Origin of the sequence: Streptococcus fermentans, assembly GCF_040888305.1 — a bacterium.
In the GTDB taxonomy this organism is placed as follows: Bacteria; Bacillota; Bacilli; order Lactobacillales; family Streptococcaceae; genus Streptococcus; species Streptococcus fermentans.
In genome coordinates, this window is the sequence record NZ_JBFNFG010000007.1 from 1 (window position 1) to 101817 (window position 101817).

85 protein-coding genes, 1 tRNA gene, 2 pseudogenes and 1 other annotated feature are annotated in these 101817 nt (G+C 38.9%); of the genes and pseudogenes, 68 read left to right on the top strand and 20 right to left on the bottom strand.

All coding sequences use genetic code 11. The features are described from left to right. From AB2B50_RS07125 to AB2B50_RS07165, 9 genes are all read left to right on the top strand, one after another. The coding region (locus tag AB2B50_RS07125; protein ID WP_320693312.1) for an LPXTG cell wall anchor domain-containing protein at positions 1-315 on the top strand (315 nt) is incomplete at its 5' end. 114 nt (positions 316-429) lie between these two features. Continuing rightward, positions 430-1686 (top strand): accessory Sec system protein translocase subunit SecY2, encoded by a 1257-nt coding sequence (gene secY2, locus AB2B50_RS07130; protein ID WP_320692840.1) that lies wholly within the window; start codon positions 430-432, stop codon positions 1684-1686. Between the two features lie 13 nt (positions 1687-1699). Beyond that, positions 1700-3283 (top strand): accessory Sec system protein Asp1, encoded by a 1584-nt coding sequence (gene asp1, locus AB2B50_RS07135; protein WP_320692841.1) that lies wholly within the window; start codon positions 1700-1702, stop codon positions 3281-3283. A gap of 4 nt (positions 3284-3287) precedes the next feature. Continuing rightward, on the top strand, positions 3288-4877 hold the full coding sequence (gene asp2 / locus AB2B50_RS07140) for an accessory Sec system protein Asp2 (RefSeq protein WP_320693313.1): 1590 nt from the start codon (positions 3288-3290) through the stop codon (positions 4875-4877). A 9-nt stretch (positions 4878-4886) separates the two neighbouring features. Next, the gene (asp3, locus tag AB2B50_RS07145; protein WP_316108560.1) at positions 4887-5429 is read left to right on the top strand and encodes an accessory Sec system protein Asp3; all 543 of its coding nucleotides are present in this window, start codon (positions 4887-4889) and stop codon (positions 5427-5429) included. A gap of 7 nt (positions 5430-5436) precedes the next feature. Continuing rightward, on the top strand, positions 5437-7833 hold the full coding sequence (gene secA2 / locus AB2B50_RS07150; RefSeq protein ID WP_320692843.1) for an accessory Sec system translocase SecA2: 2397 nt from the start codon (positions 5437-5439) through the stop codon (positions 7831-7833). Positions 7834-7842: 9 nt separating this feature from the next. Further along, on the top strand, positions 7843-9357 hold the full coding sequence (gtfA, locus tag AB2B50_RS07155; protein WP_320692844.1) for an accessory Sec system glycosyltransferase GtfA: 1515 nt from the start codon (positions 7843-7845) through the stop codon (positions 9355-9357). Then, on the top strand, positions 9350-10669 hold the full coding sequence (gene gtfB / locus AB2B50_RS07160; protein ID WP_320692845.1) for an accessory Sec system glycosylation chaperone GtfB: 1320 nt from the start codon (positions 9350-9352) through the stop codon (positions 10667-10669). Before gtfA ends, gtfB begins: the two co-directional genes overlap by 8 nt. Positions 10670-10684: 15 nt before the next feature. After that, the gene (locus AB2B50_RS07165; protein WP_320692846.1) at positions 10685-10849 is read left to right on the top strand and encodes a hypothetical protein; all 165 of its coding nucleotides are present in this window, start codon (positions 10685-10687) and stop codon (positions 10847-10849) included. A 281-nt stretch (positions 10850-11130) separates the two neighbouring features. On the opposite strand, the gene AB2B50_RS07170 is transcribed toward AB2B50_RS07165, so the two are convergent. The 4 genes from AB2B50_RS07170 to AB2B50_RS07185 all read right to left on the bottom strand — a co-directional run bounded on the left by AB2B50_RS07170 (position 11131) and on the right by AB2B50_RS07185 (position 15819). Next, a complete protein-coding gene (locus AB2B50_RS07170) occupies positions 11131-12333 on the bottom strand; it encodes an IS110 family RNA-guided transposase (protein ID WP_320692847.1) in 1203 nt (400 codons plus the stop codon). A gap of 318 nt (positions 12334-12651) precedes the next feature. Continuing rightward, complete coding sequence (locus tag AB2B50_RS07175; protein WP_320692848.1) at positions 12652-13281, bottom strand: MBL fold metallo-hydrolase; 630 nt, start codon at positions 13279-13281, stop codon at positions 12652-12654. Positions 13282-13379: 98 nt separating this feature from the next. Continuing rightward, positions 13380-14573, bottom strand: coding sequence for a ferredoxin reductase family protein (locus AB2B50_RS07180; RefSeq protein ID WP_320692849.1), 1194 nt, complete (start codon positions 14571-14573; stop codon positions 13380-13382). Positions 14574-14742: 169 nt separating this feature from the next. Beyond that, complete coding sequence (locus AB2B50_RS07185; RefSeq protein WP_320692850.1) at positions 14743-15819, bottom strand: DUF2974 domain-containing protein; 1077 nt, start codon at positions 15817-15819, stop codon at positions 14743-14745. Positions 15820-15914: 95 nt separating this feature from the next. On the opposite strand from AB2B50_RS07185, the gene AB2B50_RS07190 reads away from it, so the two are divergent. The 6 genes from AB2B50_RS07190 (at position 15915) to AB2B50_RS07215 (ending at position 22746) form a co-directional block, all read left to right on the top strand. After that, positions 15915-16592 carry a response regulator transcription factor gene (locus AB2B50_RS07190; RefSeq protein WP_320692851.1) on the top strand — a complete coding sequence of 226 codons (678 nt, stop codon included), beginning with the start codon at positions 15915-15917 and terminating at the stop codon, positions 16590-16592. Then, positions 16585-17559 carry a sensor histidine kinase gene (locus AB2B50_RS07195; RefSeq protein ID WP_320692852.1) on the top strand — a complete coding sequence of 325 codons (975 nt, stop codon included), beginning with the start codon at positions 16585-16587 and terminating at the stop codon, positions 17557-17559. Before AB2B50_RS07190 ends, AB2B50_RS07195 begins: the two co-directional genes overlap by 8 nt. 476 nt (positions 17560-18035) lie before the next feature. Then, positions 18036-18794: an ABC transporter ATP-binding protein gene (locus AB2B50_RS07200; RefSeq protein WP_000173366.1), complete on the top strand. Its 759-nt coding sequence runs from the start codon at positions 18036-18038 to the stop codon at positions 18792-18794. A 1-nt stretch (position 18795) separates the two neighbouring features. Continuing rightward, complete coding sequence (locus AB2B50_RS07205; protein WP_320692854.1) at positions 18796-20787, top strand: ABC transporter permease; 1992 nt, start codon at positions 18796-18798, stop codon at positions 20785-20787. 589 nt (positions 20788-21376) lie between these two features. Next, positions 21377-21700, top strand: a complete 324-nt coding sequence (locus AB2B50_RS07210) for a potassium channel family protein (RefSeq protein WP_001253404.1) — start codon at positions 21377-21379, stop codon at positions 21698-21700. After that, positions 21697-22746, top strand: a complete 1050-nt coding sequence (locus tag AB2B50_RS07215; protein WP_320692855.1) for a DUF389 domain-containing protein — start codon at positions 21697-21699, stop codon at positions 22744-22746. The genes AB2B50_RS07210 and AB2B50_RS07215 overlap by 4 nt, the downstream gene beginning before the upstream one ends. Before the next feature lie 211 nt (positions 22747-22957). Here AB2B50_RS07215 and thrS read toward each other — a convergent pair whose 3' ends face one another. Next, positions 22958-24901: a threonine--tRNA ligase gene (thrS, locus tag AB2B50_RS07220; protein WP_320692856.1), complete on the bottom strand. Its 1944-nt coding sequence runs from the start codon at positions 24899-24901 to the stop codon at positions 22958-22960. Positions 24902-25218: 317 nt separating this feature from the next. Then, positions 25219-25590 carry a hypothetical protein gene (locus AB2B50_RS07225; protein ID WP_001228473.1) on the bottom strand — a complete coding sequence of 124 codons (372 nt, stop codon included), beginning with the start codon at positions 25588-25590 and terminating at the stop codon, positions 25219-25221. 204 nt (positions 25591-25794) lie between these two features. Between AB2B50_RS07225 and rpsO the strand changes: the two genes are divergently transcribed. The 6 genes from rpsO to AB2B50_RS07255 all read left to right on the top strand — a co-directional run bounded on the left by rpsO (position 25795) and on the right by AB2B50_RS07255 (position 31699). Continuing rightward, positions 25795-26064 (top strand): 30S ribosomal protein S15, encoded by a 270-nt coding sequence (gene rpsO, locus AB2B50_RS07230; RefSeq protein WP_001018251.1) that lies wholly within the window; start codon positions 25795-25797, stop codon positions 26062-26064. A gap of 622 nt (positions 26065-26686) precedes the next feature. Further along, a complete protein-coding gene (locus AB2B50_RS07235; RefSeq protein ID WP_000624116.1) occupies positions 26687-27733 on the top strand; it encodes a FecCD family ABC transporter permease in 1047 nt (348 codons plus the stop codon). A 1-nt stretch (position 27734) separates the two neighbouring features. Continuing rightward, complete coding sequence (locus AB2B50_RS07240; protein ID WP_000365190.1) at positions 27735-28490, top strand: ABC transporter ATP-binding protein; 756 nt, start codon at positions 27735-27737, stop codon at positions 28488-28490. A 22-nt stretch (positions 28491-28512) separates the two neighbouring features. Then, on the top strand, positions 28513-29523 hold the full coding sequence (locus AB2B50_RS07245) for an ABC transporter substrate-binding protein (RefSeq protein WP_000749360.1): 1011 nt from the start codon (positions 28513-28515) through the stop codon (positions 29521-29523). Further along, complete coding sequence (locus AB2B50_RS07250) at positions 29504-30199, top strand: alpha/beta hydrolase-fold protein (RefSeq protein WP_320692857.1); 696 nt, start codon at positions 29504-29506, stop codon at positions 30197-30199. Before AB2B50_RS07245 ends, AB2B50_RS07250 begins: the two co-directional genes overlap by 20 nt. A 156-nt stretch (positions 30200-30355) precedes the next feature. Next, a complete protein-coding gene (locus AB2B50_RS07255; protein WP_075231220.1) occupies positions 30356-31699 on the top strand; it encodes a DEAD/DEAH box helicase in 1344 nt (447 codons plus the stop codon). Positions 31700-32002: 303 nt separating this feature from the next. Here AB2B50_RS07255 and guaA read toward each other — a convergent pair whose 3' ends face one another. Continuing rightward, positions 32003-33565: a glutamine-hydrolyzing GMP synthase gene (guaA, locus tag AB2B50_RS07260; protein WP_320692858.1), complete on the bottom strand. Its 1563-nt coding sequence runs from the start codon at positions 33563-33565 to the stop codon at positions 32003-32005. Between the two features lie 140 nt (positions 33566-33705). Here guaA and AB2B50_RS07265 point away from each other — a divergent pair, with 140 nt between their 5' ends. Both AB2B50_RS07265 and metK read left to right on the top strand, forming a co-directional pair. Next, a complete protein-coding gene (locus AB2B50_RS07265; RefSeq protein WP_153225419.1) occupies positions 33706-34404 on the top strand; it encodes a GntR family transcriptional regulator in 699 nt (232 codons plus the stop codon). Between the two features lie 238 nt (positions 34405-34642). Next, on the top strand, positions 34643-35833 hold the full coding sequence (gene metK / locus AB2B50_RS07270; protein ID WP_000003967.1) for a methionine adenosyltransferase: 1191 nt from the start codon (positions 34643-34645) through the stop codon (positions 35831-35833). Positions 35834-35866: 33 nt separating this feature from the next. On the opposite strand, the gene AB2B50_RS07275 is transcribed toward metK, so the two are convergent. The 5 genes from AB2B50_RS07275 to AB2B50_RS07295 form a co-directional block, all read right to left on the bottom strand. Beyond that, positions 35867-36499 carry a GNAT family N-acetyltransferase gene (locus AB2B50_RS07275; RefSeq protein WP_320692859.1) on the bottom strand — a complete coding sequence of 211 codons (633 nt, stop codon included), beginning with the start codon at positions 36497-36499 and terminating at the stop codon, positions 35867-35869. A 226-nt stretch (positions 36500-36725) separates the two neighbouring features. Beyond that, positions 36726-37025, bottom strand: coding sequence for a DUF1827 family protein (locus tag AB2B50_RS07280; protein WP_000767183.1), 300 nt, complete (start codon positions 37023-37025; stop codon positions 36726-36728). Between the two features lie 63 nt (positions 37026-37088). Then, complete coding sequence (locus AB2B50_RS07285; RefSeq protein WP_045762885.1) at positions 37089-37538, bottom strand: NUDIX hydrolase; 450 nt, start codon at positions 37536-37538, stop codon at positions 37089-37091. Between the two features lie 88 nt (positions 37539-37626). Continuing rightward, positions 37627-39879: an ATP-dependent Clp protease ATP-binding subunit gene (locus AB2B50_RS07290; RefSeq protein ID WP_316108341.1), complete on the bottom strand. Its 2253-nt coding sequence runs from the start codon at positions 39877-39879 to the stop codon at positions 37627-37629. A 396-nt stretch (positions 39880-40275) separates the two neighbouring features. Then, entirely contained in the window at positions 40276-40506 is a 231-nt protein-coding gene (locus AB2B50_RS07295; protein ID WP_000443576.1) for a DUF1797 family protein, read from the bottom strand. A gap of 196 nt (positions 40507-40702) precedes the next feature. Between AB2B50_RS07295 and AB2B50_RS07300 the strand changes: the two genes are divergently transcribed. The 5 genes from AB2B50_RS07300 to AB2B50_RS07320 all read left to right on the top strand — a co-directional run bounded on the left by AB2B50_RS07300 (position 40703) and on the right by AB2B50_RS07320 (position 51881). Continuing rightward, positions 40703-41392, top strand: coding sequence for an amino acid ABC transporter permease (locus AB2B50_RS07300; protein WP_320692860.1), 690 nt, complete (start codon positions 40703-40705; stop codon positions 41390-41392). Continuing rightward, positions 41385-42119 carry an amino acid ABC transporter ATP-binding protein gene (locus AB2B50_RS07305; RefSeq protein ID WP_000140934.1) on the top strand — a complete coding sequence of 245 codons (735 nt, stop codon included), beginning with the start codon at positions 41385-41387 and terminating at the stop codon, positions 42117-42119. The genes AB2B50_RS07300 and AB2B50_RS07305 overlap by 8 nt, the downstream gene beginning before the upstream one ends. A gap of 293 nt (positions 42120-42412) precedes the next feature. Then, on the top strand, positions 42413-43267 hold the full coding sequence (locus AB2B50_RS07310; RefSeq protein ID WP_320692861.1) for a bifunctional methylenetetrahydrofolate dehydrogenase/methenyltetrahydrofolate cyclohydrolase: 855 nt from the start codon (positions 42413-42415) through the stop codon (positions 43265-43267). Between the two features lie 238 nt (positions 43268-43505). After that, the gene (locus AB2B50_RS07315) at positions 43506-50903 is read left to right on the top strand and encodes an SIALI-17 repeat-containing surface protein (protein ID WP_320692862.1); all 7398 of its coding nucleotides are present in this window, start codon (positions 43506-43508) and stop codon (positions 50901-50903) included. 129 nt (positions 50904-51032) lie between these two features. Continuing rightward, positions 51033-51881 (top strand): NAD(P)H-hydrate dehydratase, encoded by an 849-nt coding sequence (locus AB2B50_RS07320; RefSeq protein WP_320692863.1) that lies wholly within the window; start codon positions 51033-51035, stop codon positions 51879-51881. Between the two features lie 23 nt (positions 51882-51904). Here AB2B50_RS07320 and AB2B50_RS07325 read toward each other — a convergent pair whose 3' ends face one another. Next, positions 51905-52090 carry a hypothetical protein gene (locus tag AB2B50_RS07325; RefSeq protein ID WP_320692864.1) on the bottom strand — a complete coding sequence of 62 codons (186 nt, stop codon included), beginning with the start codon at positions 52088-52090 and terminating at the stop codon, positions 51905-51907. Between the two features lie 118 nt (positions 52091-52208). Here AB2B50_RS07325 and AB2B50_RS07330 point away from each other — a divergent pair, with 118 nt between their 5' ends. The 15 genes and pseudogenes from AB2B50_RS07330 to pyk all read left to right on the top strand — a co-directional run bounded on the left by AB2B50_RS07330 (position 52209) and on the right by pyk (position 71108). After that, a complete protein-coding gene (locus tag AB2B50_RS07330; protein ID WP_320692865.1) occupies positions 52209-54662 on the top strand; it encodes a bifunctional DnaQ family exonuclease/ATP-dependent helicase in 2454 nt (817 codons plus the stop codon). A 32-nt stretch (positions 54663-54694) separates the two neighbouring features. Next, the gene (locus AB2B50_RS07335) at positions 54695-55918 is read left to right on the top strand and encodes an FtsW/RodA/SpoVE family cell cycle protein (RefSeq protein ID WP_320692866.1); all 1224 of its coding nucleotides are present in this window, start codon (positions 54695-54697) and stop codon (positions 55916-55918) included. A gap of 10 nt (positions 55919-55928) precedes the next feature. Then, complete coding sequence (locus AB2B50_RS07340) at positions 55929-56480, top strand: DJ-1 family glyoxalase III (protein ID WP_320692867.1); 552 nt, start codon at positions 55929-55931, stop codon at positions 56478-56480. 105 nt (positions 56481-56585) lie between these two features. Beyond that, entirely contained in the window at positions 56586-57149 is a 564-nt protein-coding gene (locus tag AB2B50_RS07345) for an HAD family hydrolase (protein ID WP_320692868.1), read from the top strand. A 29-nt stretch (positions 57150-57178) separates the two neighbouring features. Then, positions 57179-59125, top strand: a complete 1947-nt coding sequence (gene gyrB, locus AB2B50_RS07350; protein ID WP_320692869.1) for a DNA topoisomerase (ATP-hydrolyzing) subunit B — start codon at positions 57179-57181, stop codon at positions 59123-59125. 81 nt (positions 59126-59206) lie between these two features. Beyond that, a complete protein-coding gene (ezrA, locus tag AB2B50_RS07355) occupies positions 59207-60934 on the top strand; it encodes a septation ring formation regulator EzrA (protein WP_320692870.1) in 1728 nt (575 codons plus the stop codon). Between the two features lie 262 nt (positions 60935-61196). Beyond that, the gene (gene pgdA, locus AB2B50_RS07360; RefSeq protein ID WP_320692871.1) at positions 61197-62588 is read left to right on the top strand and encodes a peptidoglycan-N-acetylglucosamine deacetylase PgdA; all 1392 of its coding nucleotides are present in this window, start codon (positions 61197-61199) and stop codon (positions 62586-62588) included. An 87-nt stretch (positions 62589-62675) separates the two neighbouring features. Further along, positions 62676-62806 (top strand) — a sequence feature (ribosomal protein L20 leader region). A gap of 15 nt (positions 62807-62821) precedes the next feature. Continuing rightward, positions 62822-63352 carry a translation initiation factor IF-3 gene (gene infC / locus AB2B50_RS07365; protein WP_000848177.1) on the top strand — a complete coding sequence of 177 codons (531 nt, stop codon included), beginning with the start codon at positions 62822-62824 and terminating at the stop codon, positions 63350-63352. Positions 63353-63384: 32 nt separating this feature from the next. Further along, on the top strand, positions 63385-63585 hold the full coding sequence (gene rpmI / locus AB2B50_RS07370) for a 50S ribosomal protein L35 (RefSeq protein WP_003003453.1): 201 nt from the start codon (positions 63385-63387) through the stop codon (positions 63583-63585). A gap of 51 nt (positions 63586-63636) precedes the next feature. Beyond that, positions 63637-63996 (top strand): 50S ribosomal protein L20, encoded by a 360-nt coding sequence (gene rplT / locus AB2B50_RS07375; RefSeq protein ID WP_000124830.1) that lies wholly within the window; start codon positions 63637-63639, stop codon positions 63994-63996. A gap of 57 nt (positions 63997-64053) precedes the next feature. Then, a complete protein-coding gene (gene gloA, locus AB2B50_RS07380; RefSeq protein ID WP_000157160.1) occupies positions 64054-64440 on the top strand; it encodes a lactoylglutathione lyase in 387 nt (128 codons plus the stop codon). Positions 64441-64490: 50 nt separating this feature from the next. Next, positions 64491-65229, top strand: a pseudogene (locus AB2B50_RS07385) (B3/B4 domain-containing protein). Positions 65230-65345: 116 nt separating this feature from the next. Next, positions 65346-68447, top strand: a complete 3102-nt coding sequence (locus AB2B50_RS07390) for a DNA polymerase III subunit alpha (protein ID WP_320692872.1) — start codon at positions 65346-65348, stop codon at positions 68445-68447. A gap of 81 nt (positions 68448-68528) precedes the next feature. Further along, complete coding sequence (pfkA, locus tag AB2B50_RS07395; RefSeq protein ID WP_000820873.1) at positions 68529-69536, top strand: 6-phosphofructokinase; 1008 nt, start codon at positions 68529-68531, stop codon at positions 69534-69536. 66 nt (positions 69537-69602) lie between these two features. Then, positions 69603-71108, top strand: a complete 1506-nt coding sequence (gene pyk, locus AB2B50_RS07400) for a pyruvate kinase (protein WP_014713116.1) — start codon at positions 69603-69605, stop codon at positions 71106-71108. A gap of 509 nt (positions 71109-71617) precedes the next feature. Here the strand turns inward: pyk and AB2B50_RS07405 are convergent. Both AB2B50_RS07405 and AB2B50_RS07410 read right to left on the bottom strand, forming a co-directional pair. Then, a tRNA-Thr gene (locus AB2B50_RS07405) sits at positions 71618-71690 on the bottom strand. 117 nt (positions 71691-71807) lie between these two features. Continuing rightward, a complete protein-coding gene (locus AB2B50_RS07410) occupies positions 71808-72557 on the bottom strand; it encodes a lysophospholipid acyltransferase family protein (RefSeq protein WP_248034602.1) in 750 nt (249 codons plus the stop codon). 132 nt (positions 72558-72689) lie between these two features. Between AB2B50_RS07410 and AB2B50_RS07415 the strand changes: the two genes are divergently transcribed. The 6 genes from AB2B50_RS07415 to AB2B50_RS07440 all read left to right on the top strand — a co-directional run bounded on the left by AB2B50_RS07415 (position 72690) and on the right by AB2B50_RS07440 (position 79756). Beyond that, a complete protein-coding gene (locus AB2B50_RS07415) occupies positions 72690-75026 on the top strand; it encodes a cation-translocating P-type ATPase (protein WP_320692873.1) in 2337 nt (778 codons plus the stop codon). A gap of 100 nt (positions 75027-75126) precedes the next feature. Beyond that, positions 75127-75804 carry a tRNA (adenine(22)-N(1))-methyltransferase gene (locus tag AB2B50_RS07420; protein ID WP_320692874.1) on the top strand — a complete coding sequence of 226 codons (678 nt, stop codon included), beginning with the start codon at positions 75127-75129 and terminating at the stop codon, positions 75802-75804. Continuing rightward, entirely contained in the window at positions 75791-76588 is a 798-nt protein-coding gene (locus AB2B50_RS07425; protein ID WP_320692875.1) for a Nif3-like dinuclear metal center hexameric protein, read from the top strand. The genes AB2B50_RS07420 and AB2B50_RS07425 overlap by 14 nt, the downstream gene beginning before the upstream one ends. 16 nt (positions 76589-76604) lie before the next feature. After that, a complete protein-coding gene (locus tag AB2B50_RS07430) occupies positions 76605-77702 on the top strand; it encodes an NAD(P)/FAD-dependent oxidoreductase (RefSeq protein ID WP_320692876.1) in 1098 nt (365 codons plus the stop codon). 103 nt (positions 77703-77805) lie between these two features. Next, the gene (galE, locus tag AB2B50_RS07435) at positions 77806-78825 is read left to right on the top strand and encodes a UDP-glucose 4-epimerase GalE (RefSeq protein ID WP_045762906.1); all 1020 of its coding nucleotides are present in this window, start codon (positions 77806-77808) and stop codon (positions 78823-78825) included. Beyond that, positions 78809-79756: a glycosyltransferase family 2 protein gene (locus tag AB2B50_RS07440; protein ID WP_320692877.1), complete on the top strand. Its 948-nt coding sequence runs from the start codon at positions 78809-78811 to the stop codon at positions 79754-79756. Before galE ends, AB2B50_RS07440 begins: the two co-directional genes overlap by 17 nt. 105 nt (positions 79757-79861) lie before the next feature. Here the strand turns inward: AB2B50_RS07440 and AB2B50_RS07445 are convergent, their stop codons facing one another. Next, on the bottom strand, positions 79862-80059 hold the full coding sequence (locus AB2B50_RS07445) for a ferredoxin (RefSeq protein ID WP_320692878.1): 198 nt from the start codon (positions 80057-80059) through the stop codon (positions 79862-79864). Between the two features lie 45 nt (positions 80060-80104). Here AB2B50_RS07445 and AB2B50_RS07450 point away from each other — a divergent pair, with 45 nt between their 5' ends. The 6 genes from AB2B50_RS07450 to pdxT all read left to right on the top strand — a co-directional run bounded on the left by AB2B50_RS07450 (position 80105) and on the right by pdxT (position 83973). After that, positions 80105-80593, top strand: coding sequence for an SAG1386/EF1546 family surface-associated protein (locus AB2B50_RS07450; protein WP_000410178.1), 489 nt, complete (start codon positions 80105-80107; stop codon positions 80591-80593). 8 nt (positions 80594-80601) lie between these two features. Further along, complete coding sequence (gene cmk, locus AB2B50_RS07455; protein WP_045762908.1) at positions 80602-81273, top strand: (d)CMP kinase; 672 nt, start codon at positions 80602-80604, stop codon at positions 81271-81273. 139 nt (positions 81274-81412) lie between these two features. After that, entirely contained in the window at positions 81413-81751 is a 339-nt protein-coding gene (locus AB2B50_RS07460; RefSeq protein WP_001061595.1) for a zinc ribbon domain-containing protein YjdM, read from the top strand. Between the two features lie 2 nt (positions 81752-81753). After that, the gene (locus AB2B50_RS07465) at positions 81754-82386 is read left to right on the top strand and encodes a Pr6Pr family membrane protein (protein WP_320692879.1); all 633 of its coding nucleotides are present in this window, start codon (positions 81754-81756) and stop codon (positions 82384-82386) included. A 138-nt stretch (positions 82387-82524) separates the two neighbouring features. After that, positions 82525-83400, top strand: a complete 876-nt coding sequence (pdxS, locus tag AB2B50_RS07470) for a pyridoxal 5'-phosphate synthase lyase subunit PdxS (protein ID WP_045615501.1) — start codon at positions 82525-82527, stop codon at positions 83398-83400. After that, positions 83401-83973, top strand: coding sequence for a pyridoxal 5'-phosphate synthase glutaminase subunit PdxT (gene pdxT, locus AB2B50_RS07475; RefSeq protein WP_320692880.1), 573 nt, complete (start codon positions 83401-83403; stop codon positions 83971-83973). Positions 83974-84002: 29 nt separating this feature from the next. Here pdxT and trhA read toward each other — a convergent pair whose 3' ends face one another. Together trhA and AB2B50_RS07485 are read right to left on the bottom strand one after the other, a co-directional pair. Then, positions 84003-84650, bottom strand: coding sequence for a PAQR family membrane homeostasis protein TrhA (gene trhA / locus AB2B50_RS07480; protein ID WP_001097751.1), 648 nt, complete (start codon positions 84648-84650; stop codon positions 84003-84005). After that, on the bottom strand, positions 84640-85095 hold the full coding sequence (locus AB2B50_RS07485; protein WP_320692881.1) for a DUF1836 domain-containing protein: 456 nt from the start codon (positions 85093-85095) through the stop codon (positions 84640-84642). Before AB2B50_RS07485 ends, trhA begins: the two co-directional genes overlap by 11 nt. Before the next feature lie 134 nt (positions 85096-85229). Between AB2B50_RS07485 and AB2B50_RS07490 the strand changes: the two genes are divergently transcribed. From AB2B50_RS07490 to trxB, 7 genes are all read left to right on the top strand, one after another. Then, a complete protein-coding gene (locus AB2B50_RS07490) occupies positions 85230-85730 on the top strand; it encodes a GNAT family N-acetyltransferase (RefSeq protein WP_320692882.1) in 501 nt (166 codons plus the stop codon). Continuing rightward, positions 85723-86235 carry a methylated-DNA--[protein]-cysteine S-methyltransferase gene (locus tag AB2B50_RS07495; RefSeq protein ID WP_320692883.1) on the top strand — a complete coding sequence of 171 codons (513 nt, stop codon included), beginning with the start codon at positions 85723-85725 and terminating at the stop codon, positions 86233-86235. Before AB2B50_RS07490 ends, AB2B50_RS07495 begins: the two co-directional genes overlap by 8 nt. Before the next feature lie 11 nt (positions 86236-86246). Further along, positions 86247-86603 (top strand): Spx/MgsR family RNA polymerase-binding regulatory protein, encoded by a 357-nt coding sequence (locus AB2B50_RS07500; RefSeq protein ID WP_049530911.1) that lies wholly within the window; start codon positions 86247-86249, stop codon positions 86601-86603. Positions 86604-86759: 156 nt separating this feature from the next. Beyond that, positions 86760-87560, top strand: coding sequence for an amino acid ABC transporter permease (locus tag AB2B50_RS07505; RefSeq protein WP_049508615.1), 801 nt, complete (start codon positions 86760-86762; stop codon positions 87558-87560). Continuing rightward, the gene (locus tag AB2B50_RS07510) at positions 87560-88303 is read left to right on the top strand and encodes an amino acid ABC transporter ATP-binding protein (protein ID WP_320692884.1); all 744 of its coding nucleotides are present in this window, start codon (positions 87560-87562) and stop codon (positions 88301-88303) included. Before AB2B50_RS07505 ends, AB2B50_RS07510 begins: the two co-directional genes overlap by 1 nt. 79 nt (positions 88304-88382) lie before the next feature. Then, on the top strand, positions 88383-88607 hold the full coding sequence (locus AB2B50_RS07515) for a DUF4059 family protein (RefSeq protein WP_000960970.1): 225 nt from the start codon (positions 88383-88385) through the stop codon (positions 88605-88607). 65 nt (positions 88608-88672) lie between these two features. After that, positions 88673-89584, top strand: a complete 912-nt coding sequence (gene trxB / locus AB2B50_RS07520) for a thioredoxin-disulfide reductase (protein WP_320692885.1) — start codon at positions 88673-88675, stop codon at positions 89582-89584. A gap of 181 nt (positions 89585-89765) precedes the next feature. On the opposite strand, the gene rlmB is transcribed toward trxB, so the two are convergent. Together rlmB and def are read right to left on the bottom strand one after the other, a co-directional pair. Further along, positions 89766-90494, bottom strand: a complete 729-nt coding sequence (gene rlmB / locus AB2B50_RS07525; protein ID WP_223140792.1) for a 23S rRNA (guanosine(2251)-2'-O)-methyltransferase RlmB — start codon at positions 90492-90494, stop codon at positions 89766-89768. 44 nt (positions 90495-90538) lie between these two features. After that, the gene (gene def / locus AB2B50_RS07530; RefSeq protein WP_320692886.1) at positions 90539-91150 is read right to left on the bottom strand and encodes a peptide deformylase; all 612 of its coding nucleotides are present in this window, start codon (positions 91148-91150) and stop codon (positions 90539-90541) included. Between the two features lie 160 nt (positions 91151-91310). Here def and AB2B50_RS07535 point away from each other — a divergent pair, with 160 nt between their 5' ends. The 6 genes and pseudogenes from AB2B50_RS07535 to AB2B50_RS09750 all read left to right on the top strand — a co-directional run. Beyond that, positions 91311-92630: a CapA family protein gene (locus tag AB2B50_RS07535; protein ID WP_320692887.1), complete on the top strand. Its 1320-nt coding sequence runs from the start codon at positions 91311-91313 to the stop codon at positions 92628-92630. Between the two features lie 21 nt (positions 92631-92651). Beyond that, entirely contained in the window at positions 92652-93479 is an 828-nt protein-coding gene (locus AB2B50_RS07540) for an HAD family hydrolase (RefSeq protein WP_320692888.1), read from the top strand. Position 93480: 1 nt separating this feature from the next. Beyond that, positions 93481-94116 (top strand): SGNH/GDSL hydrolase family protein, encoded by a 636-nt coding sequence (locus AB2B50_RS07545; protein WP_320692889.1) that lies wholly within the window; start codon positions 93481-93483, stop codon positions 94114-94116. Positions 94117-94528: 412 nt separating this feature from the next. Next, positions 94529-99331, top strand: coding sequence for a Spy0128 family protein (locus tag AB2B50_RS07550; protein WP_414169910.1), 4803 nt, complete (start codon positions 94529-94531; stop codon positions 99329-99331). A gap of 63 nt (positions 99332-99394) precedes the next feature. After that, a pseudogene (locus tag AB2B50_RS09745) lies at positions 99395-101140 on the top strand (SspB-related isopeptide-forming adhesin); the annotation flags it as partial. A gap of 111 nt (positions 101141-101251) precedes the next feature. After that, a partial coding sequence (locus AB2B50_RS09750; RefSeq protein WP_414169912.1) for a Spy0128 family protein occupies positions 101252-101817 on the top strand: 566 nt, incomplete at its 3' end.

Consider the following 101817-nt stretch of genomic DNA (forward strand, 5'->3'; position numbering starts at 1 on the left):
GAGTCAGTATCAGAATCAGTAAGTGAATCAATTTCTGAATCAGTAAGCGAGTCAATTTCTGAATCCGTCTCAGAATCAGTAAGCGAATCAATTTCTGAGTCAGTATCAGAGTCAGTAAGTGAATCAATTTCTGAATCAGTATCAGAGTCAGTATCAGAATCCTTATCTGAATCAGTAAGTGAATCAGTTTCTAGACGATTATTGCCAAATACTGGAGAAAATTCTTCTTCCTCTCTTGGATTAGTTGGACTCAGTGGTCTTCTAATTGGAGGACTCTTAGGACGTAAAAAACGTAAAACAGGAGACAATGAGTAGGAAGTGAATATACTCTTCAATAAAATATGAAGCAAGGGTTGGTGGTGTTTTCACACCCCAACCTTGTTTTTATGTTATAATAATTTGGAATAGAGAGAATGGATTAATTTGAATATGATAAGAAAATTTCAGAAATACTGGAGGAAATCGCTAGTAATCCAAAGATTTTCATGGATGATTTGTATAGTATTTATATATATGTTAGGTCGACAAATTCCTATTCCAACAGTTGGGGTTGATAAAGTTGTACTTGGTAATGCCATAGATTCACAATTAATTGAGAATTTTGGAGCGATCACTGGAATTCAATTTAGCAGTATGACTTTATTCACGTTGGGGATTGGTCCAACTATGACAATGATGATTTTATGGCGCTTCTTAGTTACTTTTAAATTAATTAGTAATTGGACCTCAGATAAAGTGAATCGCTTGCAGTTTTTGATGACATTAGCAATTGCTTTGTTACAAAGTTACGGAATAACCAATAGTTCCGAATTTTTAATATCGTTTGGATATAATTATGTGACTTTGAGGATAATTACAATTGTGTTATTAACAACTGGTACACTTATATTAAATTGGTTATGCAAAATAAATAGTGAACGAGGTATTGGTGGGATGACTGTTGTTATATTGGTAAATATGATATTAGCGTTTCAAAGCAATACAATTAAGTACTTCACAACTCAACAATTCGATTCCGATAATCTCATAAAATTTGGGTTATTATTTTGTACCGTCTTATCTGTACTTGTTTGTTTAACTATATTACTTTATAAAGGGGAATATCGTATACCGATTCGAAGAGTAGGATTAAATACACCATACCATTCTAGTAGCTATCTCCCGATACGTGTGACACCTGCAGGTGCGATGCCATTTATGTATGGAATGACTTTGATGATGTTGCCTCCATATATATTCATATTGTTATTGAATATATTTCCTAATAATCAAATTTTAGAATATCTTTCAGTTCGTATTGGCTTATCTCAAGTACCAGGTGTTATCTGTTATATCTTACTACTTTATCTCTTGTCCATTGGTTTTTCATACTATAATTATGATCCATATGAAATTTCAAAGAATATGAGAAATAATGGTGATTATATATCTGGGAAAAAGCCGGGGGAAGAGACCTTAAAGTATATTCAACATGTTGTAAATTCGTTTGCACAATTTGGGGCTTTTACAGTTGTTGTTTTGGGAGGTTTACCGATGCTTGCAGTTTCATTGCAGGGGCATGGTAAAAATAGTATTTCAATTGCTCTATTAATTAGTAATGCATATATTATAGTAAGTCTTTTATTGGGTGTTATGGAGCAGGTTGATACAATGAATAGTTGGAAAAAATACAAAAATTTAATTTAATGGTGGAAAGTTTATGTTTTATTTTGTGCCTTCTTGGTATGGTCGACAGAGACAATGGTATGATAATACACCTTGGTGGTTTCGTGTAAATAATCGAATGACTTTTGATGATAGTGTGAATCAAGTAAAAATGTTTTTGGAAGCAAAAGAAGAAATTGGAGTAATGATATTGAACTATCAGCCTCAACTTCGATATTTTTTACATAATCAAGGAATTTTTGGAGTTTACTATTGGTCATTTTTTGATGATATTCAGAATATCACAAGATTTTACACAAAAATTATTCATTTTAAAGACTTAAATTGGCCAAAAGGTAGTGAGTTTTTTTATAGTCCTTTTGCAGTCGTTGTCCGACTAAAGGGAAAAATTTATGCTGTTGTGAACTTTGCTGAGAACGGGAATATTCATTCGATTTCATTTCAAAAGAATGAAAAAATAACAAAAGATTATATCTTTGATGATAGGGGATTTTTATCTAGTATTCTTTATTATGATATAGATGAGCAAGCGCTTTACCAAGATTACTTGAACACTAATGGTGTTTGGCAAGTTAGAGAGTTTCTAAAAAAAGAAAATGACTCCTCTCCTCTCCTTATGGTTAATGATTTTGCAGATAAGACTTTTAGTAAGAAGTATTATAATAGTTGGAAAGAATTGATTGAAGAAAGATTGACAGTTTTTCGAAAAAATCATATTAAAAATACTGATATATTTGTTGTTGCAAGCCATGAACAACATAATCAACTTATTTCAACTATATTTAAGGATTATAGAACAATTTACTCTTTTTTTGGAAATCGATTTAATTTGCAAGATTTTAAAACAAATCAATTAACTATTAATGAGGCTTCTTTTGTAGTGGCCGATACTGAGAGGAATGAAAGATTATTGAAGGAGCTTTTTGAAAAATTAGGATTAAAATCAATTCCGATCATGCGTCTTTCCCCCTTTGATAGTCGATTACGCCTTGGACATAGCCAGACTGTTAAAGAGCAGATAATTTACTTTTTCATCGATAATATAGAGCGAGATGAACTATATTCTGTCATAACAATTATTCTAGAATTAATGAGTTTGCGTAAGGATACTGAACTTAGAATCGTAACATTTAGGCAGGATATGCAATTGGATTTGTTAAAGACATGGATAATAGAATTAATAAAAACATTCCATTTTGAAGAACTCTTTTTTAAACATGTTAGTGAAGGTGAAAATGAACTGGAAGATGAACAAGAGATAGAGTTAAGTCGAATAGTGATGGAGTGTTTTACAAATGAAAATCAGATTATTGAATGTCTGGATACAGCTAGGTTAGTCATTGACCTTGGGCTTGAACCAGATCTATATACACAAATTGCTAGTATTAGTGCAGGTATCCCACAAATTAATCGTGTGAGTTCGGACTATGTTGAACATCAAAAGAATGGATTAGTTATCAGTGAAATCAGTGATCTGTCAGCAGCAATTGATTTTTATTTTGACGGACTATCAAACTGGAATGAGGCCCTTATCTATACTGTTCAAAAAATGTCTAACTACACAAGTGTTAAAATATTAGAGCAATGGAAACAAATGCTAGAAAATAGAAATAGGTAATTGGATGACGATGAAGATTTTACAAATTGGCTATTTAAATTGGGCTAGTCAAGTAGAAAAACTACCAGAAGACTTAGAATGGTTTTTTTGTAAGCCGGAGAATATCCAAAATTTTTTAAAATTAGAAGAGGAAAAATTACTTGCAGAATTTCTTAAAGACATGACGAAGCAAGATAATTTGATAGAAAAACCAAAAATTCACATTCATTTTAATGCGATTGTTATAACTGATTATCTTGAGGAAATACAATTAGAACCACTAATAGATACAATTGAAGCTTACAGTCTATTTTGCAGTGCAGAATTAGACTTATCTTCAGATAGTCCAAATGGAATTTTTCGAAGAAAAATACTTCGTAAACTGGAAAAATCGAAAGACATTTCTACTTGTATCAATTTTTTATATCAAGTATTGTTTAGTAGTCAATATGGGGCAAAGTTAAAAATACCTGAAATAGATATCAATCCAAATTTTAGAGGTATGGTACAACGGAATGGTCATGTAAATACTCAGTTTACTGGTGATTTTGGAGAAGATTTCCAACAACTTTTTACTTATAGGTATAATCTTTCAAGTTTTCCAGTAGCTCTAGAATTATGGCAGGAGTATGAAAAAGTCAAAGGCAATTGTCACATTCAGTTAGTAATAACTCCAATGAGAAGAGGTAGTCTTTATGAATTAATGGATAGTTTGATTTATAATGAAGATGATCTTAATAATTTAGTTATCCTAGAATCAAATCCTGAAGAAATCGGTTTTTATGCTGTATCCATATACGCGAAAGGAGAAGGGTCACTGTCATTTGGTCCCCTTCATTGGCGATATTCACGTCAAGGTCTCGGCAACTTAGTTCTTGGAGGTGGAAGGTACAGTGATGAGAGAAGACAAGAATTTTTCTATTACTTTAATCCAGGAGATATGAAGCCACCTCTAAATGTATATTTTTCAGGATTCAGGCCTGCTGAAGGGTTTGAAGGATTTGGAATGATGAAATCTCTTAATTCTCCGTTTGTGTTAATTGCTGATCCTAGATTAGAAGGAGGCTGTTTCTATATTGGAACTGATCAATATGAAACAAAAATCATTGAAGTGATTCAAAAATCATTAGACTATTTAGGATTTTCATCATCTGAGTTGATACTATCTGGCATATCAATGGGGTCATTTGCTGCAGCATATTATGCAGTAGACCTAAATCCGGCGGCAGTAATTGTAGGGAAGCCATTTACAAATCTTGGAGATACTGTGTCTGGATTGAAATTAAAAAGACCAGATGAATTTGAAACAAGTGCAGACATGCTGCTGAATATAACTCATGGTTTAACAGAAATACAAATTGATGAGTTGAACCAAAAATTATGGAAGAAATATCATAAAGCAAGTTTTAAAGATACTCAATTTGCTCTGGGATACATGAAAAATGATGATTACGATGGTTGTGCTGCCCAACGTTTAACAAATTATCTCTCACAGAAAGATGTACATATATATAGTGTAGGATATGAAGGAAGGCATAATGACAACAGTCAAGCGATTAATAAGTGGTTTAAGCAACAATTTAAAAGAATTCTAGAAGATCAGTTTGGAAGATAAGGAGTGTAAATGATTAAACAGTTAATTGCTGAAATTTATTGGAATGAGATAAGAAAGAATGAGAATTATTTATATGGTTCTCAAATTAAATTCCAAGAGGATTTAGTGAACTTTTACAATTTACGGTTCGCATCAGGAAAACCTATCATTACCTTTAAATCACGAACAAATTATCAAGGCGATCGTCATTCTCCTGATCTTCCCATTCTCACACAGGGAAAGAGATATCAATTGGAGTTTTTGATTGATTCAGTACCGGAACTATCCTTTTTCTTACAACTTGATTTTTTTAATCGTCAAGCTGAGCAAATTGAGTCTATCGTATTGAGAAAATCGGGAGAAAGTTTTATTTTCCCGCGGGATACCTTTACTTACACACTTACATTGATGAGTGCGGGGTGTCAATCAGTTGCGTATCACAAGATTATGATGTACGAGATCAATGAGGAGGAAGAAAAAGAATCGGAATTTCGTACTTTTGAGAATCGATATTTAAGGGAGTTACTTCCGAAAGATCTTGATTTAGTAAAAGACCTAGTAAAATATATTTAATGGATAGATGGAAAAAATTAAACAAAAAAAATCATTTATTAATACAATAAAATTACGTAGACTTCGAAAAAAATTAGTGAAAATAAATGCATTAGAAGAATCAATGTCCCACTTAAGCGATGAAGAACTAAAGAATAAGACTGAAGAATTTAAAAATCGTTTAAGGACAGGAGAAACACTTGAAGATATTCTAATTGAGGCTTTTGCAGCGATTCGTGAAGCAGATCGCCGAATACTAGGCATGTTCCCATTTGATGTTCAAGTTTTAGGAGCGTTAGCCCTTCATGAAGGTACAATTGTTGAAATGAAAACAGGAGAAGGAAAGACTCTGACTGCTACCTTACCTCTTTATTTAAATGCTTTGGAGGGGAAGGGAACAATACTTGTAACAACCAATGATTATCTCGCAAGACGTGATGCAATAGATATGGGTGAAGTTTATCGCTTTATGGGATTAACTGTTGGAGTAGGAGTTTTTGACGATGATGAAGAAGTAGATTCTAATCGGAAGAAAAAAATCTACTCTTCTGATATATTGTATACGACAAGCACTGCTCTTGGATTTGATTATTTGATAGATAATCTGGCAGGAAATGCAGAGGATAAATTTTTACGATCCTTTAACTATGTTATCATTGATGAAGCAGATGCTGTTTTGTTAGATAGTGCACAGACACCACTTATTATCGCTGGATCACCCAGAGTTCAATCTAATCTTTATGATACAGCTGATCAATTTATTCGAACATTGAGAAAAGAGCAGGAATTTAAATTTCTCAAAGATGAAAAAATTATCTTCTTGACTGACGAAGGAATTCGTTATGCAGAGAAATATTTTAATATTTCAAATCTCTATGGTGAAGAATATTTTGAATTGAATAGACATATTAATTTAGCGCTTAGAGCACATTATTTATTTAAAAAAGATATTGATTATGTTGTAACTGAGGATGCAGTTGAGCTACTAGATAATCGTACTGGACGGATACTTGAAGGAACCCGTCTCCAGTCTGGAATTCATCAGGCAATTGAGACAAAAGAAAAAGTCAAAAAATCAAAGGACTCTCGCGCTATTGCTTCTGTAACGTATCAAAGTTTATTTAATATGTTTCCTAAACTATCTGGAATGACGGGAACGGGAAAAATTGCAGAGAATGAGCTGATTAGTACTTATGGGGTATCAGTAGTTGTTCTTCCAACTAACACACCAATACGAAGATTAGATTATTCAGATAAAATTTATACTACCTTACCCGAAAAATTATTTGCTACTCTTGAATTTGTTAAGGAAATCCACGAAAAGCAACAACCGATTCTTTTGATTTCAGGAACAGTTGATATTGCGGAGATATACTCACGTATGTTATTACAAGAGGGGATTCCTCACAATGTTTTGACAGCAAAGAATATTGCTAAGGAAGCATTGATTATTGCTGAAGCAGGTCAAAAAGGTGCTGTCACAGTAGCTACTTCTCTAGCTGGACGAGGTACGGATATTAAGTTAGGAAAAGGTGTTGCAGAATTGGGTGGTTTAGCTGTCATTGGGACAGAGAGAATGGCAAACAGTAGAATTGATTGGCAGTTGAGAGGACGAGCTGGACGACAAGGGGATCCAGGTTTGAGTCAGTTTTTTGTATCCTTAGAAGATGAGTTGATTATGAATTATGCTAATAAAAGATTAAAAAAATACTTTGAAAAGCAAAATCGTATAGATCGAAAGAATTATGGAAAGCCTCTAGTTTCTAAACGTTTTTCTAGAATTGTAGCGCATGCTCAACATAAAAGCGAGGACAAGTCGGAATCTGCTCGTCAGAATACAATTAAATTTGATGAGAGCTTAAAATCACAACGTAAGAAAATATATCATTTAAGAGATCAGCTGATTTATGGTGAAGTAAAACTCAGAGATCGTTTAGATAAATTGATGCGTGAATATATTGAAATATATATAGAAGATAATCGTCACATTGGATTAAACCAAAATGATTTAAAGAGATTTATTTTAGAGAATTTCACCTATCAACTGAGATCCCTTCCAACAAGTCTAGATTTGGCTAATAGTAAACAAGTGAAGGATTATTTATTTTACCTTTATCAATTAGAGATGGAACGTAAATCTAAGCAACTAAAAACAGATTCAAAAGTGGAGGAGTTTATTCGTTTATCAATACTACGAGCAATTGATGAATGTTGGATTCAACAAGTAGACCATTTACAACAACTGAAGACATTCGTATCAATGAGACAAATAGCCCAAAGGGATTCTATTAGTGAATACTTACGAGAATCCTTAGAGTCTTATGAGGAAATGGGTAAAGAAGTGAAACATGCTATTGTTAAAAATGTGATGCTAAGCACCATAGAAGGAAAGATAGACGATGGTTTATCAATTTATTTTGTATAAGAGGGAACAATGACAATCTATAGTATTAATTTAGGGATTGGCTGGGCAAGTAGCGGTGTTGAGTATGCTCAGGCATATAGAGCACAAATTTTAAGATCACTTGGTATACCTGCTAAATTTATTTTTACAAATATGTTTCAATCAGAAAATCTGGAACATTTTACAAAAAACATCGGATTTGAAGATAGTGAAATAATATGGTTATATGGATATTTTACAGATGTTAAAATTGCTGGAACTACATATAAAAAAGATGATTTGGAGGCCACTTTTTCACAACATCCTACAAAAAAAGAAGTGAGCTCTGATCGAAAGCTTATTCGTTATTATTTTGAAAATCAAGAACTATATATTAATGCTTCCCTTTATGGAGAAAATCAGGAATATGTACAACGAGTAGAATATGTTGTTAAAGGAAAACTGATTCGTAAAGATTACTATAGCTATACAAAAGTATTTAGTGAATTTTATGCACCTGGAGAAAATGGGCTACAGCTCTGTAATCGTTCATTTTATAATGAAGATGGTAGTATTGCTTATGAAGAGATTCTTTCTAATGAAAAGAGTACTTTTGTTTTTTCAAATAAAATTTGTTATGGACTAGAAGAATTATTAGAGTTCATGCTTGAGGATCTTTCTTTGACAAAGTCTGATTTGATTTTACTTGATCGTGCGACAGGAATTGGACAAGTAGTATTTGAAAATATAGGGGCAGCGAAGTTAGCAGTAGTTATTCATGCAGAACATTTTAATGAAAAAAATACAGATGAATATAATATTCTCTGGAATAATTATTATGAATATCAATTTACTAATGCTGATAAAGTGAATGCATTTATTACGTCTACTGAAAGGCAAAAAATACTTCTTGAGGAGCAATTCACACAATACACTTCTCTACATCCGAAGGTAGTAGCTATTCCAGTAGGAAGTTTAGAACAATTGAAGTTTCCGGAGCAATCTAGAAAATCTTTTTCAATGATGACTGGTTCTCGTTTAGCAGTAGAGAAACATATAGATTGGTTAATTGAGGGAGTAGCCTTAGCTCAGAAAAGACTTCCTGAATTGACTTTTGATATATATGGTGAAGGTGGAGAGAGAAGAAAACTGACAGAGCTTTTAACTAAATTACATGCTGGGGAGTTCATTGAATTAAAAGGTCATAAACAGCTTGATGATATTTATCAAAATTATGAACTATATTTAACTGCTTCAACAAGTGAAGGGTTTGGTTTAACGTTAATGGAAGCAGTAGGCTCAGGACTTCCTATTATTGGTTTTGATGTTCCATATGGAAATCAAACATTTGTTTGTTCTGGAGAAAATGGTCTGTTAATTGAGCGTCCTAAAGGGGATGACCGTTCTCGTATTGTACAAGCTTTTGCAGATTCAATATATGAATATTTCACTAAGTTTAAAAAGGCTGATGCACAACAATATTCTTATAATATTGCAGAGAACTATAAGCATGAAAAATTAGTTGAAAGATGGAAAGCTTTTATAGAAGAGGTGCTATATGATTAGGTTATTCGAATGGTTAACACAAGAATCTTTGGATCTACATTATTCTCTTGAGCAATCTGGTATCCATGGAACTAGTATTGTTTTAAATGATGATGGTTTCTTACCAGAAGGAATAATATCACCTTATACTTTCTTTTGTGAAGTTGAAATGGATGGCGAAGCACTTTATTTCAATCAATTAGAAGTTCCTTCACTTTGGCAAATTACAGGAACGAATATAGAAGGAGAAATCTGGAATCGTAGTTCTAAAAGAGGAGTTATTCATTATCATGAACCAAAATATTTGCGATTTGTCCAAAGTGTAGATTGGCTGTATCCAGATGGTTCGATTTATATGACGGATCACTATAATCAACATGGGTGGATTTTTGCTAAGACTTATTTTTATAGTGACCAGCAAGTGAGTCACAAAAAGTATTTTAATAAATCGGGTCAGGAAGTATTATCAGAAAATATTTTAACAGGGGACATTCTTCTTAATTGGAAAGGCAAGAATTATCATTTTACAAAAAAAGTAGATTTCTTTCTCTTTTATTTAAAAGAATCGGGTCTAGATTTATCATCAATTTGGTATAATTCATTGGGAATGCCTTTCTTAATTTCCTATTACCTAGGAGGCGAGGGAAGAGACATTTTATTCTGGCAAGAAAAACTTGCGGATCAGCTTCCGGGAAATATGCAAGTTATTTTTTCAGGAAGATCAAGCAGAACTAAGAAAGTAATAGTTCAGGATCAGTCGGTTTATGAAAAATTATTGCACTTAGTGGAAGAGAAGAATAAAGAGATGATTAGTTTTTTAAACATTCTCTATCCTAAATTGAGAGAAAACTATTCTCGAAAAGAGATTCTAATTGTGACAAACTCTGATCAAATAGAAGGCTTAGAATTATTAACTGAGCAGCTCTCAGCTTATACTTTTCATATTGGTGCTTTAACGGGTATGTCGGAGAAATTACAAAATTTTGGTCAAAAAGAAAATGTACTACTCTATCCTAATATGTCTCCTAAAACGATGTTGGATCTACTGGATCAATGTGATATCTATTTAGATATTAATCACGGGAATGAAGTTTTATCGATAATTCGAGAAGCTTTTGAACGAAATCTTCTTATTTTAGCATACGACAATACTATTCATTCACCAATTTTTCACCATAAAAGTGGTATTTTTAATCATAGTCAGCCTCAAACATTATCTGATTGGTTATTGAATTTAGATGATTATTCACAGACGGTTTCGCGTTGGCGATCAGACTTATTCCCTATGACTTATGAAGATTATAAACAAATATTGTTTAGGAATGTAGATTAATGAAGGAGAAGAATAGTGGCAGATAGAAATACACTATTAGATGAGGATATACAGAAACGTATCAAAGAAATACGCTATGAGAAACCAGATGAGGTAAAAAATCGAAAATCTATTTTTTATATTATCGTAGTAGTATTAGTAACTATTTCAGTTCTGATATCATTGTTTAGATATTTATAATAAAAGGATCTAGTAAAAGAAAAAGATTGAAGAAAATTGTCCAAAATGGACTTTTTCTTCAATCTGAAACCAAGGATGTTTGATCCTTGGTTTTTCGGCTCTTTTCTACCATTTGTCAAGTATATCAAGGGCTTTAAGTAAAAAAAGAGATAAGACAGTAGCTATTCTGAGGTTACTGTCTTATTTTTACCACTTATTGATCCATAAAAGGGTATGCTAAAAAAACACCTCATCTGGTATTTTTTGAAACAAGGTGTTATAATAATACGGCATAGATAGCCTTATCGATTTTGGGTCAAAGAGTAATCGTAAAGTTTGTTATGCGTAATGAGGTAATACATTGTTCGAATGAGACGATGTATAGAAGCAATCGCATGTGGCTTGGTTGAAGCTATTTTCGATTGTCTTTTTCGTTTCTCATAAAAGTCGGCGATATGGCAGGGATTGGTATGACTAGCTGAAGCGATGTTATGAATGCACTTGAACAAGATTTTTCTTGCATAGGGATTACCTCGTTTAGTAATGTGTTCCTTGGCGAGAAAATTCCCAGATTCATAGTGTCTCAGGTCAATGCCAATAAAAGCGTTGATTTGATTGGTAGACTGAAAGCGACGAATATCTCCCAATTCGCCAATGATAGATGTCGCTGTGGTTTCTGCGATGCCAGGAATTGATCGTAAGATGTCATACTCTGGTAAAGGCTGAGCTAGAGCTACCATGTCGTCTAAGACAACCTGTCTGTGCTCAGAAAGACGAAGCAATTCTTGAGCATAGTAACGAACCTCTTCAAGTATTGGGGAGATTTTCTTGACCGCACAAAAAGATTGTTTAGCGAGTTTTATAAGTTTATCAGTCAGGTAAGCAATACGCTTTTCAGAGATTCGTTTGGAGGTAGATTGACGGATAATCATACACAATTCACTTTGAGATAGGTTTAATACAAACTCTTTACATGGAAAAGCCATCACTAAATTCCAATATTGCTCTCCAGTTGGTGTGGATAAGAGATTTTCCAATTCAGGAAAGGTGACTTGTAAGACCTTGTGTAGACGGTTTTTAGCTCTAACAATGTCTTCTGTAAGATTTTGATAGAAACGGCTTAAATCACGCAGGTGTTGATAAACTTCTTCCTGCGCATAAGTTGGTTTACGATTGAGTATAAACTGAGAATGAGCCAACTTTTCAGCGTCAATTTTGTCTGTTTTACGAACTCGCAGACTATCCAGTTGCTTCTTAGCTTCCAGAGGATTCAGCTGTGTATAAGCGTAGCCGTATTCCTCAAGAAAGGCTTGAAGACGCCGAGAATAGACACCAGTAGCTTCAAATATAATCTCAGGGTTATGAACAGTTTTCAAGTCATTCAAAAGACGATTGAAGCCAATGGCGTCATTGAGCATAGTGTATCCATGAATCTTCTCACCGTTGACTAAAATTGCCACCTCAGAACTTGCCTTACTCACATCAATCCCAAATACTGTACGCATGATATTACCTCTTTTGTCTTGAATAATTCCGTGTTTTAGTGATTTTATTTTCAATACGCGACGTCTAGCGTCCCACATACTTTGATCAAATTCCACCTAAAACAGGTGTCTTGCCAGTTTGTCAAGCGACGTCTAGCGCCAAAGAGCCCTACGACTTTACAAGACACCTCTACTTTAACATAAAGAAAAAGTAGTGAATACTCTCTCCCGTCGGAGATTTTCTCACTACTAATCTTAGTATGTTTTCTACAACAAAATTGGCTCCATAATATCTATAGATTTACCCACTACAAATATTATAGAGCCAGTTTTTATATTTTAGAAAAATGGATTAAAAGTTTTTTCGTGAGCGATAGTCGTAGCTGGACCATGTCCTGGATAGACGTCGTAGTTTGAAAGGGTGAAAAGCTGGGTTTGGACACTATGAAGGAGTTGTTCCATGCTACCTGTAGGTAGATCCGTTCGTCCAATAGTTTCTCGGAAAAGGGCATCTCCCGTTAAGACCAAGTGCCCATCTGGAAAAACAAATGAAACTCCTCCGATAGAGTGGCCTGGCGTTGGTAAGACTGTAAAGCGGAACTCTTCAATCTGGTATTCTTCATGAAAGACAAAGGTCTGTTCAGCTGGTTTGCAGATGACATCCGCCATATCATCGTGTCGAGGGAGACCTGAAAGGTTGTCAACAGGAGTATAGAGCCAAGCAGCTTCGCTTTCTGCCACATATACGGGAGGATTTCCGAAAGTATCTCTGACCAAGTCCAGACTCATAATATGGTCGTAGTGGGTATGGGTCAGAAGAATGGCACAGACCGGTTTATTGATGGTATTAATAGTCTTGAAAATAGCCTCCCAATGGCTACCCGGATCGACTACAATCAGGTGTTGCTCCCCTTCGAGATAATAAGTATTTTCATAGGCGACAGGATTCACAGTTTTATGGATTTTCATAGGATTTCCTCTTTCAAAGCATTTACTCCTACTAGTATAACACAGAAGAATAAAATAAGAAATCAATAAAAAAGTCCCTTCAAAGAAGAGACCGATGTTTATTTAAACTTAAAGCCTTCATAGATGAGTTCTGCTTTTGGATTTTTTTCTTTAATGTTTTTTGAAATGGCTTCCATCATGACTAAAGGTCCACACATATAAATGTTTGTTTGATCTGGAATATCCTCATTTTCAAAGTTTAAGTAGTCATCTTGGGTGCTGTCTATCAAGCGAAGGTCAAAGTTGGGATTTTTCTCAGCATATGCATGAAGTAGATTAAGATAGACTGCATTTTCCTTACCACGATAACTATAGTATAATCGAACGCTCTTAGTCAGAAAAGGATTTTCTCGGATATACGAGATAAAGGGAGTAATTCCAATACCTCCAGCGATCCAAATTTGCTGATCTTGTCCTTGTTCTAATAACATATGTCCATAAGCTCTATCAACTGTTACTTTACTACCAACTTTTAGATTTTCATAGATATTTTTGGTATGGTCACCTGAGTTTTTAATTGTAAAATAAAGTGTCTTTCCATTTCCACCAGAAATAGAGAAGGGATGGGGAGCTTGTTCAAAACCTTCTTGAAAAATCTTAAGAAAGGCAAATTGTCCGTACTTATACCGGAAAGGTTTGCTAAGCTTAATTTCAAGCTCAGTTGTATCATGGTTGAGGTGCTTGATACCAATAATTTTACCTAGATGAGTAAAACTAATTTGTTGATAAAGGAAAATGATGTAAAATCCAGCGATTAAACCAAGAATTGCATAGATTCCAACCAGAAAACTGAGGAGATTAAGACCGAAGAGTCGTTGACTCATCATCATGTATACGTGTAGAAGTCCAAAGATATAGGCTAAATATACGACACGATGGATCCATCTCCAAGCTTCGTATTGGAGATATTGACCAAGGTAAGCAACTAAAACGATACTGATAAATATATAGATACCAATATTTCCTAATTGAGCTACGAGCCGAGAACCCCATAATCCTCCCATGCTGAAGTTATGAAATAAAAGGAGTAGGATGGATAAGAATGCTGTAAACTTATGAGCAGAATACATATTTTCAAGTCCATTAAACCACTCTTCTAAAAAGGGTAAACGTGTGGCAAGGATAAAGGTCAGTGAAAGTGTGGTTAAAGCTAAGCCAGGAATCAGGAACTGTGTACTCCCAGAACTCAGCCATACCAGGATAGTCACCAGCATGCTAGCTACAATAAATAAAATGCCTTTTATTGATTTCATATAAAAATTCCTTTCAAAGAGATATATTTCGAAGTGTTGTAACAAAATATGTTACATTTTATCGAAAAAAGAGAAACTCGTCAAGAAAGAGATTGAAGAGTATAAAAATAGAAGCCGAGATAAAAATCCCGACCTCGATTTTGATTAGCAACGAGCTTTTGAAAATGAATTAAAAATGATTCTTCCAGGCATGGAAACGAGCATCCAGTAGGAGTTGTGTCAGATTTTTTAAGATTTCGACTTGCTCAGGCTCTAGTGTCTGGGCTTGAGAAACAAGTTGTTGAATGTGTTCAATAGCATTTCTAGAAGATAAATCGTTGATGGAAGTGATTCTAGATTCTAGAATGGTACCAAAGAAGAGATCGAAGTAGAGCTCCAATTCCTCATCGGGAACACTGTCCACCCATTCTTTAAGAGTATCTTTGATTTGGAGACTTTCGCTACTGATGGCCTCTAGTTGGACAAAGTGGTGTCCCTCTGTCAGCCAACTAAAGGTACTGTGTTGAGCGATTCCTCCGAGAGCTGTAGACTTGACGACGATAGGTGTATCAGGGACTTCTAGCATCATGCCAATAACAGATCCCTGTGGGACATAGCGGCGAATTGTTGGAATAACATCTTGATAACCAGTGGTTTCAGTCAGATGAGCCTGCAAACCAGGGGCATCATAGGTATAAATTGCAGATATCTTTTCCTGCAATTCAGGTTGGATTTGACTTGCAGCATAGACGGCTAGATTCCCACCTTTAGAATGTCCAGCAAGCATGACTTTTTGTTTTGGATGTTGGGTAAAGAAGTCCTCTAGGTATTTAAGAGCGTGCCTTTGGGCAGGGATTTCCTTCATGTAAGTCATATGGAAATCTTCCTTCCAGCCAATAATACTGTCGTCTGTGCCACGAAAGACAATCAGATAAGTATCTAGGTTCAGACGATAGGTCATAGCAGCGAACTGCTTTTGAAGTTCTGTGTCGACCTCGTTGACAAAATTAGAAAGTTTGCTATTTTTAAAACGTTTGTGTTGTGATAACTGATCAAGGAGCTGAAGCCGTTCTTTATTGGTCAACATGGTACTTTCTCGAGGGACGCGTGTTGCAACATCGCTTAAACGATTGACAGGCTGGTCCAATAGATTATCAAAAGAAAGATAGGTCAGCTCTGTCAAAGCAAGTATATCCAGTTCATTTAAGGGAACATCATAAAAAGAATCGTATTGAACGTCAGTTAGGTAGTCGAAAATATTGGCCATGGGAACTCCTTTCTTAACTTTTATCTTATCAGATTTGCATCAATTTCGCTAGTAGTGAGAAGAATTTTGCTATAATATAGAAAAAGGAGGAGCAGATGCACAAGATTTTACTAGTAGAAGATGATCCAGTTATTCGTCAGCAAGTTGGGAAAATACTCTCCGAATGGGGTTTTGAAGTAGTTATGGTAGAAGACTTTATGGAAGTTCTGACACTATTTGTTCAATCTCAACCTCATCTGGTTCTCATGGATATCGGCTTGCCTCTCTTTAATGGTTATCACTGGTGCCAGGAGATTCGCAAGATTTCCAAAGTTCCTATTATGTTTCTGTCATCAAGAGACCAGGCTATGGACATCGTTATGGCTATTAATATGGGGGCAGATGATTTTGTGACCAAGCCTTTTGACCAGCAGGTACTGTTAGCTAAGGTACAAGGATTATTGCGCCGCTCTTATGAGTTTGGAAGGGATGAGAGTCTCCTAGAGTATGCTGGAGTTATTCTCAATACCAAGTCTATGGATGTGCATGTCAATGGAAAAGCTATCAGTTTAACCAAGAATGAATTTCAGATTTTGCGGGTTTTATTTGAGCATGCTGGAAATATCGTAGCGCGTGATGACTTGATGCGGGAACTCTGGAACAGTGACTTTTTTATCGATGACAATACCTTATCTGTTAATGTCGCTCGCTTGCGCAAGAAACTGGAGGAAGAAGGTTTGATTGGTTTTATCGAAACTAAGAAAGGGATAGGGTATGGATTGAAACATGCTTGATATTAAAAGTTTTTTTCTAGCTTATATCCGTTCGCGTAGCCGTTTTTTTGCTTTTATTCTTGCTCTTACAGGTTTGCTTTTTCTCTTTGAAATCTTGTTTGATAAGCAAGGGCCCTACTTTAACTATTTCTTCTTTCTATCTACATTTTTGACATTTTTGTTTTTGGTATTTGATTTCTTGATAGAATTGCAACGTTATCGTAAGGAATTGCTCTATGGCGAAAGAAAAGCTAAGTCACCAATGGAAGTCCTTCTAACTGAAAAATTAGAGAAAAGCGAATCTGAACTCTATCAAAAGAAAGCAGATGCTGAAAACCGCTATAATGATTTGGTGGACTACTATACACTCTGGGTTCATCAGATAAAAACACCAATTGCAGCCAGTAAACTCCTAGTGAGTGAGGTGGCAGATCGCCAACTGAAACAACAGTTGGAGCAGGAAATTTTTAAGATTGATTCCTATACCAACCTCGTTCTCCAATATCTACGCTTAGAAAGCTTCCATGATGATTTGATTTTGAAGAAAGAAAATATAGAAGATCTGGTCAAGGAAGTCATTCGCAAATATGCCATTTTCTTTATCCAGAAAGGTCTTAGTATCAATCTGCATGACTTGGATAGAAGCATTGTGACGGATAAAAAATGGCTATTGGTAGTCATTGAACAAATCCTGTCAAATAGCCTCAAGTACACAAATGAAGGTGGGGTTGAAATCTATATGGATGGTCAAGAACTTTGCATCAAGGATACCGGGATTGGTATCAAAAACAGTGATCGGTTGCGAGTCTTTGAACGTGGATTTTCAGGATATAATGGTCGAATGACCCAGCAGTCATCTGGACTTGGGCTCTATCTAACCCAGAAAATCAGCCAAGAATTAGGACATCAGATTCAAATAGAATCCGAACTTGGACAAGGAACAACGGTGAGGATTAAATTCTCTGAAGTGAATTTACTGATTGAATGAAAAGAATTGTGAAGAGGCTGGGACAAAAGTCCTAGCCTCTCAATTGTCTTTGAATTGTCGAGCAAGACGCAGTGGTTGAGTGGGCTCTACTACGCTGATTTCATCAGCTTTTACAGCCCTACTCAACTGTGCGGAGGTGGGACGACGAAATCGAATTCTAACGAATTACCGATTTCTGTCCCACTCTCTTCTTTAGACCTTGATATAGTGAGAAAAAAGGATTCAATTAGATAAAAAATGTAATCTTACAAAAATGTAAGATTAAAGGCCTCTTTTGTAAGGTTATGTTATGGCAAGTCCTCTTTTTTTGGAGTAAACTTAGAGCATAAAGAAAAAGGAGAGAAACCATGAAAACAATTTTACAAAAGAAACAAACAAGTAAGCCAAGTCCGAAGGATATCGAGCGAGTTCAAATCGGCATCGAAATGATGCAAGCTCAGTTTCAATTAATGGGATATTAAAAAGGAGAAGTTAAAATGACACTATTAGATGTAAAACACGTTCAAAAGATTTATAAAACTCGCTTTCAAGGCAACCAAGTAGAAGCTCTGAAAGATATTCACTTTACCGTTGAAAAAGGCGACTACGTTGCTATTATGGGTGAGTCTGGATCTGGTAAATCTACTCTACTCAATATTCTTGCTATGCTTGACAAGCCAACGCGTGGGCAGGTCTACCTAAATGGAACTGACACAGCTACCATTAAAAATTCTGAAGCATCAAGCTTCCGTCGTGAAAAGTTAGGCTTTGTCTTCCAAGACTTCAATTTGTTAGATACGCTTTCTGTTAAAGACAATATCTTACTCCCTTTGGTATTGTCTAGAAAGCCTATTACAGAAATGATGAAAAAATTGGTCGTAACGGCTGAAAATCTTGGCATCAATCAATTGCAGGAGAAGTACCCTTATGAAATCTCTGGAGGGCAAAAACAAAGGGTAGCAGTTGCACGGGCTATCATCACAGAACCAGAAATTCTTCTTGCGGACGAGCCAACAGGTGCTCTAGACTCTAAATCGTCTGCAGCCCTCCTTGATATCTTTGATCAGATTAACGAGCAAGGGCAAACCATTCTCATGGTGACCCACTCAACAGCAGCAGCTAGCCGTGCAAAACGTGTTCTTTTCATCAAGGACGGTATTCTCTATAATCAAATCTACCGTGGTGAAAAGACGGATCGTCAGATGTTCCAAGAAATCTCTGACACCTTGACTGTTATGGCAAGTGAGGTGAACTAGTATGTTTCGATTAACCAATAAGTTGGCCATATCCAACTTAATTAAAAACCGCAAACTCTATTATCCGTTTGCTTTGTCTGTCATTTTGGCAGTCACAATTAGCTATCTCTTTTACTCCCTAGCCTTTAATCCTAAAATTGTGGATTTACGTGGTGCATCTGCTATACAATTTACCCTACAACTAGGGCTTGTCGTTGTGACACTTGCATCTGCCATTATCGTTCTTTATGCCAATAGCTTTGTCATGAAAAATCGCTCAAAAGAACTGGGTGTATATGGCATGTTGGGCTTAGAAAAACGCCATTTGATTGGTATGACCTTTAAGGAACTCTTGATATTTGGGCTAGTAACAGTCACTGCCGGAATTGGAATTGGTGCCCTCTTTGATAATCTGATTTTCGCTTTGCTACTTAAACTTGCAAAGATGAAGGTAGAGTTAGTTGCAACTTTCCAATGGTCCGTAGTACTTTCAATCCTTCTGGTATTCGGTTTTATCTTTTTAGTCATCGTTTTCCTGAACGCTGTACGCATTATCCGTATGGATGCTCTCCAGCTTTCTAGAGAAAAAGAAAAGGGTGAGAAGAAGGGGCGTTTCCTAGTTCTTCAGACACTTGTAGGGCTAATTACTCTAGGTGGTGGCTACTACCTAGCACAAAGCGTAAAAGATCCAGTTTCAGCGGTCTTAACTTTCTTCATAGCCGTTATGTTGGTCATTTTTGCAACCTACCTCCTATTCAATGCAGGTATTACAGTTTTCTTGCAGTTGCTCAAGAAAAACAAGAGATATTACTACCAACCAAATAACCTCATCTCTGTTTCTAACCTTATCTTCCGTATGAAGAAAAATGCTGTCGGTTTAGCAACTATTGCCATCCTTTCAACCATGGTTTTGGTCACCATGTCTGCAGCAACCAGCATCTACAACGGTTCTGAAAACATGAAAAAACTCCTGTATCCTCACGATTTTGATGTTAAGGGGCAAAATGTAGAAGTTGAGGATTTAGACAAGCTTTTGACTCAATATGCTAGCGAAAAGAACCTAACCATTAGCAATAAGGACGTCCTCGGTTATGCAAGTTTCGGTCTTTCGAGTCAAGACGGGACTAAATTAACCACCTTTGAAAAAGGGCAGAATAGTGTTATGCCCAAGACTGTCTTCTTAGTTTTTGATCAAAAAGATTATGAAAAAATGACTGGACAAAAGCTAAACCTTACTGGTAATGAAGTAGGACTTTGGGCTCGAAATGACCAACTTAAAGGTCAGAAAGCATTTAGTCTGAACAATCAGAACTATACGATCAAGCAAGAAATCCAGCAAGATTTTGCTATGAATCATGTTTCAAATCAATATGTTCTCTTGGTATCGGATTATAACTATCTCGTTGTACCAAATCTTCAAAACTTTTTGGAACAGTACCAAAATTCCGCTATCTACACTCAGTTCTACGGTGGTATGGATGTAACTGCTAGTCAAGAGGAACAGTTAAAGCTAACTGATGATTTTGATGCGTATGTGAACAATTTTAGTCATAATCTCAAGAGTGAAGATGCTATGGTTTATAATGGAACTACTAAAACTGATGCAATTGCTGAAATGAACGCTCTCTTTGGTGGAATTCTCTTTATCGGTATTTTCCTCTCTATCATCTTTATGGTAGGTACTGTACTGGTCATTTACTATAAACAAATCTCAGAAGGTTATGAGGATCGTGAACGCTTTGTCATCCTGCAAAAAGTGGGCTTGGATCAAAAACAAATCAAACAAACCATTAACAAGCAAGTCTTGACTGTTTTCTTCCTCCCTGTAATCTTTGCTTTCCTACACTTGGCTTTTGCCTATCATATGTTAAGTTTGATTCTTAAGGTCATTGGGGTAGTAGATACAGCTATGATGTTAAGTGTAACACTTTCTATTTGTGGTATCTTTGCCCTCATCTACGTACTTATCTTTATGATTACTTCAAGAAGTTATCGTAGAATTGTTCAAATGTAAAAATAAAGGATATAATGTAAAGTATGAAAGTTATTTTGACGGAGGAATCCTAGATTATATTGGATACTCTATCTTAGTAGCTATAATTTGCGGGTTTACCTTGGGGAACACAACACCTTGGGTGGTTTGCATGATGCAAAATTGGAAAACCAAACACACTCATCATGTTTAAACATTAAAACGGTATCTTCTTTTAGAGGAGATATCGTTTTTTCTTCTTCGGATAAGGATACAAAAATTTCTTCCTTTCTCTATCTTTTAAATTAATTGATTTCTTCAGAGAAAGACTGTAAAATTTTTGATATAATATGTAGGATGGACTGATGGATATTTAAAAGATAATGTTCAAAAGAATCACAGCTAAGAATTAAAAATATGTCAGTTTGGACAGAAGTCTCTCTACCATCATCCATACAGAAACAAGACTATATGAAATAAAAGGAGTAACCAATGACCAGAAACTATTCAACACGTGAATTCCGCGAGAAATTATTTGTCTATCTTTCTCTGATGGAGATCATGTCCTATCTTCACTTTGATTATTGGAAAAAACGGCTCGGTCAGGAGCTAGTATGAATAAGGAGAACAAATGAGACGTTTAAAAATGTTATGGCATATTATACAGGTTACGGGTTTTACTCGGTTTGCTCTGAGTTTTGTGACCTTTGTTTTTGGGTCAGGAGGCGTGCTTTTCCTAGTTGAACCTGCTATCACAAATTACGGAGACGGTCTTTGGTATGCTTTTGTGACTTCGACGACTGTCGGCTACGGGGATCTCCTAGCTGTGACCTTGATTGGAAGGATTACCAGTGTCTTCTTGACGATTTATGGGCTCATATTTTTTGGCTGTTTATCAGCTGTTATTATTAATTATTATACCGATTTAAATAAGGAAAGAGGAGAGGACAAATGACTGCCAATTATTCAACACGGGAATACCGTGAGAAATTATACGATGACCTTCATGTTCGATTGAGAGATACAGCGATTTTGATGTGTGCAATTTTTATTGCCTCTATCGGTCTAAATATGAATTCAACAGCTGTTATTATTGGAGCCATGTTAATTTCACCTCTCATGACACCGATTGTTGGACTGGGATTCGGTTTAGCTATTTTTGATACGCGTTTAATCAAGCAATCTCTAGAGGTTTTATTGACTCAAGTGTTGGTCAGTTTGCTTGTATCGACTCTGTATTTCTGGATTTCTCCCTTATCTTATGCAAGTAGCGAGTTGATTGCACGAACTTCTCCAACCATTTGGGATGTTCTCATTGCTATTGCGGGTGGGATAGCAGGTGTCATTGGTTCAAGGAAAAAAGAAGCAAACAATATCGTACCGGGAGTAGCCATCGCAACAGCTCTGATGCCACCTATCTGCACTGCAGGATATGGTTTAGCTAATGGAAATGTACGATTTTTATTTGGGGCTCTTTATCTTTTCTTGATCAACTGTGTCTTTATCATGCTAATCAACATTGTTGGAACAAGAATTATGATGAGAAAATCTCCCTTAAGTTCATTTAATGAGCTAAACATTAAAATGAAAATTGGATTGATATCCTTGATTGTATTATTGGTTCTTCCAGCCAGCTATTCAGCAGTCACTCTAACGATGGATCAAGCACGAAAAGAAGGGATTAAACAGTTTGTAGGCAAAGAGTTCGCCAATCATACGGTCATTAATCAAGTCTACAAATCAAGGGACAATGAATTGGTCTTGACAGTTGTTGGAGATCCGATTTCAGAAGAAGAATTAGAAACCATTCGCCAAAAGCAGGACTCTTACGGTATTCAATCTGTTCAATTGAAAGTCAATCAAGTCCATAATTCGACAAAATTAGATAGTGAGACGGCCAAGGAATTTTACGAAATCATTAACCAGTATATTGATCAAAAACTCTCTGAAAAAGATTCACAAAAAGACCTCGTAAAAGAAAATGAGGCAGACAAGGACTGAGGATAGTCAACTTATCTAACACATGGAAGCAAATCTTGGGAGGATATCCTATATCCAAAAGTTAATGGATAGAACGGATTGCTGATGAGGATAGCATTTGTGGTGAATTAACCAATCACTACTAGCTCAGGTGAAACAAAATATAAAAAGCAACAACTGAAATAGTTGTTGCTTTTTCTTACTGAAAAATGTTTCCCAGACTGTGATTGTTTTATTTCTCAACACGTGATTTGTTAGCGATGTCTGTAAGAATCAATTCTACAAATGCATCTACCGGCATGGTTTCTGTTTCTTTTTGACCATAACGGCGAACGTTTACAGCCTTCTCTTCCATTTCCTTGTCACCAACGATCAATTGGTAAGGAATCTTTTGAGTTTGTGAAGCACGGATCTTGAACTGCATTTTTTCATTGCGTTCATCCACATCAGCACGAACCCCACGGTCACGGAGTTTCTTAGCCACTTCCCAAGCGTAGTCCACGTGTTTTTCGTTAGAAACTGGGATGAGGGTTACTTGGTGTGGTGCTAGCCATGTTGGGAAGGCCCCCTTATAGTTCTCAATCAAGATAGCTGTAAAGCGTTCCATAGTTGAGATAACCCCACGGTGAATCATAACTGGACGGTGTTCTTCACCATCAGCTCCGATGTATTTAAGGTCGAAGCGTTCTGGAAGCAAGAAGTCAAGCTGGATAGTAGAAAGAGTTTCTTCTTTACCAAGGGCAGTCTTAACTTGGATATCCAATTTTGGTCCGTAGAAGGCTGCTTCACCTTCAGCTTCAAAGTAGTCAAGTCCCATGTCATCCATAGCTGATTTCAACATACGTTGAGCATTTTCCCACATCTCATCGTTATCAAAGTACTTGTGAGTATCTTGAGGGTCACGATATGATAAACGGAAACGATAGTCAGTCAAGTTGAAATCTTCGTAAACGTCGATAATCAATTGAAGTGTACGTTGGAATTCATCTTTAATTTGTTCAGGTGTTACGAAAGTATGACCATCATTAAGTGACATTTCACGTACACGTTGAAGCCCTGTAAGAGCACCAGATTTTTCATAACGGTGCATCATACCGATTTCAGCAATACGGATTGGCAATTCACGGTATGAGTGAACGTGGTGTTTAAAGACCTCAATATGGTGAGGACAGTTCATTGGACGAAGAACGAATTCTTCACCATCACCCATATCCATAGTTGGGAACATATCTTCACGGTAGTGATCCCAGTGACCAGAAGTCTTGTAAAGTTCTACTGAGGCAATTGGTGGAGTGTAAACGTGTTGGTAACCAGCGGCGATTTCCTTGTCGACGATGTAGCGTTCCAATTCACGACGGATAGTCGCTCCATTTGGCAACCAGAATGGAAGTCCTTGACCAACTTCTTGAGAAATCATAAAGAGATCCAATTCTTTACCAAGTTTACGGTGGTCACGTTCTTTAGCTTCTTCACGCATTTGAAGGTAGTTCTTCAAGTCTTTCTTGTCAAACCAAGCTGTACCGTAGATACGTTGCATCATAGCGTTGTCGCTATTTCCACGCCAGTAAGCACCAGCTACGTTGAGAAGGTGGAAGATTTGGATGCGACCTGTTGATGGAACGTGTGGGCCACGGCAAAGGTCTACATATTCACCTTGACGGTAAATGGTCAAACCACCTTCGTCTTCTGAGTGTTCTTCAATCAATTCCAATTTGTATGGATCGTTTTTGAAAATTTCACGCGCTTCATCCTTGGTCACTTCCTCACGGATTGATGGGAAGTTTTCTTTAACGATTTTCTTCATTTCTTCTTCGATACGAGGAAGATCTTCGTTAGAGATTTGACCAGCTTGGTTATCTGTATCGTAGTAGAAACCATCTTCGATAGCTGGACCGACACCCAAGTGAATATCTGGGAAAAGGCGACGAGCTGCTTGAGCGAACAAGTGAGCTGCTGAGTGACGCAAGATTGGAAGGGCATCTTCGTGATCAGGTGTCACGATTTCGATGCTTCCGTCTTCAGTGATAGCACGAGTTGTGTCAATGAGTTTGCCGTTAAATTTACCAGCAAGAGCTTTTTTAGCTAGGGAATTGCTGATAGATTGAGCAATTTCAAAAGTTGTAACGCCAGATTCGAATTCACGAACAGCGCCATCTGGGAAAGTAATTTGAATCATGATTTTCTCCTTATATTGGTTATCCATTATTTCTAAAGTAGAAGTGTTTCCCTATTTGCAGTTTTAAATCAAGAAAAACAAAAAGCGACATCCTAAAAAGGACGTCGCAACGTGGTTCCACCTTCATTTATGTACAACAAAAACTGTTGACACCTCTGATTGGCTCTAACGTGGCCACCGTTTTATGTTTGCATAAAAGTCAGTAGAGTAGTATCAGTTTAGGCTTCCTATGCGTTCTCAGCAACCACGCACTCTCTAAAAGAAAGATTCTAAGTGACTTGTCTCTATGCATTATTATAGCATGATTGCGAGATTTTTCAAGGATTTTGTGAAAGTTTTTTGTTTTTCAGTTTTTGAACCAGATACCTGATAGTGGCACCAATAACTGTACCTAGTAGAATAAGAATTTCATAGGCTAGGAAATAAACAATGATAAATTCTCTGAAAGGAATGATAGTAAATCCATAGAGCAAGCAACTACCTAAAAGCCAATGTAGTGAAAAACCAAAACGGTAGCTATAAAGAAGAGAGACTATAAAAACTACAACAGGCGAAATGATGAATATATTTAAAAGATAGAGCTCCGTTAGTTTTGGATTCTGTAATAGTAGTATAAATAATCCATAAAGTGGACAATAAAAGAAAAATACGACCAGATAGTAGGGGAGATATTTGAACAATTTACGCATGGTAATCACCTCGTTATAAAACTATCAACTTAGATATCCTTCCTATGAATATTATAGCATATTTGCAGTAAGAATAGTAAATCAGTTGACAAAGAAGTTAGTTATTGGTAGAATAGAAATTGTCGTAAAGACAAATAACTTCTTCTTGGTTACAGGCATGCCAACCTGTCACTCGGATGAAGCCAAATAAAAAGGAGAAACATCATGGCAATCTCAAAAGAGAAAAAAAATGAAATCATCGCACAATATGCACGTCACGAAGGTGATACAGGTTCAGTAGAGGTTCAAGTTGCTGTCCTTACTTGGGAAATCAACCACCTTAACGAACACATCAAACAACACAAAAAAGACCACGCTACTTACCGTGGATTGATGAAGAAAATCGGTCGCCGTCGTAACTTGCTTGCATACTTGCGTAAAAACGACGTTAACCGTTACCGTGAGTTAATCAACTCTCTTGGACTTCGTCGCTAATTCAAGATACAAAGGCCGTCAAAAGCACAAAGCAAAAATAGGAAAATTGACGAAGAAACTTCAGTTTCTAGGAGATTTTATCTTTTTTGCCAAGTGCTTAGGCCGTGTTCAATTGAGCACATCTTGAAATAAGGCTACTCGATTGAGTAGTCTTTTTTTATTTTTGTCACCTTACCTCGATATACTCAAGTATAATCTTCGGTTACGGTTCCTAGCACTGTAAGGTAAAATAAACCAGATCTTCTCCCTTCGGGGAGATTTTTTTGTTTCACTAAAATTTTTGTACAATCTTCGGCTTGCCGCCTAGTCTATAAACGTTTTATCCAGCAAGAATAGAGCTCTCTAATTTCAGAGAGCTTTTTTATTTTCGTTACCTTACCTCAATATACTCAAGTATGTTCTTCGGTTAGGATTCCTAGCACTGTAAGGTAAAATAAACCAGAAAGGTCTCCCTTCGGGGAGATTTTTTAGTTTCATTAGGATTTTAGCCTGAGCTCAATCAGCTCTCTAGTTTCAACAGTCTTTTTAGTCTGTATCTTTCTAGCCTTGTTCCAGATTTGGAAATGTGGTATACTATTTATGAAAATTGTCTAAATTTTTAATTTTATTAAGGGAGGGTTTCATGATTTCCAAATCTTCTGGAAGCCATCAAAACCTGCGATATGTTTTTCTCCTAGCTCTGTTGCTCGGAGCTTTGGGTGTCTCTCTGTTTCTAGCTGTTTCTATGGGGTCTGTTCAGATTAGCTTGAGTGATACTTATAGAATTATTTTAAGTAAGATGGGGGCCCCTCTGGACATAGGAGACCTTTCGAAGTCTACACTTGCTATTGTTTGGAATATGAGATTACCACGGGTTTTTCTTGGTTTGATAGTTGGTGCAGGCCTTTCCATGTGTGGTAGCGTCATGCAGTCAACGGTCAATAATCCAATCGCAGAACCTTATGTTTTAGGAATTTCTGCTGGGGCAACCTTTGGTGCAACTTTGAGTATTATTCTTGGTTTTAAGGTCATGATTGGTCTTGGCTCTTTCCTTGGAGCGCTTGTGGCAACAGTTGCAGTCCTTCTGATTGCTTCCATGCAAGGCAGGATGACAACTTCAAGCCTGATTTTATCAGGGACAGTTGTGAATGCACTATTTTTGGCTTTTTCAAACTTTATTATCTCAATTGGCGCTAATGCTGATAGTGTCATGACCATCAAGTTTTGGACCATGGGTTCTTTAGCGGGAACTTCCTGGACTCACTTAACCTTGCCAACTATAATTGTGGGAATTGCTTTTTTATTTTTCTCTACCCAATATCGTGTTTTTAATGCCATGATGATGGGTGATGAGGCGGCTTTGACCTTAGGGATTCCCCTACGTTTTTACTGGTATCTTTATGTGACGATTGTGGCTATAATGACAGCAATCTTGGTATCGACCTGTGGGATTATTGGTTTTGTTGGTCTCATCACACCTCATTTGGCACGAAGCTTGGTGGGGACAAATTACAGAAGACTTTTTCCGATAGCTACTTTGCTCGGCGCACTTTTTGTTGTTTGGGCAGATGTCCTTGCTCGTGTCTTGATTCAAAATGCTGAGCTGCCGATTGGAATTTTTACAGCTCTAGTAGGTGCCCCTTTCTTTATCTACATGGTTGGAAATAGACGAGGGGAGGTGAAGGTCTGATATGGATTTAATGTGCCAGGATATTCACTTTGGAATCGGAGAGAAAAAAATTCTCAAAGGAGTGTCGCTCAAACTGGAGGGCAAGCAATTTCATACCATTTTGGGACCCAATGGAAGTGGGAAAACTAGCTTGCTGAAACTCCTCTATCGACAGGAAAAGCCTGATCAAGGCTTGATTTCTCTAAATGGAAAACCCTTGGAACAAATGAGCGTCAAGGAAACGGCAAAGCAGATGGCAGTCGTCACGCAGTTTAATCAGTTACAATTTGATTGTAGGGTTGAAGAAATCGTCATGCTGGGTAGAACGCCCCATCTCTCTTTCTTACAAAAGGAAAAAGAAAAAGACTTTGCCTTGGTTGAGGATGCTTTGGTCAAGGTAGATCTGCTCGAAAAGAGAAGTCGTCTCTACTCTTCTCTATCAGGAGGAGAGAAACAACGGGTTTTATTGGCACGCGCCTTGGCCCAAGAGCCGACACTCTTGCTCTTAGACGAACCGACCAATCATTTAGATATCAAGTACCAGCTAGACTTGTTGACCATTGTCAAACATCTCAATATCAATGTACTAGCAGTATTACACGATATTCAGCTAGCTTGTCGCTATTCAGACTATCTCTATCTAATGAAAGAAGGAGAGATTGTTTACCAAGGGACTCCAAAAGAGACCATCACACCAGAGTCTTTGCAGGCTGTCTATGGTGTCCAAAGTAGGGTTACTTGGACGGAAGACCAACAAGCCATGATTCACTATTTATAAAAAATGAAAAGGAAAACAAAACATGAAAAAATCACTCAGTATTTTGCTCCTAACAGTAGCTACCTTAACTTTAGCAGCTTGTGGAAATAGTGCAACAGAAAAAGCTAGCACACAATCAAGCGCAGAGACAAGTCAAAAATCCACTACAGAAACCAACTATCCTGTAACCATCAAAACTTATGATGCCAAAGGAAATGAAGTCGAACAAGTCTTTGAAAAGGCTCCTGAAAAGGTCATCACCAACAACCTATCAACAACTGAAATCCTACTTGAACTTGGTTTGAAGGATAAAATTGCTGGTATGCTCAATCCTGATAATGCCGTAACTGGTAAATACAAGGAAGCCATTGAAGCCATCCCTCATATTGGTGATAAAAAATCAGTCTCACAAGAAACAGTTCTTTCTTATGAACCTGATGCCTTGATGGGACGTAATATGATGTTCTCTGAAAAGTCAATGGGAACTATCAGCGCTTGGAATGAAAATAAAATCCCTGTTTATACGCAAAAAGCCTCACTATCAAATATCCAACAGGATTTGGGAAATATCGTTGAAGATGTGAAGAATCTTGGTACCATTTTCAATGTTCAAGATAAGGCAAACCAATACGCAGAGCAATTGCAAGCTAAAATCGATGCGGTTAAAAAAGCTAATCCAGAAACACAGGGTGAAAAGAAAAAAGCTTTGATTATGGTTGCTTATAACGATGAAACCTTTGGTGCCTACAAGTCAGCACTTCAAGAAAGTTTGCTCAACCAACTTGGTTACACAAATGTCGCAACAGGAACATCTGGCTTGACCTTGGAAAATCTAGTATCAATGGATCCAGAGTTGATTATCTATGTAACCAGCGACCGCAATCAAAAGTTGGATGAAAAAGCAGTGGATTTGATGAAGGCAAATGCTGTTTTGGAAAATGTACCAGCAATCAAGAATCAAAAAATCATGACCATCTCTTACGATGAGTTGATGGACTACGGTCCTGCAGTGATTGATTCACTTGAAAAAATCAATGACTTTATCAAGAAATAAGGAGTTTAACTGGGAAGGGATTCGTGTTAGAGTCAGTCTTCCTTCAAACTATGACTCTAAACAAGCCTATCCAGTTGTGCTCTTAAACGATGGGGAACTGGATTATTTATCAGACCTGTCCCAATCTGTGATTTTAGTGGGTTTGGTTCCAGAAAACCGTCTGGATGACTTTACACCTTGGAAAGCTAGTTCTTTGAAAGAAGGGGCTCCAGATTTTGGTGGAAAGGTAGATGCCTACAATCAAAAGGTCTTTCAAGGGATTCTAACAACTCTAAAAAAATCCTACTTGATTGATGAAAGTAGGATTGCTTATGGTGGCTATTCACTGGGCGGTCTTGCTGCTGTTTATAGTCTCTATAGCAATCATCTACCTATGACCTGTATTTTCTCTATCTGTGGTTCCTTCTGGTATCCAGACTTTATAGACTTTTGCAGGGAACATGACTTGATACAGAGCCAAAGCCTGATTTATCTACAAAATGGTCAGACAGAAGGTGCCAATCATTCCAATCGTCTATCTAAGGCTCCTGTTTTTGCAAGGGATCTACATAATTTAATTTCAGAAGCAGTTCCCTCAACATATTCCACCTTTGATGCTTATGGGCATCATGAAGCTCTCGACCAACGCTATCATCATTTTTGTGATTGGCTGAGAGAAGAGTGGAATCTTAAGTAAAAATCTAATACTCTTTGTTTATGATGGACAGAGAGTATTTTTCTTGTCTTTATTCGTGTATATTTTGAAATTTCCGTGGGTTTGTCTAAATCGAAAGTTTAACTGTAATGCATCAAAATGTGGTATAATGGTAAGATAGATAGAATCGAGGATATTATGTCATTTACGAAATTTAAATTTAAAAAATATATAGAAGAAGCTTTGGAGGAGTTGAAGTTTACGACTCCTACTGAGGTGCAGGATAAGTTGATTCCCATTGTCTTGGCAGGTCGTGACTTGGTTGGTGAATCTAAAACAGGTTCAGGGAAAACTCATACCTTCTTGCTTCCGATTTTCCAACAGTTGGATGAAGAGAGCGATAGCGTGCAGGCAGTTATCACAGCTCCAAGTCGTGAATTGGCGACTCAGATTTACCAAGCTGCTCGTCAAATTGCAGGCCACTCGGATGTAGAAGTACGTGTAGTTAACTATGTTGGTGGTACAGACAAGGCCCGTCAGATTGATAAATTAGCAAGCAACCAGCCCCACATTGTTATCGGAACACCTGGTCGTATCTATGATTTGGTAAAATCTGGTGATCTTGCTATCCACAAGGCTAAGACCTTTGTAGTCGATGAAGCTGATATGACCTTGGATATGGGATTCTTGGAAACAGTTGATAAGATTGCAGGTAGCCTTCCCAAGGACTTGCAGTTTATGGTCTTTTCAGCAACTATTCCGCAAAAACTGCAACCATTCTTGAAAAAATACTTGTCTAATCCAGTTATGGAAAAAATCAAGACCAAAACAGTTATCTCAGATACCATTGATAATTGGTTGATTTCGACTAAAGGTCGTGATAAGAATGCCCAGATTTATGAATTGACTCAAGTCATGCAACCATATCTTGCCATGATTTTTGTCAATACTAAGACACGTGCAGATGAATTGCATACATATTTAACAGCCCAAGGCTTGAAGGTTGCTAAGATTCATGGAGATATTGCACCTCGTGAACGTAAACGTATCATGAATCAGGTCAAGAACCTTGATTTTGAGTATATTGTTGCGACTGACTTGGCTGCGCGTGGGATTGACATTGAGGGTGTCAGTCACGTTATTAATGATGCTATCCCACAAGACTTGTCCTTCTTTGTCCACCGTGTTGGACGAACTGGACGTAATGGTCTGCCTGGTACAGCCATTACCCTTTACCAACCAAGCGATGATTCTGATATTCGTGAGTTGGAGAAATTGGGAATTAAGTTTGTACCTAAGATGGTTAAAGACGGAGAATTCCAAGATACCTATGACCGCGATCGTCGTGCTAATCGTGAAAAGAAACAGGAAAAACTGGACATTGAAATGATTGGCTTGGTTAAAAAGAAAAAGAAAAAAGTCAAACCAGGATATAAGAAGAAAATCCAGTGGGCTGTCGATGAAAAACGTCGCAAAGCCAAGCGAGCAGAAGGTCGTGCCCGCGGACGAGCTGAACGCAAAGCTAAGCGCCAGACATTTTAAGAATAAAACAGTAGAACCAAGTTGGTTTTACTGTTTTTTTGAGCAATGAAAAGGATATTCCTTAACATTAAGATTAGTTCTGTGAGATTGAGTATGATAATACTTCCTACTGTAGTTCAAGCTTGTTCGATAATAGCAGAGTAGTGAGAAGAACGCTATAAAGTTCAATTAAGAAAGTACCAAAATTGTTAAAAGTTCTTAGCAGCGGGAGAAGATTAAGATTTTTAGTTGTTAAAATGTTGTCAAAGTAAAATAAAAAGCCTTAGAAATATTGATTTCTAGGCTTTTTTTAACTTATTTACTCTATTCCCACTCAACAGTTGCAGGTGGTTTACTTGTAATATCGTAGACGATGCGGTTAACGTGGTCAACTTCATTTACGATACGAACTGAGATTTTTTGAAGAACTTCCCATGGAATCTTAGCGAAGTCAGCTGTCATTCCGTCGATAGAAGTGATGGCACGGATAGCGATGGTATAGTCATAAGTACGACCGTCACCCATAACACCTACGGAACGAACGCCAGTGTTAACAGTGAAGTATTGCCAGATATCACGGTCAAGACCAGCTTTAGCGATTTCTTCACGAAGGATAGCATCTGATTCGCGAACAGTTTCAAGTTTTTCTTCAGTGATTTCACCCATGACACGGATTGCAAGACCTGGACCTGGGAATGGTTGGCGCCATACGATGTGGTCTGGCATACCAAGTTCAGTACCAAGAGCACGAACTTCATCCTTGTAAAGAGTGTTGAGTGGTTCGATGAGTTCAAACTGCATGTCTTCTGGAAGTCCACCAACGTTGTGGTGAGATTTAATAGTTTGAGCAGTATCAGTACCTGACTCGATAACGTCTGTATAAAGAGTACCTTGCGCAAGGAATTTCACATCTTTTAGTTTGCTTGCTTCGTCATCAAAGACATAGACAAACTCGTTACCGATAATCTTACGTTTTTGTTCAGGATCAGAAACACCAGCCAATTTATCAAGGAAGCGTTTGGCAGCATCTGCTTTAACGATATTCAAACCAAACTTACCACCAAGCATATCCATGACTTGGTCAGCTTCTCCTTTACGAAGAAGACCGTGGTCTACAAAGATACAGATCAATTGATCTCCGATTGCTTTTTGGAGAAGAACCCCAACAACTGAAGAGTCAACACCACCTGAAAGACCAAGGAGAACACGTTTATCTCCAACTTTTTCACGGATTTGTTTGATTTGCATCTCGATGAAGTTATCCATGGTCCAGTCACCTTTGGCACCACAGATATTCAAAGCAAAGTTACGCAAAATATCATAACCGTGAACTGAATGACGAACTTCTGGGTGGAATTGGATACCGTAGATTTTCTTATCTGGATTTTCAATAGACGCGTATGGACAGTCAGCTGATGTACCAGTACGAATGAAATCAGCAGGAATTTCTGTAACAGCATCCCCGTGGCTCATCAAAACAAGTTGTTCTTCTGGAGTACCAGCAAAAAGAGCAGACTCAGTGTGAGTAAGAGTGGATTGTCCATATTCACGGTTTCCAGCGTCTCCAGCAGGGACAACTTTACCACCAAGCTTGTGAGTCAATAGCTGCATACCGTAGCAGATTCCTAAAATTGGAATTCCAAGTTCAAAAATCTCTGGATCAATATCAAATGATCCTTCTTCGTAAACAGAGTTTGGACCACCTGAAAGTACAATCCCGATAGGATTGATAGCGCGGACTTCGTCAGCAGAAATCTTGTGACTTTTTAGTTCTGAAAAGACACCAATCTCACGGATACGACGTGAGATAAGTTGGTTATACTGGCTACCGTAGTCCAGTACGATGATCTTTTCGACATCTTGCAAATCAGTTGAAATGTTGGTCATCTTTTCCCTTTCTTAAAAGAAATATCTTCTTGAATATTCTATCATAAATGACCCAGAATTACCAACCAAACAAGTGCAGTTTGACTTTTCCCCATGAGATAGGGTACAATGGAAAAAATAAAGAAAAGAAGTGAGCAAGCATGTTACCAGCTTATATGAAAATTCACGACCAAATCAAAAAAGGTATTGACGAGGGAAATTGGAAAATTGGAGAGAGACTCCCAAGCGAGCGAGACTTAGCTGAGGAATTTGAGGTTAGCCGTATGACCCTGCGTCAAGCCATCTCCCTTTTGGTCGAGGAAGGAGTTTTGGAGCGTCGTGTGGGTAGCGGGACCTTTGTTTCTAGTACTCGTGTTCAGGAAAAAATGCGTGGAACGACTAGTTTTACGGAAATTGTGAAGGCTCAGGGGAAAACACCATCGAGTCATCTGATTTCCTATCGTCGGACTATTCCTAATGAGCAAGAAGTTGAAAAATTAGGGATCAAGACCACTGAAAATATTATTCGAATGGAACGTGTTCGTTATGCAGATCAAGTTCCTGTGGTCTATGAAGTAGCATCTATTCCTGAGAAATTTATCAAGAATTTCAAGAAAGAAGAAGTAACCAAGCATTTCTTTCAAACCTTACAGAAACATGGTTATCGGATTGGGAAATCTCACCAGACTATTTATGCTCGCTTAGCCAAGGAAAAGATTGCTCATTATCTGGAAGTAGAAAAGGGGCATGCTATTTTAGGACTGACTCAGGTTTCTTACTTTGATGACGGTACAGCTTTTGAGTATGTAAAGAGCCAATACGTCGGAGAACGTTTTGAGTTTTATCTAGAAAATAATTAGTTTTTAAGAAATCTCTTGAAGTTGGAAATCCTATCCACTTTAAGAGTTTTTATTTGGTTAAGATTAGAAAACAGTTTCCGATTAAGAAAAATAGTAATCATACGAGTATTTTTTAAAGATTCGTGTTATAATAGTTAGGTTATATGGTCCCGATAAGGTGGTAGTGAAGGTCGTTTATCGATTCTCTACCAGTACTTTGTAACTCTATAACGAATATTTTTTAAGGGGGGACATTTTTATGTCAGAACGTAAATTATTCACGTCTGAATCTGTATCTGAGGGGCATCCAGATAAGATTGCAGACCAAATTTCAGATGCTATTTTGGATGCTATTTTAGAGCAAGATCCAGAAGCCCACGTTGCTGCTGAAACAGCTGTTTATACTGGTTCAGTTCATGTTTTTGGTGAAATTTCAACCAATGCCTATGTAGATATTAACCGTGTGGTACGTGATACGATTGCAGAGATTGGCTATACCAACACTGAGTATGGATTCTCAGCTGAAACAGTAGGAGTTCATCCATCATTGGTAGAGCAATCTCCTGATATCGCCCAAGGTGTTAATGAAGCCTTGGAAGTTCGTGGAAACGCAGATCAAGATCCACTTGATTTGATTGGAGCTGGAGACCAAGGTCTCATGTTTGGTTTTGCGGTTAATGAAACTGAAGAACTCATGCCACTTCCAATCTCACTCAGCCACAAGTTGGTTCGTCGTTTGGCAGAACTTCGTAAGTCTGGTGAAATTAGCTATCTTCGTCCAGATGCTAAATCACAAGTTACTGTTGAATATGATGAAAATGACCAGCCAGTACGCGTGGATACAGTCGTTATTTCAACTCAACACGATCCAGAAGTTAGCAATGAACAAATTCATGAAGATGTGATTAACAAGGTTATCAAAGAAGTGATTCCAGCTTCTTATCTTGACGATGAGACAAAATTCTTCATCAATCCAACAGGTCGTTTCGTTATCGGAGGACCTCAAGGAGACTCAGGTTTGACTGGTCGTAAGATCATCGTGGATACTTATGGTGGTTACTCACGTCACGGTGGTGGTGCCTTCTCTGGTAAGGATGCGACTAAGGTTGACCGTTCAGCTTCTTATGCAGCTCGCTACATTGCAAAAAACATCGTTGCTGCAGGTCTCGCTAAGAAAGCAGAAGTTCAATTGGCTTATGCCATTGGTGTAGCTCAACCTGTATCTGTTCGTATCGATACCTTTGGTACTGGAACCGTAGCTGAAAGCAAGCTTGAAAAAGCAGCACGTCAAATCTTTGACCTTCGTCCAGCAGGAATCATCCAAATGCTTGATCTCAAACGTCCAATCTACCGTCAAACAGCGGCTTATGGACACATGGGACGTACAGATATCGATCTTCCATGGGAACGCTTGGATAAGGTTGATGCCTTGAAAGAAGCAGTGAAATAAAGTAAAAAGGAGTTGATTTAAACTCCTTTTTAGTTATTTATTGATAGTCTTTAAAAAAGCCCAGTTTCCAATAGACTTAGTCCCGTACTCTAACTCCATAAAATCTAGCAATACATAATCATTCTTTTTATAAAACGGAACATTTTTTTCTGTACTGGTAATGAGCCCTAAGCGCTTGCAGCCCTTGGATTTGACATAAGGCTCAACTGCGTCTCTAAGAAAAGCACTGCCCACTCCTTGTCCTTTAACGGATGAATTGACTGCAAGAAGCATCAAATACCAGTCAAAGCTATTCGATTTTTTTAAATGTTCTTCGGAACGGTCTACTAGATCAAGATACTTCAGAAAATTTCGTGGGCTAATGTAGCGAAACAGTTTTATGACACCATTTAGCAAGTAAGATAGGATAGAAAAATCATTTTGTTGTAATAAGGCGACAGCTAGGATTTCTCCGTCTTGTTCAGCTACTAAACAGGTTTCTTCTTTGATATAGAGGCGAGTAAGGAGACTTTCTAATAGTTCTAAAAAAGCAAGATAGTTTTCAGGTTTCTTGAGATCATCTATGATTAGAGTTAAGAATGGATAGTCAAAGAAGCTATCGGCTATTACTTTTCCAATTTTTTGGTATTCGTCTAGCCTTGCTTTTCTGTATACTATTTTCTCCATTTATGAGCTCCTTTTTGAATGTTAGTAAATTATAATAGTAGAATTAATTGTTTTGATGATTAAGTACCGAGTTTTTACAAAAATAGTACCCAATTTAGTCAGTTGAAGGATTGTTAGAAAACTCTTTCTGTAACACTGAATCTGATTCTAGAATATCGGATTAGACAGACAAAGAACACTCTAAAAAGTTAGAATTTTTAGAGTGTTGTCCAAATATAGCTAAGTTTTATTTTGTTGGGATTGAGATTTCAATCAATTTTTCAGAGTAGAGGGTCTTGATATTAGCTTCATCGATATTTTGCTTTTCGATCTTGCGATTCAAGAAAAATTCTTGGATTTTTTCTATTTCTTGTTCGCGGATAGCACGATGTTTATTGGAAATGAGGATTTCATAATGAAGCGGTGCCTGAGTAAAGATAACATCAGTATTGCCTGCAGAGTAGACTTCTACGAGTGTAGCGTCGGTACTCTCCAGTTGGCTTTTAACAAGGTTTGAGTGAGAATTAGTAGTGTTGATGAGCTTCATAGGCTTTCCTCCTGTGTTTCTATTTCTATTATAGCACTTTTTGGAAAAATTGGAAAAGTTAATTTAAACTTGATGCTGTTTTTTCCAAGCTTCAATTGCCCATTTATGACTGCCACGTTTTAAGTTAGCAATGGCTTCATCGATTGGGAACCAAGCTAGGTGATTGAAGTCCTCCAAAGGTTTTTGGATTTCTTGATAAGAAGTAGCTTCGTAGAGATAGGCTGGATTGTAGTAGTAAGTATCACGATGGCTGGAATAGAAATACTCATCTGCTTGTCCATAATAAGTGCCAATCTCAGCTGTAAAACCTAATTCTTCAATCAGTTCTCGTTTGAGAGCTTCAAAATGATCTTCACCTGCTTCAATCTCGCCACCAGGCAAGAACCATGCACCATTTGGAGCTTGAACGAGGATAATCTTTTCATGTGCTGAGTCAGGAATGACTGCATAAACACCATATCTAGTTTTGTAGGTTACACCCTCTTTTTTTTCTCCAAAGGTTGGATTTGTCATAAATTTCTCCTTTATGTGTGCGCTTTCTTTCTATCATATTAAAGAATGCTCTTACTGTCAAGTAAGAACATTCTTTTAGTATGTGGAATTAGTCATTTGAGTCAACTGTTTCCAATTTATTTTTTGATTTAATCATGATTTTACCATTGCTAGTCATGACGGCTTTGAGGTTTTTCTCGCTTGGATTTTCAAGGTAATAGTCCGTGATTGCATCTTCGATATAGTCTTGGATGGTACGACGGAGCGGACGAGCTCCCATTTTTGGATCGTAACCAAGGTCTACAAGTTTTTCTTTAACCTTATCTGTTACATCTAAATGGATATTATTGCTTGAGAGACGTTGATTGACATCATCTAACATGAGGTCAACGATTTGAAGGAGGTTTTCCTTGCTGAGAGCCTTGAATTCGATAATACCATCAAAGCGGTTCATGAATTCTGGGCTAAAGAAGTTGCCTAATTCTCCAAGAACAGAGTTAGTACGGCCTTCTCTAGCAGCACCAAATCCAACACTAGCTTCTGCCTTACCTGTACCTGCATTTGAGGTCATGATAATGATGGCGTCTTTAAAGCTAACAGTACGACCTTGACCATCCGTTAAACGACCATCGTCCAAGACTTGAAGGAACATATGCATAACATCTGGATGGGCTTTTTCAACTTCATCCAAGAGGATCAGTGAGTAGGGGTTACGGCGGACTTTTTCAGTCAATTGACCTGCTTCATCATAACCTACGTATCCTGGAGGGGCACCAACGAGTTTAGCCACGCTGTGTTTTTCCATGTATTCACTCATGTCAAAGCGAATCATGCTGTCAGCAGAACCAAAGAGTTCGATAGCAAGCTGTTTAGAAAGTTCTGTTTTACCGACACCGGTAGGACCAACAAAAAGGAAGCTACCGATTGGACGGTTTGGAGTACCGAGTCCAACACGGTTACGACGGATAGCCTTAGCGATCTTATCAACTGCATCATCTTGACCAATAACATGAGCCTTGAGGTCATCTGCTAGGTTGATCAGTTGAGATTGTTCTTTTTCTTTCAAATCACCAACTGGAATATTAGTCTTTTGTTCGATGATGTGTTCAATCGTCTTTTCGCTGATGATTGGGGTATCCTGATCCGTTACCTTTGTTTTTTGCATTTCCTTGTATTTGGCAATCTGGTCACGGAAGTAGGCTGCTTTTTCAAAATCTTCATCGCGGGTTGCTTGTGCCTTGAGATTCTCTGCTTCGATTAAGCGTTGGTCAATGATCTTAGGATCTACAAAATTCAAGGTTAAGTTCATTTTTGAACCAGCTTCATCTAGAAGGTCAATGGCCTTGTCTGGCAAGAAACGATCTTGGATGTAGCGGTTAGAAAGGGTAGCGGCCGCTTCGATAGCCCCGTCAGTATAGTGAACATGATGGTAATCTTCGTATTTCTTTTGGATACCTTTCAGGATAATGATGGTTTCTTCAACAGTTGGTTCATCAACTTTGACAGGTTGCATACGACGTTCAAGGGCAGCATCTTTTTCGATGATGCGATATTCATTGAGGGTAGTAGCACCAACTAGTTGGAGTTCGCCACGAGCAAGAGCTGGTTTTAGGATATTTCCTGCATCCATATTCCCTTCTCCAGCAGAACCAGCACCGACAATTTCATGAATTTCGTCAATGAAGAGAATAACATCCTCGCGCTCACGAATTTCTTCCATGAGTTTTTGCATGCGTTCTTCAAACTGACCTCGGATACCTGTTCCTTGAACAAGGCTAACGACATCTAAGCGGATGACTTCTTTGCCTTGAAGCTTATGGGGAACATCACCGTCAACAATTTTCTGAGCTAAACCTTCGACAACAGCTGTCTTACCAACACCGGGCTCGCCGATGAGGACAGGGTTGTTTTTTGTTCTGCGGTTGAGGATTTCAATGACACGGATTATCTCTTCGTCACGGCCAATTACAGGGTCAATATTTCCGCGACGGGCAATCTCAGTAACATTGATACCATATTCATCCAAGAGTCCTTTTTCCTGGATTGGTGGTGGGGTTTGGGCAGGACCACGATTTTGGGAACCATAGCCACCATTTCCACCGTATCCACCCCCTGACTGAGTTGGGGGGATATTGTTGTTATTAGAAGAAGGTCTAAAGTTGTTGAGATCGTTAAAGAAGTCTCCAAAGGGATCAAAATCACGGTTGTTTAAATCTGTAATGCCCTTGAATAAGCTATTGTTAGGATCTGTTTTGATAATTTTGTAGCAATTTTGACAAAGGTCGATTTGCTTTTGTTGTCCATTGAGATTGGTATAAAGATGAATCGTTGAGTCATTGATTTTACAGTTTTGACAGAGCATACCGCCACCTCATTTCTTTCTTAGTCTTGACTAAATTTAAAAGGTCAAAAATAGTCAAACAAGTATATAATTTAATTATATCATGATTATTGGGCAATTCAAGTAAAAAGATTGGATACTAGCACTATAAATAGAAGAGCGCTAATCGTGAGAAAATCTTGATATCAAGAAAAAAATCCTATTTGTCATACAAAAAGGATTCTCGTTGGTGAAAGGCGGTGGGACAGAAATCGATAGACAAAGTCTCGATTTCGTAGTCCCAGCCCCGCGAAGATGATTAGGAGTTTTGGGAGTCTAAAAGACGAACGAAAAGTCCAATCAGCTACCGCGTCAAAGTTTGATTGCTAATAAAAAGTGAGGTCGGGATCTTTTTTCCCAACCTCTGTATATCTATTATTAGTATAGAAGTTCGTAAATTTCCATCGCAATCAAGTCGATGCTGTCAAAAGTATATGTTTCACGAGCTTCAACATCACGAAGTGTAAAGATTGGGCCATTTTCTTCATCATGGTTAAAAGCAACTTCAGCTACAACAACTCCCTCGCGCTCAAAGTTACGTTTTAAGTTACCACCATCTTTTGTCATTGCTTCTAGGCGGTTGATGATTCTAACCAAATGTGATTCCATTTTGATTCTCCTCCATTTCTTATCGTTACTATTTTACCATAAAGAGTATCCACTTGACTAGAAAAAACTAAGATTTCTCGCTATTTCTGTTTTCTTTGAAATTTTATTGAAAATAAAAGGAAAAAGATTGCATTTTTATTCAAAATATGTTATACTCATACAAGTTTTAAGTTAGAAATTAGAAAGTAGTGGATTTATGAATTTTTCTTTTTTACCTAAATATCTGCCATATTTTAATTATGGTGCTCTCGTAACGGTCTTGATTTCTGTTTTGGTTGTCTTTTTGGGAACAATTTTAGGGATAGTCTTGGCCTTTGCTCAACGTTCTAAAATGAAGCCCTTAGCTTGGCTTGCCAATGTTTATATTTGGATTTTCCGTGGAACACCTATGATGGTACAGATCATGATTGCTTTTGCTCTTATGCACATCAATGCTCCGACAATTCAGATTGGAGTTTTGGGAGTTGATTTTTCACGTTTGATTCCAGGGATTATCATTATCTCTATGAATAGTGGTGCCTATGTATCAGAAACAGTTCGTGCTGGTATCAATGCAGTACCTAAAGGGCAATTAGAGGCGGCTTACTCTCTAGGGATTCGTCCTAAAAATGCTATGCGCTATGTCATCTTGCCACAGGCTATCAAGAATATCTTGCCAGCCTTGGGGAATGAGTTTATTACCATTATCAAGGATAGTTCACTCTTGTCAGCAATCGGTGTCATGGAATTGTGGAATGGAGCTACTACGGTGTCAACAACCACCTACCTACCTTTAACTCCACTCTTATTTGCGGCCTTTTACTACTTGATTATGACCTCTATCTTGACACTAGCCTTGAAAGCTTTTGAAAATCGTATGGGACAAGGAGAGAAAAATAATGACTGAAACGCTTATAAAAATTGAAAATCTTCATAAAAACTTTGGGAAAAATGAAGTTTTAAAAGGAATTGATCTGGAGATTAAAAAGGGAGAAGTTGTGGTGATTATCGGACCGTCAGGTAGCGGGAAGTCAACCCTCCTTCGCTCCATGAATCTCCTCGAAGAAGCGACAAAAGGCAAGGTCATCTTTGAAGGAGTGGATATTACGGATAAGAAAAATGACCTCTTTGCCATGCGTGAAAAGATGGGAATGGTATTCCAACAGTTCAATCTCTTCCCCAATATGACAGTGAAGGAAAACATCACGCTTTCTCCTATCAAGACCAAAGGGGAAAGTAAAGAAGTTGCTGAGAAGAGAGCGCATGAGCTCTTGGAAAAGGTTGGTTTACCAGATAAGGCAGATGCTTATCCACAAAGTTTGTCTGGTGGACAGCAACAACGTATCGCTATCGCTCGTGGTCTTGCCATGGAACCAGATGTCCTACTCTTTGATGAACCGACTTCCGCCTTAGACCCAGAAATGGTAGGGGAAGTACTAGCAGTTATGCAAGAACTTGCTAAGTCAGGAATGACCATGGTCATCGTGACGCATGAGATGGGCTTTGCGCGTGAGGTGGCAGATCGTGTCATCTTTATGGCTGATGGCGTTGTTGTTGAAGACGGAACTCCAGAGCAAGTCTTTGAACAAACCCAAGAACAAAGAACCAAGGATTTCTTGAGTAAGGTTTTGTAAGAATATCGTAATTTAGAGAGAGTGGGACAGAAATCGGTAATTCGTTAGAATTCGATTTCTGTCCCACCTCCGTACAGTTGAGTAGGGCTATAAAAGCTGATGAAATCAGCGTAGTAGAGCCCACTCAACCACTGCGTCTTGCTCGACAATCCAAAGACAATTGAGAGGCTCGGACTTTTGTCCCAGCTTCTTTCTTATAGTTTCAGACTATAAGGTCTCTTAGGTAAGAAGTGTTAGAGGGACAAGTATATTTTTGATATAATAGAAGATATTTGTTAGAAAAGAGAAAACACATGACACAGATTATTGATGGGAAGGCCTTGGCGGCCAAGTTACAGGGACAATTGGCTGAAAAGACTGCGAAATTGAAAGAAGAGACAGGCTTGGTGCCTGGTTTGGTCGTTATTTTAGTCGGAGAAAATCCAGCCAGCCAAGTTTACGTTCGTAACAAGGAACGTTCAGCTATTGCAGCAGGATTCCAGAGTGAAGTTGTGCGAGTTCCTGAAACAATTACCCAAGAGGAATTATTGGATTTGATTGCCAAATACAATCAAGATCCAGCTTGGCATGGGATTTTGGTTCAATTGCCTTTACCAAAACACATCGATGAAGAGGCTGTTCTACTAGCCATTGATCCAGAAAAGGATGTGGATGGTTTTCATCCGCTCAACATGGGACGCCTTTGGTCTGGTCACCCAGTTATGATTCCTTCAACTCCTGCTGGTATTATGGAAATGTTTCATGAGTATGGGATTGACTTAGAAGGTAAAAATGCTGTCGTTATTGGTCGTTCCAATATTGTTGGGAAACCCATGGCCCAGTTACTGTTGGCTAAGAATGCAACTGTAACCTTGACCCACTCACGAACTCATAACCTTGCTAAGGTAGCTTCTAAAGCTGATATTCTTGTGGTAGCAATCGGTCGTACTAAATTTGTGACTGCTGACTTTGTCAAACCTGGGGCTGTTGTTATTGATGTGGGGATGAACCGAGATGAAAATGGCAAGCTCTGTGGAGATGTTGACTATGAGGCTGTTGCGCCAATCGCTAGTCATATCACACCTGTGCCTGGTGGAGTTGGGCCTATGACCATTACTATGCTAATGGAGCAAACTTATCAAGCTGCATTGCGTAGTTTGGATAGATAGAACAAGCATTTATTCTAGATAGTGAAAAAACAAGTTCTAAAAAATGAACTTGTTTTTTTCTTGCACTTATTTTAATAAAATTACAGTAAAACTTCTACAAATTATTGAAAAAACTCTACTATTTTGATATATTAAAAGCATCAATATTTATATGGATAAAATAAGTAAGCGTCTAGAGGGAGGTTTATTTTTTGGAGCAAAATGTAATCGCTTACTAGAACATTGGAAAGGAACAATAATGGATAAGAGATTTTTTGAAAGACGGTGTCATTATAGTATTCGTAAATTTGCCATTGGTGCGGCTTCGGTTATGATTGGAGCTAGTATATTTGGTCTTCAGGTGGCGCAAGCTGCTGAAACCGAAACAGCAACTCCCAGTGAGGAAACAATTCATCAAGTTCAACCTTTAGATAAGCTTCCAGATGATCTTGCTGCGGCCATTGCAAAAGCTGAGCAAAATGGTGCACAAGATTCCACTACTGAAAAAGAAGGAAATGATGCGGTTGAAGCAGCAAAACCAGTAACTGAAGAAAAGATGACTGAGGCTACAAGTCCTAAGGAAGAAAAGGAAGTAGAAGTAGTTAGCCCTAAAAAAGACAAAGTTGAAAAAACTGAAAAACCTGCTACTGAAGTGGATGGGAAAGAGTCTACAGATTCAGAAGCAAGTTCTGACAAGCTAGCAGTTCGAGAAGAACATTCTGATACACCTAATCAGAATAAACCTGTAACGGACGATAAAAGCAAGGAAGAAAAAGCTTCGGCAAGTGAATTGCCTCAAGCCACAAAAGAGAAGGAAAAAGAAGACCAACTTTTACAGGAAAGAAAACAAAATTTCAACAAAGACTGGTATTTTAAATTAAACGCTCAGGGTGATTTTTCTAAGAAAGATGTGGATGTTCATGACTGGTCTAAGTTGAACCTTCCTCATGACTGGAGTATCTATTTTGATTTTGATCACAAGTCTCCTGCTCGAAATGAGGGTGGTCAATTAAATGGTGGGACTGCCTGGTATCGTAAGACCTTTACTGTAGACGAAGCTGCCAAGGACAAGGATGTTCGTATTAATTTTGATGGAGTTTACATGGACTCTAAGGTTTATGTAAATGGCAAATTTGTCGGTCATTATCCAAGTGGTTATAATCATTTTTCATATGACATCACTGAATTTTTAAATAAAGATGGTAGTGAAAATACCATTGCGGTCCAAGTTACTAATAAGCAGCCAAGTAGTCGATGGTACTCAGGAAGTGGGATCTATCGTGATGTGACTCTGAGCTATCGTGACAAGGTACAGGTGGCTGAAAATGGAAATCATATCACAACTCCAAAATTAGCTGAACAAAAAGATGGCAATGTTGAAACACAAATTCAAAGCAAGATCAAAAATACTGCTAAGACTTTAGCCAAGGTATTTGTGGAGCAACAGATTTTTACTAAGGAAGGTAAGGCTGTCTCAGATTTGGTTCGTTCTGTAACTAAGAATCTATCAGGAAATGAGACAGCTGACTTTAAGCAAACGATTTTGGTTAATAAACCAACTCTCTGGACAACAAAAAGCTACCATCCTCAGCTCTATGTTCTAAAAACCAAGGTTTATAATGAAGGGCAGCTAGTTGATGTGACAGAAGATACTTTTGGTTATCGTTATTTCAACTGGACAGCTAAAGAAGGCTTCTCACTGAACGGTGAGAGAATGAAATTCCACGGAGTTAGTATTCACCATGATAATGGAGCCTTGGGGGCAGAAGAAAACTATAAGGCAACCTACCGAAAATTAAAACTCCTAAAAGATATGGGAGTTAACTCTATCCGTACAACCCACAATCCAGCAAGTCCACAGTTGTTAGATGCTGCGGCAAGTCTAGGACTTTTGGTCCAAGAAGAAGCCTTTGATACTTGGTATCGTGGCAAGAAAACGTATGACTATGGACGTTTCTTTGACCAAGATGCAACTCACCCAGAAGCCAAGAAGGGTGAAAAATGGTCTGATTTTGACCTCAGAACCATGGTCGAACGTGATAAAAATAATCCTTCAATCATCATGTGGTCACTCGGTAATGAGGTAGATGAGGCTGATGGTGGTGCTCGTTCACTAGAAATAGCCAAGCGTTTGAAAGCTGTCATCAAAGCTATCGATACAGAACGCTATGTGACCATGGGTGAAAACAAATTCAGTAGTAGATCAAGCGGCTTGTTCTTAGAATTAGCAGCAATCATGGATGCTGTTGGTATGAACTATGGGGAACGGAATTATGATGCGGTTCGTAAGGAACATCCAGATTGGTTGATTTATGGTTCTGAAACTTCTTCAGCAACTCGAACTCGTGATTCTTATTTTGATCCTGCTCATTTACTCTGGCACGACAATCGTCCAAATCGTCATTATGAACAGTCAGACTATGGTAATGATCGTGTAGCTTGGGGTAGAACAGCTACTGAATCTTGGACATTTGACCGTGATCGTGCTGGCTATGCAGGTCAGTTCATCTGGACTGGTTTCGACTATATCGGTGAACCTACACCATGGCATAACCAAGATAATACACCAGTAAAAAGCTCTTATTTTGGTATCATTGATACGGCAGGCTTGCCTAAGAATGATTTCTATCTCTATCGTAGTGAATGGTATAGTGCCGAAGAAAAACCAACTGTTCGTATCATGCCTCACTGGAATTGGACTGAAGAAACGCTCAAGGAACGTAATATGCTGGTCAATGGCAAGGTGCCTGTACGGACCTTCTCAAATGCCGCCAGCGTAGAATTGTTCTTGAACAATGAGTCCCTCGGAAAGAAGGAATTTGTTAAGAAAACAACTGAAGATGGTCGCCCTTATCACGAGGGAGCTAAACCAAGTGAATTGTATCTTGAGTGGTTGGTGGACTATAAACCAGGTACCTTAACAGCAATTGCTCGCGATGAAAATGGTAAAGAGATTGCGCGTGATAGTGTGACAACAGCAGGGGAGCCAGCTAGAGTTCGTCTCACCAAGGAAGAACATGTTATCACTGCAGATGGCAAAGATTTGTCTTATATCCATTATGAAATCGTTGATGAAGACGGTAATGTTGTGCCAACTGCTAATAATCTTGTTCATTTCAATCTTCATGGGCAAGGGCAAATCGTTGGTGTGGACAATGGGGAACAAGCTAGCCGTGAACGTTATAAGGCTCAGAAAGATGGTACATGGCAAAGAAAAGCCTTCAATGGTAAAGGTGTTGTCATCGTTAAATCGACTGAAAAAGAAGGTAAATTTACCCTTTATGCGGATTCTGCAGGCTTGGCTTCAGATCAGGCAACAGTCACAACCGTTTCAGGCAAGAAAGAAAATCGCCATTTTGTCGCTTTTGCCCCTGTGAAGGCAAGAACTGATGTCAGCGAAAATCCTAAATTGCCAGAGACTGTGACAGCTATTTATAGCGATGGTAGTGTCGAAGAAAAAGCTGTGACTTGGGACATCCCAGAAGATCTCCTTTCAAGTGCTGGTGAGAAAAAAGTCCTTGGTAGTGTGGAAGGACTCGAATCCAAGGCTGAAGCCCTTGTCAAAGTAGTTGCGCTTGATAAGTGGTTGCCAAAAGTAGCAACTGTCCCAGTTGGTACAGCTGTTGAAAATTTGGACAAGACTGTTACGGCTGTTTTATCAGATGGTAACTTGGTTGATGCGGATGTCGTTTCTTGGACCTTGAAAGATCCTTCTGCCTTGACAAGAGAAGGTGGACGTACTGAAGCAACTGGTAAATTGGAAGGCAATGACTACGAGGTTACGGCAACCTTTATCGCGAGTGATAAGGAAACAGAAAGTACTGTTACAGGTCTCACGGTTGGTGACAAGTCTCTTGAAAACTTTGAGCCTGGAAAGACCTACTACCGAGTATCCCTTCCTTATACTGCTAAAATCCCAAGTGTTGGAGCACAAACTACTGGCTACCAAGTAACTGTTCAACAAGCTTCAGTAGCTAATGATTATCAGGCTTCTGTATTTTTGAGTGACCGGAAGGGCGATTTGGTTCAAACTTATTTGATTCAGTTTGTGAAAGAAGCGCCTGCCTTGACACGCTTGGAAGTAAGCGTTGAAGGAAAAGAGACTGCAACAGAAGACCAAGTCCTCCCTTATCATGTCATTGGGCACTACGAAGATGGTACACAAACTGAATTTTCAGCGTCAGATATCCATTTGGAAGTTAAGTCAGCTGATGGTGCTCATCTTGAGGTGAATGGTCAGAACTTGCTTCTTTACAAGAAAGGTAGTGTAACCCTCACTCCTCGTATTGACAATCAAACTGATAAGACTCAGTCTGTAGCAACTGAACTTGTGATAAAAGAAAATACAGTAGACAAGAAAATTGTCAAGTTACATCCTGTTTCTATCTCTACAGATATCAATCAGCAACCGAATTTGCCTGATCAAATCGGAGCAGAATTTGATAAGGGCTTGCCTCGTAAGGTAGCTGTAACTTGGGACAAGGTAGATGCCAAAGAACTTGGTTACTATCATAGCTTTACCCTTAAAGGTCATGTCGAAGGTACAGATATTGAAGCTTTAGCAAATGTAACTGTTGAAGGTTTGCAGGTTGCAGAAGAAATCAGTTTAACACTACCTAAGGGTGAAACTGTTCAATTGCCAGCTAACGTACGTGCTTACCATTCTAATGGAACAACTGTCTATAAAGATGTCCTTTGGGACAAGGTTCCTGAGAACTTTAGTCAGACTGAAGGCATCTATGAAATCAAGGGTCAATTAGTGGGTAGCCATTTGACTACCAAGGCCCATGTCCGTGTTTCTAGTCAAGTTGTTGCTGGAAATAATATCTCTAAACAGTGGACTGGTTCTCAATTGCCAGCTGCTATTGTATCCAATACGGGTGGGGATGATTCGGCTAATACTTTGAACGACTTGACAGTTTCAAGAGCCAATACAGATGTTAAGAATCGATGGACTACATGGCAAACAGGTACAGATAATGATTGGGCGTCTATCTTGTTTGGTAATTCAGGAGATTTGACCAAACGATTTGTCGATAATCTTTCCGTTGATTTCTATACAGACGGAGCTATCGGACTTCCAAAAGAATATGTCATTGAATATTATGTTGGTCAAGAAGTTCCAGATCTTCCAAACGATGTCAATCATGCTCAAGGAGATACCAAGCATCCATTCAACAATGCTGCCAACTGGAAGGCTGTAGAAAATCTTCACGCTCCTGGACAATTATCTGCAGGTCAAACAAACCACTTTACATTTGATAAGGTTGAAACTTATGCTGTTCGTATGCGTATGAAGAAGGCAGATGGAAAGGCTGGTGTTGGTTTAACAGAAATCACTATCTTAGGAAGTAAGGTTCCAAGTGCTACCAGCTCAGAAATTTCTATCCAAGTAGATGGCAAGAAGCTCGAACATTTCAATCCATCTAAGACAGAGTATTATATTCCTCAAGCAAGTAAGGAAATCACTGCCACAGCCAGCAACAACGGTTTGGTAACGGTTGTTCCTGCAACAAGTGAAAAAGGTGCGACACGTCTTATCTTGAAAGCTGAGGATGGAACTGTTCTGAAAGAATATCGTATCTTCCGTGATGATGAAAAAGAGTCAACACAACCAGTAGCTGCGGAAAATAGTGCCCAGACCTTGAATGTTGGCGATCAACTTCAATTGCCTGCCGAGGTAACAGTCTACTATCCATCACAGACTGGCTGGGTTAAAGCTAATCTTGCTGTCCAATGGGATGCAGTCCCAGAACATGCGACTGCCCAAGAAGGTAACTTTGAAGTGCTTGGTCATGTTCTAGGAACAGACTTAACAACCAAGATGCAAGTAACAGTTGTTACAAAAGGTAATCAAGTTATCTCAGAAAATGCAAGCAATAATGCGACAGATTCTAAAGCCTTTGCATCTACTACAAATGATACACAAGCAGCTTCTCGGGATAAGATTTTCTATATCAACGATGGTCACTTTAACGAAGATGGACGTTGGACTAACTGGTCTCGTACTCCGAAAGACCAAGAAACATCTGTGGGAATTCTCTTTAAGAAGAATGGTCAGATTACACCTCAGTCTGTTGGAAAAGTAGCTATTCAGTTCTTTAAGGACAGTGGAACAGACGCACCAGCGACAATGGTATTAGAAAGATATGTTGGGCCTGCCTATACAGAACCTAGCACTATTTCTCGCTATGAAGAGAATACGGATCATCCATTTAACAAGGCAGAAAACTGGCAAGAAATTCCTTATAAAACATCTGGAGAAATCGTGGCTGGTAAACCAATCGAATTTACCTTTGATCCAATTCAGACAACAGCTATTCGAGCACGCATGACTCGTAAATCTACAACTAATGGTCTAGCAATGGTCGAATTTAGTGCTTACTCTCCTGCTAAAGCAAACGATGTGGAAACTCCTTCAGTGACTATTTCGGTTGCTGGAAAAGCATTGGAAAACTTTGATCCTGCGGTTTCAGATTATACAGTAAGCTTAAATGGCACTAAACCACAGGTGACTGCTCAAGCAAGTGGTCACGGTGTGACAACGGTTGTTGAGTCTAGTCAGGATAACCTTCCTAGCCTTGTTCGTCTTCTTGCTAAGGATGGTAGTCTTGTCAAGGAATATCGTATTCACTTCAAGCCTAGTCACCGTATAGTTCCAGAAGAAGGCGACCAAAGTCCTGTTCTCGAACGACCAAGTTTAGAAGTTGTCAAGACCGAAATTCCATTTAAGGAAATTATTCGTGAAAACAATGACTTAGCTCAAGATGAACGTCGTGTAATCTCAGAAGGTAAGAAGGGTGAAAGAGTTGATTATGTTGAGGTTCTAGGATCTAACCGTACCACTGTTCATACAGATACGACAGAGGCGCAAGATCGAGTTGTTGAAGTCAAGGTCAAACCAGCCATTACTACAAGTAAGGGTGATGAGCCAGCACCAGTAGTAGAAGTCCCAGAATTCAAGGGTGGTGTCAATGCAGTAGAGGCAGCTAAGAATGAAGTCCCAGAATTTACAGGTGGCGTCAATGCGCTAGAAGCCGCTAAGAATGAATTACCAGAATACACAGGAACAGTGGCTACAGCTGGAAATGAGCCTGCACCAAGTCTTGTTAAACCAGCCGAAGAGGTTCGAATTTTGACTGATAAGGAAACTGGAGTTCTGGTAGCAGGGCTAACTACAGAGTTATCTAAAGACCTCAAGCTTCAAGTTCAAAAGGTTCTACGTCAAGAATTAGCTGGTAAACACTATGATGCTTATCAAGTGAAATTACTAGATAAGGATAACCAAGAAGTTGAACTCAAGGGTGCTGTCCTAGTGAGATTACCAGTCAAGGGTCAGGTTCAAGGAGTTTATCACATGAGCTTAGATCAAGGCTTGCAGGTTCAAAAGGTGACGCTAGTAGGTGATATGGTTGAATTTACAACCAAAGATCTAGGACTTTATGCGATTGTCTATAAAGAACAAGACCATGAACCGGTAGAACAAGCTCATGGGCCAGCAGTTAATGGAGAGATTCTTGAAAATGCTTCAGAGAAAGTAGATTCAGCAAGACTTCCAGAAACAGGTGAAAGGCGATCTGATACAGCTGCCTTCCTAGCAAGTCTCAGTCTTGTTTTATCAGTGGCTCTACTAACTGTTAAACGTAAAGAAAAGTAAGGTTGAAAACTCGCAACTCTGAAAAAGCAAATCATTATAAAAGAAGGAGAAGATAGCATAGTCTTCTCCTTTATTAATTGGATAGTGAGGTGTATAATGAAAGTAAGAGAAAGCATGAAGGAGTAGTGTATGAAAGAGATTGATCAAGCTCTATTGAAAAAAGTTATCATCGAGCGTTCTCGTTCTAGTCATAAGGGAGACTACGGGCGTCTTCTCTTGATTGGAGGGACTTATCCCTATGGGGGAGCGATTATTATGGCTGCCTTAGGGGCTGTTAAAAGTGGCGCAGGATTGGTGACAGTAGCAACGGATAAAGAGAATATTCCAGCTCTGCATAGCCATCTGCCGGAGGCCATGGCTTTTGACCTTGATGATAAGCTATTACTGGAGCAACAGTTGCAGAAGGCTAGTATTGTCTTGCTTGGACCTGGACTAGTGGATGATGAGCGTGGAGAAGAGCTTCTCCAAACAGTTTTTCATCATTCAAATCAAGACCAGACTCTCATACTGGATGGTGGTGCCTTATCCATTTTTGCGAAGACGGGAATGAAATTTCCTAAAGCCCAGCTTGTTTTAACTCCTCACCAGAGGGAATGGCAAGTCTTGTCAGGCTTAGATTTGGATTCCCAAGGAAGCAAGGAAACAGGAGAGGCTTTGAAGAGCTTTCCTTCAGGAACGATTTTAGTCCAAAAAGGTCCAGCTACTCGAATCTGGCAAGCTGGACAAGTTGATTGTTATCAGCTAGGTGTTGGCGGTCCCTATCAGGCGACTGGCGGCATGGGGGATACTCTGGCTGGGATGATCGCTGGCTTTGCAGGTCAATTCCCACAAGCAAGTCTCTATGAAAGAGTGACAGTAGCGACATATCTACATTCAGCAATTGCTCAAGAACTAGCTGAGGACAATTATGTCGTCATGCCAACTACGATTAGTCAACATATCCCAGCCTTCATGAAGAGGATACAAAAAGACACCTGAGGTTTTCAGGTGCCTTTTAAGGATTAGGAGAGGCCTTTGACCTTATCAACAAGATTACCGATTCCTTCTGAGCCTGAAACTAAAGCTTGTGCTTGGTTAAGATACTCACCGAGTTGGTCCTTATTTTCTTCGACAAAGGTTTTTGCGGCAGCCAAATCTTTTTTCTCGATTAGCTCTTTTACTTGATTAAACAAATCTAATGGGTTCATGATGTCCCTCCTTTTCTACATTTCTATTCAATCATTTTTTAGAAAAACTTACAAGAAACTTGACCCTTCCAATAAAGTTCATGGATGTCAAATTGTGTAAATTTTGATATAATTTTTAATGATGAATTTTAGAAATGATCGGTACGTGGTCGTGGATTTAGAGGCGACCAGTACCGGAAGCAAGGCAAAAATTATCCAAGTGGGAATCGTGGTCATTGAAAATGGCGAGATTGTTGACCAATTTGCAACGGATGTCAATCCCCACGAACCCTTGGATTCTCATATCAAAGAATTAACGGGCTTGACCGATCAGCGACTAGCAGAGGCACCGGAATTTTCTCAGGTGGCTGGAAAAATTTTTGACTTGGTCAAGGACGGTGTTTTTGTTGCGCACAATGTCCAGTTTGATGCCAATTTGTTGGCGGAATTTCTCTTTTTTGAGGGCTATGAATTGCGCACTCCTCGTATCGATACAGTCGAATTGGCTCAGGTATTTTATCCTCAACTTGAAAAATACAATCTGGGAATTCTCTGTCAGGAGTTGGGAATTTCACTAGAAAAAGCCCATACTGCCTTATCAGATGCCCAAGCAACAGCAGAGCTCTTTCTTTGTATGAGACAAAAGATGTTTGGACTGCCAAAAGGATTGTTGGAGCGCTTATTGAGTTTATCAGACAGCTTACTCTATGAATCTTACCTAGTCATCGAGGAAGTTTATCAGAAACAGTCTCTCCTTGTTGAGCATGATTTGGTAGAAGTGCAAGGCTTATTCTTAAGAAAAGAGAAGCCAGTCCTTTCTCCACGTAAACTATCTAAAGATTTCCAAACCAATATTGCCTTGTTGGATTTGGAAGATAGAGCCCCACAAGCTAGTTTTTCTCAAAAGGTTCAAGATTTTCTACAGAATGAGAAAATTGCTTTTGTGCAAGCTCAGACTGGAATTGGGAAAACCTACGGCTATTTGTTACCCGCTTTATCACTAGAAAACGAAAAAGGAATCCTTCTCAGTGTTCCTACTAAAGTTCTACAAAATCAAGTGATGCAAGAAGAGGCTCGTAGATTGGAAGAGGTCTTTCACCTTTCGATTCATAATCTTAAAGGACCACAGAATTATCTAAAACTAGATGCCTTTCATCATGCACTAGAGGAAGAAGAGTCCAATCGCTTGTACACACGTTTTAAGATGCAACTCCTAGTTTGGTTGACCGAAACAGAAACTGGAGATTTAGATGAGATTGGACAACTTTATCGCTACCAGCAGTTTTTACCAAACTTGGTACATGATGGGAATCTTCCCAAAGCTTCTCTCTTTTGGTTAGAGGATTTTTGGAGACGGGGGCAGAAAAAAGCTCGTTCTTGCCAGCTACTTGTGACAAATCATGCTTATCTCGTTACCCGACTTGAGGATGATCCCAGTCTACTAGAGGGCCGTCTCTTGATTTTGGATGAGGCCCAGAAGATCTTACTAACTTTGGAAAGTCTTTTACAAAAGAGTTTCGTTTTAAACGACATAGTAGACCAGCTAGATCAAGCTCTAGTTCGAGAAGAAGGGACGCTTCAGAGACGCTTGATGGAGAGTATTCGCTTTGAGCTTTGTCATTTGATGGACCAGTTCCTATCAGGCAAACGAAGAATGTGCCCTGCGACAACAATGGCACAACTCCAACAGGATTTTTCAGAGTTAGAAGTTCAAGTTTTCAAGGACTGTCAGCGATTTTTCTGCACTGATGGAGAATTTTGGCTATCAGCCTCAGACTTGTCTAGCAAGAAGGTTGTCATTTCTTCCAGTCGCAATCAACGTCTGCTCTTTTCGGAAATCTTTCCAGAGAGTTGTCAACTCTTAGCTGTCTCTGCAACTTTGGAAATTAGTAGCAGAGTATCTTTACCAGAACTAATGGGATTCCCGCATGCGGCCTTTGACAGACTGGATGAGAATTTTCAAGAAAATCAAGAAATTTTGGTTGTTAAGGATTTTCCATTGGTGACTGAAACCTCTCAAGAAGACTATGCTCATGCACTTGTAGAAGTGCTGGAAGATTTGTCTTATCTTGAAGAGCCCATGCTCGTTTTATTCACTTCAAAAGACCTTTTGTTGCAGGTATCAGATTCTTTATCTCTTTCTCATTTAGCCCAATATAAGAACGGGGATCCGGTTCAACTCAAGAAACGATTTGAAAGAGGAGACTCTCAACTCTTACTAGGGACAGGTAGTTTTTGGGAGGGAGTTGATTTTGCGACTCATCCTCGAGTGATTGAAGTGGTGACACGCCTGCCCTTCCAAAATCCAGAAGATCCTTTTACGAAAAAAATGAATCAGGAACTGCGTCTTGAAGGGAAAAATCCTTTCTACGACTATCAACTGCCAATGGCTATTATTCGCCTCAAACAAGCAATTGGTAGAACCATGCGTCGTCTAGGGCAACGCTCCTCTGTCCTTATCTTGGATAGCCGAATGACAAGCAAGCGATATGGAAAGCAGATTGGCAAGGCCTTGTCACAGACTAGTCGAGTGAGAGAAATTGGCAAAGAGCAAGTATTCTCAAAAGTTCAAGAATTTTTACACAAAAAATAAAATAAACATCTGAAAGAATGAAGGAGACCTTTATGAAACGTTCTCTCGACTCTCGGGTCGATTATAGTTTAATATTGCCAGTATTCTGTTTGCTGGTGATTGGAGTTGTGGCTATTTACATAGCTGTCAGCCATGACTATCCTCAAAATATTTGGCCTATTCTAGGTCAGCAACTAGCATGGATCGTCTTGGGAATTATCATCAGCTTTGTAGTCATGTTTTTTAATACAAAATTTTTATGGCAGGCGACTCCCTATCTCTACGCCCTAGGTCTAGTCCTTATGGTTTTACCCTTGGTTTTTTACAATCCAAATTTAGTGGCAGCAACAGGGGCCAAGAACTGGGTGTCAATTGGAGGAGTGACACTTTTCCAACCTTCCGAATTCATGAAAATTTCCTATATTTTGATCTTGGCTCGGGTCATTGTCCAATTCACACAAAAACATAAGGAAAAAGAACGAACGATTGCATTAGACTTTCACTTGATATTGTGGTTGATTGTCTTCACACTGCCAGTTTTAGTTTTACTGGCCTTGCAGAGTGACTTAGGAACGGCCTTGGTTTTTGTCGCAATCTTTGCTGGACTGGTCTTGCTTTCTGGCGTTTCTTGGAAAATTATCATTCCAATTTTTGCGACAGTTGTGTCAGGAATTACAGGATTTTTGGCAATTTTCATCACAAAAGATGGGCGTGCCTTTATGCATCAGATCGGGATGCCAACCTATCAGATCAACCGTATCCTTGCTTGGCTCAATCCCTTTGATTATGCACAAACGACCACCTATCAACAGGCCCAAGGGCAAATCGCTATCGGAAGTGGAGGCTTATTTGGTCAAGGATTTAATGTATCCAATCTCTTAATTCCTGTTCGTGAGAGTGATATGATTTTTACAGTCATTGCAGAAGATTTTGGTTTTATTGGTTCTGTCCTTGTAATCACACTTTATCTCCTACTTATCTATCGAATGTTAAAAATCACTCTGAAGTCCAATAACCAATTTTATACCTACATTTCAACTGGCTTCATTATGATGCTCTTGTTCCATATTTTTGAAAATATTGGTGCAGTGACAGGCCTCCTTCCTTTGACAGGGATTCCTCTGCCATTCATTTCCCAAGGGGGATCAGCCATTATCAGTAATCTGATTGGTGTTGGTTTGCTTCTATCGATGAGTTATCAAACGCATCTAGCTGAAGAAAAGAGCGGTAAGACAAGATTTAAACGGAAGAAAGTTGTATTGAAAAAAGTTAAATAAGGAGTAAATTATGGCTAAAGTAGCAGTTATCTTAGCAGATGGCTTTGAAGAAATCGAAGCCCTAACAGTTGTGGACGTATTACGTCGTGCCAATATTACTTGTCATATGGTTGGTTTTGAAGCCCAAGTGACGGGATCACATGCCATCCAAGTACAAGCAGATCGTGTGTTTGATGGTGATTTATCTGACTACGACATGATTGTCTTACCAGGAGGTATGCCAGGATCAGCTCACTTGCGTGATAATGAGCAATTGATTGCTGAACTTCAAAAATTTGAGCAAGTTGGTAAAAATGTAGCAGCCATTTGTGCAGCACCAATTGTACTGAATCGAGCTGGTCTCCTCAAGGATAAAGTGTTTACCTGCTATGATGGTGTCCAAGAGCAAATTGCTGATGGTCACTATCGCAAGGAAACAGTAGTTGTTGATGGTCAGCTGACTACTAGTCGCGGGCCAGCAACTGCCCTTGCCTTTGCTTATAACCTAGTGGAACAACTTGGTGGCGATGCAGATGCTTTAAGAGAAGCCATGCTCTATCGTGATGTGTTTGGATTAGATTAACTAAAACGAGAGGAATCTATCAATTAGGGGATTCTTCTCGTTTTTTACTGTTAAAATAGAAGGAAATCGTCGCTTTTTTGATAAAAAAATGCTATAATGAAGGGTATGAAATATCACGATTACATCTGGGATTTAGGTGGAACTTTACTTGATAATTATGAGACTTCGACCGCTGCTTTTGTGGAAACATTAGCTCAATTTGGAATCGAAGAAGAACATGATAAAGTTTATAATGCCTTGAAAGTGTCAACTGCTTTTGCGATTGACCAATTTGCCCCAACAATAGAGCATTTTTTAGAGAAATATAAGGAAAATGAAGCGCGAGAGCTTGAACATCCTGCCTTGTTTGAGGGAGTACCTGCTTTATTGGAGGAAATCTCAGACCAGGGAGGACGGAACTTTTTAGTTTCGCATCGCAATGACCAAGTTTTGGAAATCCTTGAAAAGACTGGAATTGCTGCCTATTTTACAGAAGTAGTAACAGCTAGCTCTGGCTTTAAGAGAAAACCAAATCCAGAGTCTATGATCTATTTGCGAGATAAGTATAAGATTAGTTCTGGTATCGTGATTGGTGACCGACCTATAGACATTGAAGCTGGACAAGCAGCTGACTTAGCGACGCATCTCTTTGAAAATATCGTGACATTGAGACAAGTATTAGACATGTAAGAAAAAGGAAAATAAGAAAAAGGGAAAAAATGACAGAAGAAATCAAAAACCAACAGGCACAGGATTATGATGCCAGTCAGATTCAAGTTTTGGAAGGTCTGGAAGCCGTTCGTATGCGTCCTGGAATGTATATCGGGTCGACTTCAAAAGAAGGCCTACACCACCTAGTCTGGGAAATCGTTGATAACTCTATCGATGAGGCCTTGGCGGGATTTGCTAGTCATATCGAGGTCTTTATTGAACCGGATGATTCCATTACAGTGGTCGATGATGGACGTGGTATTCCAGTTGATATCCAAGAAAAGACAGGCCGTCCTGCCGTTGAAACAGTCTTTACTGTTCTTCATGCCGGAGGTAAATTCGGCGGTGGCGGATACAAGGTATCTGGTGGACTCCATGGTGTAGGGTCATCCGTTGTAAATGCTCTTTCAACACAGTTGGATGTTCGTGTTCATAAAAACGGTAAGATTCATTACCAAGAATACCGTCGTGGACATGTTGTTGCTGATCTCGAGGTAATTGGAGACACAGATAAAACAGGAACAATCGTTCACTTTACTCCAGACCCAGAAATTTTTACAGAAACAACAACCTTTGATTTCGATACATTAAACAAACGTATCCAAGAACTCGCCTTTCTGAATCGTGGCCTTCAAATCTCCATCACTGACAAGCGTGAGGGACTTGAACAAACAAAACACTACCACTACGAAGGTGGGATTGCGAGCTATGTTGAGTATATCAATGAAAACAAGGATGTCATTTTTGAAAAACCAATCTACACTGATGGAGAAATGGATGATATCACAGTCGAAGTAGCCATGCAGTACACAACTGGTTACCATGAAAATGTCATGAGTTTCGCCAATAACATTCATACACATGAAGGCGGAACACATGAACAAGGTTTCCGTACAGCCCTAACTCGTGTCATTAACGACTACGCTCGTAAAAACAAACTCCTCAAAGACAATGAAGATAATCTAACAGGTGAGGATGTCCGTGAAGGATTGACTGCTGTTATCTCTGTGAAGCATCCAAATCCTCAGTTTGAAGGACAAACGAAAACTAAACTTGGAAATAGTGAAGTTGTCAAGATTACCAACCGACTCTTTAGTGAAGCATTTTCAGACTTCCTAATGGAAAATCCTCAGATTGCTAAGCGTATCGTTGAAAAAGGGATTCTGGCAGCTAAGGCGCGTGTCGCAGCCAAGCGTGCGCGTGAGGTTACTCGTAAGAAATCTGGTTTAGAGATTTCAAACCTTCCAGGGAAATTAGCAGATTGTTCCTCAAACAATCCAGCTGAAACTGAACTTTTCATCGTCGAAGGAGATTCAGCAGGAGGTTCTGCAAAGTCTGGTCGTGACCGTGAATTCCAAGCGATTTTACCAATTCGCGGTAAAATCCTCAACGTTGAAAAGGCCAGCATGGATAAAATCCTTGCCAATGAAGAAATCCGTAGCCTTTTCACAGCTATGGGAACAGGCTTTGGTGCTGAATTTGATGTCAGCAAGGCCCGTTACCAAAAACTCGTTATTATGACGGATGCCGATGTTGATGGAGCCCACATCCGTACCCTCTTGTTAACGTTGATTTATCGTTATATGAAACCCGTTTTAGAAGCAGGTTATGTTTATATCGCTCAACCACCAATTTACGGTGTTAAGGTCGGCAGTGAAATTAAAGAATACATCCAACCTGGAGCAGATCAAGAAACCCGTCTACAGGAAGCCTTAGCTCGCTATAGTGAAGGACGTTCAAAACCAACTATTCAGCGTTATAAAGGTCTTGGAGAAATGGATGATCATCAACTTTGGGAAACAACCATGAACCCAGAACATCGTCTCATGGCGCGTGTATCAGTTGATGATGCTGCAGAAGCAGATAAAATCTTTGATATGCTCATGGGTGACCGCGTAGAACCACGTCGAGAATTTATCGAAGAAAATGCTGTCTACAGTACGCTTGACGTTTAAAAAAATTGGGAAATAGTTCCCATGGTTTGAAAAATATGATATAATCATTACAATTGTTTCATGTATAAAAAGGAGTTTGATATGTCTGATAATCTGTTGATTATTACTATGATTGCAATCGCGGCTCTTCTGATTATTGCATATGTTGTGGCAGTTTTGTTACGCAAACGCAATGAAAAGAGGCTCGCAGTATTAGAAGAAAGAAAGGAAGAGTTGTATAACCTTCCAGTTAACGATGAAGTAGAAGCTGTTAAGAATATGCACCTGATTGGTCAAAGTCAGATTGCATTTAGAGAGTGGAACCAAAAATGGGTAGACCTATCACTCAACTCATTTGCGGATATTGAGAATAACCTGTTTGAAGCAGAAGGTTACAATAATTCATTTCGCTTTTTGAAAGCTCAACACAAAATTGATCAAATCGAAAGCCAGATTACCCTTATCGAAGAAGATATTGCTTCCATTCGAAATGCTTTGGCAGATCTAGAAAAACAAGAATCCAAAAATAGTGGTCGTGTCTTGCATGCTTTAGATTTATTTGAAAGCCTACAGAAATCGGTCGTGGAAGATTCTGAGAAATATGGTCAAGCACTCCTTGAAATTGAAAAACAAATTGAGAACATCCAATCAGAATTTTCTCAATTTGTGACTCTAAACTCTTCAGGAGATCCAGTTGAAGCAGCAGGAATTTTGGATAACGCGGAAAACCATATTCTCGCTTTGACACATATCGTAGAGAGAATTCCGGCAATTGTTACTAAACTAACTACTGAACTCCCTGATCAACTTGAAGATCTAGAGGCTGGCTATCGTAAGTTGCTTGATGCCAACTATCACTTTGTAGAAACTGACATTGAATCACGTTTGCAGTTGTTGTATGAAGCCTTGAAAAATAACCAAGAAAATATTAAAAAATTGGAATTGGACAATGCTGAATATGAAAACACTCAGATTCAAGAAGAAATCAATGCTCTCTATAATATTTTCACACGAGAGATTGCTTCTCAAAAAGTTGTTGAAAACTTGCTGTCAACACTTCCAACCTACCTTGACCACTTAAAAGACAATAATCAAGTCTTGGTGAAAGACATCGAGCGTTTGAGCAAGACCTACTTGATGGCTGAGAGTGATGTAAATCATGTTCGTCGTCTTCAAGTGGATTTGGATTCCCTAGAACTTACAGTTAGCGATTTGACTTCAGAACAAGAGGAATATTCAGAAGCTTACTCTGTATTGGAAGAACGTTTAGAAAATGTTCAATCTACATTAAAAGAAATTGAAGATGATCAAGTTTCAGTGAGCGAACGTCTAGTACAAATTGAAAAAGATGATGTTAATGCTCGTCAAAAGGCAAATGTTTACGTCAATCGACTGCACACAATCAAGCGCTACATGGAAAAGAGAAATCTTCCAGGAATCCCACAGAACTTCTTGAAATTGTTCTTTGCTGCTAGCCATAGTACTGAGGATTTGATGGCAGAGTTGGAACAGTCACAAGTCAACATTGAGTCTGTTAATCGTATCCTAGAAATTGCATCACATGATATGGAAGTTTTGGAAACAGAAACTTACAGTATTGTGCAATATGCAACCTTGACAGAGCAATTGCTTCAATATTCTAATCGCTACAGATCATTTGATGAAGGGATTCAACAAGCCTTCCATGAATCTTTAGAAATCTTTGAAAATGCCTTTGATTATCAAGCATCTTTCGAAAAGATTTCCCAAGCTTTGGAAGTTGCTGAACCAGGGGTAACAAATCGCTTTGTTTCCTCATATGAAAAAACAAGAGAAATCATTCGATTTTAATTAAGAAAAGGCGGTGGGACAGAAATCGGTAGACAAAATCTCGACTTCGTAGTCCCAGCTCCGCGAAGATGATTAGGAGTTTTTGGAGTCTAAAAGACCAACAAAAAGTCCAATCAGCTACCGCGTCAAAGTTTGATTGCAAATAAAAAGTGAGGTAGGGATCTTTTGTCCCAACCTCTTTCTTTTACCTATCTTATTTGAAAAAATGGACATTTTCCTATTTATCATTGAAATTATAGGTCTGATTTGATATGATAAAACTATGACAAAAAAAAGAACAAACCGTAAAGCAAACGACAAGAAGAGAAGAAATTTGTGGATTATTGTGGGGCTTCTATTCTTCACAATCTTAACATTAGGTGCTGGTATTGCTTATAAAGTCTTGACGAAGCAAGCTTTTGAACAAAAAATTGAAGCACTGAAAAAAGAAAAAGATGATTCCTATTCACAAGGAAGTCAGAAGGATCATTTTCGTAAGGGGCAGGCAGAAATCATCACCTTCTATCCTATGACGGGGGACAAGGTCATTACCTCTGTTCAGGATATCATTGTAAAAGATATCACGGATAAGGTAGAAGATAAAGAACATTTGATTTTTTACTACTCTGAAAAAGATTCTTCCTCCATCAAAGGTGTGGAGAGCCATCTTGTAAAAAAACAGGCCTATGATTTGAGTGATTCTACTGTTGTGGAATTAGAAAATACATCGTTAGATCAGCTTTATCTTAAGGAAGATGGGACCCTGTTTACATTAGATCAGCTCTTTACAGATGCTAGCAAAGCTAAGGAAAAGTTTCTTGAGGATATCAAGTCAACACTTCTTGATAAAAAGATTGAGCAAACACTTGTTGATCAAGTAATAGCCGATTTTACAGCTAGCGATTTATCATCTTGGAAGTTTGCATACAAAGATAGTCAATTGGTTCTTTATCCAATCAAAGCAACCAATAATGTAGAAGAAATAGCTTTGCCTATTTCAGATTTCTTTGATGTTATCCAATCGTCCTATCTAACTGAAAAGGATGCAGAACTTTATAAGAAGGCTCAGGCTGAGAAAAATAAAAAAGTAGTAGCTCTTACCTTTGATGATGGACCGGATGGAAATACAACTCCACAAGCTTTAGATATTCTAGCCAAGTATAAGATCAAAGCAACCTTCTTTGTACAAGGAAAGAATATTGCAGGTAATGAGTCGATTCTTAAACGTATGCAGTCTGAAGGTCATGAAGTTGGAAACCATAGTTGGAATCACCCGGTTTTAACAAAACTGTCATTGGAAGACGCTAAGAAACAGCTTACAGATACCGAAGATGCTATTACAAAAGTTCTTGGGAAAAGCTCTAAATTGATGCGTCCACCATACGGTGCAATCTCAGATGATATTCGTAATAGCCTTGATTTAAGCTTTATCATGTGGGATGTGGATAGTTTGGATTGGAAGAGTAAAAATGAAGCTGCGATTTTGACAGAAATTCAGCGTCAGGTAAGCAATGGCTCTATCATTTTGATGCATGATATCCATCAAACATCTGTTAATTCACTACCAAAAGTAATTGAGTATCTACAGGGACAAGGATATAGTTTTGTGACTGTATCAGATCTACTCAACACTCGTTTGAAGCCACATGAGATTTACTATTCTCGTAACCAGTAAGTTCACAGTAGGCAAATATTTAAAAAAATTAAAAAAAGATAGTTTTAATCTTGACAAGTAGGGGAAAACTTGATATCATATAAAAGTTGAGAAAAGCAGAAGTGAGAACTTCTCGCCTTACGACTAACGTTGTCTGGCCCCTACGGATCAAATTTCAGAAATGAAATACAATCATGTAGTGCGGGTTTGCGTTAGCAAGTCCGCTCTTGTTTTTCTCTAAATTAAAAAAAGAGGTGAAAACCATAGCAAAGCAAGACTTATTCATCAATGATGAAATTCGTGTACGCGAAGTTCGCTTAATCGGTCTTGAAGGTGAGCAATTGGGTATCAAACCACTAAGCGAAGCGCAAGCACTTGCGGACGAAGCTAATGTGGACTTGGTTCTCATTCAACCTCAAGCTAAACCTCCTGTTGCAAAAATTATGGACTACGGTAAGTTCAAATTTGAGTATCAGAAGAAACAAAAAGAGCAGCGCAAAAAACAAAGCGTTGTGACCGTGAAAGAAGTTCGCTTGAGCCCCGTTATCGACAAGGGTGATTTCGAAACTAAACTTCGCAATGCTCGCAAGTTCCTTGAAAAAGGAAACAAAGTGAAGGTATCCATTCGCTTTAAGGGGCGTATGATCACCCATAAAGAGATTGGTGCAAAAGTTTTAGCCGAGTTCGCTGAAGCAACTCAAGACATTGCTATCATTGAACAACGTGCTAAAATGGATGGACGCCAAATGTTCATGCAATTGGCGCCAGCAACTGACAAAAAATAATTGTCAGAAAGTTAAATAAAGGAGAAAAAATCATGCCAAAACAAAAAACACACCGCGCATCAGCTAAACGTTTCAAACGTACAGGTTCTGGTGGACTTAAACGTTTCCGTGCTTACACATCTCACCGTTTCCACGGAAAAACTAAAAAACAACGTCGTCATCTTCGTAAAGCATCTATGGTGCATGCAGGAGATTTCAAACGTATCAAAGCAATGCTTACTCGCTTGAAATAATCGCGTATTTGTAAGTAAACAATTCTAGGAAATATTTGGAGGAAATAAAACATGGCACGTGTTAAAGGTGGCGTTGTATCACGCAAACGTCGTAAACGTATTCTTAAATTAGCAAAAGGTTACTATGGAGCTAAACACATCTTGTTCCGTACTGCAAAAGAACAAGTAATGAACTCTTACTACTATGCATACCGTGACCGTCGTCAAAAGAAACGTGACTTCCGTAAATTGTGGATCACACGTATCAATGCGGCAGCTCGTTTGAACGGACTTTCATACTCACAATTGATGCATGGTTTGAAATTGGCTGAGATCGAAGTTAACCGTAAAATGCTTGCTGACTTGGCTGTTAACGATGCAGCAGCTTTCACAGCTCTTGCAGATGCAGCTAAAGCAAAACTTGGTAAATAATTATTCATAAGACTGGTGCAAGTTTGTCCCAGTCTTTTTTAAACAAAGGAGAAAAAAATGGCTTCAAAAATGCTACACACATGCTTGCGAGTAGAAAATCTTGAAAAATCAATCGCTTTTTATCAGGATGCCTTTGGTTTTAAGGAATTACGTCGTAGAGACTTTCCAGACTATGCATTCACTATTGTTTATCTTGGACTTGAAGGTGATGATTATGAGTTAGAGTTGACTTACAACTATGATCACGGACCTTATGTTGTCGGTGACGGTTTTGCTCACATCGCCTTAAGCACACCTGATCTTGAGGCTCTTCATAAAGAACATAGCGACAAAGGCTATGAAGTGACAGCACCTAATGGACTTCCAGGGACTCAACCAAACTATTACTTTATCAAAGATCCAGATGGATACAAGGTAGAAGTGATTCGTGAAAATTCATTATAGTTCGTATCGAGTAGCTTGTAGGCTACTCGTTTTTTTGAATTTGTAGTAGAATGAAAGAAAAAGATTGGAGGAAGGTCAGGGAAGGCTATATAAAAGATGATTTTTGGCAACTGTTTCCAGATGCTCAAATCAGTGTATTGGTGGTAAAAGGTCTTGACAATACTATTGATGAGAGTGAGGATCCATATTTTAATGCTTTGCTAGACGAAGGGAACAAAAAATCTCAGACTTTTATACCAGATGAAAATTTCACTCAGAATGAAGTGATTCAAGAATGGCGTCAGGCATTCACTTAACTCAAAACAAAAAAATGTGCTCGGTTCTTCTATTGGGGCTTTATTAAAACGTGTAAGTCAAGGAAGAGAATTTAATCCAATAAATCCTTTGGTAGATATCTATAATAGCGTCTCACTTTCTTACGCAGTTCCTTGTGGGGGAGAGGATTTAGCTAAGATTGTTGGTGACTTATGTCTTGGAAGAGCTCAAGGGAATGAATCCTTCTTTCCACTAGGGGCTGAAAGTGATGCTCCTGCCTTAGCTGATGAAATGATTTATTTTGATGAACAAGGTGCGGTTTGTCGGTGTTTAAACTGGCGTGAAGCCCAAAGAACCATGTTAACGCAAGAAACCGAAGATGCTGTTTTAATCATTGAAGCCATCATTGAAAAGCAGGCACCACGAGCTCGGGAAGCAATGCTAGAACTACATACTAAAATTGGTAAATATTTTGGTGTTAGTGGCAAGATCAGTTACTTGATAACTACAAATCCTATCCTAGAGGTAGAATAATGAATGGGAATCACAGTTAATTCAACTGTGGTTCTTTTTTTCCAAGGGAAGAAAGAAATTGTTTTTCTATTTTTTAAAATGGTATAATATAAGGAGAAAAAGGGAGGTGATAGCGAGTGATTGCACAACTTGATACAAAAACGGTTTATAGTTTCATGGAGAGTATGATTTCCATTCAGAAGTATGTTGACCAAGGGAAAGCATACGGCTACTCAGCACTTGGAATCATGGATATTGATAATCTCTATGGAGCTTATTATTTTATCAAAGAGTGCCAAAAGCAAGGGATTCAGCCCTTATTAGGTCTTGAGGTGACCGTTCATCATAAGGCAGAACTGATTAATCTGCGCTTTCTAGCCCTATCAAATCGTGGTTATCGAAATCTTATGAAGCTTTCGAGTCAAAAAATGACAGGTAAAAAGGAATGGACTGATTTTTCCCCTTACCTTGAAGATATTTGCATCATTGTTCCCTACTTTCAGGAAATAGTTAATTTGGATTTGGGACATGACTACTATATCGGAGTGTATCCAGATACAGCTCAGTCGAATTTTTCTCACCCCATTCTCCCACTTTATCGTGTTAATTCTTTCGAAGCTGAGGATTTAGAAACGCTCCAAATGCTCAAGGCGATTAAGGAAAATGTGACCTTGCGAGAGGTGGATGTTCAAGCTCAACAAGGCTTGTTTTTACCTGCTGACCGTTTAGAACAGATTTTTTTAGAGAAATTTCCACTCGCGCTTGAAAATCTTGCAAGATTAATCAAGGAAGCTTCCTATGAGATTGATAGTAGTCTCAAGCTTCCACGCTTCAATCCAGAGAGACCAGCTGTTGAAGAGTTGCGTGAAAGAGCAAGAAATGGTTTGCAAGAGAAAGGGCTCCTAAGTCAGCCTTATTTGGCTCGTTTAGAAGAAGAGCTATCTGTGATTCATGACATGGGATTCGATGACTATTTCTTGGTTGTCTGGGACCTCTTACGTTTCGGTCGTTCTCAAGGATATTATATGGGTATGGGACGTGGATCTGCAGTTGGAAGTCTAGTGGCCTATGCCTTAGATATCACTGGTATTGACCCTGTGGCTAAGAATCTCATTTTTGAGCGCTTTTTAAATCGTGAACGTTATACCATGCCCGATATCGATATTGATATTCCCGATATCTATCGTCCTGAATTTATCCGCTATGTTCGTGACCGTTATGGTAGTATTCACGCTGCTCAGATTGTTACTTACTCAACCTTTGGTGCCAAACAGGCTATCCGAGATGTTTTTAAACGGTATGGTGTTCCCGAGTATGAGTTGACATCTATAACCAAAAAAATTGGTTTCAAAGATACCTTAACAAGTGCCTATGAAGGGAATCTAGGATTTAGACAACTGATTCAAGGTAAGATTGAGTACCAAAAGGCTTTTGAAATTGCTAAAAAGATAGAAGGCTATCCTCGGCAAACTTCCATCCACGCTGCTGGTGTCGTGATTAGTGATAAAAATCTAACAGACTATATTCCTCTTAAGTATGGAGAGGATATGCTCATTACCCAGTATGATGCTCATGGAGTTGAAGGAAATGGTTTGCTCAAGATGGATTTCTTGGGCTTAAGAAACCTAACTTTCGCTCAAAAAATGCAGGAGCTCTTATTTGAAACTCAAGGAATTCAGTTAAGGATTGAGGATATTGACCTTGAGGATAGGGAAACTTTAGCCCTCTTTGCAGCTGGGAAGACCAAGGGGATTTTTCAGTTTGAACAACCTGGAGCTATCCGTTTATTGAAACGAGTGAAGCCACAAAACTTTGAAGAAGTAGTAGCAACAACTTCTTTAAACCGACCAGGTGCGAGCGACTATATTGATAACTTTGTGGCTCGAAAACATGGTAAAGAAAAGGTAACAGTTCTGGACCCAGTTTTGGAAGATATTCTGGCTCCAACTTATGGCATTATGCTTTACCAAGAACAGGTGATGCAAGTAGCTCAGCGTTATGCTGGCTTTAGTCTTGGAAAGGCCGATATTTTACGTCGGGCTATGGGAAAAAAGAATGCTGCCGAGATGCACCGAATGGAGGAGAGTTTTATCCAAGGTGCCCTCGAAAAAGGTCATGGAAAGGAACAGGCTCAGCAGGTTTTTGCTGTCATGGAAAAATTTGCTGGTTATGGTTTCAACCGATCGCATGCTTATGCTTATGCGGCTTTAGCCTTCCAGCTTGCTTACTTTAAAACACATTACCCAGAAATCTTTTATCAAGTTATGCTCAACTATGCCAGTGGAGATTATATTCTCGATGCCCTTGAAATGGACTTTGAACTGACACCACTTTCTATCAATACAATTCCGTATCTGGATAAATTGACAGACAAGACTATCTACTTGGGACTTAAGAGTATCAAGGGGATGCCTCGAGATTTTGCCTATTGGATTTTAGAGAATCGTCCTTTTAGTAGTGTCGAAGATTTTGTCACTCGCTTGCCTAAAAATTATCAGAAGTTGAGTCTTTTAACTCCCCTAGTCGAGATTGGTTTATTCGATAGTTTTGAAAAAAATCGCCAAAAAATCTTATCCAACTTACCTACTTTATTTATTTTTGTGGAAGAATTGGGTAGTTTATTTGCAGATAATAGCTACAATTGGCTTGAGAGTGAGGATTTTACGCAAGTCGAAAAGTTTCGTAAGGAACAGGAGTGGCTTGGAGTCGGTATCAGTCCGCATCCCTTACTGATTTTAGCAAAGAATCCCCTCTATCCAATTGTGAGTTTGTCTGAACTATCTGAAGGACAGACAGCTACAGTACTCGTTGAGATACAGTCTATCCGAGTAATCAGAACTAAAAAAGGTGAAAATATGGCCTTTTTGAAAGTTAGTGATAGCAAATCAAATTTGGAAGTTACTGTTTTTTCTGACCAGTATCGCCAATTTAACAATCTCTTACATGAAGGAAGATTTTACTACCTTAATGGAAAAGTACAGGCAAGAGATGGTCGCCTTCAATTAGTATTAAATAATTTAAAAGAAGCAGTGAGTGAACGATTTTGGATTCAGGCTGCTGATCATGAACATGATTCTGAAATTTATCATATTTTAGAACAATACAAGGGACAAATTCCAGTCATTATACGCTACGAAAATGAACAAAAAAATGTTCTTTTGCCGGGCTATTTTGTTGCAAAAGATGTTAGTTTGCAGGAATCTTTGAGTCAAATAACTATGAAAACGATTTATCGTTAAAAATCAATGAAAATAAAAGAATTTTAACTTTAATTGTGGTATAATCAGTTAGAATGTTAAAAGAAAAAGGAGCAAAACCAAATGAAACGTATTGCTGTTTTGACTAGTGGTGGAGACGCCCCTGGTATGAATGCTGCCATCCGTGCAGTTGTTCGTCAAGCAATCTCAGAAGGAATGGAAGTTTTTGGTATCTATGATGGATACGCTGGTATGGTTGCTGGTGAGATTTATCCACTTGATGCTGCTTCAGTAGGAGACATCATTTCACGTGGTGGTACTTTCCTTCACTCTGCTCGTTATCCTGAGTTTGCAAAACTCGAAGGTCAACTTAAAGGGATTGAGCAGTTGAAAAAACACGGTATCGAAGGTGTCGTGGTTATCGGTGGTGACGGTTCTTATCACGGAGCTATGCGCTTGACTGAGCATGGATTCCCTGCTATCGGACTTCCAGGAACAATCGATAACGATATCGTAGGTACTGATTTCACAATCGGATTTGATACTGCAGTTACAACTGCAATGGATGCCATCGATAAGATTCGTGATACCTCATCAAGTCACCGTCGTACTTTCGTAGTTGAAGTTATGGGACGTAATGCTGGAGATATTGCTCTTTGGGCTGGTATTGCCACTGGTGCTGATGAAATTATCATCCCTGAAGAAGGCTTCAAGATGGAAGACATCGTAGCAAGTATCAAAGCTGGATATGAACACGGTAAGAAACACAACATTATCGTTTTGGCAGAAGGTGTTATGTCAGCGGCTGAATTTGGTCAAAAGCTAAAAGAAGCTGGAGATACAAGCGACCTTCGTGTAACTGAACTTGGTCATATCCAACGTGGTGGATCTCCAACTGCTCGTGACCGTGTATTGGCGTCACGCATGGGTGCACATGCTGTTAAACTTCTTAAACAAGGAATCGGTGGTGTCGCTGTTGGTATTCGCAATGAGAAAATGGTTGAAAATCCAATTCTTGGAACTGCAGAAGAAGGAGCTTTGTTTAGCCTAACAGCTGATGGTAAGATTGTTGTTAACAACCCTCATAAAGCTGACCTTGAACTTTCTGCTTTGAACAAGAGCTTGTCATAATCAACTTTAACTAAACTGGTAAAATGACCATAAAAGGTCAAATTATATAAAGGAGTCACAAAAATCATGAACAAACGTGTAAAAATCGTTGCAACTTTGGGTCCTGCGGTAGAAATCCGTGGTGGTAAAAAATTTGGTGATGACGGATACTGGGGTGAAAAACTTGACGTTGAAGCTTCAGCTAAAAACATTGCTCAATTGATTGAAGCAGGAGCTAACACTTTCCGTTTCAACTTCTCACACGGTGACCACCAAGAACAAGGTGACCGTATGGCAACTGTTAAACTTGCAGAAAAACTTGCAGGTAAAAAAGTTGGTTTCCTTCTTGACACTAAAGGACCAGAAATCCGTACTGAATTGTTTGAAGGTGAAGCTAAAGAGTACTCATACAAAACTGGTGAAAAAATCCGTGTTGCAACTAAACAAGGAATCAAATCAACTCGTGAAGTGATTGCTTTGAACGTTGCTGGAGCTCTTGACATCTATGATGACGTTGAAGTTGGTCGCCAAGTATTGGTTGACGATGGTAAACTTGGTCTTCGTGTTGTAGAAAAAGACGATGCAACTCGTGAATTTGTCGTTGAAGTTGAAAACGACGGTGTAATCGCTAAACAAAAAGGTGTAAACATCCCTAACACTAAAATTCCTTTCCCAGCTCTTGCTGAACGTGATAACGCTGATATCCGCTTCGGTCTTGAACAAGGTATCAACTTCATCGCGATCTCATTCGTACGTACTGCAAAAGACGTTAACGAAGTTCGTGCAATCTGTGAAGAAACTGGTAACGGTCACGTTCAATTGTTCGCTAAAATCGAAAACCAACAAGGTATCGATAACTTGGACGAAATCATTGAAGCTGCTGACGGTATCATGATCGCTCGTGGTGACATGGGTATCGAAGTACCATTTGAAATGGTTCCAGTTTACCAAAAAATGATCATCACTAAAGTGAACGCTGCTGGTAAAGTTGTTATCACTGCAACAAACATGCTTGAAACAATGACTGAAAAACCACGTGCAACTCGTTCAGAAGTATCAGACGTATTTAACGCTGTTATCGACGGAACTGATGCTACAATGCTTTCAGGTGAGTCAGCAAATGGTAAATACCCACTTGAGTCTGTTCGTACAATGGCAACTATCGATAAGAACGCTCAAACTCTTCTTAACGAGTACGGACGTTTGAACTCAGATTCATTTGAACGTAACTCTAAGACAGAAGTTATGGCTTCAGCAGTTAAAGACGCTACAAACTCAATGGACATCAAATTGGTTGTAACTCTTACTAAGACTGGTCACACAGCACGTTTGATCTCTAAATATCGTCCAAATGCTGATATCTTGGCATTGACATTTGACGAATTGACAGAACGTGGATTGATGTTGAACTGGGGTGTTATCCCAATGTTGACAGAAGCTCCATCATCAACTGATGACATGTTTGAAATTGCAGAACGTAAAGCAGTTGAAGCAGGTCTTGTACAATCTGGTGACGATATCGTTATCGTTGCAGGTGTGCCACTTGGTGAAGCAGTTCGTACTAACACAATGCGTATCCGCACTGTACGTTAATCTAACATTAAAAAGCCTATCATATCAAGCTTTCTAGCTTGTGTGATAGGTCTTTTTTTGTGACGAGGGGCAAAATATATCATTTTCCTTTCAATGCTAAGGTATAAACTACAGTTTGCCCTGTAACTTTTGCTGTAATTAAAGATTTCATTGGTCATCTTTGTATCTTTATGACTAAACTTAGCTAGGATTTTTTGGATAATAAGTCTATAAGTGTATGATTGAGGCTTGAGCTTATTGATGTTTGTGCAGAAAGGTTTGCTAAAAGATAGGGTTTAGTAGAGTTTAGGAAAATAAAAAAAGCTCTCTGGAAAAACCAGAAAGCTTTGAGAGGCATCTCCATGTGAGAAACAGGTTCACACAATTTCTCAAGGTCCGCTCCTGCGTTATGACCTCCTTTGCTCAATAGTAGCTCTCGCTACATATCGACTCATCGCAAGTTTTATTTTACTATAAGGTCAATAAAATGTCAATAAAAAAAGTTCCTATACCAAGGAACTGATGAACAATGCTAATTGCCGGGATCGAACCGGCGACCTCATCCTTACCATGGATGCGCTCTGCCTACTGAGCTAAATCAGCTTACTTAAAAAGTATACTATAGAATCAAATCTTTGTCAATAAAATGTTTTATTTAAAAGTAATCAGCTGTCAGTCAAACTAAAATGGCTTAAGAGAATATCCCTCAGCCATTTTATTCTAACCCAATTGATTTTGTTTTTTTTCTGGATTCCAGATAAAACTTGCAATAAAGCTAAAGATGATGGTAATAATCGCAACTAAGACAGCAAGAATCAGTGCTGGTATGCGAATAAACCACCACAAAGGATTTGGTTTTTTGTTATTGTGCCATTGTTTTGTTTCCTCATCCAGACGTTGGAATTCTGATTGGATACGTTCAGCAACCATCTCAATTCCTTCATCATTCATTTTCTTAATGTCTGAGATATCGATAGGATTTCCGAAGTTCATATCGACACGTTCACGACTGATGAGTCCTTTTAAGGTCATTGGACCAGTGTAAGTAACTGGCATGATGCGAACCTTGGCCATTTTAGCAATCAGAGCTACGCCCCCTTTGACATCGTTAGAATGACGACTACCACTTGGAAACATGATGAGAGATCGGTCGCTCTTTTTAAGGACATTGATAGGATATTTGATAGCCGAAGCGCTAGGATTCTCCCGATCAATAGGAAAGGCACCACACATACGGATCCACCAACCAAAGATTCGATTAGAGAACAGTTCCTTTTTAGCCATAAAGACAAATTGCTTTGGTTTGGTCGCAAATGCCATGTAGACAGGATCCCACCAAGTACGATGGGGAGCAACTAGGATATAGTTTTCATCTTGACTCGGAATTTTATCAGTATTATGATAGTGAGCATTACCGTTGATAGACCAAAGAATCAACATAACGAGCCCACGAAGATAAGTATAAAACATGGTGTCTCCTTCAATTTTCTTTCTTTTATTATACCTTATCATACTAGGACAAGCAAATGTTTTTTTGTTTAGGCTGAATTGCTCTTCATATGAAATTAGAATTATTTTTAAAAAAATGATATGATAGAATTTATGGATAAAAATAAAATTATAGGCTTAAGCCAATCAGAAGTTAATGAACGTCAGAAACAGGGACAGGTCAATGATTTCAAAGCATCAGCTAGTACCAGTACTTGGCAGATTGTAAAACGAAATGTCTTTACTCTCTTCAATGCTTTAAACTTTGCTATTGCATTAGCGCTCGCTTTTGTTCAAGCCTGGAGCAACCTGGTTTTCTTTGCGGTTATCTGTTTTAATGCTTTTTCAGGAATTGTAACCGAGCTACGTGCCAAGCATATGGTTGATAAACTCAATCTCTTGAATAAAGAAAAGATTACGACTATTCGTGATGGACAAGAGATTGCTTTAGACCCTGAAGAGCTTGTTTTGGATGATGTGATTCGCTTGTCTGCAGGGGATCAAATTCCAAGTGATGCGATTGTATTAGAAGGCTTTGCAGAAGTCAATGAAGCCATGTTAACGGGCGAGAGCGACTTGGTGCAAAAAGAAGTAGAAGACTTAATGCTGTCCGGTAGTTTTCTTGCCAGTGGCTCTGTCTTTGCTCGAGTTCATCATGTAGGGGCAGATAACTATGCAGCTAAACTCATGCTTGAAGCTAAAACAGTTAAACCAATCAATTCTCGTATCATGAAATCGCTAGACCAGCTAGCAGGCTTTACTGGAAAAATTATCATTCCTTTTGGTATTGCTCTCTTGCTTGAAGCCTTGGTCTTGAAAGGTTTACCACTGAAGTCTTCTGTAGTGAATTCCTCTACAGCTCTTTTGGGAATGTTGCCTAAGGGGATTGCTCTCTTGACCATTACCTCTCTTTTAACCGCTGTTATCAAGCTTGGTTTGAAAAAGGTCTTGGTGCAGGAGATGTACTCTGTTGAAACCCTTGCGCGCGTGGATATGCTCTGCTTGGATAAGACAGGTACCATCACCCAAGGTAAGATGCAGGTTGAGACTGTTCTTCCTCTTACTCAAGTTTATGATCAAAATGCTATTGCTGACATACTAACTAGCTATATATCCCACAGTGAGGATAAAAATCCAACTGCTCAAGCTATTCGAAAGCGTTTTGTGGGAGAAGTAGCTTATCCGATGATTTCAAGTCTTCCATTTTCAAGCGATCGTAAATGGGGAGCAATGGAGTTGGAAGGTCTTGGAACTGTTTTTCTAGGCGCACCAGAGATGTTATTGAATGCTGAAGTTCCTGAGGCTAGAGAAGCTCTCGAACGAGGATCTCGTGTCTTAGTTCTGGCCCTCAGTCAAGAAAAACTTGATCACCACAAACCGCAGAAACCATCGGATATGCAGGCCTTGGCTTTGCTTGAGATTCTAGATCCAATCCGAGAAGGGGCAGCTGAAACTCTAGACTATCTTCGTTCTCAGGAAGTGGGGCTGAAAATTATCTCTGGTGATAATCCAGTTACTGTTTCAAGTATTGCTCAAAAAGCTGGTTTTGCAGACTACCACAGCTACGTAGATTGCTCGAAAATTACTGATGAAGAGTTGATTGCCATGGCTGAGGAAACAGCGATTTTCGGACGTGTCTCTCCTCATCAAAAGAAACTGATCATCCAAACGTTGAAAAAAGCAGGTCATACTACAGCCATGACAGGAGACGGTGTCAATGATATTCTAGCTCTTCGTGAGGCAGACTGTTCCATCGTTATGGCTGAAGGAGATCCAGCGACTCGTCAGATTGCAAATCTGGTCCTCTTGAACTCAGACTTTAATGATGTCCCTGAGATTCTCTTTGAAGGTCGTCGTGTGGTCAATAACATTGCCCACATTGCTCCAATTTTCTTGATTAAGACAATCTATTCTTTCTTGTTAGCAGTTATCTGTATTGCAAGTGCATTGTTGGGACGTACTGAATGGATTCTGATTTTCCCATTTATTCCGATTCAGATTACCATGATTGACCAGTTTGTGGAAGGATTCCCACCGTTCGTATTGACCTTTGAGCGAAATATTAAACCAGTCGAACAAAACTTCCTCAGAAAATCCATGCTCCGTGCACTACCAAGTGCCTTGATGGTAGTCTTTAGTGTTCTCTTTGTTAAAATTTTTGGAACAAGTCAAGGTTGGTCAGCGATTGAAATTTCGACACTTCTGTACTATCTACTAGCCTCAATTGGCTTCTTATCAGTAGTTAGAGCTTGCTTGCCATTTAGTCTATGGCGTGTCCTCTTGATTATTTGGTCAGTTGGTGGCTTCCTTGGAACTGCTCTTTTTCCAAGAATCCAAAAACTACTTGAAATTTCAACACTGACAGGACAAACATTACCTGTCTATGGTGTCATGATGTTGATCTTTGCTATCATTTTCATCCTGACAAGTCGTTATCAAGCTAAAAGATAAAGAAAGGCTGCAATCCATGATTGCGGTCTTTTTAGGAGCAGGATTGCCAGATAAAATATGGTATAATAAAGGGAAATAGAGTTTTTGAAAGTGAGAAAAAATGATTTCGAAGAGATTAGAAACGGTGGCTTCTTTTGTTCCCCAAGGAGCCGTTTTGCTAGATGTAGGAAGCGATCATGCTTATCTACCCATTGAATTGGTTGAAAAAGGTCATATCGATCGTGCCATTGCAGGAGAGGTTGTAGAAGGTCCCTATCAATCTGCAGTAAAAAATGTTGAAAGTCACGGATTAGCTGAGAAAATCCAGGTTCGTTTAGCCAATGGTTTAGCAGCATTTGAAGAAAGTGACCAGGTTTCTGTCATCACTATTGCAGGAATGGGTGGTCGCTTGATTGCTACGATATTAGAAGAAGGATTAGACAAACTTGCCAATGTTGAGCGTTTGATTCTTCAACCCAATAATCGTGAAGATGAGTTGCGTTCTTGGTTACAAGAACACGGTTTTCAAATCATAGCAGAAAGCATTCTAGAAGAAGCTGGGAAATTCTACGAGATCATAGTTGCAGAAGCTGGTAAAATGAATCTATCAGCCACTGATGTCCGCTTTGGCCCATTCTTGTCCAAAGAAGTCAGTCCAGTCTTCATCCAAAAATGGCAAAAAGAAGCTGCTAAGCTTGAGTTTGCCCTTAGTCAAATTCCAGAAAAAAATCAAGAAGAACGTCAGGTTCTAGCAGATAAAATTCAAGCCATTAAGGAGGTGCTCCATGAAAGCAAGTGAAGTGATTAAGCGTTATGAAGCCTATTGCCCACAAGAATTTTCTATGGAAGGTGATAGTCGTGGTTTGCAAATTGGCACCCTAGACAAGGAAATTCAAAAGGTCATGGTTGCCCTTGATATCCGTGAAGAGACAGTCGCTGAAGCTATTGATAGGGGTGTTGATTTGATTATCGTTAAGCACGCCCCTATCTTTCGTCCAATCAAGGACTTGGTAGCTAGTCGTCCTCAAAATCAGATTTATATCAATCTCATCAAGCATGATATCGCCGTCTACGTCAGTCATACTAATATTGATATTGTTGAAAATGGTCTCAATGACTGGTTCTGCCAACTGTTAGATATTAAAGATACAACCTATATACAGGAAACAGGTCCTGAACGTGGGATTGGCCGTATTGGAACTATTAGACCTCAAACATTTAAGGGATTTGCTGACCATGTTAAGGAAGTCTTTGGTCTAGATAGCCTTCGTATGGTGTATTATCAAGAGAAGGATTTGCAAAAGACAATCTCAAGAGTGGCTATCTGTGGTGGCAGTGGGCAATCTTTCTATTCTGATGCTTTAGCAAAAGGAGCAGATCTTTATATCACTGGTGATATTTATTATCATACTGCCCAGGATATGTTATCTGACGGTTTGCTGGCATTAGATCCAGGCCACTATATCGAAGTGCTTTTTGTGGAAAGAATTGCAGCGCTCTTGAACGAATGGAAGGAAGAGAATGCTTGGTTGCTAGAAGTAGTCGCAAGTCAGGCTTCTACCAATCCATTCCATCATATCTAGTTAGAAGGTAAAGACAATGAAAAAAGTTGCCATTGTAGGAGCAGGAATTGTAGGGGCAACAGCTGCCTACTATCTCTCTAAGGAAACAGATGTCGAAGTAACTGTCTTTGATCATGGGTACGGACAAGCTACCAAGGCAGCGGCAGGAATCATCAGTCCTTGGTTCTCTAAACGACGTAATAAAGCTTGGTACAAGATGGCTCGCCTAGGAGCAGACTTTTATGTAGATTTATTAGCTGATTTAGAAAAAACTGGTCAAAAGGTTGATTTCTACCAGCGCTCAGGAGTCTTCCTTCTCAAAAAAGATGATTCCAAGCTCGAGGAACTCTATGACTTAGCCTTGCAACGTAGAGATGAATCTCCCTTAATTGGCGAATTAGCCATTTTGGACCAAGCTGCTGCAAGCAGCCTATTCCCTGGTCTAAAGGGATTTGAGAGATTGCTCTATGCTTCTGGAGGAGCTCGAGTAGATGGGCAACTCCTAGTGAGTCGTTTACTGGATGCCAGTCAGGTTAAGGTCGTAAAGAAAGAGGTTAGTCTAACTCCTTTATTATCAGGCTATCAGATAGACAATCAAATGTTTGATCAAGTAATTTTATCTACGGGAGCTTGGCTTGGACACATTTTGGAGCCTTTAGGCTATGAGGTGGATGTTCGTCCTCAAAAAGGTCAACTTAGAGATTATCAGGTTGATTTAGACATGGCAAGCTATCCTGTTGTCATGCCGGAAGGTGAGTGGGATTTGATACCATTTCCTGGAGGTAAGTTATCTCTAGGAGCTACCCATGAGAATGACATGGGATTTGATCTTACAGTCGATAAAAATTTGCTCCAACAAATGGCGGAGGCGGCGAGTCCATTTTATCCAGCCCTGGCTGAGGCAATTTTATCTGGTGAACGTGTGGGTATTCGGGCTTATACGAGTGACTTTTCTCCATTTTTCGGACAGGTTCCAAACTTATCAGGAATCTATACAGCAAGTGGTCTAGGATCTTCAGGATTAACGACTGGTCCTATTATCGGTTATCATCTAGCTCAAATGCTTCAGGGGAGAAGTGGTGTATTAGATCCAGCAGATTATCCGACTGAAAGATACATTAAAAAGAAACAATAGTAAAACTTTTACCTAGTTTTTACGATAGTGTTAGGAAAGTAAATGACTTTCCCTATCAAAAATGGTAAAATGAAAAAAATAATCCAAGAATTGAGGAAATGAAATGCAAGAAAAAATTCTGGTAACGGGTGGAGCTGGTTTTATCGGAACTCACACTGTCATCGAACTGGTCCAAGCTGGACACCAAGTAGTTGTCGTGGATAATTTGGTAAATAGTAGCCGTAAAAGTCTTGAAGTAGTCGAAAGAATCACTGGGGTAGAAATTCCTTTTTACGAAGCTGATATTCGTGATACAGATACACTTCGTGATATTTTCAAACATGAAGAACCAACAGGAGTCATCCATTTTGCTGGTTTGAAGGCTGTAGGGGAATCTACACGTATCCCACTTGCCTACTATGATAACAATATCGCTGGAACTGTCAGTCTCTTGAAAGTTATGGAAGAGACAAACTGTAAGAATATCATCTTCAGTTCATCAGCAACTGTTTATGGAGATCCTCATACAGTCCCAATCTTAGAAGATTTCCCTCTTTCAGCTACTAACCCTTATGGTCGTACCAAGCTAATGCTTGAAGAAATCTTGACAGATATCTATAAAGCCGATTCAGAATGGAACGTTGTGTTGCTTCGTTATTTCAATCCAATCGGTGCACATAAGAGTGGTGACTTAGGTGAAAATCCAAACGGTATTCCAAATAACCTTCTTCCATATGTGACACAAGTCGCAGTTGGTAAGTTGGAACAAGTTCAGGTCTTTGGAGATGACTATGATACAGAAGATGGAACAGGTGTTCGTGACTATATCCACGTCGTTGACTTAGCCAAAGGGCACGTTGCAGCACTTAAGAAACTTCAAAAGGGTTCAGGTCTAAATATTTACAACCTTGGTACAGGGAAAGGCTATTCTGTCCTTGAAATTATCCAAAATATGGAAAAAGCAGTCGGACGTCCTATTCCATACCGTATTGTTGAACGTCGCCCAGGTGATATTGCAGCTTGCTACTCAGATCCAGCAAAAGCTAAGGAAGAGCTAGGATGGGAAGCAGAACTTGGTATTACAGAAATGTGTGAAGACGCATGGCGTTGGCAAAGCAAGCATCCAAATGGATTTGAAGATTAAGATGATGATTTCAATCATAGTCCCATGTTTAAACGAAGAGGAAGTACTTCCTCTTTTTTATCAAACTCTTGAAGCACTGATCCCAGATTTGGAAACAGAAATCGAATACATTTTTGTAGATGATGGTTCGATTGATAAGACTTTGGACCTTTTAAAGGTTTATCTAGAGAAAAATCCTGCAGTACATTATATCTCTTTCTCGCGTAATTTTGGGAAGGAAGCGGCCATATATGCAGGTTTACAACAAGCGACAGGGGACTTGGTGGTGGTTATGGATGCAGACCTTCAGGATCCCCCAAGCCTCTTGCTTGTGATGAAAAATTTACTAGACCAGAATCCAGATTTGGACTGCGTTGGAACTCGCAGAACCAGTCGAGAAGGAGAACCCTTTTTACGTAGTTGCTGCGCCGATCTTTTTTATCATTTTATGCAAAAAATTAGCCCAGTAGCCCTTCCATCGGGTGTCCGTGATTTTCGGATGATGAGAAGATCAGTTGTGGATGCAGTGTTAGAATTGACAGAATACAATCGCTTTTCCAAAGGACTCTTTGCCTGGGTTGGTTTCCATACTCACTATTTAGAATACCCTAATGTTGAAAGGCAGGCAGGTAAGACAAGTTGGAGTTTTAGACAACTCTTTTTCTACTCTATCGAAGGGATTGTGAATTTTTCAGATTTCCCTTTAATATTAGCCTTTGTTGCTGGTCTTTCGTCGTGTTTTCTGGCTTTAGTGATGACCTTGTTTGTAGTTGTCCGTACTCTCGTACTGGGCAATCCAACTTCTGGTTGGACTTCTCTGATGGCTGTCATTCTATTTCTTGGTGGTGTCCAATTATTGACGATTGGGATTCTCGGAAAATATATCAGTAAAATTTATATGGAAACGAAAAAAAGACCCCTCTATCTGATAAAAGAACAGAGTGAGTCATGATAAGATTTACTAAAAATAAGTCCTTCAAAAGACTATAATTTTCTGGAAAAATATGCTAAACTAGAGGAAGTGGGATTTGGAAATTGAATCACCACTGATGACAAATTAATCTTTGATGAGCGCGCGAGTAGGACACTGTTTTACAGCTTCCAGTAGTTCTTCACTAGCTGGGATGTCTCTCTCTAGTTGATTAGGATCATCATAGAAACGCACAATACCATTATCATGGTAATCAAATAAATCAGAATAGGTTTGGCATAGCCCGCAGGCAATGCATCGTTCAGGTATAAGTGTGATTTTCATATTTATATTGTAATAAGAAATTAGAAAAAAAACAAGGAGTAAGGTATGGAAAAGGAACCATGGCAAGAAGATATTTACGACATCGAGGAAAGTCGTTCGGAACGCAGAAGCAGAGGAAATAAGGAATCAGGAGTAGGAGCTAATCGTATTTTAACGATTTTGGCTTGTATTTTCTTTGTTATCGTTGTCGGAATGATTGCTATTCTAATCTACCTGTCATCTGGTGGTAGTGATCGTACGGCAGCCTTGAAAGATTTTCATGATTCTTCTGCGCCTAAGGTAGAGGAAGTTTCTTCAACATCATCAAGTAGTTCAGTTGAAGCATCAAGTTCTGAAGCAGAATCAACTTCTTCAAGTAGTTCAGAGGAACACACAAATGCTGAGGGAACCATTACTGTCCTTGCAGGTGAAGGTGAGGCAGCTATTGCAGCTAGAGCAGGCATTTCTATTGCCCAGCTTGAAGCCTTGAACCCTGGTCATATGTCTTCAGGAACTTGGTTTGCAAATCCTGGTGATGTCCTTAAGACAAGATAGGAGTTAGAATGAAAACAATTCAGATCGCTATTGATGGTCCAGCTTCAAGTGGTAAGAGTACAGTAGCAAAGATTATCGCTAAGGACTTTGGCTATACTTATCTGGATACAGGTGCCATGTATCGTGCTGCGACTTACATTGCTTTAAACAACCAAGTAAGTCCAGAAGAGTCATCTCGACTTCTTGAATTATTGGAACAATACCCGATTAGTTTTGGTCGTGCCGAAACAGGAGAACAGCTTGTTTTTGTTGGAGACGTTGATGTTACCAATCCAATCCGAGAAAATGAAGTAACTAATGCTGTATCAGCTTTTGCAGCTATTCCAGCTATTCGTGAAAAATTGGTAGCCCTCCAGCAAGAAATTGCCCAACAAGGCGGAATCGTCATGGATGGTCGAGATATTGGTACAGTGGTCTTGCCTAAGGCTGAATTGAAGATTTTTCTTGTTGCTTCAGTGGATGAGCGTGCAGAACGACGTTATAAGGAAAATCTTTCAAAGGGGATCGAAACAGATTTGGAAACTTTGAAAGAAGAGATTGCTGCGCGTGATTATAAAGATAGTCATCGTGAAACTTCTCCTCTTAAGCAGGCAGATGATGCAATCTATCTGGACACGACAGGACTAAGTATTTTAGAAGTTGTCGAAAAAATTAAATCAGAAGCAGTCAAACATTTTTAATTTGAAATTTTAACCGATTGACCACGATAGTGGTGAGTCGGTTTTTTAGCAATTTGTCAAATTTTTAATTTTAAGGTATAATAGTCTTTGTTAACAAAAATTTGACAATCAAACCATCATGAAAATAGAAGGAGATAAAATGAACAATCTACCAAATTGCCCAAAATGTAATTCAGAATATGTCTATGAAGACGGAGCCTTGCTAGTCTGTCCAGAGTGTGCCTACGAATGGAATCCTGCTGAGCAAGCTGAGGTTGAAGACGGCCTTGTTGCCATCGACGCTAATGGAAATAAATTGGCTGACGGTGATACAGTAACCTTGATCAAGGACCTTAAGGTCAAAGGTGCTCCAAAAGACCTTAAGCAAGGGACACGTGTTAAAAATATCCGTATTGTTGAAGGTGACCACAACATCGATTGTAAGATTGATGGATTTGGTGCTATGAAATTAAAATCAGAATTTGTTAAAAAGATCTAATCATGATTAAAAACAAAAAAGTAATATTTTATAGTCGTATCTTTTTATTTATTGCAGCCTTTACTGGTGTATACTTGGAGATTACCAAACGCGGTGGTTTAGGGATGTTGCTTTACTACACAGTACTTTCTAACCTTTTGGTTGTACTCTTTACAGGTTATCTTTTGTTAAAGATGCGTAGTGGTGGTGATAGTTGGCAGAGTCCTGGTATTCTACGTCTCAAAGGTGGCGTCACTATGAGTATTATGATTACTTGTGTCATCTATCATTTCATGCTGGCTCCTTTGACGACAGATTTTTACCGTTTGGAGAATTTCCTTTGCCATTACATTGTCCCTCTCTGGTTTTTAGCAGATACAATTATTTTTGACAAGAGTCGCCAATATAAGTTGGTTGATCCCATGCTTTGGACTAGTCTTCCTTTGCTTTATATGATTTTTGCCCTCTTAAACGGTTTTGTTCTAAAGATGGACGTTCCTAACGCTAAGGATAGTCCCTTCCCTTATTTCTTCTTGAATGCCAATAAATATGGTTGGGGATTTGTCTTTAGATGGGCAGCCATTATCTTTGTTGCCTACATGGTTTCAGGATATCTGTTTTATCTTGTTAAAAACATTAAAAAATCTAAGAAATAAGAGTACCTTATATGGGTACTTTTTTTGATGATTGATATAATTGTACCCGGACAAATCATTTTTTTTTATCTTGTTCTTGAGTCATTTCTACCTTACAATAAAACTGTAGCTACCAATACAACTATTGAGGAAGAGAAAATGACTGAAAATCGTTATGAATTAAATAAAAATTTGGCACAGATGCTTAAAGGTGGCGTCATTATGGATGTTCAAAATCCTGAACAAGCAAGAATTGCAGAGGCTGCAGGTGCAGCAGCGGTTATGGCCTTGGAGCGAATCCCAGCGGATATTCGTGCAGCTGGTGGTGTCTCTCGCATGAGCGATCCAAAGATGATCAAGGAAATCCAAGAAGCAGTCAGCATTCCAGTTATGGCTAAGGTTCGAATTGGGCATTTTGTTGAAGCTCAGATTTTAGAAGCCATCGAGATTGACTATATCGATGAGAGTGAAGTGTTATCTCCAGCTGATGATCGTTTCCATGTGGACAAGAAAGAATTTCAAGTTCCTTTTGTTTGTGGTGCAAAAGACTTGGGTGAAGCCTTGCGTCGTATCGCTGAAGGAGCATCGATGATTCGTACAAAAGGGGAGCCAGGAACAGGAGACATCGTTCAGGCAGTTCGCCATATGCGTATGATGAATCAAGAAATCCGTCGCATTCAAAATCTCCGTGAAGATGAACTCTATGTCGCGGCAAAAGAACTCCAAGTTCCAGTAGAATTAGTTCAATACGTCCACGAACATGGGAAATTACCAGTTGTCAATTTTGCAGCTGGAGGTGTCGCAACACCAGCGGACGCTGCTCTTATGATGCAGCTAGGTGCAGAAGGCGTCTTTGTCGGATCTGGAATTTTCAAGTCAGGGGATCCTGTCAAACGTGCGGCAGCAATTGTCAAGGCTGTTACCAACTATCAAAATCCTCAAATTCTGGCTGAAATCTCTGAAGATTTAGGAGAAGCCATGGTAGGTATCAACGAGAACGAGATTCAAATTCTCATGGCTGAGCGAGGAAAATAGATGAAAATCGGAATATTGGCCTTGCAAGGTGCCTTTGTAGAGCATGAGAAAGTCCTTGCCAAACTAGGAGTTGAAAGTATTGAATTGCGAAATCTTGAAGACTTTCAACAACATCAGAGTGACTTGTCAGGTTTGATTTTACCTGGCGGTGAGTCGACAGCTATGGGAAAACTATTACGTGACCAGCAAATGCTACTTCCTCTAAGAGAGGCTATTCTCAATGGTTTACCAGTCTTTGGAACTTGTGCAGGTTTGATTTTGCTAGCGAGACAAATCACTTCTCAAGAGGAAAGTCATCTAGCGACTATGGATATAGTAGTAGAGCGCAATGCCTATGGACGTCAGCTAGGAAGCTTTTATACTGAAGCAGATTGCAAGGGTGTTGGCAAGATTCCCATGACCTTTATCCGTGGACCTATTATTAGTGAAGTTGGTAAGGGTGTTGATGTTCTGGCAGTAGTGAACAATCAAATCGTTGCTGCTCAAGAAAAGAATATGCTAGTGACCTCCTTTCATCCGGAATTGACAAATGATCTTCGCTTGCATGAATACTTTATCAATATGTGCAAATAAAAATAGGTCGGGATTTTCCCGGCCTATTTTTACATGTAATAAACAATGGCAATGTATTGGAGAGCTGAAGCTGCTAGAATGAAGAGATGCCAAATCATATGGAAGTAGGGTTTCTTTTTAGCATAAAATCCAGCACCAACTGTATAGCAAAGCCCACCTGATACCATAAGAGTCCAAAAGATTGGATTTGTTTGACTGATGATTGCTGGTAGGATAGCCACAACTAACCACCCCATAATTAAGTAGAGAATTAGACTAAATTTTTCATTGACTTTTTTGGCAAAGATTTTATAAAGAATACCGAAAATAGTTGTTCCCCATTGGATAGCAATAATCAGGTAACCAAACCAGTTATTCATCAAGGTCAAAACGACAGGAGTATAAGAGCCAGCAATCGCAACATAAATCATGGAATGGTCGATAATGCGCAAGACATACTTATGAGTGGAACCATAAGCCATAGAATGATAGATGGTTGATGAAAGGAACATGAGAAAGAGGCTAATAACGAAAATCGACACCCCAATCGATGATAAAAATCCATGAGCTTCATAACTGTAAGTCGATGAGATAGGGAGCAAAATCAGCATGATAAGTGCCCCTACAGCATGGGTGACACTGTTTGCTATCTCTTCTCCAAAACTAAGGCGCTTGCTAAGTTTAAAACTAGTATTCATTTGTTTCCTCCTCTTCATTTTCTGTATAGACAAGAGCAAGTGTCTGATGATAGAGTTTAACTGTTTGGCAACTTGCTTGGATAATAGGATTAGCTGGGTCAATGTCTTCGTTCATGTAGTCCACAAAAGCGTTGTAAAGTTCTTGTGAGTTAGTCTCTGTGTGTAGGGTATTAAGGGTTTGAGCAATTTCCTGGATTGAAAAAACAGACTTGAGCGTTGTGATAGCAATCAATCGGGCGATTTGTTTGCGTTGGTATTTTTTCTTTTCAGGTTTGGTGATATATCCGTGTTTTACATAGTTGTTCACCATTGATGCAGTTAAACCTTTCTCTTTAGCAAGAGAAATTGGGGAACAAACTTTATTTACATAAAGTAGGACCTGATCCAAATAGAGATCAATGTTTGGAATTTCGTCCCATTCTGGGTAGGAAAAAGTAGTTTTCATTTCCAACTCCTGTTTATCTAGTTTTAATAACTAGATTATAAAATAATAGAAATAAAAAGTCAAGTTTTAACTGCTTGTAGAAACCCTTAAATTATGCTATGATGAGAGAAACTAGTCAGAAAAGAGGAGATAAGATGGAAATTCGTTTAGCCTTTCCAAACGAAGTAGATGCAATTATGCAGGTGATTGAGGGTGCTAAAAAATGCTTGGCGGAAGCTGGTAGCACCCAGTGGCAAAATGGTTACCCAAATGCCGACACGATTATTGAAGATATCATCTCTGGTCAGGCTTATGTAGCCTTGGACGAAGGAGAACTTTTAGCCTATGCAGCAGTGACTAAAAGTCCAGAAAAAGCTTATGAAGCCATTTATAATGGAAGTTGGGAAGGAAGAGAACCAGAATACCTTGTATTTCATCGGATTACGGTTTCTAGAGATGTCCAAGGCCAAGGTGTTGCCCAGACCTTCTTGGAAGGCTTGATTGAAGGCTTTGATTACCTAGATTTTCGTTCAGATACACATGCTAAAAACAAGGCCATGCAACATATCTTTGAAAAGCTTGGTTTTAAACAGGTCGGTAAAGTTCCAGTAGATGGAGAACGCTTGGCCTACCAAAAATTAAAATCAAATGTCTAAGAAGTATGCAAAGATGCTGTATAAGTCTCCGATTGGAATCTTATCTTTGGTAGCAGATGATCACTATCTGTTTGGGATATGGGTTGAGGAAGAGAGTGATTTTGAGAAGGGATTATCTGAAAATGATGTAACTGCTGTTGAAAGTCATCCCATTTTAAATCAATTTGCTAGCTGTTTAGATGCTTATTTTAAAGGACAAAATCAAGATTTGTCTCAGTTACCTTTGGCTCCTGTTGGTAGTGACTTTGAAAAAAGAGTCTGGAACTACTTGAGGGGAATTCCTTTCGGTCAGACTGTTACTTATGGACAAATAGCTAAGGACTTGCAAGTAGCTTCTGCCCAAGCAATCGGAGGAGCAGTAGGGCGCAATCCCTGGTCTATTCTTGTCCCCTGTCACCGTGTGCTAGGTGCTGGAGGACGTCTGACAGGCTATGCTTGGGGACTTGATAAGAAGGCTTGGCTCTTGAATCATGAAGGTGCAAGTTATCAAGAAAATAAAAAATAGAAAGAGAAAAAATGTTAGAATTTATCGAATATCCAAAATGTACAACTTGTAAAAAAGCCAAAAAAGAGTTAGATCAACTCGGATTAGAGTATAAAGATGTTCATATTGTAGAAGAAACTCCGAGTGAAGAAGTCATTTTAAATTGGCTTGAAACTTCAGAATTTGAGTTGAAGCAATTTTTCAATACTAGTGGTATTAAATACCGTGAACTGGGTTTAAAAGACAAGGTTGGAACTTTATCCAAAAAAGAAGCGGCCAAACTCTTGGCCAGTGATGGTATGTTATTAAAACGTCCTATATTAGTGGAGAATGGTGCTGTGAAGCAGATTGGTTATCGTAAAACCTACGACAACTTGGATTTGAAATAGTTTTTTTCTATCTCCTTGATAGGTAAAATATATAACCTCACGCTTTTAAAGTATGATAAACTAGTAGGTAAACAAAGTCTCTTCTGCTCGTAGCAAATATTTTAAATCTAGGCAGAAGTATGATAGAATGATTCATTATCAGGAGAGGATGTTTCTATGAATGTTACAACAATTTTAGCATCAGATTGGTACCAAAACTTGATGCAGTATATTCCAGACGGCAAACTGTTTAGTTTTCGTTCTGTCTTTGATGGGATTCCAAGAATTGTACAACAATTGCCAACAACATTGATGTTGACAGTATTTGGTGCTTTTTTTGGTATAATATTGGCCTTGGTTTTTGCTATTGTAAAAATTAATCGAGTTAGAATTCTTTATCCATTACAAGCATTCTTTGTTAGTTTCTTAAAAGGGACACCAATCCTAGTGCAGTTGATGTTGACTTACTATGGAATTCCTCTAGCATTAAAAGCGTTGAATCAACAATGGGGAACTGCTTTTAATATCAATGCGATTCCAGCTGCAGCTTTTGCCATTGTAGCTTTTGCTTTTAACGAAGCAGCTTACGCTAGTGAAACTATCCGTGCAGCTATTCTTTCTGTTAATCCTGGAGAGATTGAAGCCGCTCGTAGTCTTGGAATGACACGTGCACAAGTTTACCGTCGTGTGATTATTCCAAATGCAGCGGTAGTAGCGACTCCAACCTTGATTAACTCCCTAATCGGTTTGACTAAGGGGACTTCCCTAGCCTTTAGTGCGGGTGTTGTAGAAGTCTTCGCCCAAGCTCAGATTTTGGGTGGTGCCGACTATCGTTACTTCGAACGTTTCATCTCAGTTGCCCTTGTATACTGGGTGGTAAATATCGCTATTGAAAATCTTGGCCGCTTTATTGAGAAAAAAATGGCAATCGAAGCACCAGATAATGCGAAAACAGATGTGAAAGGAGACCTTCGCTAATGATTAAGATTTCAAATTTAAGCAAATCCTTTTCTGGTCAAACCGTCTTGGATCATCTGAATTTAGATATTCAAAAAGGGGAAGTAGTAGCTTTGATTGGTTCCTCAGGAGCGGGGAAGTCAACCTTTCTTCGTAGCCTAAATTATTTGGAAACACCTGATAGTGGAAGTATTCAGATTGATGATTTCAAAGTTGACTTTTCTCAAATTACTCAAGATGAAATCTTGACTCTTCGTCGTAAGTTGTCCATGGTGTTCCAACAGTTCAATTTGTTTGAGCGTAGAACAGCCTTAGACAATGTCAAGGAAGGTTTGGTAGTTGTTAAAAAACTTTCCGACCAAGAAGCAACTAAGATTGCCAAAGAAGAGTTGGCTAAGGTTGGTCTTTCAGATCGTCAACAGCACTATCCTCGCCACTTATCAGGTGGACAAAAACAACGGGTAGCTTTGGCGCGTGCTTTAGCCATGAAGCCAGCAATCTTGCTCTTGGATGAACCTACTTCAGCCCTTGACCCAGAATTGGTTGGTGAGGTAGAAAGATCTATCGCTAATGCAGCTAAATCAGGTCAAACCATGATTTTAGTCAGTCACGATATGTCCTTTGTTTCCCAAGTAGCTGATAAGGTTTTATTCTTGGATAAAGGAAAAATTATCGAGACTGGAACTCCTGATGAGATTATCAACCACCCAAAAGAAGAACGAACAAAAGAATTCTTTGCTAGTTACAAACGAACCTATATTTGATATAATAGAAGATAAGAAAGACTCAGTTGGCTAGGCTAACTGGGTTTGCTCTTTAAAATTAATAGAAAAGAGAGAGAGCATGCTAGTTCAGCTATTTGCTTTGTATTTAGAGAGTTTAGTGTTGACAATTCTACTGGTCTTGATTATTTTAGGACTCTGGATTGGACTTAGAGCTCTGTCTGGGGTTGACAAAACTGCTAAAGCACGTCAAGCCCATCTCTACGATATGATTATGATTGGAGTTTTAACAATTCCAGTATTGTCATTTGCAACCATGAGCATTTTGTTGGTTCTCAAGGCTTAATAGTTGTAAAATGGGATTTAATCCGTTAGAATAAAAATAGTTACAACAAGAAAGAAGGAAAGTGAATGTACGATACGATTATTATCGGTGCAGGGCCTGCTGGGATGACTGCAGCCTTGTACGCAGCACGTAGCAATTTGAAAGTTGCTTTGATTGAAGGTGGACTTCCTGGTGGTCAGATGAATAATACTTCTGACATTGAAAACTATCCAGGTTATGCTAATATCAGTGGTCCTGAATTAGCTGAAAAGATGTTTGAACCTCTTGAAAATCTAGGTGTTGAGCATCTCTATGGCTTCGTTGAAAATGTTGAGGATCATGGCGAATTCAAAAAAGTCGTAACAGACGACCAAGTTTATGAAACTCGCACAGTTATCGTAGCGACTGGTTCTAAGCACCGTCTCTTGGGTGTTCCAGGAGAAGAAGAACTCAATAGTCGTGGAGTTTCTTACTGTGCAGTTTGTGATGGAGCCTTTTTCCGCGACCAGGATTTGTTGGTCGTAGGTGGAGGTGACTCCGCGGTTGAAGAGGCTATCTTCTTAACACGGTTTGCAAAATCTGTTACCATTGTTCACCGTCGAGATGAACTACGTGCCCAAAAGGTCTTGCAAGATCGTGCCTTTGCCAATGAAAAAATCAACTTCATTTGGGATTCTGTCGTTAAAAAAATCAAGGGTGAAAACCGTGTGGAATCGGTTGTGATTGAAAATGTTAAAACAGGTCAGGTGACAGAACAAGCTTTTGGTGGTGTCTTCATCTATGTTGGTTTAGACCCTGTTAGTGACTTTGTCCAAGAGTTGCAGATTCGCGACCAGGCAGGTTGGATTGTGACAGATGATCACATGAAGACAAGTGTTGCAGGTGTCTTTGCAGTTGGGGATGTCCGTCAAAAAGACCTTCGCCAAGTTACAACAGCTGTTGGAGATGGCGCTATTGCAGGTCAAGAGGCCTACAAATATATTACCGAACATTATTAAAAAGGCGGTGGGACAGAAAACGATAGACAAAGTCTAGATTTCGAAGTTCCAGCCCTGCGAGGATGATTAGGAGCTTTTTGGAGTCTAAAAGATGAACAAAAAGTTCAATCAGCTACCGTGTCAAAGTTTGATTGCTAATAAAAAGTGAGGTCGGGATCTTTTGTCCCAACCTCACTTTTTATTAGAGTCGATTTCGAAAAACTTCGTACATGAGAATGGCAGCAGCAACGCTGGCATTGAGGCTCTGTACGTGCCCATTCATTGGAATAGTAATCATCTCGTCCACTTGTTTTTTGATGTTGCTAGAGATACCTTTGCCTTCATTTCCGATGATGAGAGCAATCTTTCCTTTGGTATTCCATTTGTGGCAAGGAGTTCCATTCATATCAGTTCCAAATGTCCAGAAACCTTCATCCTTAAGTTTGTCTAAGGTTTGGCTAAGATTAGTGACTCGAGCAATAGGAACGTGTTCAATCGCACCTGTTGCTGTTTTTGCTACGACAGGAGTAACACCGACAGCTCGATGTTTGGGAATGATGACACCGGAAACATTAGTTGCATCCGCTGTTCTCAAGATAGAACCAAGATTATGTGGGTCCGTTAAACCATCAAGGATTAGTAGTAGTGGGTTTTCTTCCTGGCGTGTCTTAGCAAGAATCTGCTTAAGTTCAGTGTAGGCAAATTCAGAAACGCGCAAGACAAAACCTTGGTGAACAGCTCCTTCAGTCATCTCAGAAAGTGATTTTTTGGAAGTCCAAGAAATGGATACTTTCTTTTCAGTAGCCAATTCCTTAACTTTTTCCACATTCTTTCCTCGTAAATCTTCCTGAAGGTAGAGTTTGTTTCCAGTATTTGCTAAAAGAGCTTCTGTGACGGCATGAACGCCATAGACAATATCGTTTGTTTTCATATCTTCATTATAACACAAAATCCCGTCTTGCAACGGGATTTTCTTTATTCAAGAATGAGCAGGCCATCTTTAACTTCAAATGGGTCTTTTTCATTGATACGATCATAGAACATAATGCCATTTAAGTGGTCAATTTCATGTTGAACTACAATAGAGTTATAGCCCTTAAGTTTGATGCGGTGCTTTTCTCCATCCTTATCAAAATAGTCAACGGTTACTCGGGCGTGGCGGATAACATAGCCTGGAACGGCACGGTCAACAGACAAGCAACCTTCTCCCTCGCCTAAGGCAGCGTCTTGGACTGAGTGTGAGACGATTTTAGGATTGTACATAACAGCTTGTAAGTCATAGGCTTCTTGAGGAGTTTCCCCTTCCTCAGTGATATTCGGTACCAATACGGCGATAATGCGTTTTGAGATATCAAGCTGTGGTGCAGCAAGTCCAACTCCTCCACGTAGCCCTAATTTTTCAGCCATAACAGGATCTTGCGAGTGTTTCAAAAATTGCATCATTTTTTCTCCAAGAATGATATCTTGATCACTCAAGGGGAAGTTGACTTCCTCGGCAACAGCACGAAGAGTAGGGTTCCCTTCGCGGATAATATCTTTCATATCGATTAAATGAGCAGCTTTGGTAATTCGTTCTATAGCAGACATATTCTTTCCTTTCCTTCTATTACAATTACATGATAACACAAAACAGATGAGAAAGAAAGTCACAGAAGTTGCTAAAAAATAATATAATAAAAGGAAATACCTATTTGTCTGTGGTATAATAGAGTAAGAAATATGACTTTGAAATTATGGGAGAAAAGATATGGAACAACGTAGTAGTAAAAGAAAAAATGGTCTCGTTTTACAAGCTATTAGACATTCCGTTCGATTTTTCAGGAGCTATAAGCAGTGGAACAATCGCACTTTTATTGTAGTCTTGTTAGCTTCGGTAGCTGTCTCGATGATGCTTACTTTATTAGTGGAAGGAGCTCGAGGGATTTCTTTAAGCAGTAGTGATCCAAGTGCCGTACACCAAGAGTCAAGTTTTCAGGCAAATAATGCAGATACGGAACAAGAAACGAGTGCGCGTATCATGGCAAACGGTGATTTGCTCTATCATGACATTATCTACATTTCAGCCAAAAAATCAGACGGCACCTATGATTTCCATGAAAATTTTGAGTATGTAAAACCCTGGCTGAAGCAAGCTGACTTAGTCATTGGTGATTTTGAAGGAACTGTAAATAAAGACCACTATCTTGCAGGATACCCCTTGTTCAATGCACCTGGTGAAGTTATGGATGCTATAAAAGATGCAGGCTATCAAGTGCTAGACTTGGCTCACAATCATATCTTGGATTCTCAGATTGAGGGAGTGGTATCAACTGCGGATGCTATTGAAAAGGCAGGAATGACACCGGTCGGGGTCTATACCCATGAATCACGAGATAAGGCTCCTTTAGTTATCAAGGAAGTTAATGGTATTAAAGTTGCTATTTTAGCTTATTCCTATGGTTTTAACGGCATTGAACAAAGCATTTCTCAAGAGGATTATAATCGTTATCTTTCAGACTTAGACGAAGATAAAATGAAGGCTGAAATTGAACGAGCAGAGAAGGAGGCGGATATTACAATTATCATGCCTCAGATGGGAGTTGAGTATCAAATTGAGCCGACTGAGGAGCAAAAGAAACTTTACCATAAAATGATTGATTGGGGAGCTGATATTATCTTTGGTGGTCACCCTCACGTTGTTGAACCAGCTGAAACGGTTGAAAAAGACGGTGATAAAAAGCTTATCATTTACTCTATGGGGAATTTTATCTCAAATCAACGGATTGAAACCATGCAGGATGTGGAAAATGCCAAGTGGACGGAACGTGGAGTTCTCATGGATGTGACCATTAAGAAGAAATCTGGTAAAACGACTATTGAAACTGCCCAAGCCCATCCAAGCTGGGTGAGTCGAACTCCAAAGGGAGGCTATTCTCCAGAAGGTTACCCACTCTATCTTTACCAAACTTATATCCTGGAAGATTTTATTGAGGGTGGGAAATACCGTAGTCAGTTAGATGAGGCCACCAAGCAACGGATTGATACAGCCTATAAAGAAATGAACGAGCATGTAGGTTTGAAGTGGTAGTGACATTAAAAGAGGAGCAAGATGGATATTAAGATAATAGCGACGGATATGGACGGTACTTTGTTGGATCCTCAAGGACAAATGGATCTACCTCGACTAGAGAAAATTTTAGATCAGCTAGATCAGCGTGGAGTTCGTTTTGTCATTGCAACGGGAAATGAAGTTCATCGAATGCGACAATTACTGGAACATCTAGCAGATAGAGTAGTTCTCGTGGTTGCTAATGGTGCTCGTATATTTGAAAATGATAAATTGATTCAAGCTCAGACTTGGGACGATGCTATGGTTGATAGAGCTTTGGCTCATTTTAAAGGCAGAGAGTGTCAGGATCAGTTTGTCGTAACTGCTATGAATGGCGGTTTTGTCAAGGAAGGCACTGTCTTTACAGAACTTGATAAATTCATGACTCCGGAGATGATTGAGAAATTCTATCAACGGATGCACTTCGTCGATGAATTTGACTCTAAACTCTTCGGTGGTGTTCTCAAGATGAGTATGGTTGTTGGTGAAGAACGATCCGATTCGGTTTTACAGGAAATCAATGACTTATTTGATGATCATGTGCGAGCTGTTTCTAGTGGATATGGTTGTATTGATATCTTACAAGATGGGATTCATAAGGCCTGGGGCTTAGAAGAATTGCTCAAACGTTGGAACTTAAAACCTGAACAAATAATGGCTTTTGGAGACAGTGAAAATGACATTGAAATGTTAGAGTTGGCAGGTATTTCTTACGCAATGGAAAATGCAGAGGATAGAGTCAAGGAAATTGCGACAAAAGTAGCGCCAGCTAACAGTCAGGCAGGTGTTTACCAAGTTTTAGAAAACTGGCTAGAAGAAGGAGAATAACTTGGCAGTACAACTATTAGAGAACTGGCTCTTAAAAGAGCAAGAGAAAATTCAAACCAAGTATCGTGAACTTAATCAAATCTCGGTAATTGAACCAGATATCATTTTTATCGGGGATTCTATTATTGAGTATTATCCCTTGCAAGAACTACTTGGTACATCAAAGGCAATTGTGAATCGAGGCATTAGAGGCTACCAGACTGGACTTTTATTAGATAACCTTGATTCCCACCTCTATGGTGATGCAGTGGATCAAATTGTACTTTTGATTGGGACAAATGACATTGGAAAAGATATTCCAATGAATGAAGCACTGAATAATCTCGAGAGTGTGATTCAAACCATTTCTCGTGATTATCCACTGTCACAGATAAAGCTAGTTTCCATCTTGCCTGTCAATGAAGGTGAGGACTTTAAACAGACAGTGTATATTCGTACCAATGAGAAAATCAAGGCGTGGAACCAAGCCTATCAAGACCTTGCCTCTGCCTATATGCAGGTTGAATTTGTGCCTGTTTTTGAGAACTTACTAGATCAGAAAGGGCAACTCAAGTCAGACTTCACAACAGATGGCCTTCACCTCAGCGTCTCTGGTTACCAGGCTTTATCAAGTACTCTAAAAAAATATATTTTCTAGATTGATTCGCTAATGTGAGATAAGTTTAAGAATCATAAATAATAAAAAAATTCTTCTTGTGGATATAAAAAAGTGATAAACATTCACTATGGTCTATAAGTTGAATTTTTTGTTTTTATTATAAATTACCTTGAATACTAGTATCTTTTTGCTATATAAAGTAAAAAGAAGGAATAAAAATAGAGATTTAGATATGTGAATTTAACATTTACAGCTATTAAATATTCTGTATAAATGCATATTATACACTTTGCGGATATAGTTTTGGATCATCGTTATTCTTGCTATTAGCCCTGTAATATGGTATACTTTTAGCGTTACTGGTATTATGAGAAAGAGTATTTTATTTTAGGAAAAACTCAATAATCTTACATATTATTAGTTAAAATGTTAAAAAAGGAGAACTTATCACATGATAAGAAGAGAGCAACAACGATTTTCTTTAAGAAAATACAAAGTTGGTGTCGCATCAGTTTTCTTAGGAACGACCCTTAGCTTCATGATGGCTAATGGTGGTGCTGTAAATGCTGCTGAGATTGTAGCAAAGCAAACTGCGGAGAATACTGAACTAGTCGACAATAACGACAAGGAAAAGTTGAAAGAGCCATCAACGGATGTGGCAACTTCAGCTAATTCTGAAACTTCAGAAGTTAAGTCAGAAACATCAACACCTGAAGTTAAGTCTGAAGAAGTAAAATCAGAACCAACTGAAGTAAAATCTGAAGAAACAAAAGCTGAAAAACCTGAGGAAAAAACATCTGTTAGTCCTGAGGCAAAACCAGAGACTTCTAAGCCAGTAGCAACAACTGCTTCAAAAGCAAAAGAAGTTGTAGTAGCTAAGCCTAAGGCAGAAGAAAAGACTGAATCTAAATCAGAGGAAAAATCTGAGCCTAAAGCAGAACTTTCAGCTGTTGCTGAGGCAACAAGCCTTGATACAAATGCTAGTGCAACTAATGTTGAAGCAAAATCACTAGTAGATACAGAAACACTAGCTTTGGCAGCTGAGAATACTGTAAATGCCGGTGCTTTAGCTACAAATGGTGGTCGTCGCCGTAATCGTCGTGCTGCAACTGACCATAACACAGAAGCAATAGCAACTACAACTACACTTAAAGATGGTGAAACAGCAGATCCAGATATGACAGATCCTGTTGGTGCAAGTGTTAAATCACAGGATGTACCTGCTGGATATGAAAGAAAAGAAGGAGATGTTTATACATATAGTATCGTAGATCTTACTAAGTTTAATGAACGTTATGGAACAAAATACTATACTCGTGCTTATAAGAACTTTGATTCTTCTACAGATACAACAGTTGAATTGATTGATAAAACTACTGGCAGTATAGTGGAAACTAAAATAGTTACAGCTACAAGTGGAACTCAAAAATTCGCGACTACTACAACAGCTTCTAGAGGAGAATTAACTTGGCAAGTCGGTTACGACAGTGGATCCGGTAGTGGACCTGGTAAAACGGATCAGCCATTTATTCAATTGAGTTATGAAGTTGGAAAGAGTATAACTGATTTAGTGGCAGCTGGACACAATCTTACTCCTACAGAAAAAGTTTTATTTGATGCGGTTTATGCTGCTCGTAGATCAAACGACATTATTAATGCTGTTGAACCAGCGTATAACGGACGTTCCATTACAGAAACGAATGCAAAGATTCCATTAGCAGTTGAAAAAACAACTTATTATCGAGTAGTTGATAAAAACAATCCAACATTTAATGCTAATAAGACTGATAAAAATGTTCAAGATTACGTTGCAAATGGAAATGAAGTTGACTTAGCTAAATACACTCTTAAAGCTATGGAAGGTCAGCAGTTTAAAGCATCTGGCGAGCGTAAGTTTGAAGGCTATAAATTGTATCAAACAGCTGATGCAAACGATAAATCTGGTTATGTCAGTCGTCCTTATACTGTTGGTACCAAATTTATGGATGCAGACCGTTATGGTATTAAACGGATTAAAGAAATTGTCGGTGAAGATGGAACAGTTGTTGTTCGTGTTTATCTTCTTGATCCAAAACAACAAAGCAAACGCTCGGATGGTTCATTAAGTACTGATGGTTACATGTTGCTAGCAGAGACTAAACCTATTAAACCTGGTGAGTATAATAAAGAAGACTTAGTCGTTACGAAAACACCACTTCATACAATTGCTTTTACGGATACTAATGGTGTAAACTATCCAAATGGTAAAGAAGTTAAGTTTGGCTTCCAAACAGCTGCAGGTTACACACCGAAGAAAACAGTATTTGTACCGTTCTTGGGGGATGGTATCGGTCACTCTTCTGCAAACTCTCAATTGGAACGTGGAGTAGAGGGAATCGGTGTAAACGTAGACTTGCTCAATACATTAGTACCGTATAAACAACCTATCTACTACTATGTTAAAGTAGATCCAGTAACCTACACCCCTGAAGTAAGCAAAGTTCTTGATGGTCGTACCTTGAACGACGGTGACTTTAGCTTTACTCTTAAACAAGAAGGTGGTACACACCAAGAAACTGTTACCAACAAAAATGGTAAGGCAACCTTTAGCCAACTAACATTCGAAAAACCAGGTACTTACACTTATAAGATTACAGAAGTTGCTGGTTCGGATACGAATGTTGACTATGATGGTATGGAGGTTACTCTTACAGTTACCGTTACACAAAATGCTCAGGATAAACTAGAAGTTGGAGCAGTCTATACATCAACAGGTGGTCATGCTGAGGGTGAGAATGACAAGGTCTTCAACAACTATGTTGTAGCTCCAGTTAAGACTAAGTTTGACTTCAGTAAGGCTCTGGCAGGTCGTGAGTTGAAAGCTGGTGAATTCAGCTTCGTATTGAAAGATTCAACTGGTAAGACTCTTCAAGCCAAGACAAATACTAAAGAAGGTGTAGTAGCCTTTGATGATTTGACTTTTGACAACACACAAGTTGGTACTCACAAGTACACTGTAGAAGAAGTTCAAGGTTCTGAAGCAGGAATGACTTATGACCCAATGAAAGCTGAAGTAACGATCACTGTTACTAAAGAAGGTCACGTTCTTAAAGCAACAAACACACTTCCTGCAGATACAGAATTCAACAATACCTTCACACCATCTCCTGTTAAAGTAAACCTTGAGTTTGATAAATCACTCTCAAATGGTAACTTGAATGCAGGTGACTTTAGCTTCACTTTGACTGGTGATAACAATGTTAATGAAACTGTAACAAATAAAGCTAATGGTAAGATTAACTTCAGCGAATTGTCATTTGATCAAGTGGGTGTCTACAACTATACTGTTAAAGAAGTTAAAGGCGATAAAGCTGATGTAGACTACGATGCAATGACTATCGCAGTTAAAGTAACTGTAACCAAAGATGCAAGTACTGGTCTTTTATCAGCTAAAACTGCAATGACCTCTACTGGTGGTGAAGCAACTGGTGAAGATGATAAAGTCTTTAACAACCATGTAGTGGCACCCGTAACAGCTCAATTTGACTTCAGCAAAGCTCTTGCAGGTCGTACACTTAAGGCTGGTGAATTTAGCTTTGTATTGAAAGACAAAGATGGCACTGTTATCCAAACAAAACAAAATGATGCCACTGGTAAGGTTAAATTTGATGCCTTGACATTTACAAATGCTCAAGTTGGTGATCACAAGTACACTGTAGAAGAAGTTATCCCAGAAACAAAAGAAGCTGGTATGACTTATGACACCATGAAGGCTAACGTGACAGTTACTGTTACCAAATCAGGTCATGCACTTACAGCTGTAGCAACACTTCCAGCAGATAAAGAATTTAACAATACCTTTACCCCAACTGCAACGCAAGCTCAATTCAAGTTCACTAAGAAACTTGAAGGTAAAGAGCTTACGAAGGATGCCTTCACATTTGAATTAGTTGAAAATGGCAAAGTCATCCAAACTAAGAAAAATGCGGCTGATGGAACTATCCAGTTTGACGCGATTTCTTACGATAACGAAGGTTCACATACATACACTGTACGTGAAGTAGCTGGAACAGATACAAATATCGACTACGATTCAATGAATGCAGTTGTAACAGTTAATGTAACGAAAGACGCTGCATCTGGTATTTTGACTGCTAATGTTACAATGCCGGATGATACTGAGTTCAATAACTACCATGTAGCTCCAGTCGTTGCAAGATTTGACTTTACTAAGAAATTAGCAGGTCGTGAACTTAAAGATGGCGAATTTAGCTTTGTTCTTAAAGATTCAACTGGTCAAACTCTTGAAACAGTAACAAATAAAGCTGACGGAACTGTAACATTCTCTGAATTATCATTTGATAATACTAAAGTTGGAATTCATACTTATACAGTAGAAGAAGTTATCCCATCTACTAAAGAGCTTGGTATGACTTATGATACTATGAAAGCAACAGTCACAGTTGAAGTTGCTAAGAATGGTCACACCTTGACTACTGTAACAAACGTAACATCAACTGGCGGTGTCAATGCTGATGGAACATCAACAGAAGGAACTGATGATAAAGAATTCAACAACAAGATTACTCCTCCTGAAACACCTGAATTCCAACCTGAAAAATTTGTTCTTAATAAAGAGAAATTTGACATTACAGGAACAAAACTTGTAGACGATGATGATGAATTGACTGATGAGTACACTGCTACAAATGCTAACCCATACGCAGATGGAACTTCAAACAACGAAGCAGAAAACATCAATACCAAGACTGTTGAACGTGGTGATAAACTAGTTTACCAAGTATGGTTGGATACGAAAAACTTCACTGATAAAAATAACATCCAATCTGTTGGAATATCTGATACCTATGATGCAGAAAAATTAACTGTTAATGCTGCTGATATTAAAGCTTATGACAGTGAAAGTGGAGATGATGTAACTGATAAGTTTGACATCAAGGTTGAAAATGGTGTCATTACAGCAACATCTAAGACTTCTGTAAACAAATCATTGGGTGATGCGGATAATACACAAGTTATCGATACAACTAAATTTGCATTTGGTCGCTACTATAAATTCGATATTCCAGCGACAGTTAAAGCTGACGTTGCAGGTGGAGTGGACATCGAAAATAAAGCCAACCAAATTGTTCATGTTTATAATCCAGTAAATAAATCTGTTGAAAAACCAGAAAAACCAACTCAAAAACGTGTAAACAGCGTACCAATCTCAGTTGAATTCAACTTCACTAAGAAATTGGAAGGCCGTGAGTAGAAAGCTAACGAATTCAGCTTCGTTCTTAAAGATTCAACAGGTAAAGTTGTTGAAACAGTAAGCAACGATGCGGCAGGAAACGTTAAGTTCTCAGCTCTTACATTCAAGAAGGGTCAAGAAGGCGTTCATAATTACACAGTAGAAGAAGTAGCTGGAACAGACGCAACTGTTACCTACGATACTATGAAAGCAAATGTAACCATCACAGTTTCACACGATGGTACAGCTAAAGCTCTTGTGGCAAATCTTGGAGATATTGCAGATAAAGAGTTCAACAATACAGTAACTCCACCAGAAACTCCTAAGTTCCAACCAGAGAAATACGTTGTTTCTGAAGAGAAATTCGATATCTCAGGCGACAAGCTCGTTGACGATGACAAAGAATTGGCAGAGAAGTACGCAGATACAAATGCCAACCCATATGCGGATGATGCATCAAACAACGAAGCTCAAAACTTGAATACCAAGACTGTTAAACGTGGCGATAAATTGGTTTATCAAGTTTGGTTGGATACAACTAAATTTGACGCAGCTAACAAGGATAACATCCAATCAGTAGGAATCTCAGATGACTACGATGAAACTAAGTTGGATCTTGATTCTACTAAGATCAAAGCTTACGATTCAGTAACAGGTGATGATGTCACAGCTAAATTCGATATCACTGTGAACAATGGTGTGATCACTGCAACCCTTAAAGCTGGCTTCACGAAGTCACTTGGCGACGCAGAAAACACTCAAATCATCGATACAACTAAGTTCGCCTTCGGACGTTACTATAAGTTTGACATCCCAACAACAGTGAAAGCTGACGTTGCAGGTGGCGTAGACATCGAAAATACTGCGGCTCAAGTAGTGAACTACTACAACCCAGTAAGCAAGACTGTTGAAAAACCAAGCAAACCAACTGAAAAACGTGTGAATAGCGTACCAGTACAAGTAGAATTCAACTTCACTAAACGTTTGGAAGGTCGTGAGCTTAAAGCTAACGAATTCAGCTTCGTTCTTAAAGATTCAACAGGTAAAGTTGTTGAAACTGTAACGAACGATGCGTCTGGTAACGTTAAGTTCTCAGCTATCGAATTCAAGAAAGAACAAGCAGGCGTTCACAACTACACAGTTGAAGAGGTAGCTGGAACAGACGCAACCGTTACCTACGATACTATGAAAGCGAATGTAACAGTTACAGTTAAACACGATGGAACAGCTAAAGTTCTTATCGCGACTGTAGGCGACATTGCGGATAAAGAATTTAACAACCGCGTAACTCCTCCAGAAGAACCTAAGTTCCAACCAGAGAAATACGTTGTTTCTGAAGAGAAATTCGATATCACAGGCGACAAGCTCGTTGACGATGACAAAGAATTGGCAGATAAGTACGCAGATACAAATGCCAACCCATATGCGGATGATGCATCAAACAACGAAAAACAAAACATCAATACCAAGACTGTTAAACGTGGCGACAAGTTGGTTTACCAAGTATGGTTGGATACAACTAAATTTGACGCAGCTAACAAGGACAACATCCAATCAGTAGGAATCTCAGATGACTACGATGAAGCTATGTTGGAGATTGATTCTACTAATATCAAAGCTTACGATTCAGTAAAAGGTGATGATGTAACAGCTAAATTCGATATCACTGTGAACAACGGTGTGATCACTGCAACCCTTAAAGCTGGCTTCACGAAGTCACTTGGCGATGCAGAAAACACTCAAGTGATCGATACAACTAAATTCGCCTTCGGACGTTACTACAAGTTCGACATCCCAACAACAGTGAAAGCTGATGTACCTGGCGGAGTAGATATTGAAAATACTGCGGCTCAAGTAGTGAACTACTACAACCCAACAACTAAGAAAGTTGAAAAACCAAACAAACCAACTGAAAAACGTGTGAATAGCGTACCAGTACAAGTGGAATTCAACTTCACTAAGAAATTGGAAGGCCGTGAGTTGAAAGCTAACGAATTCAGCTTCGTTCTTAAAGATTCAGAAGGTAAGACTCTTGAAACTGTAAGCAATGATGCATCAGGTAACGTTAAGTTCTCAGCTATCGAATTCAAGAAAGAACAAGCAGGCGTTCACAACTACACAGTTGAAGAAGTAGCTGGAACAGACGCAACCGTTACATACGATACCATGAAAGCGAATGTAACAGTAACTGTTTCTCACGATGGAACAGCTAAAGTTCTTGTAGCAACTGTTGGCGATATCGCTGATAAAGAGTTCAACAACCGCGTAACTCCACCAGAAGAACCTAAGTTCCAACCAGAGAAATACGTTGTTTCTGAAGAGAAATTCGATATCACTGGTGACAAGCTCGTTGACGATGACAAAGAATTGGCAGATAAGTACGCAGATACAAATGCCAACCCATATGCGGACGATGCGTCTAACAATGAAGCTCAAAACATCAATACTAAGACTGTGAAACGTGGCGACAAGTTGGTTTACCAAGTTTGGTTGGATACAACTAAATT

Bases quoted from the DNA above. Each gene is read 5' to 3' on its own strand.
- secY2 (WP_320692840.1), top strand. From the start codon at position 430: ATGATAAGAAAATTTCAGAAATACTGGAGGAAATCGCTAGTAATCCAA.
- asp1 (WP_320692841.1), top strand. From the start codon at position 1,700: ATGTTTTATTTTGTGCCTTCTTGGTATGGTCGACAGAGACAATGGTAT.
- asp2 (WP_320693313.1), top strand. From the start codon at position 3,288: ATGACGATGAAGATTTTACAAATTGGCTATTTAAATTGGGCTAGTCAA.
- asp3 (WP_316108560.1), top strand. From the start codon at position 4,887: ATGATTAAACAGTTAATTGCTGAAATTTATTGGAATGAGATAAGAAAG.
- secA2 (WP_320692843.1), top strand. From the start codon at position 5,437: ATGGAAAAAATTAAACAAAAAAAATCATTTATTAATACAATAAAATTA.
- gtfA (WP_320692844.1), top strand. From the start codon at position 7,843: ATGACAATCTATAGTATTAATTTAGGGATTGGCTGGGCAAGTAGCGGT.
- gtfB (WP_320692845.1), top strand. From the start codon at position 9,350: ATGATTAGGTTATTCGAATGGTTAACACAAGAATCTTTGGATCTACAT.
- AB2B50_RS07170 (WP_320692847.1), bottom strand. From the start codon at position 12,333: ATGCGTACAGTATTTGGGATTGATGTGAGTAAGGCAAGTTCTGAGGTG.
- AB2B50_RS07175 (WP_320692848.1), bottom strand. From the start codon at position 13,281: ATGAAAATCCATAAAACTGTGAATCCTGTCGCCTATGAAAATACTTAT.
- AB2B50_RS07180 (WP_320692849.1), bottom strand. From the start codon at position 14,573: ATGAAATCAATAAAAGGCATTTTATTTATTGTAGCTAGCATGCTGGTG.
- AB2B50_RS07185 (WP_320692850.1), bottom strand. From the start codon at position 15,819: ATGGCCAATATTTTCGACTACCTAACTGACGTTCAATACGATTCTTTT.
- AB2B50_RS07190 (WP_320692851.1), top strand. From the start codon at position 15,915: ATGCACAAGATTTTACTAGTAGAAGATGATCCAGTTATTCGTCAGCAA.
- AB2B50_RS07195 (WP_320692852.1), top strand. From the start codon at position 16,585: ATGCTTGATATTAAAAGTTTTTTTCTAGCTTATATCCGTTCGCGTAGC.
- AB2B50_RS07200 (WP_000173366.1), top strand. From the start codon at position 18,036: ATGACACTATTAGATGTAAAACACGTTCAAAAGATTTATAAAACTCGC.
- AB2B50_RS07205 (WP_320692854.1), top strand. From the start codon at position 18,796: ATGTTTCGATTAACCAATAAGTTGGCCATATCCAACTTAATTAAAAAC.
- AB2B50_RS07210 (WP_001253404.1), top strand. From the start codon at position 21,377: ATGAGACGTTTAAAAATGTTATGGCATATTATACAGGTTACGGGTTTT.
- AB2B50_RS07215 (WP_320692855.1), top strand. From the start codon at position 21,697: ATGACTGCCAATTATTCAACACGGGAATACCGTGAGAAATTATACGAT.
- thrS (WP_320692856.1), bottom strand. From the start codon at position 24,901: ATGATTCAAATTACTTTCCCAGATGGCGCTGTTCGTGAATTCGAATCT.
- AB2B50_RS07225 (WP_001228473.1), bottom strand. From the start codon at position 25,590: ATGCGTAAATTGTTCAAATATCTCCCCTACTATCTGGTCGTATTTTTC.
- rpsO (WP_001018251.1), top strand. From the start codon at position 25,795: ATGGCAATCTCAAAAGAGAAAAAAAATGAAATCATCGCACAATATGCA.
- AB2B50_RS07235 (WP_000624116.1), top strand. From the start codon at position 26,687: ATGATTTCCAAATCTTCTGGAAGCCATCAAAACCTGCGATATGTTTTT.
- AB2B50_RS07240 (WP_000365190.1), top strand. From the start codon at position 27,735: ATGGATTTAATGTGCCAGGATATTCACTTTGGAATCGGAGAGAAAAAA.
- AB2B50_RS07245 (WP_000749360.1), top strand. From the start codon at position 28,513: ATGAAAAAATCACTCAGTATTTTGCTCCTAACAGTAGCTACCTTAACT.
- AB2B50_RS07250 (WP_320692857.1), top strand. From the start codon at position 29,504: ATGACTTTATCAAGAAATAAGGAGTTTAACTGGGAAGGGATTCGTGTT.
- AB2B50_RS07255 (WP_075231220.1), top strand. From the start codon at position 30,356: ATGTCATTTACGAAATTTAAATTTAAAAAATATATAGAAGAAGCTTTG.
- guaA (WP_320692858.1), bottom strand. From the start codon at position 33,565: ATGACCAACATTTCAACTGATTTGCAAGATGTCGAAAAGATCATCGTA.
- AB2B50_RS07265 (WP_153225419.1), top strand. From the start codon at position 33,706: ATGTTACCAGCTTATATGAAAATTCACGACCAAATCAAAAAAGGTATT.
- metK (WP_000003967.1), top strand. From the start codon at position 34,643: ATGTCAGAACGTAAATTATTCACGTCTGAATCTGTATCTGAGGGGCAT.
- AB2B50_RS07275 (WP_320692859.1), bottom strand. From the start codon at position 36,499: ATGGAGAAAATAGTATACAGAAAAGCAAGGCTAGACGAATACCAAAAA.
- AB2B50_RS07280 (WP_000767183.1), bottom strand. From the start codon at position 37,025: ATGAAGCTCATCAACACTACTAATTCTCACTCAAACCTTGTTAAAAGC.
- AB2B50_RS07285 (WP_045762885.1), bottom strand. From the start codon at position 37,538: ATGACAAATCCAACCTTTGGAGAAAAAAAAGAGGGTGTAACCTACAAA.
- AB2B50_RS07290 (WP_316108341.1), bottom strand. From the start codon at position 39,879: ATGCTCTGTCAAAACTGTAAAATCAATGACTCAACGATTCATCTTTAT.
- AB2B50_RS07295 (WP_000443576.1), bottom strand. From the start codon at position 40,506: ATGGAATCACATTTGGTTAGAATCATCAACCGCCTAGAAGCAATGACA.
- AB2B50_RS07300 (WP_320692860.1), top strand. From the start codon at position 40,703: ATGAATTTTTCTTTTTTACCTAAATATCTGCCATATTTTAATTATGGT.
- AB2B50_RS07305 (WP_000140934.1), top strand. From the start codon at position 41,385: ATGACTGAAACGCTTATAAAAATTGAAAATCTTCATAAAAACTTTGGG.
- AB2B50_RS07310 (WP_320692861.1), top strand. From the start codon at position 42,413: ATGACACAGATTATTGATGGGAAGGCCTTGGCGGCCAAGTTACAGGGA.
- AB2B50_RS07315 (WP_320692862.1), top strand. From the start codon at position 43,506: ATGGATAAGAGATTTTTTGAAAGACGGTGTCATTATAGTATTCGTAAA.
- AB2B50_RS07320 (WP_320692863.1), top strand. From the start codon at position 51,033: ATGAAAGAGATTGATCAAGCTCTATTGAAAAAAGTTATCATCGAGCGT.
- AB2B50_RS07325 (WP_320692864.1), bottom strand. From the start codon at position 52,090: ATGAACCCATTAGATTTGTTTAATCAAGTAAAAGAGCTAATCGAGAAA.
- AB2B50_RS07330 (WP_320692865.1), top strand. From the start codon at position 52,209: ATGATGAATTTTAGAAATGATCGGTACGTGGTCGTGGATTTAGAGGCG.
- AB2B50_RS07335 (WP_320692866.1), top strand. From the start codon at position 54,695: ATGAAACGTTCTCTCGACTCTCGGGTCGATTATAGTTTAATATTGCCA.
- AB2B50_RS07340 (WP_320692867.1), top strand. From the start codon at position 55,929: ATGGCTAAAGTAGCAGTTATCTTAGCAGATGGCTTTGAAGAAATCGAA.
- AB2B50_RS07345 (WP_320692868.1), top strand. From the start codon at position 56,586: ATGAAATATCACGATTACATCTGGGATTTAGGTGGAACTTTACTTGAT.
- gyrB (WP_320692869.1), top strand. From the start codon at position 57,179: ATGACAGAAGAAATCAAAAACCAACAGGCACAGGATTATGATGCCAGT.
- ezrA (WP_320692870.1), top strand. From the start codon at position 59,207: ATGTCTGATAATCTGTTGATTATTACTATGATTGCAATCGCGGCTCTT.
- pgdA (WP_320692871.1), top strand. From the start codon at position 61,197: ATGACAAAAAAAAGAACAAACCGTAAAGCAAACGACAAGAAGAGAAGA.
- rpmI (WP_003003453.1), top strand. From the start codon at position 63,385: ATGCCAAAACAAAAAACACACCGCGCATCAGCTAAACGTTTCAAACGT.
- rplT (WP_000124830.1), top strand. From the start codon at position 63,637: ATGGCACGTGTTAAAGGTGGCGTTGTATCACGCAAACGTCGTAAACGT.
- gloA (WP_000157160.1), top strand. From the start codon at position 64,054: ATGGCTTCAAAAATGCTACACACATGCTTGCGAGTAGAAAATCTTGAA.
- pfkA (WP_000820873.1), top strand. From the start codon at position 68,529: ATGAAACGTATTGCTGTTTTGACTAGTGGTGGAGACGCCCCTGGTATG.
- pyk (WP_014713116.1), top strand. From the start codon at position 69,603: ATGAACAAACGTGTAAAAATCGTTGCAACTTTGGGTCCTGCGGTAGAA.
- AB2B50_RS07410 (WP_248034602.1), bottom strand. From the start codon at position 72,557: ATGTTTTATACTTATCTTCGTGGGCTCGTTATGTTGATTCTTTGGTCT.
- AB2B50_RS07415 (WP_320692873.1), top strand. From the start codon at position 72,690: ATGGATAAAAATAAAATTATAGGCTTAAGCCAATCAGAAGTTAATGAA.
- AB2B50_RS07420 (WP_320692874.1), top strand. From the start codon at position 75,127: ATGATTTCGAAGAGATTAGAAACGGTGGCTTCTTTTGTTCCCCAAGGA.
- AB2B50_RS07425 (WP_320692875.1), top strand. From the start codon at position 75,791: ATGAAAGCAAGTGAAGTGATTAAGCGTTATGAAGCCTATTGCCCACAA.
- AB2B50_RS07430 (WP_320692876.1), top strand. From the start codon at position 76,605: ATGAAAAAAGTTGCCATTGTAGGAGCAGGAATTGTAGGGGCAACAGCT.
- galE (WP_045762906.1), top strand. From the start codon at position 77,806: ATGCAAGAAAAAATTCTGGTAACGGGTGGAGCTGGTTTTATCGGAACT.
- AB2B50_RS07440 (WP_320692877.1), top strand. From the start codon at position 78,809: ATGGATTTGAAGATTAAGATGATGATTTCAATCATAGTCCCATGTTTA.
- AB2B50_RS07445 (WP_320692878.1), bottom strand. From the start codon at position 80,059: ATGAAAATCACACTTATACCTGAACGATGCATTGCCTGCGGGCTATGC.
- AB2B50_RS07450 (WP_000410178.1), top strand. From the start codon at position 80,105: ATGGAAAAGGAACCATGGCAAGAAGATATTTACGACATCGAGGAAAGT.
- cmk (WP_045762908.1), top strand. From the start codon at position 80,602: ATGAAAACAATTCAGATCGCTATTGATGGTCCAGCTTCAAGTGGTAAG.
- AB2B50_RS07460 (WP_001061595.1), top strand. From the start codon at position 81,413: ATGAACAATCTACCAAATTGCCCAAAATGTAATTCAGAATATGTCTAT.
- AB2B50_RS07465 (WP_320692879.1), top strand. From the start codon at position 81,754: ATGATTAAAAACAAAAAAGTAATATTTTATAGTCGTATCTTTTTATTT.
- pdxS (WP_045615501.1), top strand. From the start codon at position 82,525: ATGACTGAAAATCGTTATGAATTAAATAAAAATTTGGCACAGATGCTT.
- pdxT (WP_320692880.1), top strand. From the start codon at position 83,401: ATGAAAATCGGAATATTGGCCTTGCAAGGTGCCTTTGTAGAGCATGAG.
- trhA (WP_001097751.1), bottom strand. From the start codon at position 84,650: ATGAATACTAGTTTTAAACTTAGCAAGCGCCTTAGTTTTGGAGAAGAG.
- AB2B50_RS07485 (WP_320692881.1), bottom strand. From the start codon at position 85,095: ATGAAAACTACTTTTTCCTACCCAGAATGGGACGAAATTCCAAACATT.
- AB2B50_RS07490 (WP_320692882.1), top strand. From the start codon at position 85,230: ATGGAAATTCGTTTAGCCTTTCCAAACGAAGTAGATGCAATTATGCAG.
- AB2B50_RS07495 (WP_320692883.1), top strand. From the start codon at position 85,723: ATGTCTAAGAAGTATGCAAAGATGCTGTATAAGTCTCCGATTGGAATC.
- AB2B50_RS07500 (WP_049530911.1), top strand. From the start codon at position 86,247: ATGTTAGAATTTATCGAATATCCAAAATGTACAACTTGTAAAAAAGCC.
- AB2B50_RS07505 (WP_049508615.1), top strand. From the start codon at position 86,760: ATGAATGTTACAACAATTTTAGCATCAGATTGGTACCAAAACTTGATG.
- AB2B50_RS07510 (WP_320692884.1), top strand. From the start codon at position 87,560: ATGATTAAGATTTCAAATTTAAGCAAATCCTTTTCTGGTCAAACCGTC.
- AB2B50_RS07515 (WP_000960970.1), top strand. From the start codon at position 88,383: ATGCTAGTTCAGCTATTTGCTTTGTATTTAGAGAGTTTAGTGTTGACA.
- trxB (WP_320692885.1), top strand. From the start codon at position 88,673: ATGTACGATACGATTATTATCGGTGCAGGGCCTGCTGGGATGACTGCA.
- rlmB (WP_223140792.1), bottom strand. From the start codon at position 90,494: ATGAAAACAAACGATATTGTCTATGGCGTTCATGCCGTCACAGAAGCT.
- def (WP_320692886.1), bottom strand. From the start codon at position 91,150: ATGTCTGCTATAGAACGAATTACCAAAGCTGCTCATTTAATCGATATG.
- AB2B50_RS07535 (WP_320692887.1), top strand. From the start codon at position 91,311: ATGGAACAACGTAGTAGTAAAAGAAAAAATGGTCTCGTTTTACAAGCT.
- AB2B50_RS07540 (WP_320692888.1), top strand. From the start codon at position 92,652: ATGGATATTAAGATAATAGCGACGGATATGGACGGTACTTTGTTGGAT.
- AB2B50_RS07550 (WP_414169910.1), top strand. From the start codon at position 94,529: ATGATAAGAAGAGAGCAACAACGATTTTCTTTAAGAAAATACAAAGTT.